The 115,343-nt window shown below is 69.5% G+C and carries 93 protein-coding genes, 1 other RNA gene and 1 pseudogene (1 of these 95 cut by a window edge); 55 read left to right on the top strand and 40 right to left on the bottom strand.

The window, feature by feature from the left end:
* Nucleotides 1-544: the 3' end of a glutathionylspermidine synthase family protein gene (locus OVA30_RS19855; protein ID WP_268176529.1), read on the top strand. The gene continues 620 nt to the left of window position 1, outside the view; only the last 544 of its 1,164 coding nucleotides appear in the window; its start codon lies beyond the left edge, outside the window; the stop codon is at nucleotides 542-544.
* Between the two features lie 77 nt (nucleotides 545-621).
* On the opposite strand, the gene OVA30_RS19850 is transcribed toward OVA30_RS19855, so the two are convergent.
* Complete coding sequence (locus tag OVA30_RS19850; RefSeq protein ID WP_056117112.1) at nucleotides 622-927, bottom strand: hypothetical protein; 306 nt, start codon at nucleotides 925-927, stop codon at nucleotides 622-624.
* A gap of 161 nt (nucleotides 928-1,088) precedes the next feature.
* On the opposite strand from OVA30_RS19850, the gene OVA30_RS19845 reads away from it, so the two are divergent.
* The 5 genes from OVA30_RS19845 to OVA30_RS19825 all read left to right on the top strand — a co-directional run bounded on the left by OVA30_RS19845 (nucleotide 1,089) and on the right by OVA30_RS19825 (nucleotide 5,462).
* The gene (locus OVA30_RS19845) at nucleotides 1,089-1,541 is read left to right on the top strand and encodes a DNA polymerase III subunit chi (protein WP_268176527.1); all 453 of its coding nucleotides are present in this window, start codon (nucleotides 1,089-1,091) and stop codon (nucleotides 1,539-1,541) included.
* Nucleotides 1,542-1,612: 71 nt separating this feature from the next.
* Nucleotides 1,613-3,268: a S10 family peptidase gene (locus OVA30_RS19840; protein ID WP_442786113.1), complete on the top strand. Its 1,656-nt coding sequence runs from the start codon at nucleotides 1,613-1,615 to the stop codon at nucleotides 3,266-3,268.
* Nucleotides 3,265-3,636: a hypothetical protein gene (locus tag OVA30_RS19835; RefSeq protein WP_012255708.1), complete on the top strand. Its 372-nt coding sequence runs from the start codon at nucleotides 3,265-3,267 to the stop codon at nucleotides 3,634-3,636. Before OVA30_RS19840 ends, OVA30_RS19835 begins: the two co-directional genes overlap by 4 nt.
* A 69-nt stretch (nucleotides 3,637-3,705) precedes the next feature.
* On the top strand, nucleotides 3,706-4,833 hold the full coding sequence (locus tag OVA30_RS19830; RefSeq protein WP_268176523.1) for a carboxylate-amine ligase: 1,128 nt from the start codon (nucleotides 3,706-3,708) through the stop codon (nucleotides 4,831-4,833).
* A gap of 83 nt (nucleotides 4,834-4,916) precedes the next feature.
* Nucleotides 4,917-5,462, top strand: a complete 546-nt coding sequence (locus tag OVA30_RS19825; RefSeq protein WP_003602263.1) for a DUF4142 domain-containing protein — start codon at nucleotides 4,917-4,919, stop codon at nucleotides 5,460-5,462.
* 130 nt (nucleotides 5,463-5,592) lie between these two features.
* Here OVA30_RS19825 and OVA30_RS19820 read toward each other — a convergent pair whose 3' ends face one another.
* Entirely contained in the window at nucleotides 5,593-6,636 is a 1,044-nt protein-coding gene (locus OVA30_RS19820; RefSeq protein ID WP_268176521.1) for a threonine aldolase family protein, read from the bottom strand.
* 278 nt (nucleotides 6,637-6,914) lie between these two features.
* Here OVA30_RS19820 and OVA30_RS19815 point away from each other — a divergent pair, with 278 nt between their 5' ends.
* A complete protein-coding gene (locus OVA30_RS19815; RefSeq protein WP_268177516.1) occupies nucleotides 6,915-7,607 on the top strand; it encodes a GntR family transcriptional regulator in 693 nt (230 codons plus the stop codon).
* Nucleotides 7,608-7,638: 31 nt separating this feature from the next.
* Here the strand turns inward: OVA30_RS19815 and OVA30_RS19810 are convergent, their stop codons facing one another.
* Together OVA30_RS19810 and OVA30_RS19805 are read right to left on the bottom strand one after the other, a co-directional pair.
* A complete protein-coding gene (locus OVA30_RS19810) occupies nucleotides 7,639-8,463 on the bottom strand; it encodes an enoyl-CoA hydratase/isomerase family protein (protein ID WP_003602251.1) in 825 nt (274 codons plus the stop codon).
* Nucleotides 8,464-8,486: 23 nt separating this feature from the next.
* A pseudogene (locus OVA30_RS19805) lies at nucleotides 8,487-9,706 on the bottom strand (CaiB/BaiF CoA transferase family protein).
* Nucleotides 9,707-10,045: 339 nt separating this feature from the next.
* Between OVA30_RS19805 and OVA30_RS19800 the strand changes: the two are divergent.
* Both OVA30_RS19800 and OVA30_RS19795 read left to right on the top strand, forming a co-directional pair.
* A complete protein-coding gene (locus tag OVA30_RS19800) occupies nucleotides 10,046-10,513 on the top strand; it encodes a hypothetical protein (protein ID WP_015857599.1) in 468 nt (155 codons plus the stop codon).
* 67 nt (nucleotides 10,514-10,580) lie between these two features.
* Nucleotides 10,581-11,003, top strand: coding sequence for an FKBP-type peptidyl-prolyl cis-trans isomerase (locus OVA30_RS19795; RefSeq protein WP_003602245.1), 423 nt, complete (start codon nucleotides 10,581-10,583; stop codon nucleotides 11,001-11,003).
* 52 nt (nucleotides 11,004-11,055) lie between these two features.
* On the opposite strand, the gene OVA30_RS19790 is transcribed toward OVA30_RS19795, so the two are convergent.
* From OVA30_RS19790 to OVA30_RS19780, 3 genes are all read right to left on the bottom strand, one after another.
* On the bottom strand, nucleotides 11,056-12,069 hold the full coding sequence (locus tag OVA30_RS19790) for an adenosine kinase (RefSeq protein WP_003602243.1): 1,014 nt from the start codon (nucleotides 12,067-12,069) through the stop codon (nucleotides 11,056-11,058).
* 76 nt (nucleotides 12,070-12,145) lie between these two features.
* The gene (locus OVA30_RS19785) at nucleotides 12,146-12,703 is read right to left on the bottom strand and encodes a Uma2 family endonuclease (RefSeq protein WP_268176518.1); all 558 of its coding nucleotides are present in this window, start codon (nucleotides 12,701-12,703) and stop codon (nucleotides 12,146-12,148) included.
* A complete protein-coding gene (locus OVA30_RS19780; RefSeq protein WP_182567682.1) occupies nucleotides 12,676-12,996 on the bottom strand; it encodes a hypothetical protein in 321 nt (106 codons plus the stop codon). Before OVA30_RS19780 ends, OVA30_RS19785 begins: the two co-directional genes overlap by 28 nt.
* Before the next feature lie 116 nt (nucleotides 12,997-13,112).
* Between OVA30_RS19780 and ligA the strand changes: the two genes are divergently transcribed.
* From ligA to murD, 9 genes are all read left to right on the top strand, one after another.
* On the top strand, nucleotides 13,113-15,557 hold the full coding sequence (gene ligA, locus OVA30_RS19775; protein WP_268176516.1) for an NAD-dependent DNA ligase LigA: 2,445 nt from the start codon (nucleotides 13,113-13,115) through the stop codon (nucleotides 15,555-15,557).
* Nucleotides 15,558-15,943: 386 nt separating this feature from the next.
* Nucleotides 15,944-16,349, top strand: an RNA gene (gene rnpB, locus OVA30_RS19770) — RNase P RNA component class A.
* A gap of 450 nt (nucleotides 16,350-16,799) precedes the next feature.
* A complete protein-coding gene (gene rsmH / locus OVA30_RS19765) occupies nucleotides 16,800-17,855 on the top strand; it encodes a 16S rRNA (cytosine(1402)-N(4))-methyltransferase RsmH (RefSeq protein WP_268176514.1) in 1,056 nt (351 codons plus the stop codon).
* Nucleotides 17,852-18,283 carry a cell division protein FtsL gene (gene ftsL / locus OVA30_RS19760; protein ID WP_268176513.1) on the top strand — a complete coding sequence of 144 codons (432 nt, stop codon included), beginning with the start codon at nucleotides 17,852-17,854 and terminating at the stop codon, nucleotides 18,281-18,283. Before rsmH ends, ftsL begins: the two co-directional genes overlap by 4 nt.
* A 7-nt stretch (nucleotides 18,284-18,290) precedes the next feature.
* Complete coding sequence (locus OVA30_RS19755; protein WP_268176512.1) at nucleotides 18,291-20,168, top strand: peptidoglycan D,D-transpeptidase FtsI family protein; 1,878 nt, start codon at nucleotides 18,291-18,293, stop codon at nucleotides 20,166-20,168.
* Nucleotides 20,169-20,227: 59 nt separating this feature from the next.
* Nucleotides 20,228-21,706, top strand: a complete 1,479-nt coding sequence (locus OVA30_RS19750) for a UDP-N-acetylmuramoyl-L-alanyl-D-glutamate--2,6-diaminopimelate ligase (protein ID WP_268176510.1) — start codon at nucleotides 20,228-20,230, stop codon at nucleotides 21,704-21,706.
* Nucleotides 21,703-23,166, top strand: a complete 1,464-nt coding sequence (locus tag OVA30_RS19745) for a UDP-N-acetylmuramoylalanyl-D-glutamyl-2,6-diaminopimelate--D-alanyl-D-alanine ligase (RefSeq protein ID WP_268176509.1) — start codon at nucleotides 21,703-21,705, stop codon at nucleotides 23,164-23,166. The genes OVA30_RS19750 and OVA30_RS19745 overlap by 4 nt, the downstream gene beginning before the upstream one ends.
* 105 nt (nucleotides 23,167-23,271) lie before the next feature.
* On the top strand, nucleotides 23,272-24,354 hold the full coding sequence (mraY, locus tag OVA30_RS19740) for a phospho-N-acetylmuramoyl-pentapeptide-transferase (protein WP_003603658.1): 1,083 nt from the start codon (nucleotides 23,272-23,274) through the stop codon (nucleotides 24,352-24,354).
* 24 nt (nucleotides 24,355-24,378) lie between these two features.
* Nucleotides 24,379-25,746, top strand: coding sequence for a UDP-N-acetylmuramoyl-L-alanine--D-glutamate ligase (murD, locus tag OVA30_RS19735; protein WP_268176508.1), 1,368 nt, complete (start codon nucleotides 24,379-24,381; stop codon nucleotides 25,744-25,746).
* 34 nt (nucleotides 25,747-25,780) lie between these two features.
* On the opposite strand, the gene OVA30_RS19730 is transcribed toward murD, so the two are convergent.
* Nucleotides 25,781-27,673 (bottom strand): cation:proton antiporter domain-containing protein, encoded by a 1,893-nt coding sequence (locus OVA30_RS19730; RefSeq protein WP_268176507.1) that lies wholly within the window; start codon nucleotides 27,671-27,673, stop codon nucleotides 25,781-25,783.
* A 302-nt stretch (nucleotides 27,674-27,975) separates the two neighbouring features.
* Between OVA30_RS19730 and OVA30_RS19725 the strand changes: the two genes are divergently transcribed.
* From OVA30_RS19725 to OVA30_RS19680, 10 genes are all read left to right on the top strand, one after another.
* The gene (locus OVA30_RS19725; RefSeq protein WP_003603663.1) at nucleotides 27,976-29,214 is read left to right on the top strand and encodes a hypothetical protein; all 1,239 of its coding nucleotides are present in this window, start codon (nucleotides 27,976-27,978) and stop codon (nucleotides 29,212-29,214) included.
* Nucleotides 29,215-29,340: 126 nt separating this feature from the next.
* Nucleotides 29,341-29,994 (top strand): hypothetical protein, encoded by a 654-nt coding sequence (locus tag OVA30_RS19720; RefSeq protein ID WP_012255691.1) that lies wholly within the window; start codon nucleotides 29,341-29,343, stop codon nucleotides 29,992-29,994.
* A gap of 95 nt (nucleotides 29,995-30,089) precedes the next feature.
* Entirely contained in the window at nucleotides 30,090-30,941 is an 852-nt protein-coding gene (locus OVA30_RS19715; protein ID WP_003603666.1) for an AAA family ATPase, read from the top strand.
* Between the two features lie 67 nt (nucleotides 30,942-31,008).
* Nucleotides 31,009-31,299 (top strand): ribbon-helix-helix domain-containing protein, encoded by a 291-nt coding sequence (locus tag OVA30_RS19710; RefSeq protein WP_042509271.1) that lies wholly within the window; start codon nucleotides 31,009-31,011, stop codon nucleotides 31,297-31,299.
* Entirely contained in the window at nucleotides 31,289-31,627 is a 339-nt protein-coding gene (locus tag OVA30_RS19705) for a type II toxin-antitoxin system RelE/ParE family toxin (RefSeq protein WP_268176505.1), read from the top strand. The genes OVA30_RS19710 and OVA30_RS19705 overlap by 11 nt, the downstream gene beginning before the upstream one ends.
* A gap of 58 nt (nucleotides 31,628-31,685) precedes the next feature.
* Complete coding sequence (locus tag OVA30_RS19700) at nucleotides 31,686-32,666, top strand: aldo/keto reductase (protein WP_012255687.1); 981 nt, start codon at nucleotides 31,686-31,688, stop codon at nucleotides 32,664-32,666.
* Entirely contained in the window at nucleotides 32,663-33,193 is a 531-nt protein-coding gene (locus OVA30_RS19695) for a SixA phosphatase family protein (RefSeq protein WP_012255686.1), read from the top strand. Before OVA30_RS19700 ends, OVA30_RS19695 begins: the two co-directional genes overlap by 4 nt.
* Before the next feature lie 152 nt (nucleotides 33,194-33,345).
* On the top strand, nucleotides 33,346-34,566 hold the full coding sequence (locus OVA30_RS19690) for a hypothetical protein (protein ID WP_268176503.1): 1,221 nt from the start codon (nucleotides 33,346-33,348) through the stop codon (nucleotides 34,564-34,566).
* A gap of 327 nt (nucleotides 34,567-34,893) precedes the next feature.
* On the top strand, nucleotides 34,894-38,355 hold the full coding sequence (locus tag OVA30_RS19685; protein ID WP_268176501.1) for a non-ribosomal peptide synthetase: 3,462 nt from the start codon (nucleotides 34,894-34,896) through the stop codon (nucleotides 38,353-38,355).
* A gap of 11 nt (nucleotides 38,356-38,366) precedes the next feature.
* Nucleotides 38,367-40,937 (top strand): condensation domain-containing protein, encoded by a 2,571-nt coding sequence (locus OVA30_RS19680; protein ID WP_442786112.1) that lies wholly within the window; start codon nucleotides 38,367-38,369, stop codon nucleotides 40,935-40,937.
* A 447-nt stretch (nucleotides 40,938-41,384) separates the two neighbouring features.
* On the opposite strand, the gene OVA30_RS19675 is transcribed toward OVA30_RS19680, so the two are convergent.
* From OVA30_RS19675 to OVA30_RS19655, 5 genes are read right to left on the bottom strand one after another with little or no spacing between them, the layout of a single operon-like run.
* Entirely contained in the window at nucleotides 41,385-42,557 is a 1,173-nt protein-coding gene (locus OVA30_RS19675) for a glycosyltransferase (RefSeq protein ID WP_268176499.1), read from the bottom strand.
* Nucleotides 42,558-42,568: 11 nt separating this feature from the next.
* The gene (locus OVA30_RS19670) at nucleotides 42,569-43,447 is read right to left on the bottom strand and encodes a WecB/TagA/CpsF family glycosyltransferase (RefSeq protein WP_135298455.1); all 879 of its coding nucleotides are present in this window, start codon (nucleotides 43,445-43,447) and stop codon (nucleotides 42,569-42,571) included.
* Nucleotides 43,440-44,378, bottom strand: a complete 939-nt coding sequence (gene fcl, locus OVA30_RS19665; protein WP_268176498.1) for a GDP-L-fucose synthase — start codon at nucleotides 44,376-44,378, stop codon at nucleotides 43,440-43,442. Before fcl ends, OVA30_RS19670 begins: the two co-directional genes overlap by 8 nt.
* 10 nt (nucleotides 44,379-44,388) lie before the next feature.
* Nucleotides 44,389-45,360 (bottom strand): NAD-dependent epimerase/dehydratase family protein, encoded by a 972-nt coding sequence (locus OVA30_RS19660; protein WP_268176497.1) that lies wholly within the window; start codon nucleotides 45,358-45,360, stop codon nucleotides 44,389-44,391.
* A complete protein-coding gene (locus OVA30_RS19655; RefSeq protein ID WP_268176495.1) occupies nucleotides 45,357-46,694 on the bottom strand; it encodes a nucleotide sugar dehydrogenase in 1,338 nt (445 codons plus the stop codon). The genes OVA30_RS19660 and OVA30_RS19655 overlap by 4 nt, the downstream gene beginning before the upstream one ends.
* A gap of 472 nt (nucleotides 46,695-47,166) precedes the next feature.
* On the opposite strand from OVA30_RS19655, the gene OVA30_RS19650 reads away from it, so the two are divergent.
* The 8 genes from OVA30_RS19650 to OVA30_RS19615 all read left to right on the top strand — a co-directional run bounded on the left by OVA30_RS19650 (nucleotide 47,167) and on the right by OVA30_RS19615 (nucleotide 56,064).
* The gene (locus tag OVA30_RS19650) at nucleotides 47,167-47,376 is read left to right on the top strand and encodes a hypothetical protein (RefSeq protein WP_238507547.1); all 210 of its coding nucleotides are present in this window, start codon (nucleotides 47,167-47,169) and stop codon (nucleotides 47,374-47,376) included.
* Nucleotides 47,377-47,811: 435 nt separating this feature from the next.
* Nucleotides 47,812-50,751, top strand: a complete 2,940-nt coding sequence (locus tag OVA30_RS19645; RefSeq protein WP_268176493.1) for a monovalent cation/H+ antiporter subunit A — start codon at nucleotides 47,812-47,814, stop codon at nucleotides 50,749-50,751.
* Complete coding sequence (locus OVA30_RS19640; RefSeq protein ID WP_003600887.1) at nucleotides 50,751-51,119, top strand: Na+/H+ antiporter subunit C; 369 nt, start codon at nucleotides 50,751-50,753, stop codon at nucleotides 51,117-51,119. The genes OVA30_RS19645 and OVA30_RS19640 overlap by 1 nt, the downstream gene beginning before the upstream one ends.
* Complete coding sequence (locus OVA30_RS19635) at nucleotides 51,116-52,771, top strand: monovalent cation/H+ antiporter subunit D (protein ID WP_268176492.1); 1,656 nt, start codon at nucleotides 51,116-51,118, stop codon at nucleotides 52,769-52,771. The genes OVA30_RS19640 and OVA30_RS19635 overlap by 4 nt, the downstream gene beginning before the upstream one ends.
* Entirely contained in the window at nucleotides 52,768-53,256 is a 489-nt protein-coding gene (locus OVA30_RS19630) for a Na+/H+ antiporter subunit E (protein WP_003600885.1), read from the top strand. The genes OVA30_RS19635 and OVA30_RS19630 overlap by 4 nt, the downstream gene beginning before the upstream one ends.
* The gene (locus OVA30_RS19625) at nucleotides 53,253-53,537 is read left to right on the top strand and encodes a K+/H+ antiporter subunit F (protein WP_003600884.1); all 285 of its coding nucleotides are present in this window, start codon (nucleotides 53,253-53,255) and stop codon (nucleotides 53,535-53,537) included. The genes OVA30_RS19630 and OVA30_RS19625 overlap by 4 nt, the downstream gene beginning before the upstream one ends.
* Nucleotides 53,534-53,875, top strand: a complete 342-nt coding sequence (gene mnhG / locus OVA30_RS19620; RefSeq protein WP_003600883.1) for a monovalent cation/H(+) antiporter subunit G — start codon at nucleotides 53,534-53,536, stop codon at nucleotides 53,873-53,875. The genes OVA30_RS19625 and mnhG overlap by 4 nt, the downstream gene beginning before the upstream one ends.
* 122 nt (nucleotides 53,876-53,997) lie before the next feature.
* Complete coding sequence (locus OVA30_RS19615) at nucleotides 53,998-56,064, top strand: YgiQ family radical SAM protein (protein WP_268176489.1); 2,067 nt, start codon at nucleotides 53,998-54,000, stop codon at nucleotides 56,062-56,064.
* 714 nt (nucleotides 56,065-56,778) lie between these two features.
* Here OVA30_RS19615 and OVA30_RS19610 read toward each other — a convergent pair.
* From OVA30_RS19610 to OVA30_RS19590, 5 genes are all read right to left on the bottom strand, one after another.
* On the bottom strand, nucleotides 56,779-57,888 hold the full coding sequence (locus OVA30_RS19610) for a glycosyltransferase (RefSeq protein ID WP_268176486.1): 1,110 nt from the start codon (nucleotides 57,886-57,888) through the stop codon (nucleotides 56,779-56,781).
* Nucleotides 57,889-58,155: 267 nt separating this feature from the next.
* Nucleotides 58,156-58,827, bottom strand: a complete 672-nt coding sequence (locus OVA30_RS19605; protein ID WP_268176484.1) for a hypothetical protein — start codon at nucleotides 58,825-58,827, stop codon at nucleotides 58,156-58,158.
* A 193-nt stretch (nucleotides 58,828-59,020) separates the two neighbouring features.
* Complete coding sequence (locus OVA30_RS19600) at nucleotides 59,021-59,989, bottom strand: Hint domain-containing protein (RefSeq protein WP_268176482.1); 969 nt, start codon at nucleotides 59,987-59,989, stop codon at nucleotides 59,021-59,023.
* Between the two features lie 972 nt (nucleotides 59,990-60,961).
* Nucleotides 60,962-61,849: a glycosyltransferase family 2 protein gene (locus tag OVA30_RS19595; protein ID WP_268176481.1), complete on the bottom strand. Its 888-nt coding sequence runs from the start codon at nucleotides 61,847-61,849 to the stop codon at nucleotides 60,962-60,964.
* Nucleotides 61,846-64,182 (bottom strand): right-handed parallel beta-helix repeat-containing protein, encoded by a 2,337-nt coding sequence (locus OVA30_RS19590; protein WP_268176480.1) that lies wholly within the window; start codon nucleotides 64,180-64,182, stop codon nucleotides 61,846-61,848. The genes OVA30_RS19595 and OVA30_RS19590 overlap by 4 nt, the downstream gene beginning before the upstream one ends.
* A 253-nt stretch (nucleotides 64,183-64,435) precedes the next feature.
* On the opposite strand from OVA30_RS19590, the gene OVA30_RS19585 reads away from it, so the two are divergent.
* Complete coding sequence (locus OVA30_RS19585; protein WP_268176477.1) at nucleotides 64,436-65,755, top strand: lipopolysaccharide biosynthesis protein; 1,320 nt, start codon at nucleotides 64,436-64,438, stop codon at nucleotides 65,753-65,755.
* 138 nt (nucleotides 65,756-65,893) lie between these two features.
* Here OVA30_RS19585 and OVA30_RS19580 read toward each other — a convergent pair whose 3' ends face one another.
* From OVA30_RS19580 to OVA30_RS19570, 3 genes are read right to left on the bottom strand one after another with little or no spacing between them, the layout of a single operon-like run.
* Entirely contained in the window at nucleotides 65,894-67,726 is a 1,833-nt protein-coding gene (locus tag OVA30_RS19580) for a long-chain-acyl-CoA synthetase (RefSeq protein WP_268176475.1), read from the bottom strand.
* A gap of 11 nt (nucleotides 67,727-67,737) precedes the next feature.
* A complete protein-coding gene (gene metA, locus OVA30_RS19575; protein ID WP_268176474.1) occupies nucleotides 67,738-68,733 on the bottom strand; it encodes a homoserine O-succinyltransferase MetA in 996 nt (331 codons plus the stop codon).
* 33 nt (nucleotides 68,734-68,766) lie between these two features.
* Nucleotides 68,767-70,059: an O-acetylhomoserine aminocarboxypropyltransferase/cysteine synthase family protein gene (locus tag OVA30_RS19570; protein WP_268176473.1), complete on the bottom strand. Its 1,293-nt coding sequence runs from the start codon at nucleotides 70,057-70,059 to the stop codon at nucleotides 68,767-68,769.
* Between the two features lie 493 nt (nucleotides 70,060-70,552).
* On the opposite strand from OVA30_RS19570, the gene OVA30_RS19565 reads away from it, so the two are divergent.
* Complete coding sequence (locus tag OVA30_RS19565; protein ID WP_056505522.1) at nucleotides 70,553-70,987, top strand: cupin domain-containing protein; 435 nt, start codon at nucleotides 70,553-70,555, stop codon at nucleotides 70,985-70,987.
* Between the two features lie 188 nt (nucleotides 70,988-71,175).
* On the top strand, nucleotides 71,176-72,057 hold the full coding sequence (locus tag OVA30_RS19560; RefSeq protein WP_268176471.1) for a branched-chain amino acid aminotransferase: 882 nt from the start codon (nucleotides 71,176-71,178) through the stop codon (nucleotides 72,055-72,057).
* Between the two features lie 44 nt (nucleotides 72,058-72,101).
* Here OVA30_RS19560 and OVA30_RS19555 read toward each other — a convergent pair whose 3' ends face one another.
* Together OVA30_RS19555 and OVA30_RS19550 are read right to left on the bottom strand one after the other, a co-directional pair.
* Nucleotides 72,102-72,425, bottom strand: coding sequence for a hypothetical protein (locus tag OVA30_RS19555; RefSeq protein WP_003604914.1), 324 nt, complete (start codon nucleotides 72,423-72,425; stop codon nucleotides 72,102-72,104).
* A gap of 127 nt (nucleotides 72,426-72,552) precedes the next feature.
* Nucleotides 72,553-74,256 carry a thiamine pyrophosphate-binding protein gene (locus OVA30_RS19550; protein ID WP_268176469.1) on the bottom strand — a complete coding sequence of 568 codons (1,704 nt, stop codon included), beginning with the start codon at nucleotides 74,254-74,256 and terminating at the stop codon, nucleotides 72,553-72,555.
* Between the two features lie 310 nt (nucleotides 74,257-74,566).
* Here OVA30_RS19550 and OVA30_RS19545 point away from each other — a divergent pair, with 310 nt between their 5' ends.
* The 12 genes from OVA30_RS19545 (at nucleotide 74,567) to OVA30_RS19490 (ending at nucleotide 88,566) form a co-directional block, all read left to right on the top strand.
* On the top strand, nucleotides 74,567-75,142 hold the full coding sequence (locus OVA30_RS19545) for a flavin reductase family protein (protein ID WP_268176468.1): 576 nt from the start codon (nucleotides 74,567-74,569) through the stop codon (nucleotides 75,140-75,142).
* A 133-nt stretch (nucleotides 75,143-75,275) separates the two neighbouring features.
* A complete protein-coding gene (locus OVA30_RS19540) occupies nucleotides 75,276-75,545 on the top strand; it encodes a phosphopantetheine-binding protein (protein WP_015952739.1) in 270 nt (89 codons plus the stop codon).
* Nucleotides 75,546-75,640: 95 nt separating this feature from the next.
* The gene (locus tag OVA30_RS19535; protein ID WP_268176466.1) at nucleotides 75,641-76,843 is read left to right on the top strand and encodes an acyl-CoA dehydrogenase family protein; all 1,203 of its coding nucleotides are present in this window, start codon (nucleotides 75,641-75,643) and stop codon (nucleotides 76,841-76,843) included.
* 140 nt (nucleotides 76,844-76,983) lie between these two features.
* Entirely contained in the window at nucleotides 76,984-77,916 is a 933-nt protein-coding gene (locus OVA30_RS19530) for an amino acid--[acyl-carrier-protein] ligase (protein WP_268176465.1), read from the top strand.
* 17 nt (nucleotides 77,917-77,933) lie between these two features.
* Nucleotides 77,934-78,851, top strand: coding sequence for an alpha/beta hydrolase (locus tag OVA30_RS19525; protein ID WP_268176464.1), 918 nt, complete (start codon nucleotides 77,934-77,936; stop codon nucleotides 78,849-78,851).
* A gap of 50 nt (nucleotides 78,852-78,901) precedes the next feature.
* Nucleotides 78,902-79,159: an acyl carrier protein gene (locus OVA30_RS19520; protein ID WP_268176462.1), complete on the top strand. Its 258-nt coding sequence runs from the start codon at nucleotides 78,902-78,904 to the stop codon at nucleotides 79,157-79,159.
* A 5-nt stretch (nucleotides 79,160-79,164) separates the two neighbouring features.
* The gene (locus OVA30_RS19515; RefSeq protein WP_268176460.1) at nucleotides 79,165-80,526 is read left to right on the top strand and encodes a class I adenylate-forming enzyme family protein; all 1,362 of its coding nucleotides are present in this window, start codon (nucleotides 79,165-79,167) and stop codon (nucleotides 80,524-80,526) included.
* Nucleotides 80,523-81,269, top strand: a complete 747-nt coding sequence (locus OVA30_RS19510) for an SDR family NAD(P)-dependent oxidoreductase (protein ID WP_268176458.1) — start codon at nucleotides 80,523-80,525, stop codon at nucleotides 81,267-81,269. The genes OVA30_RS19515 and OVA30_RS19510 overlap by 4 nt, the downstream gene beginning before the upstream one ends.
* Before the next feature lie 275 nt (nucleotides 81,270-81,544).
* Nucleotides 81,545-82,489 carry a hypothetical protein gene (locus OVA30_RS19505; protein ID WP_268176457.1) on the top strand — a complete coding sequence of 315 codons (945 nt, stop codon included), beginning with the start codon at nucleotides 81,545-81,547 and terminating at the stop codon, nucleotides 82,487-82,489.
* A gap of 341 nt (nucleotides 82,490-82,830) precedes the next feature.
* Nucleotides 82,831-84,201, top strand: a complete 1,371-nt coding sequence (locus OVA30_RS19500) for an O-antigen ligase family protein (RefSeq protein ID WP_268176456.1) — start codon at nucleotides 82,831-82,833, stop codon at nucleotides 84,199-84,201.
* 178 nt (nucleotides 84,202-84,379) lie between these two features.
* Nucleotides 84,380-86,503 carry a GumC family protein gene (locus OVA30_RS19495; protein ID WP_268176454.1) on the top strand — a complete coding sequence of 708 codons (2,124 nt, stop codon included), beginning with the start codon at nucleotides 84,380-84,382 and terminating at the stop codon, nucleotides 86,501-86,503.
* Nucleotides 86,500-88,566, top strand: coding sequence for a right-handed parallel beta-helix repeat-containing protein (locus tag OVA30_RS19490; protein WP_268176453.1), 2,067 nt, complete (start codon nucleotides 86,500-86,502; stop codon nucleotides 88,564-88,566). Before OVA30_RS19495 ends, OVA30_RS19490 begins: the two co-directional genes overlap by 4 nt.
* Before the next feature lie 111 nt (nucleotides 88,567-88,677).
* Here OVA30_RS19490 and OVA30_RS19485 read toward each other — a convergent pair whose 3' ends face one another.
* From OVA30_RS19485 to OVA30_RS19475, 3 genes are all read right to left on the bottom strand, one after another.
* A complete protein-coding gene (locus OVA30_RS19485) occupies nucleotides 88,678-89,130 on the bottom strand; it encodes a hypothetical protein (RefSeq protein ID WP_015824644.1) in 453 nt (150 codons plus the stop codon).
* A gap of 495 nt (nucleotides 89,131-89,625) precedes the next feature.
* A complete protein-coding gene (locus tag OVA30_RS19480; protein ID WP_268176451.1) occupies nucleotides 89,626-90,756 on the bottom strand; it encodes a glycosyltransferase family 4 protein in 1,131 nt (376 codons plus the stop codon).
* A 137-nt stretch (nucleotides 90,757-90,893) separates the two neighbouring features.
* Nucleotides 90,894-91,724, bottom strand: a complete 831-nt coding sequence (locus tag OVA30_RS19475; RefSeq protein WP_268176450.1) for a polysaccharide deacetylase family protein — start codon at nucleotides 91,722-91,724, stop codon at nucleotides 90,894-90,896.
* Nucleotides 91,725-91,928: 204 nt separating this feature from the next.
* Between OVA30_RS19475 and OVA30_RS19470 the strand changes: the two genes are divergently transcribed.
* Both OVA30_RS19470 and OVA30_RS19465 read left to right on the top strand, forming a co-directional pair.
* Nucleotides 91,929-92,927, top strand: coding sequence for a GNAT family N-acetyltransferase (locus tag OVA30_RS19470; protein WP_268176449.1), 999 nt, complete (start codon nucleotides 91,929-91,931; stop codon nucleotides 92,925-92,927).
* Nucleotides 92,928-92,941: 14 nt separating this feature from the next.
* Nucleotides 92,942-94,294: a polysaccharide biosynthesis C-terminal domain-containing protein gene (locus tag OVA30_RS19465; RefSeq protein ID WP_268176448.1), complete on the top strand. Its 1,353-nt coding sequence runs from the start codon at nucleotides 92,942-92,944 to the stop codon at nucleotides 94,292-94,294.
* Between the two features lie 271 nt (nucleotides 94,295-94,565).
* Here the strand turns inward: OVA30_RS19465 and fdhF are convergent, their stop codons facing one another.
* The 3 genes from fdhF to OVA30_RS19450 form a co-directional block, all read right to left on the bottom strand.
* Complete coding sequence (gene fdhF / locus OVA30_RS19460) at nucleotides 94,566-97,535, bottom strand: formate dehydrogenase subunit alpha (RefSeq protein WP_268176447.1); 2,970 nt, start codon at nucleotides 97,533-97,535, stop codon at nucleotides 94,566-94,568.
* Nucleotides 97,536-97,587: 52 nt separating this feature from the next.
* Nucleotides 97,588-99,306 (bottom strand): NAD(P)H-dependent oxidoreductase subunit E, encoded by a 1,719-nt coding sequence (locus tag OVA30_RS19455; protein ID WP_012255644.1) that lies wholly within the window; start codon nucleotides 99,304-99,306, stop codon nucleotides 97,588-97,590.
* A gap of 63 nt (nucleotides 99,307-99,369) precedes the next feature.
* A complete protein-coding gene (locus OVA30_RS19450; protein ID WP_012255643.1) occupies nucleotides 99,370-99,681 on the bottom strand; it encodes a hypothetical protein in 312 nt (103 codons plus the stop codon).
* Between the two features lie 509 nt (nucleotides 99,682-100,190).
* Between OVA30_RS19450 and OVA30_RS19445 the strand changes: the two genes are divergently transcribed.
* The gene (locus OVA30_RS19445) at nucleotides 100,191-100,961 is read left to right on the top strand and encodes a potassium channel family protein (protein ID WP_015824636.1); all 771 of its coding nucleotides are present in this window, start codon (nucleotides 100,191-100,193) and stop codon (nucleotides 100,959-100,961) included.
* A gap of 164 nt (nucleotides 100,962-101,125) precedes the next feature.
* Here the strand turns inward: OVA30_RS19445 and OVA30_RS19440 are convergent, their stop codons facing one another.
* The 5 genes from OVA30_RS19440 to OVA30_RS19420 all read right to left on the bottom strand — a co-directional run bounded on the left by OVA30_RS19440 (nucleotide 101,126) and on the right by OVA30_RS19420 (nucleotide 108,231).
* Nucleotides 101,126-102,151 (bottom strand): patatin-like phospholipase family protein, encoded by a 1,026-nt coding sequence (locus OVA30_RS19440; protein WP_253398587.1) that lies wholly within the window; start codon nucleotides 102,149-102,151, stop codon nucleotides 101,126-101,128.
* Between the two features lie 225 nt (nucleotides 102,152-102,376).
* Nucleotides 102,377-102,589: a DUF4287 domain-containing protein gene (locus OVA30_RS19435; RefSeq protein ID WP_268176445.1), complete on the bottom strand. Its 213-nt coding sequence runs from the start codon at nucleotides 102,587-102,589 to the stop codon at nucleotides 102,377-102,379.
* A gap of 153 nt (nucleotides 102,590-102,742) precedes the next feature.
* A complete protein-coding gene (locus OVA30_RS19430; RefSeq protein ID WP_442786111.1) occupies nucleotides 102,743-105,946 on the bottom strand; it encodes an error-prone DNA polymerase in 3,204 nt (1,067 codons plus the stop codon).
* A gap of 106 nt (nucleotides 105,947-106,052) precedes the next feature.
* Entirely contained in the window at nucleotides 106,053-107,555 is a 1,503-nt protein-coding gene (locus tag OVA30_RS19425; RefSeq protein ID WP_268176443.1) for a DUF6504 family protein, read from the bottom strand.
* Nucleotides 107,470-108,231: an ImuA family protein gene (locus OVA30_RS19420; RefSeq protein WP_012255638.1), complete on the bottom strand. Its 762-nt coding sequence runs from the start codon at nucleotides 108,229-108,231 to the stop codon at nucleotides 107,470-107,472. The genes OVA30_RS19425 and OVA30_RS19420 overlap by 86 nt, the downstream gene beginning before the upstream one ends.
* 392 nt (nucleotides 108,232-108,623) lie before the next feature.
* Here OVA30_RS19420 and OVA30_RS19415 point away from each other — a divergent pair, with 392 nt between their 5' ends.
* Nucleotides 108,624-109,028 carry a response regulator gene (locus OVA30_RS19415; protein WP_003604678.1) on the top strand — a complete coding sequence of 135 codons (405 nt, stop codon included), beginning with the start codon at nucleotides 108,624-108,626 and terminating at the stop codon, nucleotides 109,026-109,028.
* 70 nt (nucleotides 109,029-109,098) lie between these two features.
* Here OVA30_RS19415 and OVA30_RS19410 read toward each other — a convergent pair whose 3' ends face one another.
* The 6 genes from OVA30_RS19410 to gyrA form a co-directional block, all read right to left on the bottom strand.
* On the bottom strand, nucleotides 109,099-109,560 hold the full coding sequence (locus OVA30_RS19410) for a peptidylprolyl isomerase (RefSeq protein ID WP_012255637.1): 462 nt from the start codon (nucleotides 109,558-109,560) through the stop codon (nucleotides 109,099-109,101).
* Between the two features lie 3 nt (nucleotides 109,561-109,563).
* Nucleotides 109,564-110,010 carry a hypothetical protein gene (locus tag OVA30_RS19405; protein WP_003604676.1) on the bottom strand — a complete coding sequence of 149 codons (447 nt, stop codon included), beginning with the start codon at nucleotides 110,008-110,010 and terminating at the stop codon, nucleotides 109,564-109,566.
* 59 nt (nucleotides 110,011-110,069) lie between these two features.
* Nucleotides 110,070-110,612 carry a peptidylprolyl isomerase gene (locus OVA30_RS19400; RefSeq protein WP_015824630.1) on the bottom strand — a complete coding sequence of 181 codons (543 nt, stop codon included), beginning with the start codon at nucleotides 110,610-110,612 and terminating at the stop codon, nucleotides 110,070-110,072.
* A 41-nt stretch (nucleotides 110,613-110,653) separates the two neighbouring features.
* Nucleotides 110,654-111,157: a pantetheine-phosphate adenylyltransferase gene (gene coaD, locus OVA30_RS19395; RefSeq protein ID WP_003604674.1), complete on the bottom strand. Its 504-nt coding sequence runs from the start codon at nucleotides 111,155-111,157 to the stop codon at nucleotides 110,654-110,656.
* Between the two features lie 143 nt (nucleotides 111,158-111,300).
* A complete protein-coding gene (locus OVA30_RS19390; protein WP_003604673.1) occupies nucleotides 111,301-112,125 on the bottom strand; it encodes an outer membrane protein in 825 nt (274 codons plus the stop codon).
* Nucleotides 112,126-112,346: 221 nt separating this feature from the next.
* Nucleotides 112,347-115,082 carry a DNA gyrase subunit A gene (gene gyrA, locus OVA30_RS19385; protein WP_003604672.1) on the bottom strand — a complete coding sequence of 912 codons (2,736 nt, stop codon included), beginning with the start codon at nucleotides 115,080-115,082 and terminating at the stop codon, nucleotides 112,347-112,349.
* Between the last annotated feature and the right edge of the window lie 261 nt (nucleotides 115,083-115,343).

The following is a 115,343-nucleotide window of genomic DNA, read 5'->3' as shown; positions in this document are numbered from 1 at the left end:
CCAGATCGGGCTGCGGGCGGACGGCGCCTTCTGCGGGCCGGACGAGCAGTCCTTCGCCGCCCTGTTCAAGCTCTACCCCTGGGAATGGGCGTTCCAGGACGCGTTCGGTTCGGCGGTCGCGGCCTCGCCGACGCGGTTCCTCGAGCCACCCTGGAAGATGGTGCTCTCCAACAAGGGCCTGCTCGTCCATCTCTGGGCCCGCGAGCCCGGCCACCCGAACCTGCTGCCGGCCTTCTTCGAGCCCGATCCCGCCTGCGCGAGCCTGGGCGACGCCTATGTGCGCAAGCCGCTGCTCTCGCGGGAGGGCGCCAATGTTGAGATCTTTTCCGATGGGGCCCGCGTCGCCGGAGTGGATGGGCCCTACGGTGGGAACGGCTTCATCCGGCAGGGGCTGGCCGAGCTGCCCTGCTTCGACGGCCGCCGGCCGCTCCTCGGCGCCTGGATCATCGGAGATGCGCCGGCCGGTCTCTGCATCCGCGAATCCGACGGCCCGATCACCGGCGACGGCGCGCTGTTCGTGCCGCACCTGATAGAGCCGGGCTGACGCCGCTCACGAAAAAGGGGCCGGATCGGCTCCGGCCCCCTCGCTTGCGGTACAGCTCGCGTGAGCAGGAACTCGCGTTAGCGGCCCGCGGCGCTGTTGCCGCCGCCGGCGCTGCCCGCGCCACCGCCCATGGTGCCGCCCGGTGCGTTGCCGGTCGTGGCGCCGGGGGCCATGGTGCCGGTCGAGCCGGTGGTTGCGCCCGCGGGGCTGCCGTTCGTCGGCCGCATGCTGTTGCCGGTGTTGTTCCGCACCGGGCTGGCACTGTCCGTGGTGCCCCCGGTGCCGCCCTTGCCGGTGCTCGACTGGGCGAAGGCCGCCCCGGAGACGGCGAGGGTCAGCGCGGCGGCAAGCGCGATCGGCTTGGCGATCATCTTGGTCGGCATGGTTCTTTCCTTCCCTGATATCGGGTGTGGAAAGCGAACCCGCCGCCGCCGGCATGGTTCAGCGCGAATTTCCTAAGCCGTCGCGCGATCCGTGGGTCCGGCGGCCGCGACGCCACGTCCGCACTGCCTTAGGGGCAGCAGACCCTATATGGTGCGATGCCGTGACCGAGATCCTGTTCTACCACCTCCAGCGCCAGCCCCTCGAAAAGGTGCTGCCCAGCCTCGTCGAGAAGTCGCTGGAGCGCGGCTGGCAGGCGGCCATCCAGGCGGTGAGCGAGGAGCGGCTTCAGGCGCTCGACGACGGCCTCTGGACCTATACCGACGAGAGCTTCCTGCCCCACGGCACGGACCGTGACACGGACGCGGCGAGCCAGCCCGTGGTGCTGACCCTGCGCGAGACCAATCCCAACGGCGCCTCGATCCGTTTCCTCGTGGAGGGCGCGGAACTGCCGGAGGATGCGGAGAGCTACCAGCGGATCTGCATCCTGTTCGACGGCACCGACACCGAAGCGCTGCTGCACGCCCGCGAGCAATGGCGAGGCGCCAAGGCCGCCGGCCATGCCATCGCCTACTGGCAGCAGGACGAGGGCGGGCGCTGGACCAAGAAGGCGTGAGATCAATGCGTCGTCCGATGGGAAGGCGCGACAACACGCATGACCAATCGCCCGAGGATCGCGAGAGACCGATGACGCAAGCCTTCTCCCTCTCCCCCCGTGCCGGAACGGCCCGGCTCTGCCTGGCCGGCCTCCTCTCCCTCTATGTGGGATTGGGGCCGGTGCTCGCCCAGCACGGCCCGGCGCCCGGCGACGGTCCCGGCCAAGCGCAGGGGAGGGGAACGGCGCAGGGCCAGCCGCGCAAGGCGCCGGAAGGCCGCCGTCTGCCGCCGGACGCGACCACCGAGCACAGCATCGAAGGGCCGAACGGCCGCGCGCTCGCCTTCACCGCCACCGCCGGAAGCCTCGCGCTGGTGGACGAGGAGGGCAAGCTCCAGTCCGAGATCGCCTTCATCGCCTACACCAAGGCGGGCAAGCCGGAGGAGGCCGCCGCCCGACCGATCACCTTCGGCGTCAATGGCGGACCGGGCGCGGCCTCGGCCTATCTCAATATCGGTGCGATCGGCCCCTGGCGCCTGCCGACCGACGGCCCCTCGATCAGCCCGTCGCAGACGATCGCGCTGCAGCCGAACCCGGCCACCTGGCTCGATTTCACCGATCTCGTCTTCATCGATCCCGTCGGCACCGGCTACAGCCGCGCGGCGGACGGCGACGGCAAGAAGTACTGGAGCGTCGATGCGGATGCCTCGGTGCTCGCCGCGGCCATCGCCCGCTATCTCCGCCAGAACGACCGCCTCGCCTCGCCGAAATTCTTCGTCGGCGAGAGCTATGGCGGCTTCCGCGGGCCGCTGATCGCGCAGAAGCTTCAGCAGGATGTCGGCGTCGGCCTCTCGGGCCTCGTGCTGCTCTCCCCCGTGCTCGACTTCGCGTGGCTACAGCCGCCCCGCACCACGCCGTGGGGGTTTGTCACCAAACTCCCCTCGTTTGCCGCCGCGGCGCTGGAGCGCGCGGGCACGACGCCGAGCCGCGAACTCATGAAGGAGGCCGAGGCCTACGCGTCCGGCGCCTATCTCACCGATCTTCTGAAAGGCCCATCCGACCGGGCGGCGGTGGCGCGGCTCGCCGAGAAGGTCTCGGCGTTGACCGGCCTCGATCCGGAGACCGTGCGCCGCCAGGCCGGGCGGCTCACCACGCACAGCTACCAGCGCGAGATCGGGCGCGATGCCGGCCGTGTCGCCTCGGCCTACGACACCGGCGTGACCGGCTGGGACCCGGACCCGACCGCGCCGCAATCGAACTTCGAGGATCCGGTGCTCGACGCATTGCAGGCGCCGCTCACCACCGCCATGGTGCAGCTCTATCAGGGCCGCCTCAACTGGCGTGTCGAGAACATGCGCTACGAGCTGCTCAACGGCGCGGTCAACCGCGGCTGGACCTGGGGCTCGGGCCGCTCGGCGCCGGAAGCGATGGGAGCCCTGAAGGACGCGCTGGCGCTCGACGGGCGGATGCGGGTGCTCGTCGCCCACGGCTTCACCGACCTGGTGACGCCCTACTTCACCTCGAAGATGCTGCTGGACCAGGTGCCGGTCTACGGCTCGCCTGACCGCCTCAAGCTCTCGGTTTATCCCGGCGGCCACATGTTCTACACGCGGCCGGATTCGCGCAACGCCTTCCACGACGACGCCGCCGACCTGTTCGCCCGAGCGCTGGAGACCCGCTCCGACGGGAGCGCGAAGGGCGGAGGCGCGTCGGGCGCGACCATGCCGGAGAAGAGACCGACGCCTTGAGACTGCTTCTGGGACTTCTGCCCGCCCTGCTGCTGGCGGGCTGCAACACCGCCGAGCGCCGCGAACCGATCCCGCCGCCGCCACCACCGAGCGCGGTGCTGCCCGCGATCCCGTCGGCGCCGGCCGCCGCGCTCGGCCCCGTGCTCGACGGCAACGGCGCCTGCACCGGCCCTGCGCCGGGCACGGCCGCCGCCATCCAAACCGGCATCGGCGAATGCGATCTCGTGCGGCTCAAGGGCCGCCCGCCCACCGACGTCCTGGTCGGCGAGGGCCGTTCCGGCCGCGAGGTGCAGGTGCTCTACACCGAGCCCGGCGCCAAGGAGCTGTATTTCTTCGTGAACAACCGCCTCGATCGTATCGTTCGTTAACGCACGAACCAATTGGGCCCGTGCTTGCTTCCATCCGGACCGGGTCGGACCCGGAAGGTGGGACGAGCGATGGCACACGCGTACCGGTTCGGGATCGAGGAAGAGCTGTTCCTGGCCAACAGCCGCACCCGGGCGGCGCCCAGCGAGTCGGTCTCGGCCTTCCACAAGGCGGCGCGGAGCCGGCTGGAGGGCGTCGAGCGCGAGATGCTGGAGAGCCAAGCCGAGATCTGCTCCAAGCCCTCGGCGAGCTTCGATGAGACCCACGAGGCCCTGGCCAAGCTCCGCACCGGCCTGTGCGGCATCGGCCGCGAGCACGGCCTGAAGGTCTTCGCCGCCGGCACCCACCCGACCGCGATCTGGACCGACCAGCGCGAGACCGCCAAGGTCCGCTACCGCAAGATGATCGAGACGCTGCAGATGGTGGGCCGGCGCTCCATCGTCAGCGGCCTGCACGTCCATGTCGAGGTGCCCGAGCCGGACCAGCGCATCGACCTGATCAACCGGCTGATGCCGTTCCTGCCGGTGCTGCTCGCGCTCTCCACCTCCTCGCCCTTCTACGAGCGCCACCGCACCGGGCTCGCCGGCTACCGCCTGCGGGCCTATGCCGAACTGCCGCGCACCGGCCTGCCGGAACTGTTCGACGGGGCCGACGACTTCGAGCGCTACGTGCGGGTGATGACGCGGGCCGGTGCCGTCGAGGACGCGACCTATTTCTGGTGGCACATTCGCCCATCGATCCGCTACCCGACCCTGGAATTGCGGGTCGCCGACAGTTGCACCCGGCTCAAGGACACGCTGGCCATTGCCGCGCTCTACCGATGCCTCGTGCGGCTCTGCGTACGCCGGCCGGAGCTGAACGCCCGGCCGACAGGCGCCTCGCGTGGCTTCGTCATGGAGAACCTGTGGCGGGCGCAGCGCGACGGTGTTCACGCCGCCCTGATCGATGAGGCGGCGGAGGAGGCGGTGCCGGTGCGCCGCCTCGTCGAGCGCCTGCTCGATCTCGTAGCCGAGGATGCCGCGGCGTTGGGCTGCAACGCGCAGGCCGCGCACGCCCTTACCATAACCGAATGCGGCTCCAGCGCCGACGGGCAGATCCGGGCCTACGAGGCCTCGCTCGCCGCGGGCGGCAGCGAGCGCAAGGCGCTGTCCGGCGTCATCGACTGGCTCGCCCGCGAGACCGCGAACTGCGAGGCGTGACGGCGCGCCTCCGGCTCCGCCAGGAACATCGAACGCCCGCTCCGGTTGCTCCGACAGGTCCGATTCTGTCCTAGGAGACTTCCATGAGAACGACACTCACTGCCGCCGCCTGCCTGCTCCTGCTGGGCGCGGCGGGGATGCCGGCCCATGCCCAATCGGTCGGCGAGAAGACCGGTGTGAACTCGCTGATGGGCGTCGCCCCCACGGCTCAGGACTTCGTAACACAAGCCGTCATCAGCGACATGTTCGAGGATCAGACGAGCAAGCTCGCCCTGGAGAAGGCCGACGAGAAGACCAAAGCCTTCGCCAAGAAAATGATCGAGGACCACAAGAAGACCTCGGACGAGCTGAAATCCGTCGTTCAGACCGGCGACATGAAGCTCAACCTTCCGACCGCCCTGGATTCGGCCCACCAGAGCAAGCTCGACAAGCTCAAGAGCCTGAGCGGCAACGACTTCACGAAGCAGTATCACGACGATCAGGTGACAGCGCACAAGAACGCCACCGACCTCTACAAGCGCTACGCCGAGAGCGGCGACAACGCGGCGCTCAAGGCCTTCGCCATCAAGACGAAGCCGCATCTCGACGAGCACCTGAAGATGGCTCAGGACCTCGACAACAAGAAGTAGTCTTTTCGCGTTTTCGGGCGGCGCTCCTCGGTGAGTGCCGCCCAGCCGGCGGCATCTCCAGCACGGGCTATCAGACCACAACCTCATCCTGAGGTGCCGAGATCGAAGAGGGGCGTTCAGCCCCTGACCATCAAACCCTTTGCATGAACACCGCGGCCTTCGCGCGGATCACCTCGGCCGCCCGGTCGATGCCCGCGCGATCGACGTCGAGATTGGCAGTCGCACGAATCTGATGCGTTCCGATTGCCCGCACCCGCACCCCATCTTCGAGACAGGCGCTCGCGAAGGCCGAGGCGGTGATGCCCAAGGCCTCCACCGTGAAGCACAGGATGTTCGACTGCCCTGCCGTCGGGTCGAAGGCCAGGCCCGGCACGTCGGCGATCGCCCGGTGCAGCCGGCCGGCATTGGCGTTGTCCTCGGCAAGCTGGGTCATGTGGTGGTCGAGGGCGTAGAGCCCCGCTGCCGCCAGTACGCCCGACTGGCGCATCGCGCCGCCGAGCCGGTACTTCCACTGCCACGCTTGGTCGATGAAATCCCGCGTGCCGGACAGGACCGCCCCGACCGGGCAACCGAGCCCCTTGCTGAGATCGATCCAGACACTGTCGAAGCCGGCCGCATATTCCGCCGCCGAGAGGCCGGTGGCGACCACCGCGTTGAGCAGGCGCGCCCCGTCGATATGCGCCTTCAGGCCGCGCGCCTGGGCGTAGTCGCGGATCAGGCGCATCTCGCCGATGTCCCAGACCGTCCCGCCGGAAAAGCTTGTCGTCTGCTCGATCGAGACCAGCCGCGAGCGCGGCGCCGTGCGCTGCGGAACCCGGATCGCCGCCTCGACCTGAGCCAGGGTGAACAGTCCGACCCGCGTCGGCAGCGCCTTCACCGAGACGCCGCCGATCGCGGCGGAGCCGGCGGCCTCGGTGTTGTAGATGTGGGACTGGTCATCGACGATGATCTCGTCGCCGGGCCGGCAATGGACGAGGATCGAGGCGAGGTTGCACATCGTGCCCGACGGCATGAACACGGCCGCCTCCTGACCGAGCATCTCCGCCACGCGCTCGCACAGGGCATTGGTGGTCGGATCGGAGTTCGACTGCTCGTCGCCGACCTCGGCCCGCGCCATGGCCTCGCGCATGCCCGGCGTCGGACGCGTCTGGGTGTCGCTGAACAGATCGATCATGGCGCATCCTTCCTTGCGGGCCCCGTCCGCTTGGTCCCGCCGCCACGCTCCGCTGCAAGGGGCTCCCGCGGCGCTCCTGAATGCATGAAAAATTCAATCACCCGCAAGCCGTCCCGCGCGCCGTCGCGATGGTCGCCTTTCGCGAACCTTGGACTTTCTGCTCGGAACTTTCCGTGTGGCTCACGAAGCTGGGAACGGCGCTGTATCTCGACAGGCGGTAGCCGCAAGTCTAGAAATTGCGACGCGTAGTTTCGCATTTAAAATTCTTTGAGAGCTCGATGAATAGAATTGAGCCCAGTATCGGGATCAGCCGTCGCTACCTTCATGACGAGGTGGCGGACCGGATGCGTGAATTGATCAACGAAGGCGAACTCGAGCCGCGTGCGCGCGTCAACGAGAGCGAGTTGACCGAACGGTTCGGAATTTCGCGCACGCCGCTGCGCGAGGCGATCAAGATCCTGGCGACCGAAGGCCTGCTGGAGCTGCTGCCCAATCGCGGCGCCCGGGTCGCGAGCATCTCGCCCGACGAGCTGGAGGAGATGATCGAGGTCATCGCCGGGCTTGAAGCGACCGCCTGTGACCTCGCCTGCCGGACGATCACCGACGATGAACTGGCGGAGATCGAGGCGAAGCATCAGGCGATGATGGCGGCGTGGCAGGCGCGCGACGAGACGAGCTACTTCCGACTGAATCGCGAAATCCACGAAGCGATCATGCTCGCGAGCCGCAACACCAAGTTGCGCAGCCTGTATCTGGGTCTCACCGGCCGGATTCAGCGCTCCCGCTACAGTGCCCACCAGACCGAGGCGCAGTGGGCCCAGGCGGTCGAGGAGCACGAGCGCATGATTCCGCTGCTCCGCGCCCGACAGGGCGAGGAACTCGCCGGGCTGATGCGCCGGCATATCCGCTCGAAGAAGCCGGTGATCGCGGCGATCTACGGCGAAGAGGGGACTGAGGCGTCGCCTCGTTAGAGCGCTGTCTGACGAAGTGGACGCCGCAGGCTCAGCGTCCTTTGAAGCTCGGCGGGCGCTTGCCCAGAAAGGCTTCCATGCCCTCCCGGAAGTCCTCGCTCATATAGGTCATCACGATCAGGTCGTCGCCGGGCCGCTCGCCCTCGGCGGCCTCCGCCACGCCCTCCTCGCCGATGCGACGCAGGCCTTCCTTGGTGGCCTGGAGGGTGAGAGGCGCGTGGCTCGCGAGCAGGGTGGCCAGCGCATCCGCTCGGGCCGCGACGGCCGCGGCATCCTCGACCACCTCGTTGACGAGGCCGATCGCCAGCGCCTCCTGCGCCTCCACGAGCCGAGCGGTGAACAGAATGTCCTTCACGCGCGGCGCGCCGATGAGGTTCGCCAGCCGCCTCAGGGTGTTCTGCGAGAGGCAATTGCCGAGCGTGCGGGCGATGGGGATGCCGAAGCGGGCGTCGCGGCTGGCGATGCGCATGTCGCAGGCCGCAGCGATGGCCGCGCCACCGCCGGTGCAGGCTCCGGCGACCGCCGCAATGGTCGGCACCCGCAGACGCTCCAGGCCGCCGAGCACCCGGTCCATGAAGCGCTCGTAGCCGATCGCGTCTTCCGGTTTGCTGAAGCTACGGAACTGGGCGATGTCGGTACCCGCCGCGAACGCCTTGTCCCCGGCGCCGGTGATGATCACCGCCTTGATCGCGTGGTCCGCCTCGATCCGCTCGCACAACTCCACCAGCCCGCGATACATCGCGAAGGTCAGCGCGTTGCGCGCCTTCGGCCGGTTGAGGGTGATGCGGGCGATGCCCGCCGCATCCACCGCGAAGAGCAGTTCGTCGGTCGAAGCGGTCTCGGCGTCAGCGTTCATGGGGCGGTTCCTCGTCAAGCGTCTCAGGCCGTCGTCTCGCGCACGACGCCCCGGGCGATCAGATCGTCGATCGCCGCCCCGTCATAGCCGGCTTGGGCCAGGATGGCGCGGCTGTGTTCGCCGAGCAGCGGCGCGGGGCCGTGCACCCGCCCCGGCGTCGCCGAGAATTTGACCGGCAGACCGAGCGTGCTCATCCGCCCGGCGCGGGCGTGCTCGACCTCGACCACCATCTCGCGGGCACGCGTCTGGGGATCGGCCTGCATCGCGAGCACGTCGAGCACGGGTCCGGCCGGCACGCCACCGGCCTCCAGCCGCGCGAGCCAATCGGCGGAGGGCGCGGTGCGGAAATGTGGGGCCAGCGCCTGGGCCAGAGCCGCGCGGTTCGCCATGCGGTCGCGGTTGGCCGAGAAGCGCACATCGGCTGCGAGATCCTCGGCACCGAGCACCGCGAGCAGGCGCAGCCAGTTGGTCTGGTTGGCCGCGCCGATGGTGATCCAGCCGTCTGCCGTCTCGAACGCCTCGTAGGGCGCGTTCAGCGGATGGGCCGAGCCCATCGGCCCCGGCGCGACGCCGGTCGCCATGGCGATGGCCGATTGCCAATAGGTGAGGGTGATGCCCGCCTCGAACAGCGAGGTATCGACGATCTGACCCTCGCCGGTCTTCAGTTTGTGGACATGGGCGGCCAGCACGCCCATCGCCGCCAGGATGCCGGCGGTGATGTCGGTGACGGGCGGGCCGCACTTCATCGGCGGCCGGCCCGGCCCCTCGCCGGTGATGCTCATCAGTCCGCTCATGCCCTGCGCCACGAGGTCGAAACCCGCGCGCTCGGCATAGGGCCCCGAACGGCCGAAGCCCGAGAGCGAGCAGTAGACCAACCCCGGAAATTTTTTCGGAGAACATCGTAGCCGAGGCCGAGCCGCTCCATCGTGCCGGCGCGGTAGTTCTCGATCAGCACGTCGGCGTCGGTAAGCAGGCGCCGCAGCACCGCCTTGCCGTCCGCGCTCTTGAGATCGAGGGCGATCCCGCGCTTGCCGCGGTTCATCATCATGTAGGCGGCGCTCTCGCCCTCGATCGCGGGCGGCACCGAACGGCGGGTGTCGTCGCCACCCTCGATCTTCTCGACCTTGATGACCTCGGCGCCCATGTCGCCGAGCATCAGCCCACAGACCGGCCCGGCCATGATGTGGGCGAGTTCGATGACCTTCACGCCGGCCAGAGGGCCGGACTTCGCGGCTTCCGTCATCGATCCGCCTCAGCCGTGCCGACCGGTCGAGGCACACGCACGACGCGAATCGAAAGCTGGCGAAGAGCCCATCACATCCATCCTCCCTTCGAGGGCCGGCGACCCCTCTCATGCGACGCTGGGGCCGCGTGACGGATCAGCGATCACTCGCATTTTGAATTGATTTTACGGACTCGATTGCCGGATAGGCAACCGTTTTGAATGCGATTTGCTGAGCGTAAGCGAAACAGCGGGGGGTGTTCGACGCGCGCGATGGAACGCGCGGGCCGGCTCCCGGTTGTCGGCGAAAGCGTGGCCGTCGGAATGTCTCCCTTTCGGCCCTGTGGAGCGGAGGGATCGATGCGCGGGTTGAGCACGGCACTGGGACTTGCGGCGGCCCTCGCCGTGACGGCAGCGAGCATCGCTCCGGCGGAGGCGTCCTGCGCCCGCCGCATCATCAACAAATCCGGCTACGTCGCCCTCGTCAGCCGCGACGGCGGCCCCTGGGTGGCGGTGCGGCCGCACCGCTCGCAGACGATTCAGTACCATCACTCCGGACGCATCGACGTGGCGTTGACCTGCGGACCGGGCGCCCTGCCGGAGCAGGCCGCCTACCGGGCGAGCTACGACACGGTGGCGATCATCGACCGCTGCTACATCCGCTTTGGCGACGGCTTCTTCGAGGAGCAGCTCGGCGGCGGCTTCATCGGCCGCAAGGATACCGGGCCGCTCGCCCTCAACAATCCGCGCCAGGGCGATCTGGTGGTCGGCCCGCAGGCCGGCGCCTGCCCGGCCATGGAGCGTGGGGCCATCCGGGCCCGTTATTAGCCTTGTGGCCGGGCGCGTGCTAACCCGCGCGCCCCGTCGTCAGCGACGACGCGCCGAGACGAGATTCATGCGCTCGATCCTTCCCCTAGCCGGAGCCATCGCCCTCGCCATGACCAGTGCCGCTTCCGCCGCCCAGCCCGTCACGCTGCCCTCGGGCCTCAGCTACACCGATGAAGTGGTCGGCACCGGCCCCGAGCCGAAGTCCGGCCAGCAGGTCACCGTCCACTATACCGGCTGGCTCGACGAGGGCGGCGGCAAGCGGGGCAAGAAGTTCGATTCGTCGCGGGATCGCGGCCAGCCCTTCTCGTTCACCATCGGCGCGGGCCAGGTGATCCGCGGCTGGGACGAGGGCGTTGCCACGATGAAGGCCGGCGGCCGTCGCATCCTGACGATCCCGCCGGATCTCGGCTACGGCGCCCGCGGCGCCGGCGGCGTCATCCCGCCGAACGCCACGCTGATCTTCGACGTCGAGCTGATCGGCTCGCGCTGATCGCGAACTTCTCCGGCGCCCCTGTGGGCGCCGGATCCCGTGGGCGAAAGCCTCAGATGAGCTTGTGCTCGCGTGCCAGCGCCAGCAGATCGCGCTGCGGCCGGGCGCCGATATGCTCGATGACCTCGGCCGCCGCGAGCGCGCCGAGACGAGCCGACGACACGTAGTCGATGCCGCGGGTGTAGCCCGCGAGGAAGCCCGCCGCGAACAGGTCGCCGGCCCCGGTGGTGTCGATCACCTCGCGCACCGGGAAGGCATCCACCGCCCGCACCTCGCCGCCGCGCACCACCAACGCGCCCTGGGACGAGCGGGTGACGAGGCCGAGCAGGTGCGTGCCCTGCCCGCCTCGCTCCTCGCGCAGGGCCGCGACGGCGGCGTCCGGATCGTCGGTCTGGTAGAGGCTCTGCAACTCACCGATATTGGCGAACAGGATGTCGATGCTGCCGTTGCGGATCAGCTCGAGGAATTCCTCGCGGTAGCGACCGACGCAGAACGCATCCGACAGGGTCAGCGCCACGGCGTTACCGGCCGAATGGGCGACCTTCACCGCCTTGCGGAACGCGTCCTTGGCGGCCGGCGGATCCCACAGATAACCTTCGAGATAGGTGACGCGGGCCGAACGCACGGTCGCCTCGTCCACGTCGTCCGGGGAGAGGCCCTGGCAGGCGCCGAGATAGGTGTTCATGGTGCGCTCGCCGTCGGGCGTCACCAGGATGAAGCAACGGGCGGTGGTCGGCCCTTCGGTCGCCGGCGGCACGTCGAAGCGCACGCCCGTTGCCTTCAGGTCATGGCTGAACAGCCGACCGAGTTCGTCCTCGTGCACCTTCCCGACGAAGCCGGTCTTGGCCCCGAGCAAGGCCGCACCGACGGCTGTGTTGGCGCCCGAGCCGCCGGAGACGACGGTCGCCGGACCCATCACCTCGAAGAGGTTCTCGGCCCGCGGCTCGTCGACGAGTTGCATCGCGCCCTTCGTGACGCCCTGCTTGACGAGGAAATCCTCCTCGGCATGGGCGATGAGATCGACGATGGCGTTGCCGAGGACGAGGAGGTCGAGGGATTGGGACATCGGGCCGTCCGGTCTCGCGTGACAGATGGGCCGGGCCTGTCGCACCCCGCTCGGCAAGCGTCAAGCAAAGGCCGCCTCAAGGCTCCGCGAACAGGCTCGCCACGGAGAGGGTGAGGCCGGGCGGATCGAGCGAGAGATCACCCGAGGCGGCGATGCGCGTCTCGATCAGGTCGCCGGTGCTGCGGCGGTGGTGGATCACCGCGCGCCGCTCGGTGTCGAGGATGAGGTAGTGCTGCAGGCTCGGCAGGCGGAAGTAGCCGAGCAGCTTGGCACCGATATCGACCTGTTTCGTGCTCGGGGAAATGACTTCGATGACGATGACGGGTTCCGGGACGGTGATCGCATCCGGAGCGAGGCGTTCCCCGCAATAGACGAGGGCATCGGGCTCGAAGGCAGTCTGGGTGTCGATCGGAACGCAGAGACCGCCGGGCAGCATCTCGCAGGAGAGAGGATTCACGCGAAGCGCTTCGGACAAGGCGATCTGGGCAGCGAATTTCGTTTCGACATGCCGAACGCATTGGTACGGCCTCGATACGATCTCACCATCTACGAGTTCGTAGCGCCCAGGCCGTCCTTCGGCCCAGTCGATGAACTCAGTAACAGTCGTCACTGCTGCAACGCCTTCACCTCGCATTGCGCGTAATCCGAACTCGCCTTGACGTAGGCGTTGAGCTTCTGGACGTAAGCCCCTGCGACTGGTTGGAAAGCCTGGGCCTGGGCGTTGTAGGCCTTGATCGCGTCGTTGTAGCTGTAGGCCTCCCAGCCGGGGCAGCCGTCCTTCTTGTCGAGGCAGGCGGGCTTTTCGGGAAGCTTCGGCTTTTCCGGCCGCGCCTCCGCCGGCGGGGGCGTCGGCGGGGTGCAGGGGGCGGCCAGCGCCGGGCCCGCGAGGCCGGCCAGCGCCAGTGCCGTGATGATGCGTCCTGCCATGATCCGTCCCCAAGCCGTCGTTTCCAGGGTTGTGACGGTCGAGTTGTGGCGGGAATGGGGTCTTGGGAACCGCGAGCGTTATCGCACCGGCGTGCGAGATGCGATAAAGGCGGCCCATGCCGAGCACGCCCCTTTCCGCCGCCGTCGAAGACTTCAGCGAGGATGCCGCCCAGGCGCGCCATGCCGAGCTATCGCGGGCGATCGAGCGGGCGAACCAGCTCTACTACAACGAGGACGCGCCCGAACTCACCGACGCCGAATACGATGCCCTGCGCCAGGAGCTGGAGGCGATCGAAGCGCGCTTTCCCGCGCTGACCGGCACCACCGAGGCGAGCGCGGGCGTCGGCGCCAAGCCTTCGGAAAAGTTCGCCAAGGTCCGGCACGCGGTGCCGATGCTCTCGCTCGGCAATGCCTTCGCTGACGAGGACGTGGACGAGTTCGTGGCCCGTGTGCGTCGCTTTCTCAACCTGCCGGGCGAGGAGGCGGTCGCCTTCACCGCAGAGCCGAAGATCGACGGGCTGTCGCTGTCGCTGCGTTACGAGGCGGGCCGGCTCGTCACCGCGGCGACGCGGGGCGACGGCGAGGTCGGCGAGAACGTCACCGCCAACGCGCTGACGGTGGACGACATTCCGGAAACCCTCTCAGGCGAAAGCATTCCCGACGTGCTGGAGGTGCGCGGCGAGATCTACCTGTCGCACGAGGATTTCGCGGCCATCAACGCGCGCCAGGAGGCGGGGGGCAAGCCGCTCTTCGCCAACCCGCGCAACGCCGCGGCCGGCTCGCTGCGCCAGCTCGATCCGGCGATCACCGCCTCACGGCCCTTGCGCTTCTTCGCCTATGCCTGGGGTGAGGTCTCCGAGCCCTTCACCGACACGCAATCGGCGGTGCTGGAGCGGTTCCGCGGCTGGGGCCTGCCGGTGAACCCGCGGACCAAGCTGTGCCGCTCGGCCGAAGAGATGATCGCGCATTACCGCACCATCGAGGCGGAGCGGGCGGGTCTCGGCTACGACATCGACGGCGTCGTCTACAAAGTGGACGACCTCGGCTTCCAGCGGCGGCTCGGCTTCGTCAGCCGTGCGCCGCGCTGGGCGCTGGCGCACAAGTTCGCGGCGCAGGAGGCGATCACCGAACTTCTCGCCATCGACATCAATGTCGGCCGCACCGGCTCGCTCAACCCGCTGGCGCGCCTCAAGCCCATCACCGTCGGCGGCGTCGTGGTCTCGAACGCGACTTTGCACAACGAGGGCTACGTCCAGGGCGTGGGCGCCGACGGCGAGCCGATCCGCGAGGGCCGCGACATCCGCGTCGGCGACACCGTGATCGTGGTGCGCGCCGGCGACGTCATCCCGAAGGTGCGGGACGTGGTGATCGACAAGCGCCCGGCCGATGCGGTGCCCTACGTCTTCCCGGATACCTGCCCAGCCTGCGGCAGCCGGGCCGTGCGTGAACTCAACCCGCGTACGAAAAAACTCGATGCGATCCGCCGCTGCACCGGCGGGCTGATCTGCCCGGCGCAGGGGGTCGAGCGGCTGAAGCACTTCGTGTCGCGCAACGGCTTCGACCTCGAAGGCTTCGGTCAGACCTATATCGAGGTGCTGTTCGAGGCCGGCCTCGTGAAGCAGCCCGCCGACCTGTTCCGCCTGGAGTTCGAACCGCTGAAGGCGGCGATCGTCGCCCGCCGCGAAGCGCTGTCCGCCCAACGCCGCACCGAGGGCGAGCCGGCGCCGAAGAAGCCGACCAAGAAGAAGGGTGAGGAGGAGGACAAGGCGATCAAGAACCTGCTCGCCTCGCTCGACGCCCGCCGAACGATCCCGCTCAACCGCTTCCTGTTCGCCCTCGGCATCCCGCAGATCGGCGAATCGACGGCCAAGGCGCTGGCTAAGCGCTTCCCCGACATGCCCGCCCTGATGGCGGCCCTCGCAGCGGCGACGCGGGAGCAGGCGGGCCAGGACTGGATCGAACTCTCGGCGCTCCCGCGGATCGGGCCCGGCACCCGCGACCGCCTGTTCGACACCCTCGATCCGCTGCCCGGCGAGGCGATGCAGGATCTGAGCCTCGGTGCGCGCCTGCGGGGGCGGCTGACGCCGTCGCAGCGCGAGGCGGTGCTGGCTCATTACGGCAGCGAGGCAGAGGCCGACGCGGCGCTGGAGCGGGCTGCCTCGCAACGGCCCGGCGACGCCTACCGTCTGTTCGCCGACGACGGCGAGATCGGCCCCGTGGCGACGGATTCACTGATCCAGTTCTTCTCCGAGCCGCACAACGACGCGGCGGTGCGGGCGTTGCTCGAAGAGGTGGGAACCGAGCCGCTGGCCACCACGACCGCGGCGGCGGCGTTTGCCGGCAAGACGGTGGTGTTCACCGGCACCCTCGAGAAGATGACCCGCAGCGAGGCCAAGGCCACCGCCGAGCGCCTAGGCGCCAAGGTCTCCGGCTCGGTCTCGGCCAAGACCGACCTCGTGGTCGCCGGCCCCGGCGCCGGCTCGAAGCTCAAGGACGCCGAGCGTCACGGGGTGAAGGTGGTCTCGGAGGACGATTGGCTGGCGATGCTGGCGGAGGCGTGAAAAACGCCTCCCGGCAACCGCTCGTTTCGTCGTAGGTTCTACCAACCATTCTCGATGTAGCGGCCGCCCCATGCAAACCGGCAAGCCCATCGCCATCACCTCCTGCGAGATGCGGCGGAATGAAGAGACACCCCTCGAAGCAGGATTGCGTCGGAAGGTGACTGAGGCGCTGAGCGATTCAAGCCGGCACCTTCCAGCTGATGCAGTGTTCGCAGAACTGCGCGCTCATCATGCAGGCCGATCGAAAGCAGGCAGGCATCGCCCTTGATCTCGTCCCTCATCGCGTGGTCGCATCGCCGCTTCCCTTCAGCGACGGGCGGCGCAGCGATAAAGACACCCCCCGAGCCTTGACCCCGCGCCCCCCGCGGCGCAATCCGTGCCCCGGATCAGCCGGCCGGGCAGCCGCCCCTTCGTCAGACGGGGAGGAAAGTCCGGGCTCCATGGAGAGGCGGTGCCGGATAACCTCCGGCGGGGGCGACCCCAGGGACAGTGCCACAGAGAGCAGACCGCCTTGCGGAAGGCTCGTCCTTCGCAAGGTCAGGGTGAAAGGGTGCGGTAAGAGCGCACCGCGGACGCGGCAACGCGGACGGCACGGCAAACCCCACCGGGAGCAAAACCGAATAGGGGCGACACGCCTTCTCCGCGAGGAGGGGGCAGGCCCTCTCTCCAGGCTCGTCGCCCGGGTTGGTTGCTCGAGGCGGCCGGTAACGGACGTCCCAGAGGAATGGCTGCCACGTCCGTGAGTTCATCTCACGGGCCCTACAGAACCCGGCTTACAGGCCGGCTGATCCACCCGATCCGGCCGACGCGTGCGGCCCCGCGTCCGTCGGGGCAAGTGCTTCCCGAGTTTCGCGAATTCCGCCACAGCGCATCCGGCGCCAGCGGCGAGAGTTGCCATCGCGCCGCTTGGTAAACCTCAAGAAAACATCCCGTTCATTGACGCTCGGTTAACCTTGATGCGGTCAGATCAGAGCTGCCTGCATGGTCAAGCTCGTTGACGCGTTTCGAGGGCCCATGTTACCCCGCGCCATCCCGTTGACGCCCTGTTCTGGATCGGCCAACACTCGCCCAGGTTGCCTCGCGGGACTGCGCGCGCATGGCCGGAGCCGCTCGCGGATCGGCGTCGCCACTTCTCGGGCCGCCCTGCGGTCCGTCCATTCAGCAGGCTCCCATGATGCATCCCCCGCCGGGTGGCGCCCGAGCTCTCTACGGATTCCGCGAGAGCACCGTGGGGCGATGCCGATGAGCCGGGCGCCGCGCACGGCCAGAGCCGAGTTGCCGAAGGGCGCGCAGGCTCGCCACGTTCCCGTCCTGCTCGCCGAGGTTCTCGCCGCGCTCTCCCTCGACCGGCCGGGCCTGGCCGTGGACGGCACCTTCGGAGCGGGCGGCTACACCCGCGCGCTGCTTGAGGCCGGGCCGGAGGTGCGCGTGATCGCCATCGATCGCGATCCCACCGCGATCCGGGGCGGAGCGGATCTCGTGAATGCCTCCGGAGGCCGCCTGCGGCTGGTCCAGGGCCGCTTCGGCGATCTCGACACGCTCATCGCCGATCAGGACGAGGCGCAGGCCGATTGGGTCGTGCTCGATATCGGCGTGTCCTCGATGCAGATCGACGAGGCGCAGCGCGGCTTCTCGTTCCGGCAGGACGGGCCGCTCGACATGCGCATGGGCGGGGAGGGCCCCTCGGCGGCCGACCTCGTGAACGGCGAGGAAGAGACTACGCTCGCCGACATCCTCTACCATTTCGGCGAGGAGCGCCGCTCGCGGGTGGTGGCGCGCGCCATCGTCGAGGCGCGGCGCCGCGCGCCGATCGAGACCACGGCGCAGCTCGCCGACCTCGTGGCCGGCGTGGTGCGGCCCGAGCCCGGCAGCCCGATCCATCCGGCGACGCGCAGCTTTCAGGGCCTGCGGATCGCGGTGAATGACGAACTCGGCGAATTGGTGCGCGGCCTGCACGCCGCCGAGCGGGTGCTCAAGCCCGGCGGCCGGCTCGCGGTGGTGACGTTCCATTCGCTGGAAGACCGCATCGTCAAGCAGTTCTTCTCGGCCCGCAGCGGCCGGGCAGCGCAGGCCTCCCGGCACGTCCCGGGCGTGGAGCGGCCGGCACCCAAGAGCTTCAAGCTGGTGACCAAGGGTCCGGTGCTGCCCTCGGAGGCAGAGACGGACGTGAACCCGCGGTCACGTTCGGCCAAGCTGCGCGCCGGCGAGCGGACCGACGCGCCCGCGCCGCCGCCGCTGAGCGCCATCGAAACGCTGGCGAGCCTGCCGGCTCCACAGGGACGGGGGCCACGGCGGTGATCCGGCTTCTCAACGTGCTGGCGATCGTCGGGCTGATCTGCTCGGCGGTCTACGCCTACTCGATCAAGTACGACACGCTCTATCAGGCCGGTCAGGTCTCCAAGCTGAAGACCGGCCTGCACAAGGAGCGGCAGGCCATCGCGGTGCTGCGCGCCGAGTGGCAGCTCCTGACCCGCCCGGACCGGCTCCAGGCGGCGGTCGAAAGGCATCTCACCCTCGAGCCGATCGGCAACGGGCATCTCGCCCGGCTCTCCGACCTGCCGAACCGGCCCGACCGCGGCGACGAGATCGGCCGCCTGCTCGCCTCCACGGCGACCCCGACCGTGACCCCAACGGACAAGCCGGGAAGCACCCGCGACGAGCCGCGCACCACCGGCTCCGTCACCACCCGCACCGTCTCCACCCGCCCGCCCGCGGTTTCGAGGTAGCGTCCCCGTGTCCCACGATCCTTCCCAGGAAGATCCGTCGCAGGAAGGTCCGTCGCAGGGCCTGCAGCACGAGCAGCCGGACGCGCTCGCGGCCGATGCCGCCGTGCCGGAGCCGGGTGCGGACCGGGTGGTGCGGAGCGAGCCGCCGGTCTCGGCGCTGACCCGGCTCACCCGGATCATGTTCCGTCTCGCGATCGAGCGCTCGCATGCCCGCGTGGCGCTGGTCGGCCTCGCCTTCACGGCGGTGTTCGTCACCATCAGCGTGCGGCTGATCGTGATGGCGGCGACGCCTGCGAGCAACAGCGACGAGCACCGGGTGGCGGCGGCCGCCACCACCGCGATCCGCCCGGACATCATCGACCGCAAGGGCGAGATCCTGGCCACCGACATCCGCACCGTCTCGGTCTTCGCCGAGCCGAAGCGGATGGTGCGGACCTTCGACACCGACGAGGCGGTCGAGCTCCTGACCGCGGTGCTGCCCGAGCTGAACGCGGCGGAGCTGCGCGCCAAGCTGTCGTCGAAGAAGGGCTTCGTCTGGATCAAGCGCGAGATCACGCCGAAGCAGCAGCTCGAAGTCCACCGCCTCGGCATCCCCGGCGTCGGCTTCCTGCCCGACCACAAGCGCGTCTACCCGAACGGGGTCGCGGCCGCGCACGTCATCGGCGCGACGAACCTCGACAATATCGGCATCGCTGGCATCGAGAAATACATCGACAACCGCGGCAACAAGGCGCTCAACGAATTCGGCCTCGTCGCCAAGCAGACCGACCTCTCGCCGATCCAGCTCTCCCTCGACCTGCGCGCCCAGTTCGCCCTGCGCGACGAGCTCGTGAAGGGCGTGGAGAAGTTCAAGGCCAAGGCCGGCGCCTCGATGATTCTCGACGTGACCACCGGCGAGGTCGTCGCGCTCGCCTCCTACCCCGACTTCGACCCGAACGAGCCGAAGGATGCGCTCTCGGACGACCGCATCAACCGGATGAATGTCGGCGTCTACGAGATGGGCTCGACCTTCAAGGCGATGACGCTCGCCATGGCCCTCGATTCCGGCAAGTACAACGTCAACTCCACCTTCGACACCCGCGGCGGCGTGCTGCACTGGGGCCGGCAGAAGATCCACGACTACCACGCCACCGGCCGCGTGCTGACGATGCCGGAGGTGTTCACCCACTCCTCCAACATCGGCTCGGCCAAGATGGCGCTCGGCGTCGGCGTACCCGGCCACCGCGCCTTCCTCAAGAAGATGGGCCTGCTCGACCGCATGCGCACCGAGCTGCCGGAATCGGCCGCGCCGATCCTTCCGCCGCGCTGGGCCGAGATCAACACCATCACCATCGCCTTCGGCCACGGCATCGCGGTGGCGCCGATCCAGGCGGCGGCGGCGGTGGCGGCGATCATCAACGGCGGCGACCTGATGACGCCGACCTTCCTGAAGACCGACGAGCCGACGGCACGGGGCAAGGCCAGCCACGTGATGAAGCCGGAGGCCAGCGAGGCGATGCGCTTCATCATGCGCCTCAACGCGGTCGAGGGCTCGGCCAAGAAGGCGTCGATCCCGCTCTACTACGTCGGCGGCAAGACCGGCACGGCCGAGAAGGTCATCAACGGGCGCTACGCCAAGAACCGCTTGTTCACGACCTTCATGGCGGCCGCTCCCATGGACAAGCCGAAATACCTGTTCCTGACGATCATGGACGAGCCGCAGGGCCTGCCCGAGACCGGCGGCTACGCCACGGCCGCCTACAATTCCGGCACGGTGACGGGCAAGATCATCGAGCGGGCCGCGCCGATCCTCGGGCTGGCACCGCGCTTCGATCCGCCGGTGAAGCCGTTCCCGCTGATGGTGAAGCTCGGCGCCTACCATGCGACCATGGTGGACGGGCAGTGACGGCAGCCTGTACCCCGTCGGCCTGACCTGCATGGACGCTTCCGAGGATTGTTTTGCCGATGAGCCAGCCGACGCCTGACGACCGGACTCTCGGCGCCCTGTTCCCGGAGGCGGACGCGGCCATCGCCGGCCGCCCCGTTGCCGGGCTGACCGCCGACAGCCGTAAGGTCGTGCCCGGCGGCGTGTTCGTGGCCGTTCCCGGCACCGCCGCCGACGGCCGGCTTTTCGCCGCCGCCGCGGCAGCGGCCGGCGCGGTCGCCGTCGCCGGTGAGGGGATGCGCCCGGCAGATCTGCCCGAGGCGACGGCCTGGATCGAGGTGGCGGATGCCCGCCGGGCGCTGGCGCTCGCCGCCGCCGGCCTCTCCGGGCGCCAGCCGGAGACGGTGGTCGCGGTCACCGGCACCAGCGGCAAAAGCTCCGTCGCCGACTTCGTGCGGCAGATCCTGTCACGCCTCGGCCGGGACTCGGCGAGTCTCGGCACCGTCGGCATCGTCACCAACCGGGGCGCGCAATACGGCTCGCTGACGACCCCGGACCCCGTCACGCTGCACGAGACCCTGGCGCGGCTGGCGGACGAGGGCATCACCGATCTGGCCATGGAGGCCTCCTCGCATGGCATCGAGCAGCGCCGCCTCGACGGGGTGGAACTGACGGCCGCGGCCTTCACCAATCTCGGCCGCGACCACCTCGATTATCACCCCACCATCGAGGACTATCTGGACGCCAAGCTCCGCCTGTTCACGACGCTGCTGCCGAAGGGCTGTCCGGCCATCGTCAACGCGGACGGCGCCTATGCCGAGCGCGTCATCGGCGTGGCCGACGCCGCCGGCCACGTCATCCGCACCACGGGGCGCGGCGGCGACTTCATCCGCCTCGTCGAGGCCGGGACGGAGGGCTTTGCGCAGAGCCTGACGCTCTCCCACGCAGGCAAGGACTATCACGTGCGCCTGCCGCTGGTCGGTGGCTTTCAGGTCGAGAACGCCCTGGTCGCGGCGGGTCTCGCCCTGGCGACACCCGCGGGTCAGGCCGATCCGGTCGGCGTCTTCGCCGCGCTCGAAGGGCTCACCGGCGTGCCAGGCCGCATGGAGCGGATCGGCGAAGCGAACGGGGGACTCTGCCTCGTCGATTACGCCCACAAGCCGGAAGCCCTGGAGCATGTCTTGAGCGCGCTCCGCCCCTTCGCCAGCGGGCGCCTCGTCGTCGTGTTCGGCTGCGGCGGCAATCGCGACGCCGGCAAGCGGCCGATCATGGGCGCGATCGCCGAACGCCTCGCCGATCGGGTCATCGTCACCGACGACAACCCCCGCAACGAAGAGCCCGCCGCGATCCGCGCCGCGATCCTCGCCGCGGCGCCGGGCGCGGAGGAGATCGGCGACCGGGCCGAGGCGATCCGTGCGGGCGTACGGGACCTGCGGGCCGGTGACGTGCTGGTGGTGGCCGGCAAAGGTCATGAAACCGGCCAGATCGTCGGGCCACGCGTGCTCCCGTTCTCGGATCACGACACCCTGCGCGCCGCGATCGCGGAGTTGAACGGATGAACGACGCCCCCCTCTGGACCCCTGCCGCCCTGGAGGCGGCCACCGGCGGGCGCCTGATTGGTGCGCCGCGCGCCGTCACCGGCGCCTCGATCGACACCCGCAGCCTGGAACCCGGCGACCTGTTCTTCGCCATCCGCGGCGAGGCGCGGGACGGGCACGACTTCGTGCGCGCTGCTCTGGACAAGGGCGCCGGCGCGGCGGTGGTCGCGGAAGCGCGTGCGAAGGAATTCGAGGGCGTCGGCCCGGTGCTCGCCGTGCCGGGTGAGGGCGACGATCCGGTTCTGGACGCGATGCGTCGCCTTGGTCTGGCCGCGCGCGCCCGCACCGGGGCGGCGATCGTCGCGGTGACCGGCTCCGTCGGCAAGACCGGTACCAAGGAAGCCCTGCGCCACGTGCTCTCGGCGCAAGGCGCCACGCACGCCTCGGTCGCCTCCTACAACAACCATTGGGGCGTGCCGCTGACGCTGACGCGGATGCCGGAAGACACCCGCTTCGGCGTGTTCGAGATCGGCATGAACCACGGCGCCGAGATCCTCCCGCTGACCGCGATGGTGCGGCCGGACGTGGCGCTGATCACCACGGTCGAGCCGGTGCATATCGAGCATTTCCGCTCGCTCTCGGCCATCGCCGACGCGAAGGGCGAGATCTTTTCAGGGCTCAAGCCCGGCGGCGTCGCGGTGATCAACCGCGACAACCCGAACTACGAGCGCCTGCTCGCACACGCGCACGCCTCGCGGGCAGGGCGCGTCATCACCTTCGGCGAGCACGCGGCGGCGGATGTGTGCGCCCACCGCATCCTGACCCGGCCCGACGTCTCGGTGGTCGATGCCACCGTGATGGGCATTCCCGTGACCTACCAGCTCGGCACGCCGGGCCGGCACGTCGCGATGAACTCGCTCGGCGTGCTGGCCTGCATCCACGCGCTCGGCGCCGACCTCGCCCGCGCCGCCCTGTCGCTGGCGAGCCTCAAGCCGCCGGTCGGACGCGGCGAGCGCACGGCGCTTCGGATCGGGGACGGCGAGGCCTTCCTCGTCGACGAGAGCTACAACGCCAACCCCGCCTCGATCCGCGCGGCGCTGGCGACGCTCGCCGGCATCGACACCGGCGCCAAGGGCCGGCGCATCGCTGTGCTCGGCGACATGAAGGAGCTCGGCGCGGCGGGCGAAGCGCTGCATCGCGAGTTGGCGGATGCGGTCGCCGCGAACGGCATCGACCTCGTCTTCGCCGTCGGCCCGCTGATGGCGCACCTGTTCGAGGCGCTGCCGATGACGGTGCGGGGGACGGCTGCGCCGACCGCCGAGGGCGTCACCGACGCCGTCCTCGCGACCCTGCGGCCGGGCGATGCCGTGATGGTGAAGGGCTCCAACTCCATGCGCATGGTCCGCATTGTCGAAGCGGTGAAAGCCCGCTACGCGGTCGCGCCGGACCCGCGCGAAGCCTCGCTGAACGCGGTTCGCTAAGCTTCACTCCATCGGCCAGGCCCTCGCGCCCGGCCGCTCCATCCGGCCGCGCGCAACGCCGTGCCGGGCGTGTCGACAAAGAACCTGCCGCGGGCGGACGAACGCATGCTCTATCTGCTGTCGGAACTGAGCGGCACGCTCACGCCCCTCAACGTATTCCGTTACATCACCTTCCGCACCGGCGGCGCGCTGTTCACGGCGGGCTTCTTCGTGTTCTGGTTCGGGCCCTGGATCATCTCGCTGCTGCGCCTGCGCCAGGGCAAGGGCCAGCCGATCCGCGAGGACGGCCCGGCCAGCCACCTGACCAAGCGCGGCACGCCGACCATGGGCGGCCTGATGATCCTGGCCGGCGCCGTGGTCTCGATCCTGCTCTGGACCAACCCGCACAACCACTATGTCTGGGTGACGCTCGCGGTGACCCTCGGCTTCGGTGCGATCGGCTTCTACGACGACTACCTCAAGGTGACGAAGCAGTCGCACAAGGGCTTCTCGGGGCGCTTCCGCCTGCTACTGGAATTCGCGATCGCGGGCGCGGCCTGCCTGATGATCTCGCTCTACTCGCCCGCCGGACTGCAGAACCAGCTCGCCTTCCCCGTCCTCAAGGACACGCTGCTGAACCTCGGCTGGTTCTGGGTGCCGTTCGCCGCCTTCGTGATCGTGGGGGCGGGCAACGCGGTCAACATCACCGACGGGCTCGACGGGCTTGCCATCGTGCCCGTCATGATCGCCTGCGCCACCTTCGGCATCATCGCCTACCTCGTCGGCAACGTGATCTATGCCGGCTACCTGCAGGTGAACTACGTGCGCGACACCGGCGAACTCGCCGTGGTCTGCGGCGCGGTGATCGGGGCGGGGCTCGGCTTCCTGTGGTTCAACGCGCCGCCCGCGCAGATCTTCATGGGCGATACCGGCTCGCTCGCGCTCGGCGGCCTGCTCGGCTCCATCGCCGTGGCGGCCAAGCACGAGATCGTGCTCGCCATCGTCGGCGGCCTGTTCGTCTTGGAGATCATGTCGGTGATCATCCAGGTCGTCTCGTTCAAGCTCACGGGCAAGCGCGTCTTCCGCATGGCGCCGATCCACCACCACTTCGAGCAGAAGGGCTGGAAGGAGCCGCAGGTCGTGATCCGTTTCTGGATCATCGCCGTCATCCTTGCGCTGGTCGGGCTCGCCACGCTGAAGCTGCGCTGAGCCGGGACGAGAGACATAAAAACCATGACGCCAGCCACCACCTTCGCCGGCCAGAAACTCGCCCTGTTCGGCCTCGGCGGGTCCGGGCTCGTCACCGTCCGCTCGCTGCTGGCCGGCGGCGCCGACGTGCTGGCCTGGGACGACAACGCGGGCAGCCGCGACCGCGCCCGCGAGCAGGGCATCACCGTCACCGATCTCAACGAGGCCGACTGGTCGGGCTTCTCCGCCCTGGTGCTGGCACCCGGCGTGCCGCTGACGCATCCCGAGCCGCACTGGACCGTGGGACTGGCGCGGCAGGCCGGCATCCCGATCATCGGCGACATCGAGATTTTCTGCCGCGAGCGCGCGGCCCTGGCACCCGACGCACCGTTCGTGGCCATCACCGGCACCAACGGCAAATCCACCACCACGGCGCTCACCGCGCACCTGCTGCGCCATGCCGGGCGCGACGTGCAGATGGGCGGCAATATCGGCACCGCGATCCTGTCGCTGGAGCCGCCCGCGGCAACCCGCGTCCACGTGGTCGAGCTGTCCTCGTTCCAGATCGACCTGACGCCCTCGCTCAAGCCCGGCGTCGGCATCCTGCTCAACCTGACGCCGGACCATCTCGACCGTCACGGCACCATGGAGAACTACGCCGCGATCAAGGAGCGGCTGGTGGCGGGCGCGGATCTCGCCGTGATCGGCGTCGACGACCCCTACTGCGCAGCGATCGCCGAGCGCCGCACGGGCGAGCGCATCCGCCTCCATGTCGAGGGTCACGGCGACGCAGCGGGCGACTATGTCGGCGCCAACGGTACGGTGCGCGGGCCTGACGGCGCCGTGATCGCCGAGGTCACCGGCATCCAGGCGCTGCTCGGCGACCACAACCTCCAGAACGCCGCCGCCGCGGTCGCCGCCGCGATCCAGCTCGGTCTCACGAGCGCGGAGATCGCGGCGGGGCTGAAGAGCTTTCCCGGCCTCGCCCACCGGATGGAGCCGCTGCGCCGGATCGGCCCGACGCTGTTCGTCAACGATTCCAAGGCGACCAACGCCGATTCGACCGAGAAGGCGCTGCTGGCCTTCCGCGACATCCACTGGATCGTCGGCGGCAAGGCGAAGGAGGGCGGCATCGAGCCGTTGGCGCCGCTGTTCGACCGCGTCGCCCACGCCTACCTGATCGGCGCGTCGAGCGAGGCCTTCGCCGCGACGCTGGAAGGACGCGTCGCCTTCACCCGCTGCGGCACGCTGGAGGCCGCGACCGAGGCGGCGGCGCGGGCCGCCCGCGCATCCGGCACCGAGGCGCCCGTCGTGCTGCTGTCGCCGGCCTGCGCCTCCTACGACCAGTTCCCGAACTTCGAGGTCCGCGGCGACCGCTTTCGGACCCTGGTCGCCGCGCTGCCGGACGCCTGAGGGCGGGCCCAGGCTCGCTCAGGCGCTCTTCCGCTCAGGCACTCTTGCCGACCGGCCGCGGGCTCGGGGCCGGTTCGGCGGCCTTGGCCTCGGACGGCGTCTCGCGCCCCTTGCCGACGGTGCGGCGGGCGCGGAAGACCGGCCGCGCCTCCGCTTCCCGGCGCTTGAGCATGGTGCGGAACTCGTCGCGGCGCTCGTGGATCGAGGCGATGACGTGGCCCATCGGCACGCCGACATCGACCAGCACGGCCTCCGAGAGCTGCAGCGAGGCCTCGATCGTCTCGGGCACCGCGTCGTCGACGCCCATCTCGTAGAGTTGCGTGGCGTGGCGCGCGTCGCGGGCGCGGGCGACGATGGTGAGGTCCGGCCGCTCGGCGCGGGCGGCCTGCACCACCGCTTCGACGGCACGCGGATTGTCGAGGGTCACCACCAGCGCGCGGGCCGTGGCGATGTCGCAGCGGCGCAGCATCTCCGTGTTGGCCGAATCACCGAAATAGACCGGGCTGCCGAGCCGCCGCTGTTCGGCGACGCGGGCGGGGTCCGAATCGACGGCGATGTGGGAAATTGCGTGGCGTTTGAGCATCTCGCCGACGAGCCGCCCGACCCGGCCATAGCCCGCGATGATCACCCGGTTCTGCTCCGGCTCCGGCACCGGCTCGGCCTGTGCCGGACCGACCTGCTGCTTCGAGGCGCGGCCGCCGATGCGGCGGCCGAGCGCCGCGAGGCCGGGAATCGCGATCATGGTGACGGTGGTGACGATGAGGGCGGCGCCGCCCACCGGCTCCGGCACGAGCCCGGTCGCCATCGCGCCGCCGATCAGCACGAAGGCGAACTCGCCGCCGGGGCCGATCAGCAGGGCCGCCTCCAGGGCGACCGAACGGGACAGCTTCATGATGCGGGCGCCGACGAGCACCACGGCGCCCTTGATGACGAGGAGCCCGACCGACAGGCCGAGGATCGCGCCCGGCGCCGAGATGAGCTGGGCCGGATCGAGGTTCATGCCGACCGAAACGAAGAACACCCCGAGCAGGAGCCCCTTGAACGGATCGATGGTCGCCTCGATGGCGCGGCGATACTCGGTCTCGGCGAGCAGCAGGCCGGCGACGAAGGCGCCGAGCGTCATCGACAGGCCGCTGCCCGCCGCGACCAGAGCAGTCGCCACGATGACGAGCAGGCAGGCCGCCATGAACAGCTCCGGCGAGCGGGTGCGCGCGACGAGATGGAAGAGCGGGCGCAAAGCGACCCGGCCGGCCACGACGATCACCGCGAGGGCGATCGCCGCCTGTCCGAGCGCCAGGGCGAGCGCGGCCCCGAGGTCGCCGCCATCCTTGCGGCCGAGCACGGCGATGGCGAACAGGATCGGAGCAACCGCCAGATCCTGAAACAGCAGGATCGCGAAGCTGGTGCGTCCGGCCGGCGTGCCGAGCCGCTTCTGCTCGGCGAGCACCGGCAGCACCACGGCGGTCGAGGAGAGGGCGAGCGCCAGCCCCACCAGCACCGCCCCGGCCACCGGCTGATCCAGGGCGACGAGGATGCCAGCGATCACCGCGGCCGAGGCGATCACCTGGATCGCTCCGAGGCCGAAGACGAGCCGGCGCAGCACCCGCAGGCGCTCCCAGGACAGCTCGATCCCGATCATGAACATCAGGAAGATGACGCCGAACTCGGCCAGATGCGCGATCTCCGCGCGGTTGCCGATGGTGAAGGGCGCGAGCCAGGGATGCGCGTCGGCGAAGCGCCCGAGGCCGAACGGCCCGAGCAGCGCGCCCGCGCCGATGAAGCCGAGTACCGGGCTGATTCGCAGGCGGTGGAAAAGCGGCACGACGATGCCGGCGGTGACGAGGAAAAGGATCGCCTCCCGGTAGCCGCCCGCATGCGCGCCGGCTTCCGCGGCGATCTGGGTTCCGGCCTGCACGGGGTCGGTCATCGGGCTGATATGCTGACGCCTGGAGGGGAGCAGAGGGGCGGCCCGGCTCCTTGCATCTTCGATGCCGCGGGAGGGACCAGCCGCATCATGGGCGGCGAGCCGGTGGCGGAGCAACCGTTTTCCGGGGCGAGCAGCCGTTTTCGCGCCCGCTTCACCCGCAGCGATTGCGGCGGGCCGCCATCCACTGCTCATCGATCGGGCCGGCACAACTTCGGCACAATACGCCCTTACGCTCGGGTAACGCGATGTTAGGGGATGGCAGGTCCGCCGCTCAGCCGGAGGCCCGTAGCGATCTAAGGCCCATGAAGTTCTGGCCCATGAAATTCTTGTCCGACACGCCTCCGAGCCGGGACGTGCAGCGCGAGCGGCGCGAATGGATGCTCGACCAGCAGCGCTGGAAGCACCAACGCGACATCGAGCGTGGCTACCGCATCAAGTGGGGCTACGTCGCCATCGCCTATCTCGTCGAGTTCATGGTGATCGGCGCCTCGCTCTGGGGGGCGTGGCTGTTCGCGGGCACCTACAGCGACGGTGACGACCGGGCGTTCTACTTCATGCTGCTGGCGCCGCTGGTCTACGCCGCGGTGGAGCTGTGCCGCGTGCCGCTCGGCATCCTGGCACGCACCCAGCGCTCGTGGTTCGTGAAGGCGCTCGCCATCGTCGGCATCATCTTTGCCGCGGGCGTCACCACCAAGTCGGTGTCGCAGCTCGGCGAGATGATGTTCCATCCCCGCCTGATGGACGCGGCCAAGGCCAAGACTGCCCTCAAGGACGCGCAGGCCGACCGCAACAGCATCGACACGCGCATCGCCGCCGCCAATGCGCGGGTCGAGCAGTACACCAACGAACTGGAACAGATCGAGCGGCGCTCGGCCGAGAACGCCTCGCAGCTCGCCGGGCTTCCGGCGCAGCGCTGCGAGCGCGTCTACGGCACCAACAGCCGCGGCATGCGCTACTCGAACCTGAAATGCGTCACCGACCCGCGTACCGCGACCCTCAACGCCGCGGTCGCCAAGGCGGGCAGTGACCGGGGCGCCATCGTCAAGGAGCTGGAGGAGGCCCGCAAGGCCCGCGCCGCCCTCGACCGCGGCGCGGCCGACCGCAAGGTGGCCGATGCCGAGCAGGCCTACCGCAACTCGGTCAACCGCTCGCAGCTCCACTCCTTCACCGCCATGGTCTACGGCGTCGATCCGATCGACGTGAACGATGCGCAGGTCCACGCCTTCCTGCGCATCTTCGTGTTCGTGCCCGCGCTCTGCGCCGCCTTCGCCTCTACGATTCTGGCCCTCTCGGCGGTCTCGGTGCGCAAGACCTTCATGGACGAGGACGACCTCGGCGCCGCGGTGAACCCGGAGGCCACGCCCTACCTGCTCGCCTCGATCGCCGAGGGCGTGCGCCAGGAGATGGCGCTGGCCCAGCCGAGACCGATGACGCGGGAGGCCTCGGTGATCCCACTGGAGCGGCGCACGGCCCCGGTGGTGCCGCCGCCGCCGCCGCCCGCCAACACCTCCGGCAACGCCACCACCGGCGCCACCGCGTAAATCCTTCGAGCCGCCCGCGATCGGGAGCGGCTCGAATTCCTTGCGAAATCCTTGTTCAAACGCGCTCTCCCGCGCCGAACCGGCGGCCCCTTCGACGGAGAGCGCTCCTGAGGCGAGTGCCCGGCCATGAGTATCCACACCGACGGCACGCACGAGAACATTGTGCTCGCGCAACACGTCAACGGCCGCCTGCGGGCGGAAGCGCGGATGCATTTCGCCCGCGCCTTCCTGCTGCGGGCGATCGGCGCCGGCGCCTTTTCGGCGCTGGCCGGCATCGGCATCGGCGCGGCCTGCTACGGCTACGCGTATATGAACCAGTTCGACTCGGCGGCGGAGAAGATCGCCAGCGCGATGCAGGCCGCGCTCTCCGACGTGACGCTGAAGACCAAGGGCGAGGTCACCCTCACCGACAACACCCTGAAGCTCGAAGGTCTGCCGGCGCAGAAGGCCAACGCGGTGCCGACGCCGACCAAGGCCCAGCTCGGCACGGACGCCGCCCCGGCCTCGCAGGCGCCGGTGAACACGACCTTCACCGTGTTCAAGCAGGTGCCCTATCTCGACGGGCAGATCGTGACGGGTTGGAACTTCAAGGCCAACGAGGAGCGGCCGTTCCAGCAATATTGCTACTTCTCCCGTCGCTCGAACGAGACGAAGGGGCAGGTCGAGATCAAGATCGACCTCGCCATGGACGGCAAGACCCTGCCCCAGCCCCAGAAGTCGGACGTGAATCTGGGGATTCTGGCCTCGAACTGCGTGTGGCACGACGGGAAGACGTTGTGAGGGAACGCCCCGGGCATCGACCGCCGCGTGAGCGGTTGCCGACCCGCTTCGCCTCGGGTTAGTCCGCTTCGATTCCCCTCCCGACGCGAGGCTTTATGCGCTTCACCGGAACCGAGTCCTACGTCGCGCCGCCCGATCTCACCACGGCGGTCAACGCGGCGATCGTGCTGGAGCGCCCGCTCCTGGTGAAGGGCGAGCCCGGCACCGGCAAGACGGTGCTGGCGGAAGAAATCGCCCGGGGCCTCGGCGCGCCGCTGCTGACCTGGAACATCAAGTCCACGACCAAGGCGCAGCAGGGCCTCTACGAGTACGACGCCGTCTCGCGGCTGCGCGACTCGCAGCTCGGCGATCCGCGGGTGTCGGACATCGCCAACTACATCCGTCGCGGCAAGCTGTGGGAGGCGTTCACCGCGCCGCAGCGGCCGGTGCTGCTCATCGACGAGATCGACAAGGCCGACATCGAGTTCCCCAACGACCTGCTGACCGAACTCGATCGGATGGAGTTCCACGTCTACGAGACCGGCGAGACGATCCGCGCCGACATCCGCCCCATCGTCATCATCACCTCGAACAACGAGAAGGAGCTGCCGGACGCCTTCCTGCGCCGCTGCTTCTTCCACTACATCAAGTTCCCCGATGCCGAGACGCTGAAGGCCATCGTCGAGGTGCACTATCCCGGCATCAAGCACCGCCTCGTCGAAGAGGCGCTGCGGGTGTTCCTGGAAACCCGCGAGGTGCCGGGCCTCAAGAAGAAGCCTTCGACCTCCGAATTGCTCGACTGGCTCAAGCTCCTCGTCTCCGAGGACGTCCAGCCGGAGACCCTGCGCGAGCGCGACGGCCGCAAGCTGATTCCGCCGCTACACGGCGCGCTCCTGAAGAACGAGCAGGACGTGAGCCTGTTCGAGAAGCTCGCCTTCATGATGCGCCGCGAGGGGCGGGGCGGGTAAAGGTCATGTCCGGCCGAGTGTGCTAGGGTGTGATTTGCTCATCATGTCCGGTGCGGAGGAGGGGGCGTTGGCCGCAGTCGAGCGTATGACGGTCGTCTTTCCCGAGCCTATGGCGACGCAGATCCGTGCGGCCGTCGAAGCCGGCGAATATGCGTCGACCAGCGAAGCCGTGCGGGATGCCGTGCGGCTGTGGTCCGACCGCCGCAAGTTCCGGGACATGGAGATCGAGCGGCTTCAGCGGGCCTGGGACGCCGGCAAAGCCTCCGGCCGGCACGGCGTGCTGGATTTTGATGCGCTGCGCCGCGAAGCCCGTTCCCGCCTCATTGGGCCGGACGATGAGGACGGTCGTGGCGGCTGAGGTCGTCTGGTCCCGACTCGCGAGGGCGGACCTCCTCGATATCTACGTGAGCATCGGAAGCCACGACCCTGCCGCCGCAGAGCGGCTCTACGACAGGATCGAAGAACGGGCACGGCAACTCGCCTTGCAGCCTCGCATGGGTCCGCGGCGCCCGGAAATCCGGCCGAGCACGCGTATCCTGGTCGAGACCCCGTTCCTCATCTTGTACGAGACGATACCCGACACCGACGACGCGCCCGTGCGCGAGGTTGAGATCGTCCGCGTTCTCGACGGACGGAGTGATTTGAACGTTGTCTTGCACGCCGGAGAAAATTCCGCGGATCGGTGACGATTCGCCTCGACGCCCCAGGTAGAGAACTCCTCCGCACCACCGCGTGACCGATCCCATGCAGACAAAAAAACTCGGCCGCACCGGCCTCGACATCTCGCCCCTCTGCCTCGGCTGCATGACCTACGGCGTGCCGGAGCGGGGACCGCATCCGTGGACCCTGCGGGAGGAGGAGAGCCGGCCGCTGATCAAGCGGGCGCTCGATCTCGGGATCAACTTCTTCGACACCGCGAACTACTATTCGGACGGCACCTCCGAGGAGATCGTCGGCCGCGCCCTCAAGGACTACGCCGACCGCGACAGCATCGTACTGGCCACCAAGGTCTACTACCCGCAGAAGAACCAGCCCAATGCCGGCGGCCTCTCGCGCAAGGCGATCTTTTCCGCGATCGACGCCTCGCTCAAACGGCTCGGCACCGATTACGTCGATCTCTACCAGATCCATCGCTGGGACTACGCCACGCCGATCGAGGTGACGCTCGAGGCGCTGCACGACGTCGTGAAGGCCGGCAAGGCCCGCTACATCGGTGCCTCGTCGATGTTCGCGTGGCAGTTCGCCAAGGCGCTCTACACCTCTGACCTGAACGGCTGGACGCGGTTCGCGACGATGCAGAACCACCTCAACCTGCTGCACCGCGAGGAGGAGCGCGAGATGATCCCGCTCTGCGCCGACCAGGGCATCCCGCTCCTGCCCTGGAGCCCGCTCGCCCGCGGCCGGCTCACCCGCGACTTCGACGCGGGCAGCGCCCGGCAGGAGAGCGATCTCGTGGGCAAGAACCTCTACGACGCCACGGTCGAGGCCGACCGGCAGGTGGTCGAGGCGGTGGCCGACGTGGCGCGCGACCGCGGCGTGCCCCGGGCGCAGGTGGCGCTCGCCTGGGTGATCCAGAAGCGGGGCGTGGCCGCCCCGATCATCGGCGCCTCGAAGCCGGGGCACCTCGACGACGCGGCGGCGGCCCTCGACCTCGAATTGATGCCGGACGAGATCGCCCGGCTCGAAGCCCCTTACGTTCCGCACGCCGTGGTCGGGTTCCAATGATGCGCCGCCTGCTCCTCCTGCGCCACGCCAAATCCGCCTACCCGCAGGGCGTGGCCGATATCGACCGCCCGCTTAACGGGCGCGGGCGGGAGGCCGCACCGCTGATGGGCGCCTACATCGCCCGCGAGGGGCTGACGCCGGACCATGTCATGGTCTCGCCGGCCCGGCGCACGCAGGAGACCTGGGCGGCTTTGCGGGCCGAGCTGCCTGAGACGCCGATGGAGACGGTGCCCTCGATCTACGAGGCGCCCGCCGCGCGCATTCTCGACGCGATCCGCTCCGCCCCGGCGGAGGCGGCGACCCTGCTCGTCATCGGCCACAATCCCGGCCTTGGTGATCTCGCCCTGCGACTCGTCGGGGAAGGTCCGAAGGACTTGCAGAAGGAACTGCGCGAAAAGTTTCCGACCGCGGCGCTCGCCGTGTTCGCGTTCGACGCGGAGGGCTGGGAGGACATCGCCGCGGGCGGCGGGCGTCTCCTGCGGTTCGTACGCCCGCGCCAGCTCGCGGCGGACATGGATGACGATTGATGGACGACGATTGAGGGGCTTTGCCAGCGAGAGCATCGTCCCGAAAGCCGGCAAGCACCGTTCGGGATGATGCTCGGGCACCGAACCCTTCGCCCTCTTGCGCCGTTCCTCAACGAGAACAGCCGAGCTGACACCGCGTAGGGAAGACCGGCGTGCTCCTCGAAACGCTCCTCGCCGTGACGATGCTGCTGCCGCGGATCGAGCCCGCGCTCGACACGGCGCGGACGCGCCTGCCGCCTCTCCCCCGCGCGGCCGAGGCGGCCCCGGCGCCTGCGCCGAGCTTTAGCCTCGTGGCGCGGGCCGTCTCGAACTGGCGGGAACAGGCGGGCGAGAACCTCGCGCCGGGCTCGCTCGCCTTCGTCGTCCGGCACGCGGCGACCGAGCCCGGCTTCGTCGCCCGCTGCGTGCGGCTCAACAATTACTGGTGCATCAAGCAGGCGCGGTGGAGCGGCGAACTCGGCGGCGACGCGGAGGGCCATACCGGCTTCGCCACTGCCGCCGACGGAGCGGATGCGGCGGTGCAGCTCCTGCGCCGCTACCAGCGTGATTACGGACGCCGCTCGGCACTCGCCATCGTGCGCCGCTGGGCGCCCGCCGAGTGCGGCGTAGCCCGCCCCGTGGCGGCCGCGCCCGTCGGTGGAAAGCCGAGGCCGCCGGCTCGACAGGCCACCGGGCCCGCCGTGTCGACGACGACCGCACCGCGGGGCATCGGCGGAACGTTGCGCGCCCGCTTCCTCGCGCGGCATGGGCGGGGCGGCGTCGCGAGGGCCGCGCCGAGCGCCGCCGCGGGGCTGCGGGTGCAGCCCTGGTCGGCCCGTGCTCGGCTGGCGGGCCATCCCGGGCGAGCGCCCCGCGCCGTGGCAGGATCGGCCGTCTCCGTGCCGAGGCCCGCCGCGGATATCGCAACGGGCCTGGCCGAGGCACCGAAAATCGCGGCCAAGTCTCCGCCGGCGGTCAACCCGACCCGCACGCTTGTCGCCTCCGGAGCGGCCAATCCCGCCGCCCTGCTGGCGCCCGACCGGCTCACGGCGGAGGCGGCAGCCCTGCCCTCGATCGCCGCCTCGCTGCCGAAGGGCAGCCTGCTCGATCTCAGCCTCCCGGCCCCTGTCTGCGCCAATGACGAGACGCGTATCCGCAACTACGCCGCGCGGATCGCCGGCAGCGTCGGCCTCAAGCCCGACGACGATCTGCGCCTGTTCCGCGACGACGGCCGGCCGAGCGACAACCTCCTGCCGGTGCTGCTGGCGATGTCCTCGGTCGAACTCGGTACGCTGCACGCCTCGAAGGCGCTGGTGAGCGCAGCGATCGAGCGGCTGGAGGCGCGCCTCTCCGGAACCGCCTCGTCGGAAGCACGGTCGAATTCCGCCCTGTAGGACTACGCCTCGAAGAGCACCGACCGGCCCGCGCAACGAAGCGCGCAGAGTGGAGAAGCACTACTCCCAAGGAGGCAGATGATCGCCGCCGTCCCGCTGGTATGGTCGTAATAATGTCTCTCGGGAGCTTGCGGAAAACCGGTTGTGACACCGGTCCTCACACTCCCGGCGACGCGATGACCCTCCTGCTCGTCACGCGAAGGCAGGTGTGCCTCATCGGACGCCCGATCGCCGAGAGCGCCCGGTTCCAACCCGGCGGCGCGGCTGGCGTCCGGTGCGGGATGCCCGGCCTCCGCCGATGAGCCGCACGGCCAGACGAGGATCGGGATGTCCTGCATCGACGGCGAGGCTGTTTTCCAGTCGATCCCAGCCCGTTACGCCGCGCCCGGTTCGGGCGGGGAGGGGCGGCCGGTCGTCCCCCTCGCCACGCCGACGCCGGAGGAACTGCAGGAGGTCTTCCGGCATCAGCTCGATGCCGTGTGCCGCGTGGTGGAGGAGCAGCTTCGCACGCTCGCGCTGACCTTCACAGCCGCGCGGGTGAGCCTGCCGGAACCGCACTCATCGCCGGCTCTGCCGATGGCGGATCGCGGGGCAGAGCGGCCGCTGACCGACGGGGAGGCCGAGATCTGGCTCGCCGCGCAGTTCGGCGCCGACGCCAATGCCGCGATGACCGAGATCGTCACCCTGCGGCTCGACGGGCCGCTCGACGCCGAGCGGCTTCTCTCCGTCGTGAGAGCGGTGCTCGGCCGCTACGACGCCCTGCGCAGCCGCTTCTCGCCGAGCGGCGAGACCGTGCGGATCGATCCCGCGGGCCTCGTGCCGGTGCGATGGGTCGATCTCGCGGGCGACTCCGATCCGGAGGCCGCTTTGGCGGCACATCTTCACGCGCAAGCGGGCCTCTCGTTCGATCCCATCGCCGGCCCGGTGGCGCGGGCCGACCTCGTTCGCCTCGGCGAGCGGCGCCACGTCCTCGTCCTCTCGGCCCACCACATCGCCTGCGACGGCTGGTCCTTCGCGGTCCTGGCCGACGCGATCGCGAGCGCCTACCGCGCCGCGCCGGAGGAGCTGGCACCGGCCCCGCAGACCACGGGCTGTGCTCCGTCGGAGGCGGAGGCGAGCCGGGCGCTGGATTACTGGGCCGAGCTCTATGCGAGTTTGCCCGAACCGCTCGACCTGCCGGCCGACCATCCACGGCCGAAGCTGCGCGGCTTTGCCGGCGACACCCGAAGCGCCACCCTGCCGCCGCCGCTCGTCGCCGCGTTGAAAGCGCTGGCGGCGCGCCAGGGGCAGACGCTGAACGCCACGCTGCTCGCGGCCTTTCAGGTGCTCCTCGCCCGGCTCTCGGGGCAGGACGACCTCGTCGTCGGCGTGCCGATGGCGGGCCAGCCGCGCCGCGGCGAGCCGGGCCTCGTCGGGCACCACGCCGATTTCCTGCCGCTGCGGGCCCGGTTCGACCCGGACGAGCCCTTTGCTGCCCACCTCGCCCGCACCGGCGCGGCCCTGGCCGAAGCCGCCGCTCACGCGGACTGCACCCTGGGGCGGCTGCTGCGCCATCTCGACCGGCCGCACGATCCGGCGCGCCCGCCGCTGGCGCAGGTGCAGTTCAACCTCCAGCGTTTCGCCGACGCCATCGATTTCGAGGCGGGCCTGCGCGGCACCCTTGCACCCGCGCCGAAGCGCTTCTCGACGTTCGAACTCACCGTCAGTCTCACCGAAACGTCCGACGGGCTGACCGTTGACGCCACCTACAACCGCGCCCTGTTCGAGCCGGCCACGATCGAGCGCTGGATCGGGCACTACCTCACCCTGCTCGGGCATCTCACCCGCGATCCCGCGCAGCCGGTCGGGCGCGTTCCGCTGCTCGATGCGGCCGAGCGGCAGACCATGCTGGTGGACTGGAACGCGACCGAGACAGCCCATCCACTCAAGGTCGGGGCGATGCGGGCCTTCAAGCTCCACGCCCGGCGCGACCCGGACCGGATCGCGATCCGTTTCGGCGAAGAGACCGTCTCCTACGGCGCCCTCGACCTTTGGGCCGATCGCGTCGCCGCGGCCTTGCAGGGAAGCGCTCTGCCCGTGGGGGCCCGCGTCGGCCTGCTCATGCGCCGCTCGCCCGGCCTCGTCGCGGCGATGCTCGGCGCTTTGCGCGCCGGCATCCCTTACGTCCCGCTCGACCCGGCGATGCCGCCCGCCCGCCGCGCGGGAATCGTCGCCGATGCCGGGATCGGCGCGATGATCACGCTCGCGGCCGACCGCGCGCTCCTGCCGGAAGGCCCCCGGGTCATCGAGGTCGATCGTCTCGACGGGCCAGCGCCGAGCCGCTTCCCGCGCGTGCCGGCGGAGCGGGCCGCCTACCTGATCTACACGTCGAGCACGACCGGGGCGCCGAAGGGCGTCGAGGTGCTGCATCGCGGCCTTTCGAACCTGCTGTTCTCGATGGCCCAGGCACCGGGAATCGCTCGTGACGACCGGCTGCTGGCGGTGACGACGGTCACCTTCGACATCGCTGGGCTCGAATTGCTGCTGCCGCTGATCCGCGGCGCCCAGATCGTGCTCGCCTCGGCCGAGGAAGCGCGCGACGGCCACGCCCTCCTCGCCCGCTTGCAATGGGGCGAGGCCACCATGCTCCAGGCGACGCCGATGACGTGGCGGCTCCTGCTGGAGGCGGGCTTCCGCTCCCGCCCCGGCTTCAAGATGCTGTGCGGCGGCGAAGCGCTTCCGCTCGATCTGGCCCAGCGCCTCACCGAGGGCGGGGGCGAACTCTGGAACCTCTACGGGCCGACGGAGACGACGATCTGGTCCTCGGCCGCGCGGGTCGATCCGGGGGAGGAGACGGTCACGGTCGGGCGCCCGATCGACAACACCAGCCTGTTCATCCTCGACACGCAGGGCGAGCCGGTGCCGGTCGGGGTCACGGGTGAATTGCTGATCGGCGGGCTCGGGCTCGCCCGCGGCTATCTCGGACGGCCGGACCTGACGCAGCGCAGCTTCATCGCGAGTGCGCTGCCGGAATGCGCCGGGGCGCGGCTCTACCGGACCGGCGACCGGGCCCGCTACCGGCCGGACGGACGCGTCGAGATCCGGGGACGAGCCGACCACCAGATCAAGCTGCGCGGCTACCGGATCGAGCCCGGTGAGATCGAGGCGGTGCTGCTGCGCCAGACCGGGCTGCACGCCGTCGTGGTGCTGCGCCCCGACGCGGCGGGCGAGGATCGCCTCGTCTGCTACTTCGTGCGCCCCGAGGGCGAGGCAGCGCCCACCTTGCGCAATCTGCGCGCCGCGCTCGCCCGCGAACTCCCTGATTACATGATCCCCTCGGAATGGGTTCGGCTGTCGGCCCTGCCGCTGACGGCGAGCGGCAAGGTCGATCGCCGGGCGCTGCCCGCTCCCGAGGCCGGGCCCACCGGTCCGGCCGAGCCGGCCGCCGCGATCAAGCTTCCCCTCAAGCCTGCTCCGGTCCCGACATCCGACGACGGCCTCGAGAGCACCCTCGCGGCGATCTGGCGGGAGGTGCTGGGGCTCGCCAGTGTGGAGCGGGACGACGACCTGATCGCACTCGGGGCGGATTCGCTCAGCGTGTTCCGCATCGTCGCGCGGGCGCGGCGTGAGAACCTGCTGCTCGGGGCCGGCGACCTGTTTCAGGAACGCACCATCGCCCGGGTCGCGGCCCTGCTGCACGGGCGCCTCGGGGAGGGTGGCGAAACACCGGCCGCCGTACGCGCGCCGATCCCGTCGATCCGGCGCCCGAGGCCCGCCGACGCCGACCGCGCCGCGGTCGGTCAGGCGTGAGGGCGGACGGGATGCGGCATTTCACGCAGGAATCGCCGGCCATGACCGGCGAGGTTCACGGCGGCGACGCCTTCACGGCCCGCTGCTCCCACAGCCAGACGCGGTTCTGGCTGCTCGACCAGTTGAGGCCGGGCGATCCGAGCCTGCACGTCGCCGCCCGCTGGCGCATCGCCGGACGGCTCGATGCCGAGATCCTCACACGCGCCTTCCGCCTCCTGCTCGACCGGCACGAGGCTTTGCGCACGTCGATCGTCGGGGAGGGCGGGCGGCCGGTGCAGCGGATCGCCGGAACGGTGCCGCTGGCCTTCTCCGAAATCGACCTCTCCGGCCTGCCCGGCGACCGCCTCGGCGAGGCGCGCGCGATCGCCGAGTCGGAGGCCGGGAAGCCCTTCGATCTGGCCCGCGCGCCGCTCGTGCGGGTGACGCTGCTGCGGCTCGGGCGCGGCGATTCCCTGCTGCTCGTCACCGCCCATCACAGCATCTGCGACGGCTGGTCGATGGTGGTGCTGGCCCGCGAATTCGTCGCGATCTACGGCGCCCTTATCCGGGGACAGACACCGGCTCTGGCGCCTGCGGCCCTGCACTATGCCGACTTCGCGGAATGGGAGATCTCCCCGGCCCTCGCCGAGGCGGCGGAACGCGACCTCGCCTTCTGGGCGCAGTCGTTGCGCGATCTCACCCCGTTCGAGCTGCCGCCGGACCATCCCCGCCGCCCCGGCCGGGAGCGCCGTTTCGCCGCCGAGACCCGCCCGCTCTCCGCCGATCTCGGTGCGCGCATGGAAGTGTACGCGCGGGCGCAGGGCGCGACCCCCTTCGTCCTTGCCTGCACGATCCTGTTCGGGCTCCTGAGCGCACGCACCGGGCGCGGCGACATCGCCATCGGCACGCAGGTGCTGGGGCGCGACGAGATCGAGCTGGAAGGGGTCGTCGGCACCTTCGTGAACACGCTCGTGCTCCGGACTCATGTCGAGGCGGAGCAGAGCTTCGCCGAGCGGCTGGCGGCGACGCGCCGGACGATCCTCGACGCCTGCGATCACGCGCTCGCTCCCTTCGACCGGGTGGTGCAGGCGCTGGCGCCCTGCCGCGACGGGCTGCGGCCGCCGCTGGTCTCGGTCAACGTCCGGATGCGGCCGACGCCCCAGGCGACGCCGTCCGGCGGGTCGTCAGTTGGGGAGCCGGCCCCGATCCGCCTCGTCGATCTCGACTACGCCGCCACCGGCAGCTTCTTCGACCTCGATCTCGAACTCGCGCCGGGCGAGGCCGGCTGGCGCCTGATCTGCGAGTACGATGCCGGCCTCTACGCGGCGGAGACCGTCGCCGGCCTGCTCGCGGATTTCGAGCAGGCCGCCCGCGCGGCGGTCGGGGCGCGGCTGCCCGATCCGGCCCCCCTGGGAAGAGGCGGGGGAGGGGTCGCGGACGAGCGTGAACAGGCATCCCGGGAAGCGGGACAGCCGGAGGTGGAGGAGACGGCCGCGCGGGCGACGCCGGATGCGGCACCTGCGCCCGAGACGGCGCCCCCCTCGGCGGGCGAGGCGGCGGGCGACCTTCTGCCGACGATACGCACGATCTGGCAGGAGATGCTCGGCCGCCCCGACCTGTCCGACGACGAGGATTTCTTCGCGGCGGGCGGGCACTCGCTGCTGGCCGCCCGCGTCGTCGCCCGGATCGAGGCGGCGACGGGCCGAACCGTTCCGCTCTGGTCGTTCTTCGAGGCGGGCACAGTCGCGCGGCTCTGCGCCTTCCTCGGCGGCGAGGCGGCGGCGGGCGTGCGGCACCGCGCGCTTCAGGAGCCGACGGCGCAGGCGCGGCCCGGCTTCACCGCGATCCACCACGCCGCGGCGGATCAGGAACTCTACCGGCCCCTGTCCGAGGCCCTGGGGGCGGACCATCCCTTCGCGACGCTGCAACTGGAAAGCCGGGTTCCGCCCCACGAGGAAACCCTGGAGCGGCTGGCCGGCGCCTATCGCGACGCGATCGACGCCGCGCAGCCGCAAGGGCCGATCCGCCTCGTCGGGTTCTGCCGCTCGGGCGTCCTCGCCTTCGAGATCGCCCGGCAGTTCGCGCAGGGCGGCCGGGACGTCGCCCTCGTCGTCCTGATCGATTGCTGGGAGCCCGGCTATATCAGGCGCTTCAAGCCGCTCGCGCGCATGCGGGTGATGGCGGCCTACCGGCGCGGCCGGCTCGCCGCGCTCATCCGCCACGTCCGCCGCGACGGCATCGGCTACCTCGGCTCGCGGGCCCATCTCTGGTTCCGCTCGCATCGCGCCTGGCGCGGGTTGCGGCGCGCCCTGAACCGGGTGGGGCTCGCCGCCCCGAGCCCGGAGGACGCGTTCTGGCAGGTGACCGACGAACTCGACGCGCTCGCCCTGGCCTACAAGCCGCGCCCCCATCCCGGGTCGGTGCTGATCGTCCGCAGTGAGAGTGTTCCGGTCGGCCCCGCGCTCGACCCGATGCTCGGCTGGCGGGCCTATGCCGAGAACTGCGAAAGCGTGAGTGTTCCGGGCTTCGGCCACGAGGGCGCGTTTTCTCCCGCCGGCTGCCGGGTGATGGCGGCCAAGATCAGCCTGATGGCGTGCCGGTGATCCGATCTGCCGCACTTCGCCGCACACGCATTGGGCGAGCCTCGATCCTCTTGCAATCCTTTTTCGGCCGATAGTAATTTAGGTTAATAAGCAGCGGGCGGTGCATGGGGGAGCGATGACGGGCCTGTCGTTGGTGATCTGTGGAGCGATCGGCGTCGGACTTCTCGCAATGCTGTTCCTTCTGCATGAGCTCAAGAACGCTCCCTACGACGACGGCCTCGAACCCGAGCAGGTGGTGCCCGAACTCGAAAAGCAGAGGTTGCGCTACCGGTCGTTCGATTAGCGACGCGATACGGTGTCCGTTCGATCCAAGCGGGAAGTGTCACGCTCGGCCGGCGCGCCGCTCGAGCGAAACCCGGATCCGTCATGCCGAAGGGATCGACCGGATCAGGGATGAGGTCGGGCCCCATCCGCGGACTTGCTCGTACCCCGATAAGCCGCGCGTCCTCAGGCGATGGCGCGCCCGTCCCGCATCCGTGCCGCGAGCGCCGAGCGATAGACCGTCAGCAGCGTGGCGGTCGTCGCCGTCTCGGTCCAGTCGCGCAAATAGGCGGCACGGGCGGCCACACCCATCTGTCGGGCTTCCTCCGGCCGGGCGCGCAACCGCTCGATGGCCTGGGCGAGGTCGGCCGGGTCGCCCGGCGTCACCAGCAGACCCGTCACGCCGTCCTCGACGAGACCGGCGAGCGCACCGATCCGCGAGGCGATGACCGGCGTGCCTGCGGCGTAAGCCTCGGCCACGACCATCGGCAGACCCTCGTACCAGAGCGAGGGCACGACGAGGGCGACGGCCCGGCCCATCCGCGCCCGCATCTCTGCGCGGGGCAGGGCGCCGAGCAGGTTGAGGCCCGGTGCCCCCTCCAGCATCTCCCGCAGCGGCCCTTCGCCCGCGACATCGACCGGCGCGGTAAGGAGCGCGCCGGCTCCCTTCAGGATCTCGACGCCCTTCTCGGGGCTGAGGCGGCCGGCGAAGAGGATGCCCTCGCGCGGGCCCTCCTTCGGCGGCCCCGGATCGGGCAGGCCGTTGGGCTTCACGAAGATACGCTGCGCCGGCAAACCCGCCGCGATGAAGCGACCGCGGGCGAACTCGGTCAGCGCGACGAAGGCATCGACGTCCCGCGTCCAGGTGCCGGTGCGGCGGTGCCGGTCGATCATCCGCGCCACGGCGAACGTGCCGAGCCGCGAGCCGCGGTAGCAGCCGTGGCGCACCGCCGCGTAGGAGGAGCCGGTGAGGCAGATCTCGCAGGGCGCGCCGTCGCGCATCAGCATCGCCCCGGCGCAGGCGAGGCGGAAATTGTGCAGTGTCTGCACGGTCACCGGGCCGAGCGCCCGCACCACCCCGTGCATGGCGGGCGAGACCAGGGGGAAGGTGTTGTGGGCGTGGACTACGTCCGGCCGGAAGCGCTCCACCGCCGCGACCACGCGGGCGATGCCGCGGGGCGCGTGCGGCGCCTCGAACGCTGTGCGCAGGCGGTCCAGCGGCGTGCGGATCTCGTCGTTGTGGAAGGCCAGGGTCTCGACCGTGCAGCCGGCCGCGGCCAGGGCCGCGGCCTCGTGCTCCACCACCGCGTCCTCGCCGCCCCGGATCTGGTAGTGGTTGTGGACGATGAGGACGCGCAACAGAGGGCTCCTTACGACCGGCGCGGCTCGGGTTGGCGCGCGATCTTCCACAGGAAGACGGGCGCCATGACGAGATAGCGCCGCCACAGCCGCCGGGGCTCGCTCAGGAGCCGGTGCAGCCATTCGAGGGCGAGCACCTGCATGAGTTTCGGCGCACGCTTGACCGCTCCGGAATGGAAATCGAAGGCGGCACCGACCCCGATCAGCACCATGCCCGGCAAACGATCGAGGTGATCGTTCATCCAGATGTCCTGCTTGGGCGTCGACATGCCGACCCAGACGATGTGCGGCTCGGCCGCCTTGATTGCATCGGTGAGCCGCGCGTCGAGATCGGGCGCGACGGCGCCGAAGGGCGGGCAAGCGAGGCCGCAGACTTCGGTGCCGGGATACTTGCGGGCGAAATTCGACGCGACCTGCTCGGCCACGCCCTCCTTGCCGCCGTAGAGATAGTGGCGGATGCCGGTGTTCTGGGTGGCCGCGAACATCTCCTCCATCAGCGAGGGGCCCGGCACGCGGCCGGTGCCGTGCGCCCGGAAGAACCGGCTGATGATCGTGAGCGGCGCGCCGTCCGGGGTGATCATGCTGGCCCGCTCGTGCGCGGCCCTCAGATCGGGCTGGTCCTGAGCGCACATGATGCCGTGCACGTCGCGCACGCAGATCATGCTGGTGCGCCGCGCCCGCGCCCAGCCGATGAGGGTGCGGACAGCGAACGGCATGTCGATGACGCTCACCGGCACGCCGAGGATGCGGGTCGCCGGGAGACGATGCGCCGCCGGCCCGTCCGCCTGGACGAGGTAGGGGTCGTTCCGGTTGATCCGGAGTGCGTAGGGCCCGGAGGCCGGGATGGCCACGGCGTCGCTCATGGACAGGCTTCCCTCGATCTCAGCCATGGGCGACATGCTCCTGGAACCACGCATAGGTCGCGGCGATACCGTCCCGCAGCGGCACCTTCGGCGCCCAGCCGCGGCAACGCAGCTTGTCCGCCGACATCAGCTTGCGCGGGGTGCCGTCGGGCTTGCTCGGATCGCGGACGATCTCGCCCTCGAACCCGACGACCTCGCAGACGAGGCGGGTCAGGTCGTAGATCGGGATGTCCTCGCCCGAGCCGACATTGACGTGCTCGGCCTCCGAATAGGTCCTCATCAGGTGCACGCAGGCGTCGGCGCAGTCATCGACGTGCAGGAACTCACGGCGCGGCGAACCGGTGCCCCAGATCACCATCTCCTTGGCGCCGGAGCGCTTGGCCTCGTGCGCCTTGCGGATCAGGGCCGGCAGGACGTGGCTGGAATTGAGGTCGAAATTGTCGCCCGGCCCGTACAGATTGGTCGGCATGGCCGAGATGAAGTCGCGGCCGTGCTGCTGGCGATAGGCCTGGGCCAGCTTGATCCCGGCGATCTTGGCGACCGCGTACCACTCGTTGGTCGGTTCCAGCGATCCCGTGAGCAGGCTCGACTCGACGATCGGCTGTTCGGCGAATTTCGGGTAGATGCAGCTCGATCCGAGGAACAGCAGCTTGCCGACATCTTCGCGGAACGCCGCCTCGATGACGTTGGCCTCGATCATCAGGTTCTCGTAGAGGAAGTCGGCCGGATAGGTCGCGTTGGCCAGGATCCCGCCGACCTTGGCCGCGGCCAGGAACACCGCGTCCGGCCGCCGCTCCCGCATCCAGGCCCGCACGGCGGCCTGATCGCACAGGTCGAGTTCCGCCCGCGTCGCGGTGAGGACCTCGCAATCCTCACCCTTCAAACGCCGTACCAAGGCGCTGCCGACGAGGCCGCGATGTCCGGCGACGAAGACGGTCTTGCCCGCCAAGCTGTGCATCGGTCGGCCCCTACAGAAGCGGGTTGGAATCGGTCGGCGCCGGGTTCTCGCGGTACCACGCGACCGTGCGCTCGATGCCCTGGACCAGGGAGACGCTCGGCGCGTAGCCGATCGCCTGCATCTTGCCGATGTCGGGGCAGCGGCGCGGCGTCGCCCCGGCTGCGGCCGCTCCGGCGATCAGCTCGACGCGGGTGCCGAGCGCCTCTGCGGTGATCCGGGCGAGATCGCGGATCGCGACCTCCTCCATCGAGCCGATATGGTAGACGTTCATGCTCTCGCCGTCGCGCCACATCCGGACGATGCCGTCGACGACGTCGCTGACGTAGCAGAAGGCGCGGGTCTCGCTGCCGTCGCCCTGGAGCGTGATCGATCCGCCGTCACCGGCCGCGACGATCTTCTCGATGAGCTGCGGCACGACGTGCTTCCAGCCCATATCCGGCCCGTAGATGTTGTGCGGGCGGAAGACCTGGACCTTGCGCAACTTGTCGCGGCAATAGTTGAAGGCGATCAGTTCCGAGATCAGCTTCGACCCGCCGTAGGAGTAGCGCGGGTTGAGCGAGTCGGGGATCACCATCTCGATGGTCTCGTCCGTCGGCACCACGCGCGGGGTCTGGTAAACCTCCGCCGAGGAGGCGACGACGAGATCGGGCACACCGGCCTCGATGCAGGCTTCGGAGACGGCAAGCGCGCCGCGCACGCCGACATCGAGCACGAGTTGCGGCTGCGTGTAGAAGTTCTCCGTGCCGTTGACGGCGGCCAGATGAAACACGCATTCGACGCCCCGGAGCGCCTCGACCAGCGCATCCTTGTCGCGCACGTCGAGCGTCACGCGCTCGATCGCGCCCTGGGCGTTGGCGAGCCGCGAGGCCTGTCCGCGGATGTAGTTGTCGATCGCGACGACCTCGTGCCCCTCGGCCAGGAGCGCGCGGGTGAGGTGGGCGCCGATGAATCCGCCCGCCCCGGTGACAGCCAGTCTGCTCATTGAAACTTACCCACGAGGTTGCCCACGGTGACGTAGCGATTTTCCAGAACCTCCGCCGGCATCTCGCTGAGGTTGTTCCAGTAATCGTAGACGAAGGCGTCGTCCGACATCGTACCGATGATCGTTTCCAGATCGATCTTCGAATATTCCGGATGGTTGTTGGCGATCACGAGGACGTCGGCGCCCTCGCAGGCGGCGGCGAGGCTGTCGTAGGGCGTCAGCCCCGACGAGATCGCCCGGATGTGGTCCATCGGCACCACGCCGTCATAGACGCGGATTTCCGAAAACTGCTCGGTCGCCATCATCTCGCGGATGACGTGGAGCGACATCGACCCGCGCAAGTCGTCGGTCTCCGGGCGACCCTTGAAGGCGAGGCCGGCGACCACCGCCTTGAACGGTCCGGCGCGGCGCGCCCGCAGCCGCTCGACGAGGCTGCCCACCGTCTCCGCCGGCTGGCGCTCGTTGACGAGGCGGGAGGCCGCGGTGATCTCGAGGTTCACGCCCTGGCTCGAGACCGAGGAGAGCAGGATGTGCGGATCCTTCTCCAGGCAGGGACCGCCGACGAGGCCCGGCGCGGCGACATTGGTGCGGGTGTAGCCGAGCTTGCCGTAGCGGATCACGTCGTTGGCGTTGATGCCAAGCGCGTCGCAGGCCCGCGCAACCTCGTTGGCGAAGGCGAAGTGGACGTCGCGCGAGGTGTTGTCGACGAGCTTGATCATCTCCGCCGTCTCCGGGCTCGCGACCCGGACGATGGTGTGGGTCAGGCGGCTGAACAGGGCGGCGGCCGCATCGGACGCGTCCGGCGTCTCACCGCCGACGATCTGCGGCAGGTTGATGAGTTCGCGCATCGCGTCGCCTTCGAGCGTCCGCTCGGGGCACATCGCGAGGTGGTAGGGCGTGCCGGTGCGGTCGAGGATCGGCTTGACCACGCCCGTCGTCGTGCCGATCCGCACGGTCGAGCGCAGGATCACCGTGGCACCCTCGGTGAAGTGCTCGGCCACCTCGCGGGTCGCCTCCTCGATCATATCGAGGCGCGGCTCGTGCGAGCCGGGATAGAGCGGGGTGCCCACCGTGATGATGTAGTACTCGGCCCGCGGCACATCGTGCGTCGTGGTGCTCGCGACGAAGCGGCCCTTCTTCACGACGTCGGCGAGGGCGGCCTGAAGCCCCACTTCGGCGAAATGCGGCACGCCGGCATTGGTCTTTTCGACGACGTCGGCCCGCTTCTCGATGCCGTAGACCTGAACACCGCGGCGGGCCAGGGCGACGGACAGGGTCAGGCCGACATAACCGAGACCGATGATGACGACGTTGGGAGCTTTTCTGGCGTCCATAACTTGGTCCCGTCTGTGATCGATCGTCGGAATCTCTGACCCGATTGGGAATCCGGCACGGCGCAAGCGCTCGCCCGTCACCGCTCCACCCCGGGACGGCCGAAACCGTCGGGATTGAACTGTGACCAGTTCAGCAAAGCCTGTGCCTGCGGAAAATCGTATCAAAACGGGATCAACGGCCCGTCAGCGGACACTTAGAGTTCGTCGCGCGAAGATTTCGGGACTTTCGACGGTCAACGGACGGAGTCCGGCGGGCGGAGCATCTGATCTTTGTCGGGTCGGCCGGGGCGGGGATCGCGATCCGTTCACCCGCCGCGCCGTTTCAATCCCACTGCGCCCGCGCGGCCCATAGCCTCAGCCCGCCCCGGCGCCGCCCAAGCAACGCTTCACGCCGCGCTTCGTTCGTCCTGCCGGAGACGGTGGGGCGCATCGGGCGCCGCCGGCTTGGAGGGAGACGCGGATGCCGGTTCGGATGACCCAGGAAACGCAGGACGTGATCGACGGCCGGCGGCAGGTGGTGGTGCGGGTTCTGTTCGGCCGGCCGGACGCGGGACGCGACATCGTCGAGGTCTCGGCGACGGTCCGGGTGCCCGCCATCGAATCCGAAACGCAGACGGAGGCCGCCGCGCGGCAGATGGCACGGCGCGCGCTCGAACAGGCGCTGTCGGCCTTCCCGCTCTGAGGAGGGCTCAGCAAACGCCCGGCCGCCGGACGGCCTCGGGTCGGTCAAAGCAGCGCGTTTTGTGAGAGACCGTGAGGATGGCGCCGCGGTTGCCCACCGGCGTCACCTCCGCATCAAGGTGCGTTCGGGGACAAGGTGTGGATTCTCACGCCGCGCAACCATCGGGCCGATTTCGCCTTTTCCTCGCCATTCCCTTGCGGTCGAACCGCCGGACATGCCTTAAGTGCATCAGCGAGTGCCACGCCCACCAGGGCGAGTGGTCTCAACCCAAATTCCGACGATCCCATAGGGATAGCGGATTGGGGCTTCGCTCGAGCGCTGCGCAGGCTGGGCGATACGCTTCCCGCTTCGAATCGAGCGGAAACCGTATCACTCTCACGCGCGGTCCCCTTTCGTCCTTCAGGCCGCTCCCGCGCCTGCATCTCGCCAGGGTTGATGTCGTCCAACGCTTTTCTCGCCGCCGCCGCGATCCTCCCCTTCGCGGGCTCCGTGCTCACGGGCGCCCTGCCGAGTCATGCGCGCACCGCCGCGGCCGTGCTCGCCGGGTTCGTGACCCTGGCCAGCCTCGGCTGCATCCTCGCGCTCACGCCGCAACTGGCCGAGGGCGGCACCGTCGTCCACGCGGTCGAGTGGCTGCCGAGCCTCGGCGTCAACCTCGTCCTGCGGCTCGACGGGCTCGCCTGGCTGTTCGCGGTGCTGGTGCTCGCCATCGGCGCGCTGGTGGTGCTCTACGCGCGCTACTACATGGCCGCCGCCGACCCGGTGCCGCGGCTGTTCTCTTATTTTCTCGCCTTCGTCGGCGCGATGCTCGGCATCGTTCTCTCCGGCAACCTGATCCAGCTCGTCCTGTTCTGGGAATTGACGAGCATCGTCTCGTTCCTGCTGATCGGCTACTGGTACGACAACGCCGCGGCCCGTGACGGCGCGCGGATGTCGCTCACCATCACCGCGGCGGGCGGCCTGTGTCTGCTCGTCGGGACGGTGCTGATCGGACGCATCGTCGGCAGCTACGATCTGGCCACCGTGCTGGCCTCGGGCGACACGATCCGCAACAGCCCGCTCTACCTGCCGGCCCTGGTGCTGGTGCTCATGGGCGCGCTCACCAAGTCGGCGCAGTTCCCGTTCCACATCTGGCTGCCGCGGGCGATGGCGGCGCCGACGCCGATCAGCGCCTACCTGCACTCGGCCACCATGGTGAAGGCCGGCATCTTCCTGATGATCCGCCTGTGGCCGGTGCTCGCGGGCACCGACGCGTGGTACTGGATCGTCGGCAGCGCCGGCATGGCGACCCTGCTGATCGGCTCGTGGAGCGCGATCTTCCAGCACGACCTGAAGGGTCTGCTCGCCTACTCGACCATCAGCCATCTCGGGCTGATCACGCTGCTGCTCGGCCTCAACTCGCCGCTCGCAGTGGTCGCCGCGATCTTCCACACGGTGAACCACGCGACCTTCAAGGCCTCGCTGTTCATGGCGGTGGGCATCATCGACCACGAGACCGGCACGCGCGACATGCGCCGCCTCTCCGGCCTGTGGCGGGCGATGCCCTATACCGGCACGCTCGCCATGGTCGCCGCCGCGGCAATGGCCGGCGTGCCGCTGCTCAACGGCTTCCTCTCGAAGGAGATGTTCCTCTCCGAGGCGGTCGACAACATGGGCGACCACCCGATTCATATCGCCCTGCCGGTGCTGGCGACGCTGGCGAGCGCCTTCACCATGCTCTACTCGCTGCGCTTCATCCGCCAGACCTTCTTCGGCCCGCCCCCGCACGACCTGCCGAAGACGCCGCACGAGCCGGTGCGGTGGATGCGCATCCCGATCGAGATGCTGGTGCTCGCCTGCATCGCCATCGGCCTCGTCCCGAACCTCACCATCGGCCCGGCCCTGGAGCGGGCGGTGAGTGCAGTGTTCGGCGCGGAGACCCCGACCTACAGCCTCGCGATCTGGCACGGCTTCAACGCACCGCTGGCGCTCAGCATGATCGCCCTCGTCGGCGGCGTGCTGCTCTACGTCCTGTTCGGAAAGCGCATCAACACCAACCCCCGCGGCGGCCCCTGGCTGATGGACCGCCTCGACGGCGGCTGGGTGTTCGAGCGCGTGATGACCGGGCTGACGAAGGGCGCCCGCCTGCTGGAACGGGCCTTCGGCGCCGAGCGGCTCCAGCCGCAATTGCGCATCCTGTTCCTCGCCGCCCTGCTCGCTGCGCTGGCGACCGGCGTCGCCCGCGAGCTCGACCTCTTCGCGCTTGGCCGGCTCACGCCGTTCGATCCCGCCTTCGCGCTGATGTGGCTCGTCGGCGGCGCCTGCGCGATCGGTGCGGCGGAGCGGGCGAAGTATCATCGCCTCTCGGCCACGATCTTCGTCGGCGGGGCCGGGCTCGTCAGCAGCCTGACCTTCCTCTGGCTCTCGGCGCCGGATCTAGCGGTGACGCAGATCCTCGTTGAGATCGTCACCACCGTCATGCTGCTGCTGGGCCTGCGCTGGCTGCCCAAGCGCGACCGGGCGATTCCCGCGCCCGCCGCCGAGAAGGCGCGGGCCCGCCGCCGCCGCCTCGTCGATCTCTGCATCGCCAGCTTTGCCGGGCTGGGTCTCGCCGGCCTCGCCTACGCCGTGATGACCCGCCCGGCCGGCGACGGCATCGCGCGCTGGTTCATCGAGGAGGCCTATCCGCAGGCGGGCGGGCGCAATGTCGTCAACGTGCTGCTGGTCGATTTCCGCGCCTTCGACACGCTGGGCGAGATCTCGGTGCTCGGCATCGTCGGATTGACCGTGTTCGCGTTGCTGCGCCGCTTCCGCCCGGCGCCCGACAGCCTGGAGCGCCCCAAGCAGCAGCACCATCACGACGCCTACGACCGCGCCCGCGAGGGCCGCAAACCCGGCGACACCACCGCCGACGCCCTGATGGTGCCGCGGGTGGTGATGACGTGGCTGTTCCCGTTCATCGTGCTGCTGTCGCTGCACCTGTTCCTGCGCGGCCACGACCTGCCCGGCGGCGGCTTCGCGGCGGGCATCGCGCTCACCATCGCCTTCATCCTGCAATACATGGCCTGCGGCGCGCGGTGGGTGGAGGAGCGCCTGCGCATCCAGCCGATCTCGTGGATCGGTCTCGGCCTGCTCATCGCGGTGGGCGCCGGGGCGGCCTCGTGGGCGTTCGGGCGGCCCTTCCTCACCGCCTATTTCGCCTATTGGGAGCTGCCGCTGCTCGGCAAGGTCCCGGCGGCGAGCGCCCTGGTGTTCGATCTCGGGATCATGGTGCTGGTGGTGGGCGCGAGCGCGCTGATGCTGGTGGCGCTCGCCCACCAATCCCTGCGCCGCACCCGCAGCGCGGAGGCGGAGGCCGAACTGGATGCCGAACAAGCCGGCGAGGAGACGGCGTAATGGAGATCGTGCTGTCGGCCGGAATCGGCGTCTTCGCCGCCTCCGGCGTGTGGCTGATGCTGCGCCCGCGCACCTTCCAGGTGGCGCTCGGGCTCTCCCTGCTGAGCTACGCCGTCAACCTGTTCATCTTCGCCATGGGCCGGCTCACCGTCGGCGCGCCGCCGGTGCTCGGGGCCGGGCCTGAGACCGTCTCGGTCGATGATCCGGTGCCGCAGGCGCTCGTGCTTACCGCCCTGGTGATCAGCTTCGCGCTCACCGCCCTCTTCCTCGTGGTGCTGCTCGCGGCCCGCGGCATCACCGGCAGCGATCACGTCGACGGCCGGGAGCCGCATCACGCCGAACCCACGCCGGAGAACCCGCATCCATGAACGCGCCCCTCCTGAGCGGCCCCGGCGCGGTCCTGTGGTCCGATCATCTCGTCGTCCTGCCGATCGTGCTGCCGATCGCCGCGGCCGGTGTCATGTTTCTGATGGACGAGCGGCGCCACCGCCTGAAGTCGGCGATCAGTCTCGCCACCGTGCTGGTGCTGCTCGGCATCGCCCTCGCCCTCGTCGGCCGGGCGGCCGAGGCGCCAGAGGTCTACCGACTCGGCAACTGGGCGGCGCCCTACGGCATCGTGCTGGTGGCCGACCGGCTCTCGGCGGTGATGCTGACGCTGGCGAGCGTGCTGGGGCTTGCCGCCCTGGTCTTCTCCTTCGCCCGCTGGGGCCGGGCCGGCCCGCGCTTCCACGGCCTGTTCCTGCTGCTGCTGATGGGGGTGAACGGCGCCTTCCTCACTGGCGACGTGTTCAACCTGTTCGTGTTCTTCGAGGTGATGCTGGCGGCCTCCTACGGCCTCGTCCTGCACGGCTCGGGCGAGACCCGCATCCGGGCGGGCCTCGGCTACATCGCCGTCAACCTCGTCGCCTCGCTGTTCTTCCTCATCGGTGTCAGCCTGATCTACGGCACGATGGGCACGCTCAACATGGCCGACCTCGCCCGGCGGCTCGCGAGCCCTCCGGCCGAAGCCGCTTTGTTCGAGGTCGGCTGCGCCGTGCTTGGCATCGCCTTCCTCATCAAGTGCAGCGCCTGGCCCCTCGGCTTCTGGCTGCCGACCACCTATTCCGCCGCCACCGCCCCCGCGGCGGCGATCCTGGCGATCCTGAGCAAGGTCGGCGTCTACGTCGTGATCCGCCTCAGCCTTCTCCTGTTCGGGGACGGCAGCTCGGCAGGGTTCGGCCAGAGCTGGATCCTCGTCACCGGCCTCGCGACCATCGCCTTCGGCACGTTCGGCATCCTGGCCGCGCGCCATCTGACGCGGGCGGCGGGCTACGCGGTGATGATCTCGTCGGGCACGGTGCTGGCAGCACTCGGCACCGGCAGCGCGGCGGCGCTCTCCGGCGCGCTCTACTATCTCGTCGGCTCGACCTGCGCGGCCGGCGCCCTGTTCCTGCTGGCCGAGATCCTGCAGCGTGCCCGCGACCCGGCGGATGCAGCCCAACCCGTCTTCGCCGACGAGTACCGCGATCCCTTCGACGATGCCGACGCCGTCGAGGTCGGCCGGGCGATCCCCGCGGCAGTGGCGATTCTCAGCAGCGGCTTCCTGCTCTGCACGCTGATGCTCGCCGGCATCCCGCCGCTCTCGGGCTTCGTCGGCAAGCTGGCGATGTTCTCGGGGCTCGCCTCCACCACCATGACCGCCTCGGCTTGGTGGCTGATCGCCGCGCTCACGCTCTCCAGCCTCGGCACCCTGATTCCCCTGGTGCGGCTCGGCATCTTCAGCCTGTGGGTGCCCCATGACGACCCGCCGCCGACGATGCGGACGCCGGAACTCGCAAGCCTCAGCGTCCTGCTCGCGGCCTGCATTGCGCTCGCGCTGTGGGGCGGGCCGGCGCTCGCCTATAGCGAGGCCACCGTGCGCTGGCTGTCGCAGCCGCAGGACTACGTCCGCGCCGTCCTCGATTCGGGCAGAGGTGAAGCGGGCAAAAGCAGCGCAGGCAAGAGCAGCGTAGGCAACGGTGCAGCGGGAGCAAGGCCATGAACGCGCTTCTGCCCCACCCCTTCCTCTCCGCCGGCCTCGTCCTGATGTGGCTGCTGCTGAACGCGCCGCCGACGCCCGGCAACGTTCTGCTCGCGCTCCTCGTCGGGCTGACCGTGCCGGCGGTGATGCGGGCGCTGCGCCCCAGACCGGTGCGGGTCCGCCGCCCCGGTCTCGCCGTGCGGCTGCTGTTCACCGTCCTCTACGACATGCTGCGCTCCAACATCGATGTGGCCAAGATCATCCTCGGCCTGCATCGCGGCGAGCGGCGCACCGGCTTCGTCTCGGTCCCCCTCGACATGACGACGCCGTTCGGCTTGTCGGTGCTGTCGATCATCCTGACCGCCACGCCCGGCACCCTCTGGGTCCAGTACGATTCCCATACCGGGCGCCTGCTGATGCACCTTCTCGACGACACCGACAGCGAGGGCTGGGTCCGCCGCGTCAAGGACCGCTACGAGCGCCCCCTGATGGAGATCTTCGCGTGAGCGCCGCTACCGTCCTCGATTGGGGCCTCGGCCTCGCCCAAGGCATGCTGGTGCTGGCGATGGCGCTGGCCGCGTGGCGGATGCTGCGCGGCCCCCGCGCTCAGGACCGCATCCTTGGCCTCGACACGCTCTACCTCAACGGCATGCTGGCGATCGTCGTCCACGGCATGCGCACCGGCAGCGGCCTCTATTTCGAGGGCGCGCTGATCCTTGGCATGATCGGCTTCACCGCCACCGTGGCGCTCGCCAAGTTCCTGATGCAGGGCGAGGTGATCCAGTGACCGGCGCCGACCTGCCCGCCTGGGCGGCCTGGATCGTTGTGGCGCTGGCGCTCGGTGGCGCCGGCTTCTCGCTGACGGGCGCGCTCGGGCTCATCCGCCTGAAGACCTTCTACGAGCGCGTCCACGCCCCGACGCTCGGGGCCACGCTCGGCGCCTTCCTGATCCTAGCCGGCTCGATGCTGCTGCTGTCGCTGATCGAGGGCCACATCGTCCTGCGCGACGTGCTGATCGGCCTGTTCATCACCATCACCACACCGGTGACGATGCTGCTGCTGGCCCGCGCCGCCGCCCACCGCGACCGCACCGAGAAGAACCCGAAGGCCCCACCCGAGCCGTGATGTTTTTCGGTTGAGCGCCAGCGCCGGGCCCGCGCGTCGCAGCGGGTCGGGATCGAGGGGCGACGGATGGCCCGCTTGCTCTTCGTTGAGCTCGCGGCCTTGGCAGCCTATGGATAGCCCCCATGGAACTCCGAGCTTCAACTGAGCGATCCTTGGCTCCCGTAGCCCCCTTGGCTCCCGTGGCGCCCTTGGCCTGCAAACCGCCCCCTGGAACGGCTGCGCCGTTCCTGCCGATGAGCCGCGCCGAGATGACGACGCTCGGGTGGGACGCCTGCGACATCGTGCTGGTGACCGGTGACGCCTACGTGGATCACCCCAGCTTCGGCATGGCGATCATCGGCCGGCTGCTCGAAGCGCAGGGGTTCCGGGTCGGCATCATCGCGCAGCCCGACTGGCAGTCGGCGGAGCCGTTCAAGGCGCTGGGCAAGCCGCGCCTGTTCTTCGGCGTCACCGGCGGCAACCTCGATTCGATGGTCAACCGCTACACGGCGGACCGTCGCTTACGCCATGACGACGCCTACACCGCCGGCGGGGAAGGCGGCCGGCGGCCGGACCGCTCAACAATCGTCTACACGCAGCGCTGCCGCGAAGCCTACAAGGACGTGCCGATCGTGCTCGGCGGCATCGAGGCCTCACTGCGCCGGATCGCCCACTACGATTACTGGTCCGACAAGGTGCGCCGCTCGATCCTGGCGGACGCGAAAGCCGATCTGCTCCTCTACGGCAATGCCGAGCGCGCCGTGGTCGAGGTGGCGAACCGCCTCGCGGCCGGCGAAGCGCCGCACGAACTCGAGTCGGTCCGGGGTGTGGCCCTGTTCCGCCGCGTGCCCGAGCATTACACCGAGTTGCCCGCCGACGATCTCGACTCGACGGACGAGGCCGCCGCCCGTCGGCCCGGCGACACCGTGATCCGGCTCCCCGCCTACGACGAGGTCAAGGACGACAAGGAGGCCTATGCCCGCGCCTCGCGCGTGCTGCACCGCGAGGCCAATCCCGGCAACGCGCGCCCGCTCGTCCAGCGCCACGGCGACCGCGACCTGTGGCTGAACCCGCCGCCGATCCCGCTGACCAGCGACGAGATGGATGCGGTCTACGACCTGCCCTACGCCCGCGCGCCCCACCCGTCCTACGGCGACGCGAAGATCCCCGCCTGGGATATGATCAAGTTCTCGGTGACGATCATGCGCGGCTGCTTCGGCGGCTGCACCTTCTGCTCCATCACCGAGCACGAGGGCCGCGTCATCCAGAACCGCTCGGAGGGCTCGATCCTGCGCGAGATCGAGCGGATCCGCGACAAGACGCCGGGCTTCACCGGCGTGATCTCGGATGTCGGCGGGCCGACCGCGAACATGTACCGGATGGCCTGCAAGGACCCGAAGATCGAGGCGGCGTGCCGGCTGCCGTCCTGCGTCTTCCCGGACATCTGCCCCAACCTCAACACCTCGCACGACGACCTGATCCGGCTCTATCGCAAGGTCCGCGAGGTGAAGGGCGTCAAGAAGGTGATGGTCGCCTCCGGCGTGCGCTACGACCTCGCGGTCCGAAGCCCCGAATACGTCGAGGAGCTTGTGACCCACCATGTCGGCGGCCGTCTGAAGATCGCGCCCGAGCACACCGAGCGCGGTCCCCTCGACCTGATGATGAAGCCGGGCATCGGCACCTACGACCGCTTCAAGGAGATGTTCGACGCCGCCGCCAAGAAGGCCGGCAAGAAGTACTACCTGATCCCGTATTTCATCGCGGCGCATCCGGGCACGACCGACGAGGACATGCTGAACCTCGCGCTCTGGCTCAAGAAGAACGACTACCGCGCCGATCAGGTCCAGACCTTCCTGCCCTCGCCCATGGCGACGGCCACGACCATGTACCATACCGAGATCAACCCGCTGCAGGGCGTGCGGCGCGGCGGAAGCGAGCCGGTCGATGCGATCAAGGGCCTGCGGCAGCGGCGGCTGCACAAGGCGTTCCTGCGCTACCACGACCCCGAGAACTGGCCCCTGCTTCGCGAGGCGCTGCGCGAGATGGGCCGTGCGGATCTCATCGGGCCGAGGCCGGACCAGCTCGTGCCGTTCTCGCAGCCGCCGGGAACGGGCTCAGGCGTGGGCAAGGGACGAGGCCAGCCGCGCCCCATACGCGCCGCGGGTGGCGGGCAGCGTTTCACCACGAAGGGCGTCCCGTTCAGGAAGTGACGGCCTCACGCGCCTGATACGGTTTCCGGATGATCGTTTTCGGGAACCGTTGATTCCGCTCTCCCCGCGCGCGGGGAGAGGGCCACGTCTTGCCCTGCGTCGGGGAGCGTGGCGAGGCGGCAGCCGAAGATGAGGGGGCTTGGCCGGAAGCGCCTCTTGCCGAGCCTCCACCGGCGGCACCCGTCACCCCCGCAGCCGCGCCACCGCCATCTTCCGCACCCGGCTCGCGTAGAACGAGAGAAACCCGCGCTGGGCGTGGTCGCCGGGGGTGCGCAGGACGAGGCCCGGATCGACCAGCATCCGCCGGCCCGTGGCGGAGGTCGTCGCGGCCTGTTTTCCCGTTCTACCGAAGCCCCCGGAACGTCGGCTTGCCAGCAGTCTGAGCCACCTTGGATGACCGAGCTTGGCCCGATCGTCACCGTCAGCTTCAAGGCTTGGGAGGAGAGGAGGCTCGGCACGACTCAGGTAAAGGGCTCAAAGTGCCCTCTTCGACTTCTTGCAATAGGCTTTCGTGACGTCCGATCACGCTTCAGGATGGCCCGAGACCTCGACCCGTCGCTGCACTTCGACTCCCGACCCTCACACGATCCGCGACGGCGAGATCGGAGCCAGAGCTGTGCCCCTTGCGTCAGGTCTAATCGGCGCATGCAACAGGTGGAGGCTGGCCGTGCAGCTCGATCCTCCCCACGGCCTTGCTCTCACAAGAGACCGGCGTCAGGGGGACTGGCGTAGCCTGTCGAGGGCGAAGCGCATGTTAGCCAGGAAGCGCGGACGCTCCGCATCCGGCATCTGTCCGCTCTCAAGGGCACGCAGGCACGCATCGAGGCATTCAAGGTTGCTGTCGCACCAGTAGGCGTTGACCGCGAACTCGTCGTAGAGGCCGTAGGCGTAGATCCAGGTTTCGACGAACAGGGCGTCCGCCGGAGCCGGCAGACCGAGCGACGGCTCGGCCACGGCTCGACCCTGCGCATAGCGGCACAGAAGGCGGCAGAGGCGGCTGGCGGCGTGGGCGGCCTCGGCCCGTCCGGGCACGGCCGCGCTGGCCCGGGCATAGGTCGCGAGGATGAGGTCGGGATCGCGGCCCAGCCGCTCCATCATCCGTCCGGCCTGGAGCAGACTGACATAGACCTCCTCGATCCAGAAGCCGAGCTCGGTCCGGCGCAGATAGGCCTCGAGCGCCTCGGCGGGCTGGCCGCAATCGCGGTAGCTCTGCGCGAGATAGAAGGTGTAGCGCGCCACGAGGAAAGGGTCCGTCTCGGTCGCGAGCGCGCTTTCGAGGACCTGCGCGTCCCGGTGGTAGGTCTGCGGGTCGCGGCGGCGGGCGCCGTCGTGGTTGCGCACCATCGTCACCGGCAGCGCGCCGGCGGTGGAGGCCACGTCTCCGCAGGTCAGGAACTCGTGCAGCACACCTCGGTAGCGCCAGGGCAGCGCGGAGCGGACGATTTGCGTGCGCTGGTAGACGATCCCGTCATCCGCGATATCGAGGATGTAGGCATCGCCCTCTAGATCCGGCAAAACGAAGCCGGGCGGAATGCGGAGCGTGTCGTCGGCGTCGATGATCAGCGTGAATGTCCCGTGCTCGCGCGCAAGGGCGAGGGCCTCGCTGCGGTTGTGCGCGAAATCCTGCCAGGGCCGCTGGTGCAGGGTGCCGGGCAGATCGCGCAGTGCATCGCCGATGATCGCCTGCGTCCCGTCCGTTGAGCCAGTATCGACGATGACCCAGCGATCGATGATCGGCCGGACTGAGGCGAGGCAGCGCTGGATGACGTGCGCCTCGTTCTTCACGATCATGCACAGGCAGACGGTCTGGCCAGTCGGCGTCACGGGAAGAGGCCTCATACGTCGAAGAGGGTGAAGCCGCCGGAACACGGTGCCCTCATGCTATCGAATGCGTGCTGCCTGCCTTTCCCAAAGCGAGATGCGCGCAGCGTCGTATCTCAAGCATTCGATGCAGCATCAGCGTGATGTATATTGGCGAAATTCGACAGAAAAAGATGCGCCATACACACAAGTAATCTGGCACAAAGCAGATACCCGGCTGAATTATTCAGTCTGCAAACTGCATTTGAGGATACTGCTTCGCTGGCGGGTTTAGGAACGGCGATACTGCGTGTCCAGATAATGAACGAGGGGCACGCGCAGATCGGCCGCAGCCCACGGCGTGCGCGTCTCGGGTGTCAGATCGGTCATCGTCGATTTTCGGTAATGCCCCGCGTCGAAATGCGGCGACGGGTCGATATCTCGGGCGGCCCCGAAGCGCAGGTGGTGCGCGAAGGGATCGCGGTTCGGGCCGATCTCGACACCATAGCGGTCGAGATAGAAGGCGAGATCGAAGTCCGGGTTGGGCGCGAAACGCTGACTGCGCCGGTGGGCGAGGAAATGGGCCAGCGCGTTGGCCCGGCTCGGCAGCCGGTAGGTTCGCGCGTACCAGTGTGGATCGAAATAGCAGACCGGGCGGCAACCGGCACTCTCGCCGATCGTGAGGTAATGCACGAGAGGGTCCCGGTCGGCTCCCTCGAGATACCGGTCGCGATACCAGAGCGGATCGAAGTAGAGGTTCGGCCGCCGGCCCTCGCGCCAACCGAAACGGCAGAAATGCTCGATCGGCTCCGCCTCCTCACGCATCACGTCGGGGGCTTCGAACAGGTAGAGCGACTCGTCGAACAGCCCGGAGCCGGCGATCAGGCGCCGCTCCCTGAGCAACCGGGCCTGAACGGACCAGGAACGGGCAGCCGCCCTCCATCGACGAAGCCGATTGGCCATCACATCTGTCTCGGCTGAGTCCGCACGGGCTTCTGCGCGGCGAGGAAACCGGCCCGGCCGGCCGATCGGTCCGCAGGGCAGGCCGCTGCGCCCCGACCGATTTCGGAGCAGGGTTCATCGGGGCCGGGGCCAGAACCGCCTCCGCATCGCGGGGCGTTCGGCGCTGAGAAAGGTCTCAGCGCCGAAGCGATCGTCACGCGGTGCGGCTGAGGCCGAGACGTGCCCGCCAGCCGGTACCCGGCTGCCGCTGCGCCTCCCAGATGTCGGCCTGACGCTCCAGTTGCGCCCGCACCGTTCGCAGCTTGGCCCCGGCAATCACGTAGGGCGCACAGCCCCCCTCATGCGCCATCGCCGCGAAGGTCGGGTGCAGGATCAGCGGCGCTCCGCCGTTCTCGAAGAAGCCGCGGTTGTCCACGTCGAGATAGCTTTCCGTCGGCAGCCCCTCGGCCAGTAGGAGCGCATGCCGCTCCAACTCGACGTGCAGGTATTCGACCGACGTGACCTCAACCCGTGTGATCGTGCGGTCGTTGACGAGGCAGATCGCGGGGATGAGAACGCCGTCGCAGTAGAGGCCGTGGCCGGGCGAGACGATGAGGTCCCGCACTGGCAGGCCCTGACCGAAGGCGCCGGCGGCGATCCGCACGGGGTGAGCGGTGGTGGGCTGCGGATGCGTCCGCAGATCGAGGAAGCGACGGCCGATCCAGCGTACGGTGGCGACGGCGCCGTCGGCGAGGCTCACGACATCGCCGGGCTGCAGGTGCTCGATCGCGCGCTCGCCATCCGGCGTCGCGATGCGGGTGCCGGGCGTGAAGCAGATGACGGGACCGGTACCGCCGGTGGCCCCGGTGCCGCCGGTGGCTCCTGTGCCACCGGTCGCTCCGGTGCTGCCCGTGGCTCCTGTGCCACCGGTCGCTCCGGTTCCGCCCGTGGCTCCCGTGCCGCCCGTTGCTCCCGTGCCGCCCGTTGCTCCGGTGCCGCCCGTTGCTCCGGTGCCGCCCGTTGCTCCCGTGCCGCCCGTTGCTCCGGTGCCGCCCGTGGCTCCGGTGCCGCCGGTGGCTCCGGTGCCGCCCGTCGCCGCTACTGCGTAATCACCGAGGGCATTATTGGTGTCCGCTGTAAAGCGCGTCCGCGTTGTCCCGGCCGGAGGATTTGATCCGTACAACTGAGTATTCGACAGAATGTATCGATAATTCCCCTGGTCCGTCTCTCCGGGAGGAATGGCATTGCTGGTAAACAATATCATATTCGAATTGTCGAATTGGGTTGCAGTGAGCTGCACCGATTTTCCGGCAAATGCGGCTGGCGCGTCGGCCCCGTAAGTCAAGCTGACCGTGCTACCCGGTCCGTTGACCGTCCCCGTGACGCTGACAGAGTAGGTGGAGGCAGCATCGACTTGGAAATTACCAGATGCCCCGCCGTCATCGGTTCCAAGGAATCCAGGAGCATAGACCGTATTATTAAAATTGATCGGCAGCGCCATTGCGTCCTCTCCCCTTTGTAGAAGAATCTAAATTTCCGACTTTGATTGAACTAAGCCAATTTAAAAGTCGGAAAACTGCGACTCATTCTTGTTGATTATTTATCAGGCGATGCCGCGGATGTGATCAACCCTTCGCCTTCATAAGAAGCATGACGGGAACGCTCATCGCCAGCAATCCCTCCAATCCTATAGTGCGTCTGGAAACTTATCGACTTCCAACGTTCGGATGTCGCTGTGCTGCATCTGCAACATATTTCCTGGGAAAAACGTACGAAAAAAGGAAGTTCGGCAAAGTATGCAGGATGAAATGGCAATTTATCTGCTTCATTTGACCGGTATCGACTGCCTGGAATCCAGGTAGCGACTGCTCAGCGCGCGATAGGCTGCGAGTGCGAGCGGGAGACCGGCCGACTTCAACGAGCGATCGCGCTGAACATACAACCGACAATTCGGTGCAGCGGTCAGCGATCGTCCGACGGACATCTGTCTTGATTTGCAGGCGGGACGTCAGCTTCCCGGTTAGACCCTGACGGCCACTCCCCACGACGGGAAAGGATTGCAACTCGATCCAAAACGCTGGTCCTCAGCCTCCGGATACCGGAATGCGGTGGAGGGCCATCACGCCGATATGTCTCGGCACAAGCCCGGACGGCCTCACCCCCGCAGCCGCGCCACCGCCATCTTCCGCACCCGGCTCGCGTAGAACGAAAGAAACCCGCGCTGGGCGTGGTCGCCGGGGGTGCGCAGGACGAGGCCCGGATCGACAAGCATCCGCCGGCCCGTGGCGGCGGCGATGCGGCGGTTGAGGGTGAGGTGCTCGCAGCGCGTGTAATCGTCGTCGAGATAGGAGCCGAGCCGGTAATCCGCGCCGCGGTAGAGCGTCAGCCCGTTGAAGGCCGAGAGGCAGGTGGCCTCGCGCTCCCGCGTCAGCGCGCTTTGCGCTGGGTAGATCGTGTCGGAGAAGAAGCGGTAATAGCCGAGCGCGCCGCGGCGGTGGCGGGCGATGTCGTCGAGAAGGTACTCGTAGCTCACCGCCTCGTCCTCGTAGGCGAGCAGATCGTAATAGTGCGGCTGCGACGCCGCCGAGACGGCGAACAGGCCCGGACGCTCCAGCTTGGCCAGCGCCGCGAGAACCGCCCCCGCCTCGGGCGGGCGCGCCATGACGTTGTCGATGTCGGCGACACAGACATAGGCGGGCGCCGGCCCCTGACCGTCGAGCACGCGCTTGAGATGTTCGCGGCCCCGGGCCATCCGCGCCAGCCGGCCGCGGATGTCGGACATGAAGGCGGTGGGGACATGGCTGAGTTCGCCCCGCGCCTGCGCCGCCCAGAGCTGTGCCCCGGTGCCGTCACGGGAGTCGTTTTCGCCGACGAGGGCGCGGCAATCGAGCCCCGCATCCCTCAGGGAGGACAGGAAGCGCAGGAAGGCGGGGAGGGTGGCCGCACAATTGCGCGCCAGGGCCAGCACCACGATGTCGGGGCGCTCCGCATCGACGGGGTCTTGCAAGGAGTCTTGCACGGGCCCTTGCACCGGGTCGCTCATCGCGCGGCTTCCTTCGGGGTCTTGGGGAGGGCAGGGGATTGGGCGGTACGCCCGGCCGTCCGGCAGGCGCAGGGGGCTTGAGCCGCGATCTCGCGCTGCGGATCGAGGGTAAGCGTCCGGTTGAGCGACCAGAGTGTGCCGGCGCAGTTCTTGGCATCCCACCACGGGTTGGGCCGGCCGGTGCGGGCGCGCCAATCGACGCTGTTCCCGCTCACCGTCACGGTGTGGCAGGGCTCGGCGTACTGGTTCCAGACCGAGATGCCGACATTGGTGAAGAGCTGCGGCCGGGCGATCACCACGTTGTCGGCGATGGTCATGTGGCTGCCGCTGGCCACGGCGATCCCGTACTGGCCCGGATCGATCAGCAGGTTGTCGCGGGCTTCCAGATAGGCGCCGCCGCCGTCGCCGAGCATGATCCCGCCGCCGGATTGGCTCGGACCGCCGCCGACGAGGCGGTTGCGGCTGACCAGGATCGGCCGGCCCGGCTCGCCGCGCGATTGGAACAGGCTGATCGCGTCCTCCGGCACGCCGCGGCCGGGCTCGTTCTCGCCGATGTTGCACGAGATGCCGTTGCCGGGCCCCTTCACCTTGTCGAACTGCACGAACTGGCCGGCGGGGATCGGCCCGCGGACGTTGCGCACGCTGTTGCAGCGGACCTCGACCCCGGTGGAGGAGAGCGCGCGGATGCCCGAGAGGGTGTTGTCGATCCGGTTCTCCTCAATGGTGACGCCGTCGCTCCCCTCGACATAGATGCCGACATCCCCGGTGTCGCGGATCGTGAGATTGCGGATCGTCACGTTGCGCGAACGCTCGATGCGCACCCCCTCGCCGCCGCACGGCCCGAGGTCGAGGTTCTCGATCGTCCGGTCGGAGACGTCGCGCAGCACGAGGCAGGGTCCGGACGGGTCGCTGACGGTACGGCGGCTCTCTTCGGCACGGGCGGGCGCAGCGGGCCAGGGCGCGAGGAGCGCGAGACCGGCGAGTGCGCCCAGGGACATGCCCCGCACCCGTCCGGGCCGGAACGGCGTGTCGGGCGGGAGGGCGGCAACCTGCGCCCGGAAGATCATCGCGGCGCCGATGCCGATGCCGATCAGCGTCCAGAACGGAATCGCCAGCATTGGCCCTTCCAGGGCGACGTCGAAGCTCGCATCGATGACGATCGAGGCGACGTAGCAGGCGATGAACAGGAAGAAGCTCTCCCATTTCCGCTCGCCCATCCGGCGCGCTCGCCAGAAGGCGGCGAGCATGGCCGCCATCCAGACGGCGCAGGTGAGGAGCCACAGGGCGAGGCCGGGCACGCCGCTGCGGGCGAGGTAGGTCATGTGGATGCTGTGCGGGCTGCGCAGGGTCGGCCCGCCATTCTCCAGCCCGACCACGTAGCCGTCGGTCTCGGCCAGATTCGGCCCGAAGCCCTTGCCGGTCCAGAAATACGGCCCGTTCACGGTGTAGCCGACGATGGTGTTCCACCAGCGCAGCCGCCACTGCTTGGTGTCGTCGAGGTTGCCGCCGCTGCTCGGGGCGACGATGCTGACGATGTTGTTCACCACCGCCGCGGCGCTGACCGGCCGGTCGCTGTTGGGCAGTTCCACCTCGACATCGAGGGCGGCGGCAGCGCCCAGAAGACCGGCGCCGAGGATCAGCGTCGCGGCCATCCGCTTCCATTGCCCGACCGCCAGAAGGGCGAGGCAGACCGGCACCGCGATCGCCAGCATCGAGCCGCGGTTCTGTGCGGCGGCGAGCACCGCGCCGAGGCCGACGAAGGCGACCCAACCCGGCCCGACCCGGACGAGGCCGACCAGCGCCAGAACGCAGGCACCGGTCAGATGGGCCGAGAGTTCACCCGCCCGCGCCGCGAAGAACGGCACGTCGCCGAGGATGAAGGCGATGATCGCCATTGGGATCGCGATGCGCGCGAGCCAGCGGAACATCCGCAGCAGGGTCCCGAGCCGGCGCGGATCGTCGAGCAGGAGGGCGATCATGACGAAGGCGTAGCCGCCATAGAGCGCGACCGCGCCGTCGCGCAGGGCATCGACCCGGTATTCGCGCAGGCCGGTCAGCGTCCGCAGCAGCACCCAGCCCATCAGCGCGGCCAGACAGAGTGCGGGTGCGGTGGCGAGCCCAGCCACGAGGTTGATGCCCGATCGCGCCCGCAGCGCGGCGAGCAGCCCCAGCAGGAACAGCAATTCGCCGGCATAGAGCGGCGGCAGGCCGAGATAAGCGAAGCTCTTGCCGAAGATCATGTACCCGGCAAACGCGATGCCGAGCGCCGCCAGAAACAACTCCGCAAGGCGGCTTTCCCGCGACAGGGCCGGGACGGTCGTCGTCGCTGCCATCAACACCCGCCCATCGACAATCGCCACCGGTTCAGATCGGGGAGAAGTCTTGCGGGCGGCGCACCTCCTGACAATCGAGGCCGGCGGCGCATCGGGAGCGCGCCGGCCCGTACTTCCGACGTACCCCGAACGATCGAGGAATCGTCGCCGCCTCTCCCGATGTCCGCGTGGTGCCTGCGCCCGCCTCGTCTAGGGTCGCTCAGGCCTCCTTCCGGCCGCCTTTTCCATCGCCTCGCCCTCACCCGGACACAGCATGCCCGCCCTCCCGCGCGACCTCCGTGCCCTGGCCGGCGCCCGCCGCGCTGTTCTCGGACGAAGGGTTCTTGCGCGGGGGGCGGCCGGCCCGGCGCTGTCGGTGGCCGATCAGGCGCTGGTGAGCGCCTGCAACTTCGCCACCACCATCGTGCTGGCGCACGCGCTCGGCCTTGAGGCTTTCGGCCTGTTCTCGACGGCCTGGATCGCGGTACTGCTTACCGTCAGCCTGCAGCTCGGCCTCGTCGTCTGCCCGATGATCAGCATCGGGCCGGGCCTGGGCGACGAGGCGCGGCCGGCCTACTACGCGATCGTCCTCGTCCACGAAGCCGCCTTCCTGACGCTCGCCGGCGGGGCTGTCGCGATCGGGCTCGCCTTGGCGTTCGGCGACCGGGCTTTGGGGCTCGCGGCGGGCGTGGCCTGCGCCGCCCACCTCGCCCAGGATTTTTGCCGCCGCTACCTGTTCGCCCGCGGGCGGCCCCCGGTCGTTCTGGGGATCGATGCGCTCAACCAGGGGATCAAGGTCGCGGGCCTGATCCTGCTCAGCCGGGCAGGGATGCTCTCGCCGACCCGCGCCCTGGAGGTCGTCGCGGCCTCGGCCGCCCTGTCCTGCCTCTGCGCGATCCCGTTCCGGGGTGCGCTGGCGTGGCGGGCGGGCGAGTTCGGCGCAGCGAGCCGGCGGCAATGGCATTCCGGCCGCTGGCTGGTGCTCACGGGATTGATGCAGTGGCTGAGCGGCTATGGCGGCCTGCTCGTCGCCGGAGCCCTGCTCGGCGTGACGCTGATCGGCGTGCTGCGCGCGGCGCAGAGCATCCTCGGGGTTCTCAACCTGATCCGCGACGCCCTTGAGAACATCGTCCCGCCGATCGCCGGCCGGGCGCTGGCGCAAGGCGGCCTCCACGGTCTGCGGCCGGTCATCGGCGTCACCGCCGCCATCGGCTTTGCCGGAGGCCTGAGCTTCACGGCGCTTCTGGCGCTCACCGGCAAGAGCCTGCTCGCGGCGGCGTTCGGGCCGGACATGGCGGCCTATGCCTGGGTGGTGGCGTGGTACTCGCTGCTGTTTCCGGTCTCGCTCGTGTCCTTCGCGCAGATCTGCGCGTTTCGCGCGCTGGAGCGGACCGGTGCGGTCTTCGCCGCGACGGCCGCGGCGGCGGCCCTCAACCTGGCCCTGGTCTACCCGGCGGTGCGCGGGTTCGGCATCGAGGGCCTGCTCGGCGTGGCGATCACGAGCGAAGTTCTGGTGTGCCTCGTCCTCGCCGGCTTGCTACGGCGCGTTCTGCGGGCCCCGTCAGGCACACTCGGCAGCCTTCAGCCGGCCTGAAATGTGCGATCCCAAAGGGATCATCCCTTTGGCGGGGCGCCGGGGCAGCGCCCCGGCTTCCCTTCACCAGGGCTCTGCCCTGGACCCGCGAAAGGACTTGTCCTTTCGAAACCCGGATTCAGGCGGCGCAGCACCGAGTCACAGCCGCAGTGTGCCCCCGGCGATCTCCGCGTGCATCGCCGAGTCGATCCGGCGGTAGGCGCCGTCGCGGTCGATGTAGAGCGGGTCGTCGGTCCGGGCGGGGTCGAAGCCGTCCTCGGCCAGCGCGACCTTCTTCTGCTTGAAGGTCTCGGTGTGGCCGAGTTCGTCGCTCAGGCGCAGGAACAGCGGCCGGGCATAGGCCGGAAGCCGGGTTTTCATCTCGGCGTGCAGCTGCGCGAGGTCGAAATCCGGCCCGACCGCGAGCGCCGCCATGCCGGCCCGGCCTTCCGCCCCCGGCACGGACACGCCGTAGACGTTGGCCTCGCGCACGCCCGCGACGCGGTGGAGCGCCTCGGCGACCTCGGTGGTGGCGACGTTCTCCCCCTTCCAGCGGAACGTGTCGCCGATCCGATCGACGAACGTGAAGAAGCCCTGCGCATCTCGGCGCATCAGGTCGCCGGTGCGCATCCAGGCATCATTGGGTTCGATCACGTCGCGCAGCACCTTGCGCGCACTTTCGGCGGCGCTGGTATAGCCCTCGAACGTGTATTCCGCCCGCTCCGAGAGCCGGCCGAGCAATTCGCCGGCCTCGCCGAACTCGGCCGGGATGCAGCGCCCCCGCGCGTCGCGCGCCGGCAGGCCCGTGGTGACGTCGTGGCGGACGATCAGGGCCGGCGAGCGCCGGGCCATGAAGGAGGGCACGCGCCCCACCGCGCCGACCCGGCCCTCGACGTTGTAGAGCGAGAGGGTGCCCTCGGTCGCGGCGTAGAATTCGAGGATGCGGGGGATCGCGAAGCGCGCCTGGAACGCCTCCCAGACGTCCGCGCGCATCCCGTTGCCGGTGCAGAGCCGCAGGCGGTGCCGACCCTCGGCGGGGTCGGGGGCGGCGAGCGTGAGATAGCGGCACAGCTCGCCGATATACTGGAACAGGGTCGCCCCGCTCTCGGCCACGTCGGCCCAGAACCGGCTGGCGGAAAATTTCTCGCGGATCACCACCGAGCCGCCGCCGAGCAGCACCGAGCCCGGCGCCACCACGCCGCCGACGCTGTGATAGAGCGGCAGGCAATCGTACATGCGGTCGTCGGGCGTCGGGTCGATCAGGCCGGCGAACCAATGGGTCCACATCATCACTCGGTGGTGGCTCACCCGCGCCGCCTTCGGCAGGCCGGTGGTGCCGGAGGTGTAGATCAGCAGCGCGGGATCGCGCAGCGTGACGGAGGGCGCCTCGTCGGGCCCGAGCGGAGCCTCGCGAAACCCCGCCGACGCCGCGGCGAACGTGTCGTTCGCGTCCGTCCCCTGCCACACGATCTCCGGCGGCTCGGCGAGATGGGGCAGAGCTCCCTCTAGCACCTCGGCGAGGTCGGCGGCGGCGATGACGAGGCGAGGGGCGGCGACCGTAAGGCAATGGGCGAGGCCGGCGCCGCGCAGGTGGGTGTTGAGCAGAGCCACGCAGACGCCGACGCGGGTGAGCCCGAGCCAGACCGCGAGATAATCCGGGCAGTTCCGCATCAGGAGGGCGACGGTGTCGCCCTTGGCGAGCCCGCGCCCCAGCGCCCAGCGAGCGTAGCGGTTGCGGCGGGCGGCGAGCTCCCGATGGCTCAGGGTCTCGTCCCGGCCGATCAGGGCCGGCGCGTGCGGGCGCTCGGCCGCGACGGCGTCCAGCACGAGGGGGAAGATGCGCTCCGGGCTCGCGTCGATCCGCGCCGTGCGGGCCAGGGCCCCGAGCCAGCCGGCGGTGGAGGAGGGCCGGGGCGGCGGGGCCGCGCTGTCCGGTTCCGGGCGCCCCTCGAGCGGATCGGGGGAGGGCGCTGCGGCGAAAGTCTGGTCCATCGCGGGCGCTCTCACGCGGCGAGCGCGACGCGGTCCGAGACCAGCGCGAGCCAGTTGTGAAACAGCCCGGCGGCGGCTTCCTGCCAAGCGGCCGGACGGGGCAGGGTCTCGGCCATCGTCGGGAAGTCGGCGTGCAGGGCGGGCGAGCGATAGGCCCGTGCCACCGCGGCGAAGGCGTCGAGACGCAGGACAGCCTCGTCGATGTAGTAATTCTCGGGCAGCGCGGGCGGGGTGTCCCGCTCGCCATCGAGGAAGCGACCGATATCCCGGCGGTACTCGCGGGCGAGCGTATCGCCGTCATATTCCGGATGGCCCTGGAGGAAGACCATCGAGGCACCGCGCTCGCGGACGAACAGATCGACCCCGACCTGTTCGGAGCGCCGCAGGACGCGGTAGCCGCGGGCGGTCAGCGCCTGTTCGGGCAGATCGTTCCAGCGCGAATGCGGCACCGGCACGCTCGCTGGCATTCCCGCGAGCAACGGATGGTGGGCGACCGCCGTGCAGGCATAGATGCCGGAATGCTTGGTCGGCAGCGGCCGGCGCTCGATGCCATCGAGGTGCAGCACGGCCGCATGCGCGGCCAGACACGAGAACAGGGTCGGGACGCCGCTCGCATCCACCCAATCCACCACCGCTGCGAGCGCCGGGAAGAACGGCTCGTCGGCAAGACGCTTGGCCTTCGGCTCGGCGCCGGTGACGACGAGGGCATCGAGCCCGGCTCCGGCCAACGCATCCTGCGCCTCGTAGAAGCGTTCGAGATGGGCACGGGCGAGGGGGCCGCGCGGGACCGTATCGAGGCTGAACAGGCGCAGCTCGACGCTTGAGCCGATCAGACGCCGGAACTGGCGTTCCGTCTGCACCAGGGCGCTGTCGGGCATGTTGTTGAGGAGGCCGACGCGAAGCTTTGGCTGCGCCGGCTCGTGCCACGCGATGCCGCCGACTGCGCCGAGATCCAGCTCCGCCGCGGGCAGGCTCACGGGTTGGATCGGGGTGCCGTAATCCAGCATGGCGGGTCTCCTCCGGACGCGATGGGGAAGGGTTCAGGCCGCGAGTGCGGCGGGGGCCACGGCGGCGAGCGCTTGGTCGAGGTCTTCGAGGATGTCGTCGATATGCTCGATGCCGACGCTGAGCCGGATCGTCTCCGGCAGCACGCCCGCGACCCGCTGCTCGTCGGGGGTCATCTGCCGGTGCGTGGTCGAGGCCGGATGGCAGGCGAGCGACTTGGCGTCGCCGATATTGACGAGGCGCTTCACCAGCTTCAGCGCGTCGTAGAACGTCTTGCCGCCCGCGAACCCGCCCGCAACGCCGAAGGTGAGGAGCGAGGAGCCTTCGCCCTTCAGGTACTTGCGCGCCATCGGGTGGTTCGGGCTGTCTTCGAACCCGGCATAGTTCACCCAGGCGATCTGGGGGTGCGCCCGCAGGTGCTCGGCGACCTTGCGCGCGTTCGCGACATGGCGCTCGACCCGCAGCGCGACCGTCTCGATGCCCTGAAGCAGCAGGAAGGCCGACATCGCCGGCAATACGGCGCCGGTGGTGCGCTGGTAGACGCTGCGCGCCCGCGCGGCGAAGGCACCGCGGCCGAAATGGTCGGCGTAGACGAGGCCGTGATAGGAGACGTCCGGCCGCGTGAACATCGGGAAGCGCTCAGCCTGCGCCGTCCAGTCGAAGCGCCCGGAATCGACGATGATGCCGCCGAGCGTGGTGCCGTGGCCGCCCATGAACTTGGTGAGCGAGGCGATGACGATGTCGGCCCCGTAATCGATCGGCCGCATCAGGATCGGGGTCGGCACGGTGTTGTCGACCGCGAGCGGTACGCCGTGGGCGTGGGCCACGGCCGCCAGGGCCTCGATATCGCAGATGTTGCCGGCCGGATTGCCGATCGATTCGCAGTAGACGGCGCGGGTGTCGCCATCGATCAGCGCCGCGATATCCGCGGCCCGATCGCTCGCGGCGAAGCGGCAGGTGATGCCCTGGCGCGGCAGGACGTGGGCCAGCAGCGTATGCGTCGTGCCGTAGAGCTGGGGCACCGCGACGATGTTGCCGCCATGATCCGCCAGGGTGGCGATGGCGTAGTGGAGTGCGGCCTGCCCCGACGCGACGGCGAGCGCCGAATGGCCGCCCTCCAGTTCCGCCACGCGCCGCTCCAGCACGGCGACCGTCGGGTTAGCGATCCGGCTGTAGCGAAAACCCTCTTCCTCCAGGTTGAAAAGGGCGGCGCCGTGGTCGGCGCTGTCGAAGGCGTAGGCGACGCTCTGATAGATCGGCACAGCGACCGCGTGCGTGGCCGGATCGTGGTCGAAGCCGGCATGAAGGGCGATCGTTTCGCTGCGCATGTCTTGAAGCTGTCCCGAAACCGCGGAGTTGAGACCCTGAGCGCAAGGCTTGGACCAGACTTGACCGTACCGGAACGGGATGACAGCTTGCGAGACTTAGTGAAGGCGAAACTTCGACAAGTCTTGATCGATGACTTCGATGAGGGGGAAATCGCCCGGCAGACGTCGGCTCCGGCCGCACGGCTCCGTCTTTCCGGCCTAATCTCTGTTGCCCGGCCCCTGTCTCGAAACGGGGCAGGCGTGCCAAATCGGCTCTAGTCTTGATACGGCGGAAGATCGGCTGAGATTCGACAGTCTTCGCCGGCCCTCGCGTTAGTCATAACCGCACAATCGACTTGTCATGCGATCGGAGCCGTGATTTCCGATAAGCTCGGCGCTTCCGGAATGGTCCCGAACGCCCGCTCCCTTTGTCATCAACGCGTTCTCGAGCGCCGAACCGGCGCCCCGTTTCGGCGGAGAGCGCTACAGCGAGGATGCCGTGTCGACCACAGCGATGATTCCGTCCGTGACCTCGGGCGAGCTGCGCGCCGCCCCGATCGAACCGAGCTGGATCCACGAGGGACGGCCCGTGGCCCGCAACACCATGCTCTCGCGCAGCGCCGACGGCATGGCCTGGACCCTGGTCTGGGACTGCACCGCCGGGCGGTTCGAGTGGCACTACGACATCGACGAGACGATCCACTTCATCGAGGGCTCGGCCACGATCAGCGACGGCCTCTCCCCGCCCAAGACCTTCCGGGCCGGCGATGTGTTGTTCATTCCCCGCGGCGCGGTCTGCCACTGGCATGTCGAGAGCTACGTGCGGAAGGTCGCCTTCTGCCGGAAGACGCAGCCGAAGGTCGTGGCGCTCGCCCTGCGCGCGGCCGGCAAGGCCAAGCGGATGCTGAGCCGCCGCTCCGGCGCCGGCAGCGCGCTCGAAGCCGCCTGAATGCATCGAGGCTGGAGCCTCAGACGCCGGCGGTCGCCTCCGCGGCCTTGGCTTTCGTTCCGCTCTGTCTTCGGAAGGACGGGTCGTCCTCCCGAACCCGCTCCACGGGGCGCTCTTCGCGCCCGGCTGGCGGTGCCACCGCTCTTCGAGCGATGGCCGGTTCAGCACATCCCGGAGGCTCGGCCGCGATGACGACTCCCGATCACGACACCTCGCCCCCCGACACCTGGACCTTCTTCGAGGGCGCGTGGCACCCCGGCAATGTCCGGATCATGGGGCCGCGCACCCACGGTGCGTGGCTCGGCTCGACGGTGTTCGACGGCGCCCGCGCCTTCGAGGGCGTCACGCCCGACCTCGACCTGCACCTCGCCCGGGTCAACCGCTCGGCCACCGCCCTCGGGCTCACGCCGAAGGTCGGGATCGAGGAATGGGCCCGGCTCGTCGCCGAGGGGCTGACGCGCTTTGCGCCCGACGCCGAACTCTACATCAGGCCGATGTACTGGGCCGAGAGCGGGTTCGCCGGCGGCGTGCGCTTCGATCCCGCCTCCACCAACTGGTGCCTGTCGCTCTACACGGCGCCGATGCCGTTGCCGTCGGGCGTCAAGGCGACGCTCTCGCCCTTCCGCCGCCCGTCGATCGAGGTCGCCCCCGTCGATGCCAAGGCCGGCTGCCTCTACCCCAACGGGGCGCGGGCGCTCACCGAGGCTTTGTCGCGCGGCTTCGGCAATTGCCTGATGCTCGACGGGCTCGGCAACGTCGCCGAATTCGCCAACGCCAATGCGTTCTTCGCGCGGGACGGGGTGGTCTACACTCCGGTCCCGAACGGGACGTTCCTCGCCGGTATCACCCGCGGCCGCGTCCTCGCGCTGTTGCGCGGGGCCGGCGTCACGGTGGTGGAGAAGACGCTAAGCTACGAGGACTTCCTCAGCGCCGACGAGGTCTTCACCGCCGGCAACTTCGCCAAGGTCGCCCCGGTCACCGGGCTCGATGACGTACGCTTCGAGCCAGGGCCGGTGTTTCGCCTCGCACGCCAGCTTTACTGGGATTTCGCGCACGGGCGGCTGTCGTAGCGGCACAAAGCTCAAGCTTTGCAGCCGCCACAGACACATCTCGGTCAGCAACTCAGACGGCGGCGCTCACGGCGACCGAAGGTCTGGTAGTGCGCAGCTCCGGATTCCATCTGGCCCCGTCGGACCGCGCGGAGCACGTCCGGATTGCAGCGCAGATACTCGCGCTCATCGAAGCCGTAATCGCGCCGGCCATAGCCACGACCACCATAGCCACGGCCGCGGTCCTCGTCGTCGTAATCGCGGCCACCATAGCCACGGCCGCGTTCTTCGTAGCCATAGTCACGGCTGCCGTAGGGCTGGGCCGAGACTGAGGCGATGGATCCCATCAAGCCCAGGCCTACGGCCGCCACTGCATAAATCGCCTTCATATCGGGTGGTCTCCTCATCAGCCGCTAGGAACGCGACGAAACGAATTTTGGTTCGCAGTGGGGGCCGAACGGCCATGCTTGTGTCTCGCATGCTTCGCCCGAACGGTCTTGGGGTGGCTTCGATGTTTCAATCGCCCGCCAGCGCCTTCTCGCGGATCGCCGTGAGGCTCAGGCCCGGCGTGATCGCATCGACCGAGAACTTCACGTGGATGATGGCCGGGCGCTGCGCCGCCAGGGCCTCCTCCAACGCCGCCGGAAAATCCTCGGTCCGCTCCACGGTGAAGCCGACGCCGCCGAAGGCGCGGGCATAGGCGGCAAAGTCCGGGTTCACGAGGTCGGTGGCAAGGACGCGGCCCGGAAAATCGCGCTCCTGATGCATACGGATCGTGCCGTAGCTCGCATTGTCGGCGACGATGCAGACGATGTTCAGGCCGTACTGCACCGCGGTCGCGAATTCCTGGCCGTTCATCAGGAAGTCGCCGTCACCGTTGATCGCGATCACGGTGCGGTCGGGAAAGATCCGCTTCATCGCCACAGCCGCCGGCACGCCGTAGCCCATCGAGCCGGAGGTCGGCGCCATGTGGGTGGCAAGCCGGCGGAAGCGGTAGAAGCGGTGGATCCAGGCGGCGTAGTTGCCCGCGCCGTTGCACAGGATCGCGTCCTCCGGCAGCGCCTCGCGCAAATGCACCATCACCTGCCCGAGATTGACCGGGCCGGGCTGCGGCGTCGGGGTCTGCGACCACGCCAGATATTCGTCATGAGCCGCACGGGTCTCGGCCGCCCACGGAACGGAGGCCGGCGCATCGAGCCGCGCCAGAGCCGCCGCCATCCGGGCCGGCGCGGCGGTGATGCCGAGATGCGGAACGTAGACCCGGCCGAGTTCCTCCGCTCCGGGATGGATGTGGACGAGCCGGGTGCGGGGGGCCGGGATGTCGAGGAGCGAATAGGTCTGGCTCGCGACCTCGCCGAGGCGGCCGCCGAGCACGATCATCAGGTCGGCGGCCTTGGCCCGCGCCACCAGCTTCGGGTTGGCGGCAAGCCCGAGATCGCCCGCGTAGTTCGGATGCAGCGGATCGAACAGCGGCAGGCGGCGGTAGCTCGTGGCCACCGGCAGATCGAAGGCCTCAGTGAAGCGGCGGATATCGGCATAGGCCTGCTCGGTCCAGCGGCTGCCGCCGAGCACCAGGAAGGGGCTTTTGGCCTCCGCCAGCAGGGCGGCGAGGGACGCGAGATCCTCTGCGCCGGGCGCGGCCTCGACGGCGGCGAAGGGCGGGGCCAGCGGCCCTTCCGCGGCGTCCTTCAGCATGTCCTTCGGCAGCGCCACCACCACCGGGCCCGGCCGGCCGCCGGTGGCGGTGTGGAAGGCGCGCGAGACGTATTCCGGCATCCGCGCGCCGGTTTCGATCTCGGTCGCCCATTTCGCGATCGGCCCGAAGGCGGCGCGGTAATCGACCTCCTGCCACGCCTCGCGGTCGCGCAGACCCCGCTCGATCTGGCCGACGAACAGGATCATCGGCGTCGAATCCTGCTGGGCGATGTGGATGCCGGCCGAGGCGTTGGTGGCGCCGGGACCGCGGGTGACGAAGCAGATGCCGGGCTGCCCCGTCGCCTTGCCGTGGGCCTCCGCCATCATCGCCGCGCCGCCCTCCTGGCGGCAGACGGTGAGGGCGATGCCCGATTCGTAGAGCGCATCGAGCACCGGCAGGTAGCTCTCGCCCGGCACCGCGAAGACATGGGTGACGCCGTTGGCCGCGAGCTGGTCCACGAGCGCCTGGGCGGCGTTCCGCCCGCGGCTTCGGGCGGGGAGGGCGGCGTCTGGGCTCTGAGACATCGCTTCGATCTCGCTAGACGGCAGGACGCGTCCCGGTTCGGGACCATCCCTTTGGCACATCCTGCGGTTCGTACCGGAACTGAACAGTTTCCGGCCCGTCCAGCCGGGCCCTGGACTTGCACAGACGAGCCGCAAGGACAGGCAACGTCATAGAGATGAACCGATAACGTCCGGTTTCGACCGGTGCGGAACGGGCAGGTTTCACAAGGTCCCATTTCACATCGACGAACGGATTGCGAACCATGCTTGCGCACCGGAGATCATCGACACCGGGCACCTCGGCCGGCTCGTTCGGCGGATGGGGGGCGTGATGGCCGCCGCCGCGCTGGCGCCGGAGCTCGCCATCGACGGGGAGCTCCTCAAACAGGCGATGCGCCGCCTCGTCGGCGGGGTCGTCGTGATCACCGCCGGAACCGGCGAGGACCGGGTCGGGCTCACCGCGACCTCGGCGGTCTCCCTCTCCGTCGATCCGCCGACCATGCTGGTCTGCGTCAACCGCGCCTCCGCGACCTGGCCGGTCATCGCCCGGCGGCGGCATTTCTGCGTCAGCATCCTCGGGGCCGGGCAGCAGGCGACCGCCGAGCGCTTCGCCGGCATCGGCGGGCTGCGGGGCGCCGCCCGCTATCGCGGCGCGGATTGGACGATCATGGAATCGGGCGCCTCCGGCCTCACCGAGGCGCAGGCCATCATCGATTGCGCGCTGGAAGAGGTCATCGAGCGGCACAGCCACGCCATCCTCCTCGGAGCGGTGCGCGCGGTGCGGCTGAATCGGATGGAGCGGCCCTCCCTGGCCTATGGCGGCGGGCGCTTCATCGGGATCTCACCGGATGAGGCGGCACCCGGCATCGGTCGCGTTCACAGCACCGCTGACAACAAGACAGATTAACCAGCATCACACTTAGCATCGATAAATGCTCTTTCTGCACAATCAGCGGGAGTATTGATAAAAATCAGGATGTATTGAAATCGAAGCGTTCACAGACCAATCCAGTCGGCACAGACCAAAGGGAAAAAGGACAATGTCGCAAGCGGTGGCAGCCAGCGTCGCGGATCGCACCATGGGCCTCGCCTACGCGATCGCCGCGCGCCACGCGATCAAGCCGAAATTCGATCAAGCGGACGCCCTGGTCGATGTCGGGCTCTCGTCGCTCGATCTCGTCAACCTGATGGTCGCGGTCGAGGCGGAGTTCGACATCATGATCCCGCCCGCGAGCCTGACGCCGAAGAACTTCTACTCGATCGAGACCATCGCCCGGATGGTCGAGAGCGTGCGCGGCCTGAACGCCTGAGCGGCCAAGTCCGGATCGCCCAGACGCCGCCGTCCCTCACGAACATCCCTGACGTGCCGCCGGCCCGGCCGGCTTCAGTCCAACGGAGCCCAGCCATGACGATGCAGCCCACGACCCGGCCGGATGGCCGCGTCGGCGATGCCGCCGACCTTCTGACCCGCGCGGCGGCCGCCGCCGCGATCGCCGCCACCCATGCGGACGCGGTGGACCGCGACGGGCGCTTCCCCGAGGAAGCCGTCGCCGCCTTCCGCTCGCAGCGCCTGCTCGGTGCGGCCGTGCCGATCGAACTCGGCGGGGAGGGCGCCTCAGTCCGGATGCTGGCCGAAGTTTGTTACGTGCTGGGCCGCGCCTGCGCCTCATCGGCGATGATCTTCGCCATGCACCAGACCAAGGTGGCCTGCCTGATCCGGCATGGCCGCGGCGAGCCCTGGCAGGACGGCCTCCTGCGCCGCATCGCCGGCGAACAGCTCCTGATGGCGTCCTCGACGACCGAGGGCCAGGGCGGAGGCAATGTCCGCTCCTCCTCCGCCGCGATCGAAGCCGACGGCGATGCGATCACCCTCGAGCGGGCTGCGACCGTGATCTCCTACGGCGCGCAGGCCGACGGCGTCGTCACCGTCGCCCGCCGCTCGGCCGAGGCCGGCCCCTCCGACCAGGTGCTCTGCGTCTTCCTGCGTGAGGACTACACCCTCGAACGCCTGAGCGGCTGGGAAACGCTCGGCATGCGCGGCACCTGCAGCAGCGGCTTCCGCCTCGTCGCCCGCGGTCGCCCCGAGCAGGTGCTCGCCGCCCGCTACAGCGACATCCACAACCGGACCATGACGCCGGTCTCGCACATCCTCTGGTCGAGCGCCTGGACCGGCATCGCCGCCTCCGCGGTCGATCGCGCCCAGGCCTTCACCCGCACGGCGATGCGCGGCGCGGGCGGCGTCGCCCCGCCCGGCGCGCTGCACTATGCGCGCGCCGTCTCCAGCCTGAAGCAGGCCCGCGCCCTCGTCACGCAGGCGCTCGACACCTTCGAGGCGGCCGAGGGCGACCCGGCGGCTTTGGCCGGCCTCGACGTGCAGACCGCGCTGACGATGCTCAAGGTCGAAGTCTCCGAACTCGCCGTCGCCACCGTGTCGAGCGCGCTGCGCGCCAACGGGCTCGCCGGCTACCGCCAGGACGGCGCGTTCAGCATCGGCCGAGCGCTGCGCGACATCCTCTCGGCGCCGATCATGATCCACAACGACCGGATCCTGGCCAACCTCGCCACCGCGACGCTGATGTCGCCGGTCGCCGCCTCGCTCAGCGCCTGAAGGCGCACAGCGAGGTTCGTTCCCGCCTCGAACGCCGGCGGTCGCCTCGGCGACCTTGGCTCTCGCTCCGCGGGGCGCTCTTCGCGCCCGACAGGCGGAGCAAAGGCTCCACTGCCCCCTTTGCCGAAGGACTGCCCGCCATGAACATGTCCGTGATGAACGCGCCGGCCTCGCCGCCCGCGACCGACCCGCTCGACGCCCTGTTCGATGCGATGTTCAAGCCGATGAACGCGCAGGGCGTCTACGCCCGCACCGGCGCCTACGAGTCGGTGGTCGAGGCGCTGGCCGCCTTCATCTCGGCGCGGCGCGAGGCCGAGACGGAGGTGTTCCGCTTCCCGCCGGTGATGAGCCGGGCGCATCTGGAGCGGCACGGCTACCTCAAGAGCTTTCCGAACCTCCTCGGCTGCGTCTCCTGCCTGGAAGGGACCGAGACGGAGATCCGCGCTTCGGCCGACAAGCATCTGGAGGGCGGCGACTGGACCGCCGACCTCGAGACCGCCGACCTCGTTCTGACCCCGGCCGCCTGCTACCCGGTCTATCCGATCGCCGCCGCTCGCGGCGCGGTGCCGGCCACCGGCTACCGCTTCGATGTCGCCTGCGACTGTTTCCGCCGCGAACCCTCGCGCCATCTCGACCGGCTGCAATCCTTCCGGATGCGCGAATACGTCCGCATCGGCACGCCGGAGCAGATCGTCGCCTTCCGCGAGAGCTGGATCGCCACCGCCACCGCAATGGCCGACGAACTCGGGCTGCCCTACACGGTCGAGACCGCGAGCGACCCGTTCTTCGGCCGGCTCGGCCAGATCATGGCCTTCAGCCAGCTCGAACAGGCCTTGAAGTTCGAGTTGCTGATCCCGCTCCGGGGGGAGGCCGCCGGCACCGCCTGCATGAGCTTCAACTATCACCGCGAGCATTTCGGCACGACCTGGGGCCTCAACCTGGAGGACGGCGAACCCGCCCATACCGGCTGCGTCGCCTTCGGCATGGACCGCCTCGCGGTGGCCCTGTTCGCCACCCACGGCGAGCGCATCGACGCGTGGCCGGCCCCGGTCCGCGCGGCGCTGAAGCTCTGACGTCAGGGCGCCGTTCGATGCCGCTCGATCCGCATGTCAGCCGCTTCCTCGACATGATGGCGCTCGGAAGCTCGGACGGCATCACCCTCGACGCCCGCCGGGAGGGGATGCGCGGGCTCGCGCGCCTCGCCGGGCTGACCGCCGAGGGCGTCGCGACCCGCGATCTCGTCCTGCCGGGTCCGGCCGGGCCGATTTCCGCGCGGCTCTACGCGCTAGAGGGCAGCGCGAGTGGCCCCGGCCTCGTCTACCTGCACGGCGGCGGCCTCGTGACCGGGTGTCTCGACACCCATGACGGACTCTGCCGGGTGCTGGCCGAGGCCGGCGCCCTGCGCGTCGTCTCGGTCGATTACCGGCTCGCGCCCGAACACCCGTTCCCGGCCGCCCTCGACGACGCGCTGGCGGCAATAGACGGGGTCGCCGCGCAGGCGGACGCGCTCGGGATCGATCCGGCCCGGCTCGGGATCGGCGGCGATTCCGCCGGGGCCGGGCTCGCGGCGCGGGTCTGCCAGGAGCGGCGCGGCGGCGCGATCCGGGCGCAGCTCCTGATCTGCCCCGTGCTCGACGTGCACGGCAGCCACCCCTCGCGCCGCGATTTCGCTCAAGGATACTTCCTCGACGAGACGACGATCCGGCGCGACCTTGCGGCCTGCGGCCCCGAAGCCGCCGGCCCGTCGCCCCGCCTCTCGCCCCTGCGCGAGGCCGATCTGACCGGCCTGCCGCCGGCCCGCATCCACACGGCGGAATACGACCCCGTCCGCGACGAGGGGGCCGCCTATGCCGCGCGTCTGGAGCGGGCGGGCGTCGAGACCGCCCACACCGTTCACGCCGGCATGATCCACTTCTTCTACGGCCTCGGGCGGCTGGTGCCGCGCGGCCGGCCGATCCTGTCCGAGATCGCCCGCGAGTTCGGCGCCTGCCTCCGCGGCGCCTCCTAACCCCACCCTTTGCCCACCCCTTGCCTACCCCTGCCTTGAGGAGAGCCACCATGTCCCTGCGTGAGACCGTCTTCGCCGAGATCGCCGCCATCGCCGCCGAGCAGGAAAAGGCGATGCCGCCGATCACCGACGACCTCGTGATGCTCGACACCGAGTTCGACTCGCTCTGCTTCGCGCTCCTCGTCGCGCGGATGGAGGATCTCACCGGCGCCGACCCGTTCGGCGAGATGGATGCTTCCGACCTCCCGGTGACGGTCGGCGACCTCGTCGCCCTCTACAACCGCGCCGCCGCCCGGCAGGCGGCCTGACCCCGATGATCCTGCGCGAGAGACTTCTGGCGGCGGGCGGACTCGAGGGCCTGTTCCTGTCCGACCACCGCAGCAAAAAAGATCTCGCCGGGATCGTTTCCGGCGAGCGTGACGCCGCCGTGACCGCGGCGCTCGCGGGCCGCCGGGTGCTGCTCGCCGTCGGCGGGCAGATGGCGGCGGCCCGCGCCATGATCGCGCTCGACGGCCTCGCGGCCCGGCTCGCCCTCGTCCCGCCGAAGCTCGCGCCGGAGCACATCGCCCGGATCGCTCGCGATTCCGAGGCGGAGATCTGCGTCGCCGATGCCGAGGGGCTGCCTCCCGACGCGCTGCCGGGCCTGCCCCGAATCGACGCGGCCGACGCGTTCCGCGCGGGCTCCGAGACATCGCGGGAGACGGAGTGGGCACTGGCCACCTCCGGCACCACCGGCGCGCCGAAGCTCGTCGCCCACACCCTCGAAGGCCTCGCCGGCGGCATCAACACGGCTGCGGCGCCGGAGCCCGGCACGGTGTGGAGCACCTTCTACGACATCCGCCGCTACGGCGGCCTCCAAGTGTTCCTGCGGGCGATGCTCGGGCCGTCCTCGCTCGTGCTCTCCGACGCGGGCGAGCCGGTGCGCGACTATCTCGTCCGCGTCGGCGCGGCGGGCGTCACCCACATCCTCGGCACGCCCTCGCACTGGCGCCTCGCCCTGATGAGCGCGGCGCTCGACCGACTGAGCCCCCGCTACGTGCGGCTCTCGGGCGAGATCGCCGACCAGAACATCCTCGACGCCCTGCGCGACGCCTTCCCTGAGGCGCGCATCGCCCACGCCTACGCCTCGACCGAGGGCGGGGTCGGCTTCACCGTCGAGGACGGGCAGGAGGGTTTCCCGGCCGCGCTGATCGGCACCCGCGCCGGGATCGAGATCACCGTGCGCGAGGACAGCCTGTTCGTGCGCTCCGGCCGAACCGGGCGGCGCTATCTCGGCGCGGCGCCCGAGGCGCTGATCGCCGGGGACGGCTTCATCGACACCGGCGACCTCGTGGAGCGACGGGGCGAGCGCTACCACTTCCTCGGCCGGCGCAGCGGCGTGATCAATGTCGGCGGCGCCAAGGTGCAGCCGGAGGAGGTCGAGACCGTCATCAACGTCTTCCCCGGCATCTCGATGTCCCGGGTGCGGGCGCGACCCAACCCGATCCTCGGCGCGGTGGTCGAGGCGGAGGTGGTCCTGCGTGCCGATGCGGGCACGGATCAGGCCGCGCTGAAGAAGGCGATCATCGCCCACTGCCGCCCGCGCCTGGCCGGACACAAGGTGCCGGCGAGCGTGAAATTCGTGGATGCGCTGCCGATCACGTCGGGCGGCAAGCTGGTGCGGAGGGGCGCGTGAGCGACGATCTCAAGACCGGACGCCTCGTCGTCGTCACGGGCGCGAGCCGGGGGCTCGGCCTCGCCATGGCCGAAACGCTCGCCGCCGACGGGTTTCGCGTGGTGGCGCTCGCCCGGCGCCCGAGCGAGGCGCTGGAGGCGGCGCAGGAGGCCGCCGGCCCGGGCCGGATCGCCTTCACGGCCGCGGATCTCGGCGAGATCGATGCGCTCCAGGCTCTCGCCCAAAGAATTCGCGCCGAGCACGGGCAGGTCTACGGCCTCGTCAACAACGCCGCGCTCGGCACGCCCGGTCTGCTGACGACGATGCCGGCTTCGAAGATCGCCGAACTCGTCCACCTCAACACCCTCGCGCCGATGGTGCTGACCAAGTACCTCGCCCGCGGGATGATGACGGCCGGCGCCGGCCGCATCGTCAATGTCAGCTCGATCATCGCCTTCACCGGCTACAACGCCCTGTCGGTCTACGCGGCGACCAAGGCCTCGATGATCGGCTTCACCAAGTCGCTCGCCCGCGAGGTCGGGCGGCTCGGGGTGACGGTGAACGCGGTGGCGCCGGGCTTCATCGAGACGGCGATGACCGGCGAGATGGACGAGGGGGAGCGCGGGCGCGTGGCCAACCGCAGCGCCCTCAAGCGGCTGGCCGAGCCGCAGGACGTGGCCGACGCCGTCGCCTACCTGATGTCGGACCGCGCCCGCAACGTCACCGGCACGGTGCTCACCATCGACGCCGGCAGCACCGCCTGAAGCCGGCCAGTGACCTTGAACCGAGGCTTCACTCGACGAAAATCTCCGCTAAATCAATATATTTTGGATGGCTTGGGCGACAAATCGACGCCTATACCAATCCAGCCAACAAGACTGGCAGTCCCGAAACGGCATCGGCTGGCTGGCATTGATTTCGCTTTGTTTCGAGCGCGTCTCCGAGTGGGACGAGAGCGCGCCTTGCTCACGGTTCGATCGCGCGGAGCCGTTGGACGAAATGGGTGCCGGACAGCGCGACGAGCCGGAGGGGGCCGCCGATGATTGGGGTGAGCGAGACCGTGGAAGACGTCCCACCCGCGGGGGAGGGCGTCCGCAGCGCGCGGGTCAAGGTCCGCTGCCGCACCATCGAGGAGGATGACCTCGCCTCCGTGGTACGGCTGTTACAGGCCGGCTTCCCCGATCGCTCCGAAGCCTATTGGCGGACCGGGCTCGACCGGCACCGCACCCAGCCGCTGCCCGACGACGTGCCGCGCTACGGCTATGTGTTGGAACGGGACGGGGCCATCGTCGGCGTCCTGCTCGCTCTCTACCGCATGGTGACGGACGAGGCCGGCACGCATCTGCGCTGCAACCTCTCGAGCTGGTACGTTCTGCCGGAATTCCGCGCGCTGGGCACCCTGCTCGACGGCTTCGCCATGCGCGACCGGCGGGTGACCTACACCAACGTCTCGCCCGCTCCGCAGACGTGGCAGATGCACAAGGCGCGCGGCTTCAAGCCGGTCTGCTCGGGCCAGATGCTCGTGATGCCGCTGCTCGCCGGCCTCGGCCGGGGGCGCCGGGTCCGCGTGGCCACGCCGGAGACCCTGCGCCTGCTGCCGGAGCCGGAGGCCCGGCTGGTGGCCGACCACCTCGCCTTTGGCTGCATCGGCCTCGTCTGTTCCGATGGGGAGAAGGCGTGGGCCGTCCTGTTCCAGCGGCGCGCCATCAAGATGCGGCCAGGGGAAACCCGGTGGCCGCGCCTGCCCTGCCTTCAGCTCGTCTACCGCTCGACCGCGCTCGACCTGTCCGCCTTCCTCGGCGCGATCGGCCGGCATCTCATGCTGCACCACGCCATGCCGTGGTTCGTGCTCGATGCCGTCGGCAAGCTGCCGGGCTTTGCCGGACACTTCTTCGAGGGCCGCGCCCCGAAATACGCCCGTGGCCCGAACCCGCCGGCCACCGGAGACCTCACCTATACCGAGGTCGTCCTGTTCGGTGCCTGAGGGCTCTTTCCGTCGAAGCGGTGCCGTGCCGGACCGGGGAACCCGTCGAAACAAGGACCGACGCGGTTTCCCGCCGATGTCGTCGCGCGCCTCCACGCGGCGATCCGCCTACAGCAGCAGCTTCTAGCGCTCAGCGTAAGCCGACGCTCCGATGAAGCCGCTGCGAGATCGATCGGGCGCTGTTCCGAGTGGTCACGAAGTCGCGCGCACGCCTCACAGCCTGAAAGACGCCATAAACCAAGACTCCACAGAGTGTTGGCCCGCACGGGATCGGCGGGGCACGAGTTCGACTTTCCCGACACCCGGACCAGACCGAGACGACGTTCCATGGAAGTGCCGGAATGCTGAACTTCCTCTTGGTCGTCGCGGTGGCGGTCTGGTTCGTGCTGCTCTACCCGCTGGCGCGCCACCGACTCGAGACCCGGATGGGGCCGCTGAACGGTCCGCTGGCGGTCCCGTTCGCCCTGACGACGATCTTCGCGCTGCTGCCGCTGGTCTTCAACGTCCCGCGGGATGACGGCAACGCCGTACTGGAGCAGGGGCTGACGGCCTCCAACCTCGCGCTCATTGTCATGACCGGGCTGACCGGGCTCTATCTCATCGCCCGGATCGCGGTGGACCGGCGCGTCCTGCTGGTGGCGTTCTCGATGCCGTACCTGCCGTTCACGCTGATGATCCTCGTGAACGGCCTCAGCACCGCGTGGTCGATCGTGCCGAGCTACACCGTCTATCGGACCGTGGAGTTGGCGATCTTCACGCTCACCTCGATCCTGATCTTCGACCGCAGCGATATCGAGCGGCGGCTGGCCAACCTGTTCGCGCTGTTCACCGTCGCGTGGCTGGTCGCCACGACGCCAATCATCCTCGACAACTTCGCGCATGGGGTCGTGTTCTCGTCGGCCAAGCACAACCTGATGCCTTATCTCTGCGCCGCGCACGCCTTCCTCGTTATCTTCGACGACCGCATCCCGTACCGGCGCGCCCATCTCCTGCTTGCCTTCGTCGGCTTCGTCATCGCGGGCTCGGCCGCGAGCACCGCCTCGCTCATCGCGGCAGCCCCCGGCCTGATGGTGGCGTCGCGCCACCGCCGGCTGCGCCTCCTCGGCTACACGGCCTTCACCGTCTACCTGATCGTGTTCGTGGTGCTGATGGTCGGCCTGTCGGCCTTCCCCGCCCTGCTCGACGTGGTCTCGGTCGTGCTGCAGAAGCCCCCGGAGGAGCTGGCCGACGCCACCGGGCGCGGCACCTTCTGGCCGGTCTTCATCGAGGCGACCAAGGACCGCTTCGTCGGCGCCGGCTACGCCGCGGGAGACCGCTTCATCCAGCTCCTCATTCCCACCACGGCTTTGGCGGAGACGCTGGCACGCGACGCCGTGTTCATCTCCAGCTCGCACAACATGGTGCTCAGCGCCTGGGCCGGCACCGGCCTGATCGGGCTCGGCCTCTGCGCGATGGTGCTGGGGACCGCCCTGCGCTGGGGGATGAAGCTCGACCGTCCCGGACGCCGCCTCATCGCCACCTGCGTGTTCTTCCTGATCCTCAACGGCATGACGACGCCGGGCATCTTTCAGGACTGGAACATCAACGTCCTCACCTTCGTGGGTCTGCTGGCCTATGCCCGCATCGGCGCCCTGCGTCGCGAGCCCGTGGGCGCGGCCACGCCCGTTCCGGCAGCCGCCGCCTTCGGTCTCCCAATTGCGGCGTCCGCGTGATGCGCATCCTGGCGCACATCTTGAAGTGTGAGACCCAAACTACCTTCGGCCCGCGGCCGCTGTCCCGAAACGGGAAGGATCGTCCCCGGACGACCCACTCGGGGACGGGAATGGCGGACCGGATCGGTTGCTGCGGGCTGACGAGGCCCGCAGGCGCGTATTGTTCGAGAGTTTCGCGATGACGATGATCGAGCGGATGCCTTCGCGGTTCTTCGTCGGCGCCGAGCCGGGCAAGCCGGACGTGACGCCTGAACCCTGGTTCCTCAACCCGCGTGAGATCGGACGGGCCCTGCGCGCGCGCTGGGCGCTCGTGCTGGCCCCGGCTGTGCTCCTCTTGGTGGCGGCGGTGGCGTGGCTCGCGCTGGTGCCACCGCTCTACGCCGCCGTGACGCAGATCCTGATCGACCCGCGCGGCATCCAAGTGGTCAAGGACGGCGTGACGCCCTCGGATCAGGCGAGCGATGCGAGCCTGTTCCTCGTCGACAGCCAGATCCGGGTCCTCATCTCCGACGAAGTGCTGCGGCAGGTCGTGACTCGGTTCAAGCTCGATCAAGACCCGGACTTCGTTCGTCCCGCCTCGCTGCTCGAGACGCTCAAGAGCCGCCTCTCCGCGCTGATCGTCACCGCCGGCGGCCCCGCCGACGACACGCTCACCGCCCTGCGCACGCTGCGCGATCGCACGACCGCGCGCCGCCTGGAGCGCAGCTTTGTGGTCGAGCTCGCCGTCTCCAGCGAGGAACGTCGGAAATCCGCGGAGCTCGCCCAGGCCATCGCCGAAACCTACCTCACCACCGTCTCGCAGGCGCAGGCGCAGGTCACCCGCAAGGCCGGCGAGGCGGTGTCGAGCCGGCTCGGCGAGTTGCAGGACGACCTCCGGCAGGCCGAGGACAAGGCGCAGAAGTTCCGCGCCGCCAACAACCTCGTCGGCACCCGCGGCCAACTCGTCAGCGAGCAGGCGCTGACCCAGCTCAACCAGCAGCTCGGCGCGGCGCGCGCCCGGGCCGGCGAGCTGCGCGGGCGGCTCGCCCAGATCGAGGCGGTCGCCAACGGGCGGGCCGACCTCAACTCGGTGACCGAAATCGTCCAGTCCACGACGGTCGCGCAATTGCGCGCCCAGCTCGCCCAGATCGAGGCGGCCCGGGCCGACACCCTGTCCAACCTCGGCCCCCGTCACCCCACCCTGCGCACCGGCGAGCTGCAGGTGCAGACCCTGCGCAACGACATCAACGCCGAGATCCGCCGCATCGCCGCGGCCACCCGCAACGATTACCGGTCGGCCTTGTCCAACGAGGCCTCGCTCGCCGCCACCCTGGAGAGCCGCAAGAAAGAGGCTCTGTCCGTCGACAAGAGCTTCGTGCGCCTGCGCGAACTGGAGCGGCAGGTCGAAGCGAGCCGCGCGGTCTACGAGGCCTTCCTCGTCCGCGCCCGCGAGCTTCAGGAGCAGCAGCGCCTCGACACCTCGACCTCGCGCGTCATCTCGCCCGCCTCGCTGCCGGAGCGCCGGCTCGGGCCGCCGATCCCGGCCATCTTCGCCGCGGCGCTGGCGGCCGGGCTCGGCCTCGGCACCGCGCTCGCCCTCCTCGCCGTGCCGGCCGCGGGGCGGATCGGTTCGCGCCGCCGGTTTCAGCAGCTCGCGGGGCTCCCCGTGGTCGCCGCCCTGCCGGCCAAGGTGCCGACCCGGACGCGAAGCAAGGCAGGCAGCGAATCCCTGCGCGCCGACACCGCCTACGATGTGGCCGTGGCCCGTCTCGGCAGCCGTCTGCAGCGCGATTTCGGCGCCACGCGGCCGACGGTGGTCCTCGTCACCTCGGCGGACGACCGGAGCGGCAAGTCGGAGCTGGCGCGCAGCCTCGCCGCCTCGGCCGCGCTCGACGGCCAGCGGGTGCTGCTCGTCGATGCCGACCCGGAGGCGATGATCTCGCGCGATCTCCGGAGCCAGGCCAAGCGCGGCGCCGCCGAGGTGCTGCGGACGCATTCGGGGCTCGGTGACGCGCTGGTCGAGGGGCCGACCGGGGTCAAGATCCTGCCCTTCGACGACGCGGCCCTGCGCCTCGGCACCGCGGCCTATACCGGGGCGATCCTGACGGCGGCTTCTGCCTTCGACACGGTCTTCGTCGATATCGGGCTGATCGGCACCGACATCGCCGCCGAGCGCCTCGCCCAGGACCAGCGCTTCCCGGCCCTGCTGCTGACGGCCAGCGCCGCCCGCAGCGGCACCGCCCGGCTGCGGCGGGCGCTCGACGCCCTCGGCCGCGACCCGCGGGTGCAGCTCGTCATGACCGACGCCGAGGCCGAGGGGTGAGCCTCGGCCCGCTGCGGAGCGCGGCGGCGCTCCTCGCCGCCGTCCTCCTCGGGTCGCCGCTCTTCGGCTTGACCACGGAGGTTCGGGGCGGCGAGGCGAGCGCGCCGCTGGTCCTGTGGGTTGCGCCCACCGGAGACAGAGCCCCCCGTCGCGACAACCGCTTCGCGGATCTGCCGCGGGCGCTTGCATATGTCGCCGCGCTGCGCCGTCAGGGGGAGGGGCGGGCGATCGTCGTCGAGCTGGAACCCGGAACGCACCGGATCTCGGCGCCCGTTCGGATCGGCCCCGACCATGCCGGCACTGCCGGGGCGCCCCTGATCCTGCGCGGGGCGGCCGACGGATCGAGCCGGCTCGTCGGCAGCGTGCCCCTGGCGCCCGCATCGCTGCCGCCGCGCCTGCGCGCGCGGTTGCCGGCCTCGGCCCGCGGCGCGGTGCATGCCTACCAATTGCCCGAGGCGTTGCGCGGGGAGCTCGCCTACCGCGCGCCGCGGCGCCTACGCGAGACGCACCCGCGCGTCACCGAGATCTTCGATGCGGGCGGTGCGTTGCGCCCGGCCCAGTGGCCAAATCCTGGGCCGAACCCTGGGCCGAACCCCGGAACGAACTCCGGCTGGACGACGGTCGCCGCGGCCGAAGCGGGCGGCATGGCCTTCACCCTCAAGGACGCGGCGGGCCTGCCCGATCTGTCCCTGGAGCGCGACCTGTGGGTGGAGGGCTTCTGGCGCTGGGACTGGCTGCTGGAAACGCTTCACGTGGCGCAGGCCGATCAGCGCCGCCGCCGGCTCGAACTGGACCAGCCGCCCTACGAGGGCATCCGTGACGGCGCCCGGTTGCGGCTGGTCCATGCGCTCGGTGCCCTCGATGAACCCGGCGAATGGTGGCGCGACGGCGAGAGCGGCCTGCTGCTGGCCTGGCCGTCTCCCGGCGCGGCCGACCTCGAAGTCAGCCTCGCCGAGACGCTGATCCGGGCCGATGGCGCGCGGCATCTACGCATCGAGCGGCTTCGGCTGGAGCGCACACGCGGAGACCTGATCGTCGTGCGGGGGGGTGAGGATATCGAGATCCGCGCGAGCGAACTGGCTTGGGCGGCGGGCCGTGCGGCGGTGTTCGAGGGGGTGACCGGGGGCGGCGTCTCCGGCAGCGCGATCCATGATATCGGCGCGAGCGCGGTCCGCCTCGTCGGCGGCGACCGCGCCACGCTCCGGCGGGGCGGGCTGTTCGTGCGCGACACCCGCTTCACCCGCTTCTCGCGTCTGAGCCAGACCCAGAGTTCCGCGATCGAACTCGACGGCGTCGGCGCGGAGGCGAGCGGAAACCTCATCACCGACGCGATCGGCTACGCCATCTACCTGCGCGGCAACGATCACGTGTTTCGCGGCAACGAGGTCGCCCGCCTCATCCACGGCCTGAGCGATACCGGCGCGATCTATGCCGGGCGCGACTTCACCGCCCGCGGCTCGGTCATCGAGGACAACTACGTCCACGACATCCGCACCGTGCCGGGAATGGAGGTGAAGGGCGTCTATCTCGACGACATGGCGAGCGGCTTCACCATCCGCCGCAACCTGTTCGTCGATGTGCAGCAACCGGTCTTCATCGGCGGCGGCAACGACAACACGATCACCCGCAACGTCTTCGTCGCGTCGAGCCCGATGGTCGCCCTCGATGCGCGGGGTCTGACATGGATGAAGCCATCGCTGAACGAAGCGGATTCGGAGTTCCGAGCCGCCTTCGCCGCGATGCCGCTCGACTCCGCGCTCTGGCGGATGCGCTATCCGAAGCTTGCGGAGGCGCTGACCGACGAGCCGGGCGTGGCGCGCAACAACCAGATCGTCGACAACGTGAGCATCGGCAGCGACGACCTCGCGCTCACCGACAAGGCGGAGGCGGGCCGGCAGATCATTCTGTTCAACACCCGCCTTGACGGCGCGGTCCCGAATCCGGGCGACCTCGAGGCGCTGGCCCGCTTCACCGCCGAGCGCGGCATCACGCTTCGCCTCGACCCGTCGAAGATGCGGCGGGATGGGTTACCGGCCTCGCCGTTCACGGACGCGCGGCGCTGACTAAGCAGCACCGAGGCCGACCCGCGACTGCCTTTCCCGTGCACATAGCCGTTAGGGGGCAATCGGCGACGAGCCAAATCATCGCCGATCGGGATTATGACCGCGGAGGTCTCACGCCGCCTTGGACGGCACCTCGGTGAGGGTCGAGAACTCGCTGACGATGGCCTCATGCACCTGCTTCAGCCAATCCTCGGCGATCCGCGCACGCTCCTCGGCAGCCTCGGCCCGCTCTTCCGCCGCGCGGATGCGCTGCTCGGCCTGAGCCTGCACGTTGGCCGCCTTGGTCTCCGCGGCCCGGACCCGCTCGCTGGCGAGCTTCACGTCGTCACGAACGCGCTCCAGCAGTTCGTGAACGCGCTGCTCCTGCTCCTGAGCCTGCGCCTCGACTTCGCGCGTCCGCTGGGCGGCGGCCCGCACGCGGTCGATCAGGTTCGCCCAATCCTGAGACGAGGAGGGCGACGCCACCACCACGGAGGCGTTCGCATCGGCATCCGATTGGACGAGACGCAGAATACTCGTCAGGCTATCGGCCTGCTTCGGAGCATCGTGAGAAGCGACAGTCATCTCTTGAGACTCAGCGTGATCAAGATCAAGTGGACGCTCCCAGCGCATTTTCTTAATTATGTCCATTATGAAACGCTTCCAGCGAGACATGGATGCCAGGCGGACACAAGCGGGCGATGAATGATCCGCAAAACCACAATCGTTCGAAATAAACAGCCGAAGCAAGTCAAATTTTTAAGGACGATATTGCCGAGTTTGTCTTCCATTAAGATGTTGTAAAAATATCACTAATAGGACCGATGTATTCTCGATTTGCTATAAAATGTTAATCGCTTCGCTGCGAGACGCTCGGCAGTTCGATAGAGGTGAGTCCTAGCCTTTTCGGACTATCGACCAAGGCTTGACCCTGATCCGGCCGGATACATCGAGTATCTGCGCTTCCGCGGTCGAATGTAGCCTCCGCTCGGAGCGGCTGCAGAACGCCCCCTTCCGTCCTGCGCCGCGAGCAAGTCTGAATACAACTTCGCATTGCGTGATCCGGGCCGGAGGGCACGGTCAGGTGCGCTCCGCCAGAAGGGGCTCGAGGGCGTCGAGATATCCCGCGACGGCCGCCTCCACCGTGAAATGCGGGAGCGCGCGCTCGGCCGCACGGCGCAGATCCCGGCGGCGGCCCTCATCGTCGAGGAGCCGCAGGGTCGCATCGACCCAATCCGCCACCGCCATCGGCCGCACCTCGCCACAGCCATAGGTTTCGAGGAGACCACGGGCCGCGCCGGAATGGGGTGAGGCGAGCACCGGCGTCCCGCTCTGGAGCGCCTCCTGCACGACGATTCCCCACACGTCGCCGCGGCTCGGAAACAGGAAGAGTCGGGCCGAGGCGTAGACCTCGGGCAGCGCCTCCTGGCCCAGGAAGCCATCGAAGCGGGCGGAGATTCCCGCCTGCGCGAACCGCGCCTCCATCTCCCCCCGCAGCGGGCCGTCCCCCGCGACCCGGACCGACAGGCGCCGGCCGCGGGCACTGCAGCCGAGCACCACGTCGGTGAAGAAGCGTGCGCCCTTCACCTCCTCGTTCAGCATGCCGCAGAACAGGAGGTCGTAGGGCCGTTCGGAGTCGGGCGGGGGCGGGGCGGGCGGCGTCCAGGCCGGAAAGAGCGGGCTCAGGACGAAGTTTCGAGCCGGCAAGCCGTAGCGGACGAGCACGGCGCCGCTGCCCTCGCTCGGTCCGATCCCGGCGGAGGCCCCCGCGACGATGGCACGGCGCAGCCAGCGATGCGGGGCCGAGCGCTCGCCGGGATCGGTTTCGGGCACCCCGTCGGTGCGGATCAGGGTGGGGATGCGCTGCAGGCGCGCGGCGCCGGCCGCCAACAGCATGGTCGGCGAGAAGTCGTTGAGCACCACCGCCGCCGGATGGAGGGCGGCGAGCCGCGGCACCACCGCCGGGTTGATGTAGAGGTTGCGGATCGAGGAGCGGTGCCAGCGCAGGCCCGGCAGCACGGCATGCCGGTAGAGGCGCGGCGGCGGCATCACCCATTGCCGCGCGCTCTCGCGCGGCGTGCAGGACAGGACGTGCAGGGCCCGGCCGTCTCGGCCGGCGAGCCGTTCCGCCAGATGCTCGTAGAGAACATGCGTGTAGGGCGCGAGCGCCCCGGTCACGACGACGATCGGGCGCATCGCACCGGTTGCCATGGATGGGCGACCTCAGGTCAGGCGCCGCGGACCCGAACCGGCCCGGCGCCGATCGGCAGGGATAGAGTATTGTCCCGAAAGGTGACCACCGGCTTTCGGGACGATGCGGTCAACAGGTGTCGAGACCGGAATTCGTCTCAAGCCGTTCCCCGCGCCCGCCACCCCGTCCGGCGGCCGCCCATCAGCGCCTCGAAATCGGAGACCGGCCAATGCGGTTCGACCACGTGGCGAGGCATCGCCGGCAGGTCCGCTTCGCTCAGCGCCCGGCCGCGCCGCGTGGTGAAGAAGGTCCGGTAGCCGCTCTCCAGGGCCAGCGCCGGGTCATGCTCCGGATCGAAATCGTGGCCGGCGACGCCCCAGGGGCAGGCGAAATGGCGGATCTCCCGGCCGGTGAGGGCAGCAAGGTCGTGCCGGGAGCGGGCGATCTCGTCGGCGACCCGCGTGCGGTCGAGCCGGCTCAGGCGCTGGTGGGTGGCGGTGTGGGATCCGATGTCGAGACCGTCGGCGCACCAGGCCGCGATCTCGGCCCGTCTCATGTAGAGGCGCCCGCTCGGGGACAGGGACGTCGCCCGGTCGAGGCCGGGCGGCGTGCTCGGCGGCGCGTCGATCCAGTCGCTGATAAGGAAGACGATGCCCGGAATGCCCAGGGCCCGCAGGACGGGACGCGCCACCTCGAAGGTGTCGGCATAGCCGTCGTCGAAGGTGACGAGGAAGGCGCGGTCGCGGGCCGGCCAGCCTGCGGCGAGGCGCTCGGCGGCCCCGTCGGCATCGATGAAATCGCCGTACCGGCCAAGATGGCGCAATTGCGCGGCGAAACGATCCTGCTGGGCTTCGGGCACCTGATGGTAGCACAGGGTGTAGAGACCGGGCTCGGCGCAGGCCAACGACTTGAACAGGGCGCTCCCGCGCAGGGCGAGCGCGCGCAGGGCCGGCGCGCGGCGCAACGTCGTTTTGACCCAGTGCTTCATCCGCGTCTCACCCTCCGATGCCTGCATCTATCACACAGATAAGCTGATGGCATCTGCACAAATCATCCCGAGCGACCGTGGTTAATCTGACATATTGGTTTCAATATTGATGACGGCGCGGTGGCTCGTCCCTTGCTCATTAGCGTTAGGCAGGCGATGGCCTGTCCCGCGCCGGAACGGCCGGCACGGAGAGGATGTTCGAAGGTGGGGCAACTGACGGTCGTCGACGTCACGGACGATCCCGATTGGGACGCGGCGGTCTGGCAGCAGCCGGGCGCCAATCTCTACGCGTCGCGCCGCTGGGGCGAGTACAAAAGCTGCATCGGCTGGGACGTGCGGCGGCTCGCTATCCGCGCGGGTGACGGACAGGCGCTCTCCTACGCCCAGGTTCAGCGCCGCCGCCGCTGGCTCGGCCACGTCGTCCTGGCGCAGGGCTGCCCGGTCCTGACACGGCTGGGCGAGAAGCGGGCGGAGGCGGTGTTCCGCGCCTTTCTCGGGCATCTCGAACTCGGCCGCCTCGATCTGCTCGGCGTGAACTACCAGCAGTTCCAGACGCCGGCAGCGGTGCTGGCCCTGCTCGGCCACGGCTTCGCGCCGGTCGTCACCGCCCGGACGCACACGCTGGAACTCGATCTGACCGCGGAGACGGACCAGATCCGCTCCGCCATGGAGGGCCGCTGGCGCGACGTGCTCAAGACCGCCGAGCGAAACCTGGATCTCACGACCACATTCCCGACCGGTCCGGCCGAGCGGCTGGCGGCCTTCGAGACCTTCGGCCGCCTCTACGATGCCCTGAAGCGGCGCAAGGGCTTCCGCAACAGCCTCGACACGGCGGCCTTCCGCGATCTGGCGGCGAACGACCCGAACCTCCTGTTCCTCGAAATGCGCGAGCGGGACGAACCCGTTCTGGTGCGGATCATCCACCGGACGGCGAACCGCTGGACGGACTTCTACGTCGCCTCGAACGAGCGGGCCAAGGCGACCGGAGCCGGCCGCCTCGCCCTCTGGCGCCTGATCGAGCGGGCCAAGCGCGAGGGGGCTTCGGTGCTCGATCTCGGCGGCATCGACCCCGCCGGCAACCCGGGCGTCACCGAATTCAAGCGCGGCGCCAGCCGCAACGTCGTGGCGTCCAACCCGCTCTGGCTGTTCAGCCGGAGCCGGGCGATGCGCCGCGCCGCGACGGCCATCCTGGCCACGCGCTGAGCAGGACATCCGCGATGCCCGAAGCCCACACCGCGCCCTTCCCGCCGGCAGGCCTGCTCCGGCGCGCCGCCGGTCTCCTCCGGCGCCCGCCGGCCGCGCTCGCCGCCCTGGCCGACCAGGGCGTCGTCAGCGGCTTCGGCTTCCTCAGCGGCATCGTCGCCGCCCGTCTGCTCGGCATCGCCGAGTTCGGGCATTTCGCGATGATCCTGATCGTGCTCACCTTCGCGCAGGCCCTGCACAACGCCCTCATCACCGCGCCGATGATGACGCTGGTCGGTGCCCGCAGCGGCGTCTCGACGGCCTATGCCGCAACCATCCTCACCGGCGCCTTCCTGCTCTGCGTGCCCGGCGCGGTCTTCGTGGTGATCGCCCTCCTCATCGGCGGGATGTCGGGGGAGACGCTTGTGGCGGCCTGCGCCCTGATGCTGGCGCAGAACCTCCAGTTCACCCTGCGCCGCCTCCTGTTTGCGAAAGGTCGGGGCGTGCAGGCCCTGCTCATGGATTTCGCCCGCGCCGCGAGCTTCCCCTTCATCGCCCTGGTGATCTGGCTTGAGCACGACGTCATCGGCAGCAACGGCTTCGTCTGGCTGCTCGCCGCGACCTCGTTCGCGACCTGCCTGCCCTTCATCGTCGCGTTCGGCCGGCCGATCCTGCGCCGGCCCGGCTGCGTGCAGACCGGCGCGGTCTTTCGGCGCCACATCCCGCTCGCCCGCTGGCTCCTGCCGATCGTCTTCGTCACCTTCGTCCAGGAACAGCTCATCTGGCTGGTGGCGGGCGCGACGCTGGGCCTCGAGGAACTCGGCGGGCTGCGGGCGGCGCAGTACCTCGTCGGGACCGTGCTGCTGCTGCTCGCCGCCACGGAGAACGTCCTGCCGGTGGCCGCCGCGCGCGCGCATTCCGAGGGCGGGGAGGCGGCCCTGCGCCGCTACCTCATGCGCACGGGCATCAAGCTCGGGGTGCCGATCATCGCGATCCTCGCGATCCTCGCCATTCCGGGTGCGATGTGGCTGCGCCTGATCTTCGGGGCGGAATATGCGGCCTATGCCAACTGCCTGCACATCCTCTCGGTCAGCGTCGTGGTCGTGCTGGCCCGCGACCTCACCGCGAACTACTTCCGCGCCAAGCAGAACACCCGGGTGCTGTTCGCCTCGCTCTGCGTGAGCATGGTCGTGTCGCTCGCCGTGGTGGTCCCGCTGATGCAGGCCGGCGGCGTCAGCGGTGCCGCGGCGGCTGTGGGGGCGGGGCACCTCGCCTCCCTCATCTACCTCGTGCTGGCCGCACGGCGGCAATCGCGCCCGGCCTCGGCCTGGCCGATGCCGGGCCGGTGGCGGCGCTCGCTCAGGCCGGCCAAGTCGGCGCAGACCTGAACACCGCCGGAGATTGGGGCGAAACGCAGCCGGCTTGACGGTGCGAAGCACGGTTTGAAGCGGGGGGACGGTTTCACGCGACGGCCGCGGCCGGACGTCCGGCCTTCGACACAATGCGGGCCGCTGGAATGCCTGCCTTTGGGCAATCCAGCTCGACGGGCTCAAGCGACCGGGTTTGCACGCGATCGATCGCGCGACCTGATTCTTCGTTGCCGTGCGGGAAGCACGGCAGACCGGGCGGCGCGCCTGAACGCGCCGCCCGTCACACGCTTTACTCGGCGGCCATCGGCGCAGCCTCCGCGGGGACGACGCGGGCTGCGCAGAATTTGAACTCGGGAATCTTTCCGAGGGGGTCGAGGGCGGGGTTGGTCAGAAGGTTGGCAGCGGCCTCCGCGTAGCAGAAGGGCATGAAGATCATGCCGATCGGCACGTCCCGGTCGGAGCGCACCTTCAACACGACGGCGCCGCGCCGTGTTTCCAACCGCATCGACCCGCCGGGCCGGAGACCGAGCCGGTAGAGCTCCTTGGGTGCCATGAACGCCACCGCCTCCGGCTCCAGCGCGTCGAGCACGCCCGCGCGCCGGGTCATCGAGCCCGTGTGCCAGTGTTCGAGCACGCGGCCGGTCGAGAGCACCATCGGGAACTCGTCGTCCGGCACCTCGTCCGGCGGCACGATCGCCGCGGGCACGATCTTGGCGCGCCCGCTCTCGGTCGGGAAGCCGGCATAGAAGATGATCTCGTTGCCGGGCTGGTCCGGGGCATCGACCGGATAGGTCACCGCCCCCTCGCGCTCCAGCCGCTCCCAGGTGATGTTGTTCAAGGACGGCATCACCTGCGCCATCTCGGCGAAGATGTCGGCCGGGCCGCCGTAGTTCCAGTCGAGGTCGAGGCGTCGGGCCAGTTCCTGGATGATCCACCAATCCTGGCGCGCATCGCCCGGAGGGGCGACGACGGGCTGGGCGATCTGCACACGCCGGTCGGTGTTGGTGAAGGTGCCGGCCTTCTCGGCAAAGGCCGAGGCCGGCAGCACCACGTCGGCGTGGAAGGCGGTCTCGGTCAGGAACAGGTCCTGCACCACGAGGTGGTCGAGCATCGCCAGCGCGTGGCGGGCGTGGTTGAGGTCGGGGTCGGACATCGCCGGGTTCTCGCCCTCGACGAACATGCCCCGGATCTCGCCCGCGTGGATCGCGCGCATGATCTCGACCACGGTGAGGCCCTTCTGCGGATCGAGGGACTGACCCCAGAACTCCTCGAACAGCTCGCGCACCGCATCCTTCTCGACCGACTGATAGTCCGGGTAGACCATCGGGATCAGGCCGGCATCGGACGCGCCCTGGACGTTGTTCTGGCCGCGCAACGGGTGCAGGCCGGTGCCGGGCCGGCCGATCTGGCCGGTGATGAGGGCGAGCGCGATCAGGCAGCGGGAGTTGTCGGTGCCGTGGACGTGCTGGCTGACGCCCATGCCCCAGAAGATGAGCGACGACTTGGCCCGGGCATAGAGCCGGGCGACCTCGCGCAGGGTCTCGGCATCGATGCCGCAGACCGAAGCCATCTTCTCCGGCGTGAAGTCGACGATCTTCTCGCGCAGAGCCTCGAAGTTCTCGGTGTAGCCGGCGATGTACTGCTCGTCGTAGAGGCCCTCCGTGACGATCACGTTGAGCATCGCGTTGAGCATCGCCACGTCGGAGCCGGGGCGGAAGGCGAGGTGCCGATAGGCGTGGCGCGAGAGCGTCTGGCGCCGCGGGTCCATGATGATCAGCTTGGCGCCGCGCTGCTTCACCGCGTTCTTGAGGAAGGTCGCCGCGACCGGATGGTTCACCGTCGGGTTGGCGCCGATGACGACGATGACCTCGGCGTCGAGCGCTGCCGAGAAGGGAGCGGTGACGGCGCCGGAATTCAGGCCCTCCATCAGCGCCGCCACCGACGAGGCGTGGCACAGGCGCGTGCAGTGATCGACGTTGTTGGTGCCGAAGCCGAGGCGGACGAGCTTCTGGAAGAGGTAGGCCTCCTCGTTCGAACCCTTGGCCGAGCCGAAGCCCGCCAGCGCCTTGCGCCCGTTGGTGTCACGGATCGCCTTCAGGCCGCCCGCCGCACGGTCGAGCGCCTCTTCCCAGGTCGCCTCGCGGAAATGCGTCCAGGGGTTGGCCGGATCGACCTGATCGTTGGCGTCCTTGGGCACGTTCTCCAGGCGGATCAGCGGCACCGTCAGGCGGTGGGGGTGGTGGACGTAGTCGAAGCCGAAGCGGCCCTTCACGCAGAGCCGGTTCTGGTTGGCCGGTCCGTTCACGCCCTCGGCGTAGACGATGCGCTCGTCCTTGACCTTGTAGGAGACTTGGCAGCCGACGCCGCAATAGGGGCAGAGCGACTTCACCTCGCGGTCGGGATAGACCGTCCGGGTCTGGTTGGCGTCGAGATAGGCGGCCGGCATCAGCGCGCCGGTGGGGCAGGCCTGGACGCACTCGCCGCAGGCGACGCAGGTGGAGCCACCCATCGGATCGTCGAAGTCGAACACGACCTTGGAGCCCGCGGCGCGGTAGGCCATGCCGATCACGTCGTTGACCTGAACCTCGCGGCAGGCGCGCACACAGAGATTGCACTGGATGCAGGCGTCGAGATTGACGCTCATCGCCGGGTGGCTGATGTCGCTGGTCCAGCGCTCGGCCGCCGGGAAGCGGCTCTCGGTCACATCGAGGACGTCGGCCTGCACCCAGAAATGCGACGACGGGTCATGCGAGGTCGCGCGCTCGGGCTGATCGGCCACGAGCAGTTCGAGAACCATGGCGCGGGCCTTGGTGGCACGCTCGGTGGCCGACTTCACCTTCATGCCGATGGCGGGCGTGCGCTTGCACGAGGCGGCGAGCACGCGCTCGCCCTCGATCTCGACCATGCAGGCGCGGCAATTGCCGTCCGGCCGGTAGCCCGGATCGGGCTTGTGGCAGAGATGCGGGATATGCGTGCCGAGGCGCTTGGCGACCGCCCAGATCGTCTCGCCGGGCTGGGCCTCGACCTGTTGGCCGTCGAACTCGAAGGCGATGGTCGCGGGCGCGACCGGGGCGTCCTTGATGCCGTAGGTGCCCGAAGGGTCGGGCGCGGCCTGGCCACCCGACTTGGCGCCCTGCGAGTAGGCACCGCCGGAGGTCGATGGCGCGCCATTTGCCGGCCCGCCGGCATCCTGACGTTCGTCGGCGCGGATCTCGGGCTGTTCGATCTTGTTGCCGTGCGGTTCGGGGCCGTTGCTCATGCGTCCGCTCCAGGCTCTGGCATCGTGTGAGGAGACATCGTCGGGCTGGGCGTCACTCGGCCGCCACGGCCCGCGGCTCCGGGAAGAGGTCGGGGAAGTACTTGATCACGGTGCTGACGGGGTTCGAGGCCGCCTGACCGAGACCGCAGATCGAGGCGTCGCGCATGCACTGCGCCAGCTCGCCGAGGAGATCGGTGTCCCACACGCCGTTCTCCATCAGCATGCGGGCCTTCTGCGTGCCCGAGCGGCAGGGCGTGCACTGCCCGCAGGACTCGTCCTCGAAGAACTTCATCAGGTTCAACGCAGCACCGCGCACATCGTCCTGATCGGACAGGATCACGACCGCGGCCGAACCGATGAAGCAGCCGTATTTTTCCAGCGTGCCGAAATCGAGCGGGATGTCGTTCATCGAGGCCGGCAGGATGCCGCCCGAGGCTCCGCCCGGCAGGTAGGCCGCGAAGCTGTGGCCGTCAGAGATGCCGCCGCAATACTCGTCGATGAGTTCCTGGATGGTCAGGCCGGCGGGCGCGAGCTTGACGCCCGGTTCCTTGACCCGGCCCGAAACCGAGTAGGAGCGCAGGCCGACGCGGCCGTTGCGGCCATGGCTCTTCCACCATTCGGCGCCGCGCTCGATCAGGTCGCGCACCCAGAACAGCGTCTCGATGTTGTTGATCAGCGTCGGGCGGTTGAACAGGCCGACCTGGAACGGGAAGGGCGGCTTGTGCCGCGGCAGGCCGCGCTTGCCCTCCAGCGACTCGATCAGCGAAGATTCCTCGCCGCAGATATAGGCGCCCGCGCCCCGGCGCAGGTGGATGCGGGTGCCGCCCTCGGGGAGCTTCGCGATCTCGCGGGCTAGGATCTCGCGGGAGATCGGATACTCGTCGCGCAGGTAGATGTAGACCTCGGCGGCCTCGACGACGTGGGCACCGATCAGCATGCCTTCCAGAAAGCGGTGCGGGTCGGTGTTGAGGTAGAGCTGGTCCTTGAAGGTGCCGGGCTCGCCCTCGTCGCCGTTGACCGCCATCAGCCGGGGCCCGGGCTCGCCGCGCACGGAGCGCCACTTGCGGCCGGTGGGGAAGCCGGCGCCGCCGAGGCCGCGCAGGCCGCCGTCGTCGAGCACCTTCAGCACGTCATCGACCGGCAGTTCGCCGCTGCGCAGCCGCTCCAGGGTCGCGTAGCCGCCACCGGCCCGGTAGGCGTCGTAATCGACGTAAGTGGGAATGTGGGCGTGGGTGTCCTCGGCCTCGACCGCCGCGCGCACGGAGGCGAGGTCGGCCCGGTGCAGGAAGTTGTGCCCGACCTCGACCGCCGGGGCGTGGTCGCATAGGCCGACACAAGGCGCGCGCACGACGCGGACCGCATCCGAGGCCAGTTCGCGCTGCAGCGTCTCCAGCAGCTCGTCGGCGCCGAACATCGCGCAGGTGATGCTGTCGCAGACCCGGATCGTCAGGCGCGGGATGTCGGCCTCACCCTCCTTCACCACATCGAAATGCGCGTAGAAGGTCGCGGTCTCGAACACCTCGGCGAAGGCGAGGCTCATCTCGTCGGCCAGCGCCGCGAGATGGTCGGCGCTGATCTGGCCGTAGGTGTCTTGGATCAGGTGCAGGTGCTCGATCAGCAGGTCGCGCTGGCGCGAACGGGTGCCGAGCAGCTCCTCGATCTCGACCTTGGCGTGGGGATCGACCTGACGCCCCTTCGGCACGGCGCGGGCGACGTTACGGCCACGGCCCGGATGCGCGAAGCTCCGGACAGTCCCACTTGCCTCACTCATGACGCGACCTGTGTTCCAACTAATGGGGACGGAGGGACGGAAAAGTGCCGGGGAGTGGAGCGGCTACTGGCCGCCGAAGGCGCGCAGCGGTTGCCCCGCCTCGGAGCGCGTCCGCATGGCGACCGCTCCCGATGCCTCGTCCAGCGAAGCGATACGGGGACCGACGACGGCGTCGAGTTCCGTCTCGAACGCGTCGAGCGCGGCGTTCAGTCGTTCCAGACGATCGGCGCCCGACGATCCGCCGCCTTCGGCTTCGAAAGCCTTCACCAGGACATCTCGAACCTGGGCGATCAATTCCTGCGTAAGCGGCGGCTTAGCTTGCGCGGCATAAGCATCCGTAACGGCGGCCGCGAGGCGGCTGACATCCATGATCATGCCTGCACAGGGGTGGAATAGGAGAGGCTTTGCATATTCGCTCGCCTGAGTTGTAGGGGGCCCGGTCTGAAATCAGGCGATATAATGCAGGGATTACGTCAGATTGTCATTATATTAAACTGCATGTGGAGCATACCCCACCAGCGTTTCACGCCGCCTCGAGGCCCGGTCCCATCGCATCCAGGCGGCAAGACAGGGGTTGACGACAACGGCGAAACCTCTGCCGCAAGCCCAGCCTGACGATCCGACTTCACCGCCGCATCTCCCCGCTCGCTGATGTCTCTGGCAACAGGGCTGGGACCATCTTGCGCCGTCAGTTGCCCAAGTGCCGTTCAGGCGCCATGGAAACCCGGCTGTCGGAACGGGTTCGGGCGGCCTCGGGCGTGCCGCTGCCGGCGGCGATCAGCCTGCTGCGGTTGTCCCGGCGGACAGGCGACGCAAAAGGCTTCGTGGCCGGATACCTGCCGACACAGAGCTCATAGGCTCAGTTCCCTTCAGGCCGGCGATCCATGGCAACTCTGACCGCGACGATACACGATCTGTACGAGGGCGAGACCAGACGGGCGCACCGCTTCCGCTACGCCCTGCTCGTCTTCGACGTGGCGACGATCGCCTTCGTCATGGTCACCTCGTTCCTGCCGCTGATGCCCTGGATCATCGCCTGCGACCTGGTGCTGGGCGTCTGCGTGCTGCTCGACTTTGCCGCCCGCCTCAGCATCAGCCGCGCCCCCGCGCGCGAGTTCCTGCACCTGAGCACCTGGACCGACGTGATCGCGATCGCCTCGTTCCTCGCCCCGGTGGTGGTCGAAGGCATCGGGTTCCTGCGCGTTCTGCGCACGCTGCGCCTGCTGCGCACCTACCATCTGCTGGAGCGACTGCGGAAGGACAGCAAGCTGTTCCGCCGCAACGAAGATGTCATTCTGGCCGCTACCAACTTGGTGGTGTTCGTCTTCACGATGACGGGCATTGTCTACGCGACGCAGCACAACACCAACCCGGCCATCCAGACGCCGATCGATGCGCTGTACTTCACGGTGACATCGCTGACGACGACGGGCTACGGCGATATTACCTTACCGGGCCCCACCGGGCGGCTGCTCTCGGTCTTCGTGATGATCTGCGGGGTGACGCTGTTCTTCCGTCTCGCTCAGGTGGTGTTCCGTCCCTACAAAGTGCGCTTCCCTTGCGACGCCTGCGGGCTGCAACGCCACGAGCCCGACGCCGTGCACTGCAAGGCCTGCGGCAACCTGATGAAGATCCCTGACGAGGGCGATGACTGAGCTCCAGGCCGCCTGCAAACGCGCGGAATGCGGGGATGATGGGTGATCCGCAAGGGGCCGGCAGCGGCCCCGCGCACGGTTAAGCCGACGCGTTGCAAGCCTGAAGGATCATTTCGAGAACCAGCTTTTACCGTTCGGGGCAACGCCTTGTCGGCACCCGGCCCTCACGGGCACTCGTAGTGGAAGCGCCCGCCGGAAGTCGGCAGTTCCGCCAGGCGGTCGAGACCCCGCTCCATGTCGCGGGCACCCGCCTCCCAGCGGTCGCGGATCGAGGAGGGGGAGAAGTCGAAGCTCTTCGACGCGAGCTGGTCCGCGCCGGCCTGATGGACGATGTGCAAGAGCGTCGCGGCGGGGCCGTCCGGATCGAGCCGCTCGCGCAGGGCGTAGCTGCGCGCCAGTCCCGTCACTGCGCGCCGGGCGGCGCTGGCGAAGATGAGATCGTTGGCCCGTTCCAGCACCGCGTCGAGCGAGCGCGGCCGATCGGCCCGCAGCGAGAACAGGTCGAGGGCGATGCAGAGCAGGTCGCGGGTCGGCTCGGGCTCGAACAGCGGATCGAGGGGGAGGTTGTTGGTGTAGCCGGCATCGCACAGCATCCGGCCATCGATCTCGACCGGCGGGAACGCCGGCAGCAGGGCGGCGCTGGCCAGGATGTGCTCGGGCTGGATCGTCTGGCGGGTGTTGTCGAAGAACACCTCCTCGCCGGTCGCCACATCGATGCAGGCGATGGTGAGCCGGATCTCGGCCCGATTCAGGCGCTCGAAATCGACCAGACGCTCGAGCGTGGCGCGCAGGGGCCTGTGGTCGAACAGGGCCACGTCGTTGGGCACCCAGGGCAGGGCCGACCACAGGCCGGGATAGCGGTGCGTGAAGATGCTGGGCCGCCCCCAGGCCAGCGTCAGGAGCGAGTGGAGGGCATTGTAGTACTGTCGCGGCTTCAGGAAATCGGTTCCGGAGAGGCCGGTATGCAGGGTCGCCTCGTTCCAGAACCGGTGAAGCCGCTCAATCCGATCCTCCGGCGCGTTGCCGGCGATGATCGCACCGGTGACGGCCCCCATCGAGGCGCCCACCAATCGGTCCGGCCGGATTCCGCGGGCCTGCAAAACCTCGAAGGCGCCCGCGTGATAGGCACCGAGCGCGTTGCCGCCGCCGAACACAATGGCGGTGTCGCGCGGTTGGGAGACTGTCTGCATCGACGGAACGGACCTTTTTTCTTCGCGGTGGACCGAGCCAGACCGCGCCCGTTCGCAGGATCATCGTGGCCCCCCTCGCGCTCGGACTAACCCGGCGGCCGGCCATCCTGTTCGATCAGCGACCGGTAAGCCCTCGCGGTTGGCGAGGAGCGGCGCCTCGGATGAACGGCCAGCCGGCCTGAATGCGCGCAGGCGTGTTGAGGGCGAACAGCGACCGAAGAGGGGTCACTTCCGTTCCGCCGCGAGGACGTGGGCCACGATCGCGTTGGCGTGTCCGTGACCTATTCCATGGTCGGCCTTCAGCATCGCGACCAAGTCCATGTGCTTGGCCGGAAGCCTCTTCCGCACGATCTCCTGCCACTCGCCGATGGGACGCCCGTACGTCTTCTCGATGGAGGGAAAGTATGAGGCCGGTCCCTTGATCGGTTCAGCAGACACGTCGAGAGGCTCCGGGCGATGCAGAGTGAGTGCGGTTCGGTCACAGACGGCCCGCACCGCAGAGCCATCTACAGAGTGATACGGATTGCGCGTCAACGCCAGCTCGGGCTCGATTGCGACTCCTCGCGGGGGTCAGGCCGACCGGGTGTTGCGCTACCGGAAATTCCGTGCCCGCACCGGCAGCGCGGCCTCACGCGGATCCGGTCGGAGGCTCTGGCCGGTCTCGTCGCCGCGGCCGGTGCGCAGGGCGATCGGCTCCTCGCCGATCCGCCGCAGCAGGCCGGAGCGGTCGAACAACTCCACGGCCACGAGGTGGATCACGTCGCCGACCCGCTGCACCCGTCCGCGGCAGGCCATCAGCCGGGCGCCGAGCACGACCCGGCGCTGCCGGTCGAACAGCTCGGGCCGGACGATCAGGTTGGCGATGCCGGTCTCGTCCTCCAGGGTCATGAACATCGTGCCCTTGGCCGAGCCCGGCCGCTGGCGCATCAGCACGATCCCGGCGACGACGATCGCCCCCCCGTTGCCCACCCGCTCCAGCGCCGCGCAGGGCCGGGCCCCCAGAGTGGTAAGGGTCTCGCGCAGGAAGGCGAGGGGGTGGGCGCGCAGGCTGAGGCCGTTGGCGCAGTAATCGGCGACGACCTCCCCGCCCGCGCTCATCGCCGGCAGCGATACGGCGGGCTCCGCCGTCTGCGCCGGCTCGGCCTGTATCGGTGCGGACAGGGCGGCGAAGAGGGGGAGGGGATCGGGCCGCAGGGCCTTGACCGCCCAGGCGGCCTCGCGCCGGTTGAGGCCCAGCGAGCGGAACGCGTCGGCCCGCACGAGGCAGGTCAGGCTGGCTGCCGGGATGCCGGCCCGGTCCGCCAGTTCGGGCAGGGAGGCGAAGGGGCGCCCGCCGCGTGCCGCCACGAGGCGCTGTCCATCCCGTTCGGCCAAGCCGCTCGCGAGGCGTAGCCCCAGGCGCACCGCGAACAGTTTTCGGCCCGCACCGAGCGTCTCCAGGGTGCAGTCCCAAAGCGAGAAATTCACGTCGAGCGGGCGGATCTCGACGCCGTGGGCGCGGGCGTCGCGCACGATCTGGGCGGGGGCGTAGAAGCCCATCGGCTGCGCGTTCAGCAGCGCGGCGCAGAACACATCCGGATGGTGGCACTTCATCCACGACGAGGCATAGGCCAGGAGCGCGAAGGAGGCGGCGTGGCTCTCGGGGAAGCCGTAGGACCCGAAGCCCTCGAGCTGCTTGAAGGTGCGCTCGGCAAAATCGCGGGCGTAGCCGTTGGCAACCATGCCCTCGACGAGGCGGCTCTGGAAGCGGTGGACGCCGCCCGTGAACTTGAAGGTCGCCATGGAGCGGCGCAGTTCGTCGGCCTCCGTCGCCGAGAAGCCGGCGCCGACCATCGCCACCTGCATCGCCTGCTCCTGGAACAGCGGCACGCCGAGCGTCTTCTCCAGCACCGCCTTCAGCTCGGGCGTCGGGTAGGTCACCTCTTCGAGGCCCTCGCGACGGCGCAGATAGGGGTGGACCATGTCGCCCTGAATCGGCCCGGGGCGCACGATCGCGACCTCGATGACGAGGTCGTAGAACTCTTTCGGCTTCATCCGCGGCAGCATCGCCATCTGCGCGCGGCTCTCGATCTGGAAGACGCCGAGGGTGTCGGCGCGCCGGATCATCGCGAAGGTCGGCTCATCCTTTGAGGGGATCGAGGCGAGGTCGTGCGGGTCGTTCTTGACCTCGGCCAGCAAATCGAAGGCGCGGCGCAGGCAGCCGAGCATGCCGAGCCCGAGCACATCGACCTTCATGAACTTGAGGGCGTCGATGTCGTCCTTGTCCCACTCGATGACCTGACGGTCGGCCATCGCCGCCGGCTCGACCGGCACCAGTTCGTCGAGCCGGTCGAGGGTCAGGACGAAGCCGCCGGGATGCTGGGAGAGGTGGCGCGGCGTGCCGATCAGCTCGCGGGCGATCGCCAGCGTCAGGCGCAGGCGCCGGTCGTCGGGGTTGAGGTTGAGTTCGCGCAATTCGCGCTCGCCGACGCCCTCACTGCTCCAGGACCAGGTCATGCGGTTGAGGGCGCCGGTCACGTCCTCGGGCAGGCCCATCACCTTGCCGACCTCGCGCAGGGCGCCCCGCGAGCGGAAGCGGCTGACGATGGCGGTGAGCGCGGAGCGGTGGCGGCCGTAGGTCTGAAAGATCCACTGGATCACCTCCTCGCGGCGCTCGTGCTCGAAATCGACGTCGATGTCGGGCGGCTCGCGGCGCGCCTCCGAGACGAAGCGCTCGAACAGCAGGTTCTGCCGCGTCGGATCGATCGAGGTGATGCCGAGACAGAAGCAGACCGCGGAATTGGCCGCCGAGCCGCGCCCCTGGCACAGGATTTTTTCGCGATTGGCGAAGGCGACGATCGATTCGACCGTGAGGAAGTAGGGGGCGTAGGCCAGCCGCCCGATCAGGTCGAGTTCGTGGCGCAACTGGCGCGTCACCGCCTCCGGCACGCCGGTCGGATAGCGCCGTGCCGCGCCGGCCCAAGTCAGGACGTCCAGGCGCTCCTGCGGCGAGAGCCCGTCCTCGCGGCTTTCCGTCGGGTAGGTGTAGGCGAGGTCGTCCAGCGAGAAGCGGCAGGCCGCCGCGACCTCGCCCGCCCGCACCAGCGCCTCGGGGAAGCGCGCGAACAGGCGCGCGGTCTCGGCCGGGGGTTTGAGGAAGCGGTCGGCGTGGCGCTCCTTGGCAAAGCCGGCCCGGTCGATGGTGAGCCCGAGCCGGATGCAGGTCACCACGTCCTGCAGGCGGCGCCGGCCCGCGACATGGTAGAGGATGTCGCCGGTGGCGACGGTGGGCACCCGCGCGGCGCGGGCGGCGGCGGCCAAAGCGTCGAGCCGGTCGGCGTCGTCGGGGCGGAAGCGGCGCGTCAGCGCGCAGGACGCGCGGGCGCCGAACAGGCCCTTGAAGCGCGCGAGGTCGTTCGGAAGCGCCGATCCCGGCTGCTCGGCGAGCAAAATTGCAAAAAACCCCTCCTGCCACTCTTCGAGATCGCGCCAAGTCAGGCGGCAGCGGCCCTTGCCGCCCCTGGCCTTGCCCAGGCTGAGCAGGCGGCAGAGCCGGCCGTAGGCGGCCCGGTCGGTGGGGTAGACGAGCAGCGGCGAAGACAGATCGTCGAGGTCGAGCCGGCAGCCGACGACGAGGCGCACGCCCGTGACCTTCGCCGCCTGATGCGCGCGGACCATTCCGGCCAGCGAGCCGTGATCGGTGACGCCGAGCGCCGGGATGCCGAGCAAGCTCGCTGCGGAAAAAAGCTCCTCCGGGCTCGAGGCGCCGCGCAGGAAAGAGAAATGCGTTGTGACCTGAAGCTCCGGCGTGCTCATGCTGAGTTGCATCGCTTCCGACCAAGGTCAGACGCGATGCGTCCGGCGGACGCCCGCCGCCCCGCAGTCGCGGTGGCGACCCGCAATGGATCATCGCGGGTCGGTGTCACGCCTCGCCGAGCCCGTGCAGCCACCAGCGCCCGTTCGCCTGCATCGGGCCGTCGCGGAACAGCCAGAAGCGCTCGCCCGCTTCCGTCTCGACCCGGTAATAGTCGCGGGTGAGTTCCGCTTCCGTGTCCGCCACCCACCATTCGCCGAGGATCCGCTCCGGCCCGTCGGCCCGGGCGATCAGGTGGCGGGTGTTGCGCCAGACGAAGAACAGCGGCGGCGCATCGGGGATCTCGGCCATCGCCATGACCGGCTCCGGCGGCGCCAGAAGGCGAGCCGGGCGCGGCAGGTCCGTGGGCCACAGCGCGCCGAGGGGGGCGGCCAGCGCCGACACGCGGCGCACCGCCCGCTCGGGCAGGTCGCTCTCCACGGGTGCCAGCCGGTAGACGCGGGCGGCGCCGAGGCGCACCAGCAGGGTATCGACCAGGGCGGCGAGATCCGGCGCCTGCGGGCCGGCGGCGAGATGGGAATTCTGGCGCTCGGCCAGGGGCTCGACCCGCGAGGCGGAGAGCACCGCTTCCTCGATGCCGAAGCCGGGATCGATCAGAGAGAGGCGCTCAGTGAGCAACCGGGCGAGGTGGGTGGCGTCGCGGCTCGGCCCCGCCGTGCCGATTCGGATCGCCTGATCGAGGCGATCGACGCGGACGAAGACGAGGTCGAGCCGGCGCGCCCCGAGGCCGCGCCGCTCCAGTTCCGGCACGAGCTGGGCGCAGAGGTCGGCGACGACCCGTTCCAGGCTCTCGCGCGCGCCGACCGGCTCGGCGAAGCGCAGGGCCACGCGCGGGGTCTCGGGTGCGGCGAGCGCCGTCAGCGGCTCCGGCGCGTGCCCAAGCGCCCGGTCGAGCCGGAACAGGATCTCGGCACCGAAGCGCAGCCGCAAGGCCGCCCGCGGCTTGTCGCTGAGTTGGCCGATGCGGGCGAGGCCGACATCCTGCAGCGCCCGCACGGCCTCGGCGCCGAGCCGCAACGCCGCCACCGGGAGGGGGGCCAGCACCGGCGCCGCGTCGCCCGGCGGCACGATGCCCCCTTCGCCGAAGCGGGCCAGCCCCCAGGCGCAGCCCGGCGTGTCGGCGAGCGCGAGCCGCGCCGTGATGCCCGTCCGCTCCAGGCGGGCGGAGAGATCGGCGAGCAGGGGCGCCTCGCCGCCATGGAGATGGGCGGCGCCGGTGATGTCGATCACCAGCCCGTCGGGCGGGTCGAGGGCGACGATCGGCGCGTAGCGCTGGCACCACAGGCCGAGCCGCGCCAGGGCCGCCGCATCCGCCTCGGGATCGGCGGGCACGAGGTGCAGGCCCGGCACCAGCGCCCCGGCATGGGCCGCGCTCATGCCCGGTCGCAGGCCGAGGCGGCGGGCGGCGGCGTCGACGCCGGCCAGAAGGCGCCGGGCACCGTCCTGCGCCACGGTGGCAAGGGGCTCATCCGGCGGCGCGGTGCTGGACCCGCTCCGGCGCAGCCGGTCGGTCGGCCAGGACGGCAGGTACAGCGAGACGACCCTGCGCATCGCAAGCCTCCACGATCCAAGCCCCCGGCGCCCCACCGCGGCAGCGCTGCAAGTCGAGCCGCCAGCGCGGCCGGCCCATTCGACGGTTCGTTCCTTCCGAAGGGGCGGGCGCCACCCGCCAGCGGGTTCGCGCGGCGCTGGGCTCCGGCTCGACGGCCTCCCCCGCGCAGAGGCGGTGCACGACGAGCGCGGTGACGCCCGAGCCCTCCGCCGCGAGCTGGAGCCGGCGGGAGGGGGTGAGCGTCATGCGGGTCAGTTCGCCGACGACGCCGGCCAGCCCCCGATGGCGCAGACCCTCCTCCATGGCGGGCAGCACCTCGGCATCCCGCCACGTCTCGCAATAGACCACCCGGTCGGGATGCAGCCCGACCCGGGCGAGCGCGGGGGCGAACAGATCGCGGCTGTGCAGGCACCACAGCACCGGACCGTCGAGCCGAGCGAGGATGCCGCCGGCAAACAGCACGGCGGTAGCGGCGTAGCGCCCGCGCGGGCCGCCCTCATGGATCTGGTGGAGCGCCCCGAGGGCCAGACCGCCACCGGGCAGAGCCGCGTCGAGCCCCGTCACCCCGAAGGGCAGGGCGCGCGAATCCGCCGGTTCGCTGCCGGCCCCGGTACGGTCCGTCAGGCGGCGAAGCGCATCCAGCGTCGGCACGTCGGGGGATCGGGGAGGGGGCATGGGTGCGGGTTCAGGGGCTCGGGAGGGTGTCGCTCAGAACAAACAGTGAACGCACCTGAGCCGTAACCCGTCAACCGCCCTCGCGTTGCCATCCCTGTTGAAAATGCGGATTTTATTCCGACCGCACACTTGACCCTGGACCAGGGGAGGCGGCGACGCATCAAGCCCTGCACGCAAAGCGGGTGCGACGGCTTATCTCACGCAAAAGCGCATGCCGACCCGACTTGAGCGCAACAAATCCAGGCGCTGTTGCCCATGAACGACAGACGTTTGCCCCCACCGTTCTATCGTATTGTCTGCCGGGGACTTTGCCGGAGGTTATCGTATGGGATGCGCAATCTGCGTTTTTCCCGCGAGCCCTCTAGATTAATCAGGGTCATGAGTGACCAGTCATGAGTGACGCACGACCCACAGGCCGCCGGCCCGTCATTCTCGTCGTCGAGGATGAACCCGATGAGCGCTACCTCGCGGCCGAGTTGCTGGAGGAGAAGGGCTTCGAGGTCATCGAGGCCGAGACGGCCGAGCGTGCGCTTGACATCCTGCACCAGCGGGGCGACGGGATCGACGTCGTGTTCTCGGACGTGCGCACGCCGGGCACGATCGGCGGCTTCGAACTCGCGCGGATCATCGGCGTGACGTGGCCGCGCATCCGCCTGCTGCTGACCTCGGGCGACGCGGGCGACCAGCCGAGCGACCTACGCGTCACCGCGACCTTCATGCCCAAGCCCTGGCGGGCCCCGGAAATCCTGACCTGGCTCGAAGAGGCCGCGGGGCTCAGGGAGCCGCCGGAAGGCTGAGCCTCGGCCGGCTTCATCGCGACATCAGAAGCCCCCTCTCCCCGCAGGCGAGGAGAGGGGAAAAACAGCCTTACGCCGCCGCGACGGTCGCCTTCACGATCCGGTCCGGATCGCGCACGGGCTCGCCGCGCTTGATCGTGTCGACCACTTCCATGCCCTCGATCACCTTGCCCCACACCGTGTACTGGCGGTCGAGGAAGCGTGCGTCGGAAAAGCAGATGAAGAACTGCGAATTCGCCGAATGCGGGAAGTTGGTGCGCGCCATCGAGCAGGTGCCGCGCACATGCGGCTCGGCGTTGAACTCGGCGTTGAGGTCGGGCAGCTCCGAGCCGCCCGAGCCGGTGCCGGTCGGGTCGCCGGTCTGGGCCATGAAGCCGTCGATGACGCGGTGGAACGGCACGCCGTCGTAGAAGCCCTGGGTCGTCAGCGTCTTGATCCGCTCGACGTGGTTGGGGGCGAGGTCGGCGCGCAGCGCGATGACGACGCGGCCCTTGGTGGTCTCCAGGACGATGGTCTCGTTCGTCTCTGCCATGAGTTAAATTCCCTGTCCTCTGGGTCCGTCGTAGATGAAGCGCAGCGCCAGGGGGCGCCCCGCGATGGCTCCGCCGAGAGCCGGAGTGACCCGGACCGGCGTGCAGCGGGCGATCGCGTCGCGCGTCGCCCGAATCAGGATGTCTCGGGCCCTCGTATCGCCCGGCGTGTTCGCAAACGGCGTCTTGGCGAAGGTGATCTGCGGCATGCCGATCACCGAGCCGTCCCGGCGCAGGGAGAGACGCGCCGTGATCTCCACGCGCTCGAACCGGCTGAGCCCTTCGGGCGCCTTCCAGCAGGCGGCAAGCGCCGGGTAGAGCGCCTTCAGGGTATCGGCCGGGGCCGCCGCCGTGTCACCGGCGGGCAGCGGCACATGCTGCGTACCCCGCAAGGTTTGGGGCAGGGTGCGCCAGGGTTCAATGCCGTCGAACGCATCGGCCCCGCCCGCCATGATCGGGGCGAGGCAGGCCGCGAGGATGCAGACCCCGCGGCGCGATGGCCGGCGGGCCGCTATTGGCCGCCTCCGGCGAGCGTCATCTTCACGATCTTGTCGGGGTTCTGCACGGAGCCGTTATCGGCCTTGGAGCCCTTCTTGATCTTGTCGACCACGTCCATGCCCGAGGTGACGACGCCGACGACGGTGTAGTTGTTGTTCAGGAAGTCCGCGTCGCCGAGGCAGATGAAGAACTGCGAGTTGGCCGAGTTCGGGCTGCCCGAGCGGGCCATGCCGACCGTGCCGCGCTTGAACGGCGCGGAGGAGAACTCGGCGGGAATGTTGGGCAGGGTGGAGCCGCCGGTGCCGTTGCCCTTGGGATCGCCGGTCTGGGCCATGAAGCCGTCGATGACGCGGTGGAACTTCAGGCCGTCGTAGAAGCCCTGGCCGATCAGCGTCTTGAGCTGCTTGACGTGCTTGGGCGCGATTTCCGGGCGCAGCTCGATCGTGACCCGCCCGTCCTTGGTCTCGAGAAGCACGGTGTTCTCGCCGGCCCGCGCCGGGGCGGCGAGGAGCATGGCGGAGAGGGCGAGTCCGAGGACGGCGTGGCGGCGATTCATGCGGTCTAAAGCTCCGTGGTGGGGATCAGGATCGGGTGGAATCAGGATTTAGCGAAGCGGGCGGCAAGCCGCGCGGCGACGACCGACGGCACGAAGGGAGAGACGTCGCCGCCCATGGCCGCGATCTGGCGCACCAGGGTCGCGGTGATCGGGCGCACGCCGGTGGAAGCGGGCAGGAACACGGTCTGGACCTCGGGTGCCATCGCGCCGTTCATGCCAGCGAGCTGCATCTCGTAATCGAGGTCGGTGCCGTCACGCAGCCCCCGGATGAACAGGCGCGCCCCGCAGCGCCGGGCGGCCGTCACGGCGAGGTCGTCGAAAGTGACGACGTCGAGGCTCGCGCCCTCGGCCGCGGCGAGCGGTTCGCAGGTCTCGCGCAGCAGGGCGGCGCGCTCCTCGGCCGTGAACAGCGGCGCCTTGCCCGGATGCACGCCGATGGCCAGCACCAGCCGCGGCACGAGGCGGCAGGCCTGTCGCACCACGTCGAGATGGCCGTTGGTGACCGGATCGAAGGAACCGGCGTAGAGCGCTGTACGGGTCGTCACGGGAACGGGCCTAGAGCATTTTCCCCGCAAACGGAACCGCCGCCAACAGAAACGGGCGCCCCGGAGGGCGCCCGCGCGAACGCGATGGGGTCGGGATCGAAGGCCCCGGCGGAAACGGAACGCTCCGCCGGCCTCCCCGGCCTTCAGTACGTGCCGAACCCGAAGTTCAGGCCGACGCGAGCCAGAGCGCCCTCGGTGCGGGATTCGATGTTGTAGCCGACGCCGGGGCCGCCCGTGCTGCGGATCAGCACCGTGCGGCTGCCGAGGTCGTAGCGCAGGTACTCGGCCTTGACCGTCATCTGCAGGGACCCCGTGAGATCCAGGAAGGAATTGGCCGGGATCGCGTACTCGATGCCGCCGCCATAGGCGTAGCCGGTCTCGAGCCCGGAACGGGCACCGGCATAGGTCACCGGCGTCCCCGTGCGGAAGACCGCGGCCAGCGTGGTGGTGCCGTAGGCGAAGCCGCCGGTGCCATAGACCAGGACGCGATCGAAGGCGTAGCCGACACGGCCGCGCACGGTGCCGAGGAAGTCGAGGTCGGCGGCGTAGACGTTGCGCAGGACGTTCGGGTTGATGGCGGGGCGGAAGATCGTCTCGGTGCGGCTGCGCGCCAGATCGAGGTACTGCGCGTCGGTCTCGAAGCCGAAGACGAAGCCGGTGCCCGGCGTGAGCTGGAAGTTGTAGCCGGCCTGACCACCGAAGCTGAACCCGTCCTTCGGCAGAGCGACGTTCGCGCGGCGCAGGTCGTTGGTCACGTTGGCCTGGAGCGCACCGATGCCGGTAGTCCGCAGCGTGTCGCTCTCAGTGTAGGCGTAGCCGCCGTTGGGGCCGAAATAGGCGCCCGTCCAGGCGAAAACGGGGATCGGCGTGAAGACCGGTGCCTCGGCACGGCGCGGCAGGTCGGCGGCCAGCGCAGTCCCAGAGAGAAGGATACCCGCGAGGCCGGAGAGGATCAGGGAATTGCGCAAGGCACGAACCGAAGGTGTGAGGAAAGCCGCACTTTCTCTACCGACGGTCGGGCCTGGAAACTATGATATAACGGCAACACCAATGTTACGGCAGCGATATAACGCCATTACTTCGGTTTAATACTGTAATTCCAAAAATAATCCTCGATCACAAAACTTTGATCGATCCTTTGGCCGAGCTGCGGAAGGGGCCCGTTTCGCCCCCTCCGCAGCCCCTTCGATCAGACGGCCTCTTCGCCGTTCTCGTTCTCGTCCTCGCCCTCGATATGCTCCACCGAGACGACACGCTCGGCCTTGTCGGTGTTGAACACCGTCACGCCCTGCGAGGCGCGGCCGACGATGCGGATGTCGTCCACCGGCACGCGGATGAGCTGGCCGGCATTGGTGACCAGCATGATCTGGTCCGAAGCCTCCACGGGGAAGGAGGCGACGAGGTTGCCGTTGCGGGCATTGACCCGCATCGCCGTGATGCCTTTGCCGCCGCGACCCGAGGTGCGGTACTCGTAAGACGACGAGCGCTTGCCGAAGCCGCGATCGGACAGGGTCAGCACGAACTGCTCCGCGGCCCCCATCTCGTTGTAGCGCTCCAGCGAGATCGCCGAGGCTTCCGAAGCCTCCTCGGCCTCGGCCGGCTCGGCCTCCGCCTCGCCCGCGTCGCCGATCACCGCCCGGCGCATCTTGAGATAGCCGGCCCGCTCCTCGGGGGAGGCGTCGAAGGCGTTGAGGATCGCCATCGAGATGACTTTGTCGTCCTGGGCGAGGTTGATCCCGCGCACGCCGGTCGAGTCGCGCCCCTTGAAGACGCGCACATCCTCCACGGGGAAGCGGATGCACTGGCCGAGCGCGGTGGTGAGCAGCACGTTCTGCTCGGGCCGGCAGATCTCGACATGGACGATGTGGTCGCCCGGATCGAGCTTCATCGCGATCTTGCCGTTGCGGTTCACCGTGGTGAAGTCCGACAGCTTGTTGCGGCGGACATTGCCGGAGGCGGTGGCGAACATCACGTCGAGCGTGTCCCAGGACGTCTCGTCCTCGGGCAACGGCATGATGGTCGAGATGCGCTCGCCCTCGTTCTGAAGGTGCAGGATGTTGACGAGCGCCTTGCCCCGGGCGTTCGGCGCGGCCATCGGCAGGCGCCAGACCTTCTCCTTGTAGGCCTGGCCCTGGTCGGAGAAGAACAGCACCGGCGTGTGGGTGCTGGCCACGAACAGACGGGTGACGAAATCCTCGTCGCGGGTCGCCATGCCGGAGCGGCCCTTGCCGCCGCGGCGCTGGGCCCGGTAGGTCGAGAGCGGCACGCGCTTGACGTAGCCGGCATGGGACACGGTCACGACCATGTCCTCGCGGGCGATCAGATCCTCGTCCTCGACGCTGAAATCGGAATCGATGATCTCGGTCTTGCGCGGGGTGGCGAAGAGCGCGCGCACCTCGGCCAGTTCCGTCTTCACGATCGCCTGGATACGGACGCGCGAGCGCAGGATGTCGAGATAGTCGGCGATCTCGTCGGCGAGCTTCTTCAACTCGTCGCCGACCTCGTCACGGCCGAGAGCGGTGAGGCGCTGCAGGCGCAGGTCGAGGATCGCGCGGGCCTGGATCTCCGAGAGCCGGTAGGTGCCGTCCTCGGCCACGCGGTAGCGCGGATCGTCCACCAGCGCGATCAGCGGGGCGATGTCGTGGGCCGGCCAGTCGCGGGCCATCAACGCCTCGCGGGCGGTGTTCGGGTCCGGCGAGGTGCGGATCAGGCGGATCACCTCGTCGATATTGGCGACCGCGATGGCCAGACCGCACAAGACGTGGGCCCGTTCGCGCGCCTTGTTGAGCAGGAACTTGGTGCGCCGAGAAACGACCTCCTCGCGGAAGTCGTTGAAGGCCAGCAGCAGGTCCTTCAGGTTCATCAGCTCGGGGCGGCCGCCGTTCAGCGCCACCATGTTGCAGCCGAACGAGGATTGCAGCGGCGTGTAGCGGTAGAGCTGGTTCAGCACGACCTCGGCCATGGCGTCGCGCTTGATCTCGACGACGATGCGCATGCCGTCGCGGTCGGATTCGTCGCGCAGGTCCGAGATGCCCTCGACGCGCTTCTCCTTGACCAGCTCGGCGATCTTCTCGACCAACGTCGCCTTGTTCACCTGATACGGGATCTCGGTGAAGATCAGCGCCTCGCGCTCCTTGCGCAGCTCCTCGATATGGGACTTCGCCCGCATGATGATCGAGCCGCGGCCCGTGGCGTAGGCCTGCCGAGTGCCGGCGCGGCCGAGGATCAGGCCGCCGGTCGGGAAGTCGGGACCGGGCACGATCTCGTTGAGCGCCTCGATCGTCAGGCTCGGATCGTCGATGAGGGCGATGCAGGCGTCGATCAGCTCGCCGAGATTGTGCGGCGGGATGTTGGTGGCCATGCCCACCGCGATGCCGCCCGCGCCGTTGACCAACAGGTTCGGGAAGCGGGCCGGCAGGACGGTCGGCTCCTCGTGCTCCCCGTCGTAGTTCGCCTGGAAATCGACGGTGTTCTTGTCGATGTCCGAGAGGAGCGCGCTGGCGGGCTTGGCCAGACGCGATTCGGTGTAGCGCATGGCCGCGGCCGGATCACCGTCGACCGAGCCGAAATTGCCCTGCCCGTCGATGAGCATCAGGCGCATCGAGAAGTCCTGGGCCATGCGGACCAAGGCGTCGTAGATCGATTGGTCGCCGTGCGGATGGTACTTACCGATCACGTCGCCGACGATGCGGGCCGACTTGACGTAGCGGCGCTCGGGCAGGTGCCCGCTCTCATGCGCCGCGAACAGGATGCGCCGGTGCACCGGCTTGAGGCCGTCGCGCGCATCGGGCAGCGCGCGGCTCACGATCACGCTCATGGCGTAATCGAGGTAGGACCGGCGCATCTCGTCGGTGATGGAGACGGGCTTGATGTCGGTCGCGGGCGGGGGCGTGCCGGCGCCGGGTTGGTCGTTGTCGTCTGCCAACGTCGCTCTCTCGGGTTCTCGTTCGGTCGCCCATGGCGGAACGCCAACGGACGAAGACTAGCAAGGACAGGTCAAAGGGCCGCTAATCCCGACCGCTCCCCTCATCCTGAGGTGCCGCGAAGCGGCCTCGAAGGATCCTCCCGATCCCGCGCGTGTTCTGGAGGATCCTTCGAGGCTTCCGCTTCGCTTCAGCACCTCAGGATGAGGGGGGAGAAGTGGGATGACCCGCTGCCTGCCAAAGGCCGTCGTCTCAGTTACTTA

It is taken from the genome of Methylorubrum sp. SL192, assembly GCF_026672325.1.
Classification (GTDB): domain Bacteria; phylum Pseudomonadota; class Alphaproteobacteria; order Rhizobiales; family Beijerinckiaceae; genus Methylobacterium; species Methylobacterium extorquens.
This window is presented reverse-complemented; position numbering and strand designations above follow the sequence as displayed.

Bases quoted from the DNA above. Each gene is read 5' to 3' on its own strand.
- OVA30_RS19695 (WP_012255686.1), top strand. From the start codon at position 32,663: ATGATGCGCCGCCTGCTCCTCCTGCGCCACGCCAAATCCGCCTACCCG.
- OVA30_RS19495 (WP_268176454.1), top strand. From the start codon at position 84,380: ATGACGATGATCGAGCGGATGCCTTCGCGGTTCTTCGTCGGCGCCGAG.
- OVA30_RS19630 (WP_003600885.1), top strand. From the start codon at position 52,768: ATGAACGCGCTTCTGCCCCACCCCTTCCTCTCCGCCGGCCTCGTCCTG.
- OVA30_RS19790 (WP_003602243.1), bottom strand. From the start codon at position 12,069: ATGTCCCAATCCCTCGACCTCCTCGTCCTCGGCAACGCCATCGTCGAT.
- OVA30_RS19650 (WP_238507547.1), top strand. From the start codon at position 47,167: ATGACCCAGGAAACGCAGGACGTGATCGACGGCCGGCGGCAGGTGGTG.
- OVA30_RS19480 (WP_268176451.1), bottom strand. From the start codon at position 90,756: ATGGCAACCGGTGCGATGCGCCCGATCGTCGTCGTGACCGGGGCGCTC.
- OVA30_RS19640 (WP_003600887.1), top strand. From the start codon at position 50,751: ATGGAGATCGTGCTGTCGGCCGGAATCGGCGTCTTCGCCGCCTCCGGC.
- OVA30_RS19530 (WP_268176465.1), top strand. From the start codon at position 76,984: ATGAACATGTCCGTGATGAACGCGCCGGCCTCGCCGCCCGCGACCGAC.
- OVA30_RS19465 (WP_268176448.1), top strand. From the start codon at position 92,942: ATGCCCGAAGCCCACACCGCGCCCTTCCCGCCGGCAGGCCTGCTCCGG.
- OVA30_RS19815 (WP_268177516.1), top strand. From the start codon at position 6,915: ATGAATAGAATTGAGCCCAGTATCGGGATCAGCCGTCGCTACCTTCAT.
- OVA30_RS19535 (WP_268176466.1), top strand. From the start codon at position 75,641: ATGACGATGCAGCCCACGACCCGGCCGGATGGCCGCGTCGGCGATGCC.
- OVA30_RS19565 (WP_056505522.1), top strand. From the start codon at position 70,553: ATGATTCCGTCCGTGACCTCGGGCGAGCTGCGCGCCGCCCCGATCGAA.
- OVA30_RS19405 (WP_003604676.1), bottom strand. From the start codon at position 110,010: ATGGCGGGCGGGGCCGATGCGTTCGACGGCATTGAACCCTGGCGCACC.
- OVA30_RS19795 (WP_003602245.1), top strand. From the start codon at position 10,581: ATGCGCTCGATCCTTCCCCTAGCCGGAGCCATCGCCCTCGCCATGACC.
- fcl (WP_268176498.1), bottom strand. From the start codon at position 44,378: ATGCACAGCTTGGCGGGCAAGACCGTCTTCGTCGCCGGACATCGCGGC.
- OVA30_RS19580 (WP_268176475.1), bottom strand. From the start codon at position 67,726: ATGGACCAGACTTTCGCCGCAGCGCCCTCCCCCGATCCGCTCGAGGGG.
- OVA30_RS19430 (WP_442786111.1), bottom strand. From the start codon at position 105,946: ATGAGCACGCCGGAGCTTCAGGTCACAACGCATTTCTCTTTCCTGCGC.
- OVA30_RS19585 (WP_268176477.1), top strand. From the start codon at position 64,436: ATGCCCGCCCTCCCGCGCGACCTCCGTGCCCTGGCCGGCGCCCGCCGC.
- OVA30_RS19440 (WP_253398587.1), bottom strand. From the start codon at position 102,151: ATGCAGACAGTCTCCCAACCGCGCGACACCGCCATTGTGTTCGGCGGC.
- OVA30_RS19645 (WP_268176493.1), top strand. From the start codon at position 47,812: ATGTCGTCCAACGCTTTTCTCGCCGCCGCCGCGATCCTCCCCTTCGCG.
- OVA30_RS19680 (WP_442786112.1), top strand. From the start codon at position 38,367: ATGCGGCATTTCACGCAGGAATCGCCGGCCATGACCGGCGAGGTTCAC.
- OVA30_RS19410 (WP_012255637.1), bottom strand. From the start codon at position 109,560: ATGGCAGAGACGAACGAGACCATCGTCCTGGAGACCACCAAGGGCCGC.
- OVA30_RS19520 (WP_268176462.1), top strand. From the start codon at position 78,902: ATGTCCCTGCGTGAGACCGTCTTCGCCGAGATCGCCGCCATCGCCGCC.
- OVA30_RS19825 (WP_003602263.1), top strand. From the start codon at position 4,917: ATGAGAACGACACTCACTGCCGCCGCCTGCCTGCTCCTGCTGGGCGCG.
- OVA30_RS19750 (WP_268176510.1), top strand. From the start codon at position 20,228: ATGAGCCAGCCGACGCCTGACGACCGGACTCTCGGCGCCCTGTTCCCG.
- OVA30_RS19720 (WP_012255691.1), top strand. From the start codon at position 29,341: ATGAGTATCCACACCGACGGCACGCACGAGAACATTGTGCTCGCGCAA.
- OVA30_RS19550 (WP_268176469.1), bottom strand. From the start codon at position 74,256: ATGTCTCAGAGCCCAGACGCCGCCCTCCCCGCCCGAAGCCGCGGGCGG.
- OVA30_RS19540 (WP_015952739.1), top strand. From the start codon at position 75,276: ATGTCGCAAGCGGTGGCAGCCAGCGTCGCGGATCGCACCATGGGCCTC.
- OVA30_RS19670 (WP_135298455.1), bottom strand. From the start codon at position 43,447: ATGGCTGAGATCGAGGGAAGCCTGTCCATGAGCGACGCCGTGGCCATC.
- OVA30_RS19425 (WP_268176443.1), bottom strand. From the start codon at position 107,555: ATGCGCAGGGTCGTCTCGCTGTACCTGCCGTCCTGGCCGACCGACCGG.
- OVA30_RS19820 (WP_268176521.1), bottom strand. From the start codon at position 6,636: ATGATCGATCTGTTCAGCGACACCCAGACGCGTCCGACGCCGGGCATG.
- OVA30_RS19615 (WP_268176489.1), top strand. From the start codon at position 53,998: ATGGAACTCCGAGCTTCAACTGAGCGATCCTTGGCTCCCGTAGCCCCC.
- OVA30_RS19785 (WP_268176518.1), bottom strand. From the start codon at position 12,703: ATGCGAGGTGAAGGCGTTGCAGCAGTGACGACTGTTACTGAGTTCATC.
- OVA30_RS19450 (WP_012255643.1), bottom strand. From the start codon at position 99,681: ATGATCATGGATGTCAGCCGCCTCGCGGCCGCCGTTACGGATGCTTAT.
- OVA30_RS19475 (WP_268176450.1), bottom strand. From the start codon at position 91,724: ATGAAGCACTGGGTCAAAACGACGTTGCGCCGCGCGCCGGCCCTGCGC.
- OVA30_RS19560 (WP_268176471.1), top strand. From the start codon at position 71,176: ATGACGACTCCCGATCACGACACCTCGCCCCCCGACACCTGGACCTTC.
- OVA30_RS19700 (WP_012255687.1), top strand. From the start codon at position 31,686: ATGCAGACAAAAAAACTCGGCCGCACCGGCCTCGACATCTCGCCCCTC.
- OVA30_RS19590 (WP_268176480.1), bottom strand. From the start codon at position 64,182: ATGGCAGCGACGACGACCGTCCCGGCCCTGTCGCGGGAAAGCCGCCTT.
- OVA30_RS19725 (WP_003603663.1), top strand. From the start codon at position 27,976: ATGAAGTTCTGGCCCATGAAATTCTTGTCCGACACGCCTCCGAGCCGG.
- OVA30_RS19525 (WP_268176464.1), top strand. From the start codon at position 77,934: ATGCCGCTCGATCCGCATGTCAGCCGCTTCCTCGACATGATGGCGCTC.
- OVA30_RS19745 (WP_268176509.1), top strand. From the start codon at position 21,703: ATGAACGACGCCCCCCTCTGGACCCCTGCCGCCCTGGAGGCGGCCACC.
- OVA30_RS19420 (WP_012255638.1), bottom strand. From the start codon at position 108,231: ATGCCCCCTCCCCGATCCCCCGACGTGCCGACGCTGGATGCGCTTCGC.
- metA (WP_268176474.1), bottom strand. From the start codon at position 68,733: ATGCTGGATTACGGCACCCCGATCCAACCCGTGAGCCTGCCCGCGGCG.
- OVA30_RS19400 (WP_015824630.1), bottom strand. From the start codon at position 110,612: ATGAATCGCCGCCACGCCGTCCTCGGACTCGCCCTCTCCGCCATGCTC.
- OVA30_RS19850 (WP_056117112.1), bottom strand. From the start codon at position 927: ATGCCGACCAAGATGATCGCCAAGCCGATCGCGCTTGCCGCCGCGCTG.
- OVA30_RS19840 (WP_442786113.1), top strand. From the start codon at position 1,613: ATGACGCAAGCCTTCTCCCTCTCCCCCCGTGCCGGAACGGCCCGGCTC.
- OVA30_RS19555 (WP_003604914.1), bottom strand. From the start codon at position 72,425: ATGAAGGCGATTTATGCAGTGGCGGCCGTAGGCCTGGGCTTGATGGGA.
- OVA30_RS19830 (WP_268176523.1), top strand. From the start codon at position 3,706: ATGGCACACGCGTACCGGTTCGGGATCGAGGAAGAGCTGTTCCTGGCC.
- OVA30_RS19500 (WP_268176456.1), top strand. From the start codon at position 82,831: ATGCTGAACTTCCTCTTGGTCGTCGCGGTGGCGGTCTGGTTCGTGCTG.
- OVA30_RS19655 (WP_268176495.1), bottom strand. From the start codon at position 46,694: ATGGACGCCAGAAAAGCTCCCAACGTCGTCATCATCGGTCTCGGTTAT.
- rsmH (WP_268176514.1), top strand. From the start codon at position 16,800: ATGAGCCGGGCGCCGCGCACGGCCAGAGCCGAGTTGCCGAAGGGCGCG.
- ligA (WP_268176516.1), top strand. From the start codon at position 13,113: ATGCCGAGCACGCCCCTTTCCGCCGCCGTCGAAGACTTCAGCGAGGAT.
- mraY (WP_003603658.1), top strand. From the start codon at position 23,272: ATGCTCTATCTGCTGTCGGAACTGAGCGGCACGCTCACGCCCCTCAAC.
- OVA30_RS19545 (WP_268176468.1), top strand. From the start codon at position 74,567: ATGGCCGCCGCCGCGCTGGCGCCGGAGCTCGCCATCGACGGGGAGCTC.
- OVA30_RS19570 (WP_268176473.1), bottom strand. From the start codon at position 70,059: ATGCGCAGCGAAACGATCGCCCTTCATGCCGGCTTCGACCACGATCCG.
- OVA30_RS19780 (WP_182567682.1), bottom strand. From the start codon at position 12,996: ATGGCAGGACGCATCATCACGGCACTGGCGCTGGCCGGCCTCGCGGGC.
- OVA30_RS19715 (WP_003603666.1), top strand. From the start codon at position 30,090: ATGCGCTTCACCGGAACCGAGTCCTACGTCGCGCCGCCCGATCTCACC.
- fdhF (WP_268176447.1), bottom strand. From the start codon at position 97,535: ATGAGCAACGGCCCCGAACCGCACGGCAACAAGATCGAACAGCCCGAG.
- OVA30_RS19595 (WP_268176481.1), bottom strand. From the start codon at position 61,849: ATGAGCGACCCGGTGCAAGGGCCCGTGCAAGACTCCTTGCAAGACCCC.
- OVA30_RS19445 (WP_015824636.1), top strand. From the start codon at position 100,191: ATGGCAACTCTGACCGCGACGATACACGATCTGTACGAGGGCGAGACC.
- OVA30_RS19800 (WP_015857599.1), top strand. From the start codon at position 10,046: ATGCGCGGGTTGAGCACGGCACTGGGACTTGCGGCGGCCCTCGCCGTG.
- OVA30_RS19660 (WP_268176497.1), bottom strand. From the start codon at position 45,360: ATGAGCAGACTGGCTGTCACCGGGGCGGGCGGATTCATCGGCGCCCAC.
- OVA30_RS19605 (WP_268176484.1), bottom strand. From the start codon at position 58,827: ATGGCCAATCGGCTTCGTCGATGGAGGGCGGCTGCCCGTTCCTGGTCC.
- OVA30_RS19730 (WP_268176507.1), bottom strand. From the start codon at position 27,673: ATGACCGACCCCGTGCAGGCCGGAACCCAGATCGCCGCGGAAGCCGGC.
- OVA30_RS19485 (WP_015824644.1), bottom strand. From the start codon at position 89,130: ATGACTGTCGCTTCTCACGATGCTCCGAAGCAGGCCGATAGCCTGACG.
- OVA30_RS19455 (WP_012255644.1), bottom strand. From the start codon at position 99,306: ATGAGTGAGGCAAGTGGGACTGTCCGGAGCTTCGCGCATCCGGGCCGT.
- OVA30_RS19415 (WP_003604678.1), top strand. From the start codon at position 108,624: ATGAGTGACGCACGACCCACAGGCCGCCGGCCCGTCATTCTCGTCGTC.
- OVA30_RS19505 (WP_268176457.1), top strand. From the start codon at position 81,545: ATGATTGGGGTGAGCGAGACCGTGGAAGACGTCCCACCCGCGGGGGAG.
- OVA30_RS19515 (WP_268176460.1), top strand. From the start codon at position 79,165: ATGATCCTGCGCGAGAGACTTCTGGCGGCGGGCGGACTCGAGGGCCTG.
- OVA30_RS19635 (WP_268176492.1), top strand. From the start codon at position 51,116: ATGAACGCGCCCCTCCTGAGCGGCCCCGGCGCGGTCCTGTGGTCCGAT.
- murD (WP_268176508.1), top strand. From the start codon at position 24,379: ATGACGCCAGCCACCACCTTCGCCGGCCAGAAACTCGCCCTGTTCGGC.
- OVA30_RS19685 (WP_268176501.1), top strand. From the start codon at position 34,894: ATGTCCTGCATCGACGGCGAGGCTGTTTTCCAGTCGATCCCAGCCCGT.
- OVA30_RS19810 (WP_003602251.1), bottom strand. From the start codon at position 8,463: ATGAACGCTGACGCCGAGACCGCTTCGACCGACGAACTGCTCTTCGCG.